Annotated in this window: 71 protein-coding genes, 1 rRNA gene and 1 riboswitch; of the genes, 25 read left to right on the top strand and 47 right to left on the bottom strand. The window is 73.9% G+C overall.

Annotation, left to right across the window (positions count from 1 at the left end):
• The first annotated feature begins 370 nt into the window (after nucleotides 1-370).
• Nucleotides 371-1324 carry an ABC transporter ATP-binding protein gene (locus ACFPZN_RS49000; RefSeq protein WP_378290794.1) on the top strand — a complete coding sequence of 318 codons (954 nt, stop codon included), beginning with the start codon at nucleotides 371-373 and terminating at the stop codon, nucleotides 1322-1324.
• On the top strand, nucleotides 1321-2118 hold the full coding sequence (locus ACFPZN_RS48995) for an ABC transporter permease (protein ID WP_378290792.1): 798 nt from the start codon (nucleotides 1321-1323) through the stop codon (nucleotides 2116-2118). Before ACFPZN_RS49000 ends, ACFPZN_RS48995 begins: the two co-directional genes overlap by 4 nt.
• On the opposite strand, the gene ACFPZN_RS48990 is transcribed toward ACFPZN_RS48995, so the two are convergent.
• The gene (locus tag ACFPZN_RS48990) at nucleotides 2015-3592 is read right to left on the bottom strand and encodes an MDR family MFS transporter (RefSeq protein WP_378290790.1); all 1578 of its coding nucleotides are present in this window, start codon (nucleotides 3590-3592) and stop codon (nucleotides 2015-2017) included. The two genes, ACFPZN_RS48995 and ACFPZN_RS48990, sit on opposite strands and share 104 nt — an antisense overlap.
• Before the next feature lie 85 nt (nucleotides 3593-3677).
• Here ACFPZN_RS48990 and ACFPZN_RS48985 point away from each other — a divergent pair, with 85 nt between their 5' ends.
• The 5 genes from ACFPZN_RS48985 (at nucleotide 3678) to ACFPZN_RS48965 (ending at nucleotide 9737) form a co-directional block, all read left to right on the top strand.
• The gene (locus ACFPZN_RS48985) at nucleotides 3678-4139 is read left to right on the top strand and encodes a MarR family winged helix-turn-helix transcriptional regulator (protein ID WP_378290788.1); all 462 of its coding nucleotides are present in this window, start codon (nucleotides 3678-3680) and stop codon (nucleotides 4137-4139) included.
• Nucleotides 4140-4416: 277 nt separating this feature from the next.
• Complete coding sequence (locus ACFPZN_RS48980) at nucleotides 4417-5040, top strand: HEAT repeat domain-containing protein (RefSeq protein ID WP_378290786.1); 624 nt, start codon at nucleotides 4417-4419, stop codon at nucleotides 5038-5040.
• Between the two features lie 2 nt (nucleotides 5041-5042).
• Complete coding sequence (locus ACFPZN_RS48975) at nucleotides 5043-5891, top strand: phosphotransferase family protein (protein WP_378290784.1); 849 nt, start codon at nucleotides 5043-5045, stop codon at nucleotides 5889-5891.
• A 3-nt stretch (nucleotides 5892-5894) separates the two neighbouring features.
• Nucleotides 5895-8930 (top strand): ATP-binding protein, encoded by a 3036-nt coding sequence (locus tag ACFPZN_RS48970; RefSeq protein ID WP_378290782.1) that lies wholly within the window; start codon nucleotides 5895-5897, stop codon nucleotides 8928-8930.
• Between the two features lie 21 nt (nucleotides 8931-8951).
• The gene (locus tag ACFPZN_RS48965; protein ID WP_378290780.1) at nucleotides 8952-9737 is read left to right on the top strand and encodes an SDR family NAD(P)-dependent oxidoreductase; all 786 of its coding nucleotides are present in this window, start codon (nucleotides 8952-8954) and stop codon (nucleotides 9735-9737) included.
• Between the two features lie 11 nt (nucleotides 9738-9748).
• Here ACFPZN_RS48965 and ACFPZN_RS48960 read toward each other — a convergent pair whose 3' ends face one another.
• A complete protein-coding gene (locus ACFPZN_RS48960) occupies nucleotides 9749-10636 on the bottom strand; it encodes an NAD(P)-dependent oxidoreductase (RefSeq protein WP_378290777.1) in 888 nt (295 codons plus the stop codon).
• A gap of 73 nt (nucleotides 10637-10709) precedes the next feature.
• Nucleotides 10710-11054, bottom strand: coding sequence for a hypothetical protein (locus tag ACFPZN_RS48955; RefSeq protein ID WP_378290775.1), 345 nt, complete (start codon nucleotides 11052-11054; stop codon nucleotides 10710-10712).
• Nucleotides 11055-11162: 108 nt separating this feature from the next.
• Here ACFPZN_RS48955 and ACFPZN_RS48950 point away from each other — a divergent pair, with 108 nt between their 5' ends.
• On the top strand, nucleotides 11163-12107 hold the full coding sequence (locus tag ACFPZN_RS48950; RefSeq protein ID WP_378290773.1) for a hypothetical protein: 945 nt from the start codon (nucleotides 11163-11165) through the stop codon (nucleotides 12105-12107).
• The gene (locus ACFPZN_RS48945) at nucleotides 12104-12235 is read left to right on the top strand and encodes a hypothetical protein (protein ID WP_378290771.1); all 132 of its coding nucleotides are present in this window, start codon (nucleotides 12104-12106) and stop codon (nucleotides 12233-12235) included. The genes ACFPZN_RS48950 and ACFPZN_RS48945 overlap by 4 nt, the downstream gene beginning before the upstream one ends.
• A 221-nt stretch (nucleotides 12236-12456) precedes the next feature.
• On the opposite strand, the gene ACFPZN_RS48940 is transcribed toward ACFPZN_RS48945, so the two are convergent.
• On the bottom strand, nucleotides 12457-13536 hold the full coding sequence (locus tag ACFPZN_RS48940) for an amidohydrolase family protein (RefSeq protein WP_378290769.1): 1080 nt from the start codon (nucleotides 13534-13536) through the stop codon (nucleotides 12457-12459).
• Between the two features lie 134 nt (nucleotides 13537-13670).
• Between ACFPZN_RS48940 and ACFPZN_RS48935 the strand changes: the two genes are divergently transcribed.
• Nucleotides 13671-14432: an isocitrate lyase/PEP mutase family protein gene (locus ACFPZN_RS48935; RefSeq protein ID WP_378290767.1), complete on the top strand. Its 762-nt coding sequence runs from the start codon at nucleotides 13671-13673 to the stop codon at nucleotides 14430-14432.
• 33 nt (nucleotides 14433-14465) lie between these two features.
• Here the strand turns inward: ACFPZN_RS48935 and ACFPZN_RS48930 are convergent, their stop codons facing one another.
• Entirely contained in the window at nucleotides 14466-15062 is a 597-nt protein-coding gene (locus ACFPZN_RS48930; protein WP_378290765.1) for a GNAT family N-acetyltransferase, read from the bottom strand.
• Entirely contained in the window at nucleotides 15055-15750 is a 696-nt protein-coding gene (locus tag ACFPZN_RS48925; RefSeq protein WP_378290763.1) for a carboxymuconolactone decarboxylase family protein, read from the bottom strand. Before ACFPZN_RS48925 ends, ACFPZN_RS48930 begins: the two co-directional genes overlap by 8 nt.
• Nucleotides 15751-15906: 156 nt before the next feature.
• Between ACFPZN_RS48925 and ACFPZN_RS48920 the strand changes: the two genes are divergently transcribed.
• Together ACFPZN_RS48920 and ACFPZN_RS48915 are read left to right on the top strand one after the other, a co-directional pair.
• Nucleotides 15907-16983: a GNAT family N-acetyltransferase gene (locus ACFPZN_RS48920; protein WP_378290761.1), complete on the top strand. Its 1077-nt coding sequence runs from the start codon at nucleotides 15907-15909 to the stop codon at nucleotides 16981-16983.
• A gap of 12 nt (nucleotides 16984-16995) precedes the next feature.
• Complete coding sequence (locus tag ACFPZN_RS48915) at nucleotides 16996-17790, top strand: class I SAM-dependent methyltransferase (RefSeq protein WP_378290759.1); 795 nt, start codon at nucleotides 16996-16998, stop codon at nucleotides 17788-17790.
• Between the two features lie 31 nt (nucleotides 17791-17821).
• Here the strand turns inward: ACFPZN_RS48915 and ACFPZN_RS48910 are convergent, their stop codons facing one another.
• Both ACFPZN_RS48910 and ACFPZN_RS48905 read right to left on the bottom strand, forming a co-directional pair.
• A complete protein-coding gene (locus ACFPZN_RS48910) occupies nucleotides 17822-19102 on the bottom strand; it encodes a serine hydroxymethyltransferase (RefSeq protein ID WP_378290757.1) in 1281 nt (426 codons plus the stop codon).
• Between the two features lie 90 nt (nucleotides 19103-19192).
• Nucleotides 19193-19279, bottom strand: a riboswitch (ZMP/ZTP riboswitch).
• A gap of 63 nt (nucleotides 19280-19342) precedes the next feature.
• Nucleotides 19343-20116: a TetR/AcrR family transcriptional regulator gene (locus ACFPZN_RS48905; protein ID WP_378290755.1), complete on the bottom strand. Its 774-nt coding sequence runs from the start codon at nucleotides 20114-20116 to the stop codon at nucleotides 19343-19345.
• A 147-nt stretch (nucleotides 20117-20263) separates the two neighbouring features.
• On the opposite strand from ACFPZN_RS48905, the gene ACFPZN_RS48900 reads away from it, so the two are divergent.
• Nucleotides 20264-21652 carry an acyltransferase family protein gene (locus tag ACFPZN_RS48900; RefSeq protein ID WP_378290753.1) on the top strand — a complete coding sequence of 463 codons (1389 nt, stop codon included), beginning with the start codon at nucleotides 20264-20266 and terminating at the stop codon, nucleotides 21650-21652.
• A 78-nt stretch (nucleotides 21653-21730) separates the two neighbouring features.
• Here the strand turns inward: ACFPZN_RS48900 and ACFPZN_RS48895 are convergent, their stop codons facing one another.
• From ACFPZN_RS48895 to gap, 5 genes are all read right to left on the bottom strand, one after another.
• Complete coding sequence (locus tag ACFPZN_RS48895) at nucleotides 21731-22102, bottom strand: RNA polymerase-binding protein RbpA (protein WP_378290751.1); 372 nt, start codon at nucleotides 22100-22102, stop codon at nucleotides 21731-21733.
• A 75-nt stretch (nucleotides 22103-22177) separates the two neighbouring features.
• A complete protein-coding gene (secG, locus tag ACFPZN_RS48890) occupies nucleotides 22178-22420 on the bottom strand; it encodes a preprotein translocase subunit SecG (RefSeq protein ID WP_378290749.1) in 243 nt (80 codons plus the stop codon).
• A gap of 232 nt (nucleotides 22421-22652) precedes the next feature.
• Nucleotides 22653-23468 carry a triose-phosphate isomerase gene (tpiA, locus tag ACFPZN_RS48885; RefSeq protein ID WP_378290747.1) on the bottom strand — a complete coding sequence of 272 codons (816 nt, stop codon included), beginning with the start codon at nucleotides 23466-23468 and terminating at the stop codon, nucleotides 22653-22655.
• Between the two features lie 3 nt (nucleotides 23469-23471).
• The gene (locus tag ACFPZN_RS48880; protein ID WP_378290744.1) at nucleotides 23472-24686 is read right to left on the bottom strand and encodes a phosphoglycerate kinase; all 1215 of its coding nucleotides are present in this window, start codon (nucleotides 24684-24686) and stop codon (nucleotides 23472-23474) included.
• Between the two features lie 59 nt (nucleotides 24687-24745).
• Nucleotides 24746-25750, bottom strand: coding sequence for a type I glyceraldehyde-3-phosphate dehydrogenase (gene gap / locus ACFPZN_RS48875; protein ID WP_378290742.1), 1005 nt, complete (start codon nucleotides 25748-25750; stop codon nucleotides 24746-24748).
• A gap of 313 nt (nucleotides 25751-26063) precedes the next feature.
• Here gap and ACFPZN_RS48870 point away from each other — a divergent pair, with 313 nt between their 5' ends.
• Nucleotides 26064-27932, top strand: coding sequence for a heparinase II/III domain-containing protein (locus ACFPZN_RS48870; RefSeq protein WP_378290740.1), 1869 nt, complete (start codon nucleotides 26064-26066; stop codon nucleotides 27930-27932).
• A gap of 45 nt (nucleotides 27933-27977) precedes the next feature.
• On the opposite strand, the gene whiA is transcribed toward ACFPZN_RS48870, so the two are convergent.
• The 4 genes from whiA to uvrC form a co-directional block, all read right to left on the bottom strand.
• Nucleotides 27978-28958 (bottom strand): DNA-binding protein WhiA, encoded by a 981-nt coding sequence (whiA, locus tag ACFPZN_RS48865; protein WP_378290738.1) that lies wholly within the window; start codon nucleotides 28956-28958, stop codon nucleotides 27978-27980.
• A gap of 60 nt (nucleotides 28959-29018) precedes the next feature.
• Nucleotides 29019-30068: a gluconeogenesis factor YvcK family protein gene (locus ACFPZN_RS48860; RefSeq protein WP_378290736.1), complete on the bottom strand. Its 1050-nt coding sequence runs from the start codon at nucleotides 30066-30068 to the stop codon at nucleotides 29019-29021.
• Between the two features lie 105 nt (nucleotides 30069-30173).
• A complete protein-coding gene (gene rapZ, locus ACFPZN_RS48855; protein WP_378290800.1) occupies nucleotides 30174-31007 on the bottom strand; it encodes an RNase adapter RapZ in 834 nt (277 codons plus the stop codon).
• Nucleotides 31008-31048: 41 nt separating this feature from the next.
• Nucleotides 31049-33151: an excinuclease ABC subunit UvrC gene (gene uvrC / locus ACFPZN_RS48850; protein WP_378290734.1), complete on the bottom strand. Its 2103-nt coding sequence runs from the start codon at nucleotides 33149-33151 to the stop codon at nucleotides 31049-31051.
• 149 nt (nucleotides 33152-33300) lie between these two features.
• Here uvrC and ACFPZN_RS48845 point away from each other — a divergent pair, with 149 nt between their 5' ends.
• Nucleotides 33301-34422, top strand: a complete 1122-nt coding sequence (locus ACFPZN_RS48845; RefSeq protein WP_378290732.1) for a mechanosensitive ion channel family protein — start codon at nucleotides 33301-33303, stop codon at nucleotides 34420-34422.
• A 177-nt stretch (nucleotides 34423-34599) separates the two neighbouring features.
• Here ACFPZN_RS48845 and ACFPZN_RS48840 read toward each other — a convergent pair whose 3' ends face one another.
• The 3 genes from ACFPZN_RS48840 to ACFPZN_RS48830 all read right to left on the bottom strand — a co-directional run bounded on the left by ACFPZN_RS48840 (nucleotide 34600) and on the right by ACFPZN_RS48830 (nucleotide 39296).
• Nucleotides 34600-35142 carry a Rieske (2Fe-2S) protein gene (locus ACFPZN_RS48840; RefSeq protein WP_378290729.1) on the bottom strand — a complete coding sequence of 181 codons (543 nt, stop codon included), beginning with the start codon at nucleotides 35140-35142 and terminating at the stop codon, nucleotides 34600-34602.
• A 264-nt stretch (nucleotides 35143-35406) separates the two neighbouring features.
• Nucleotides 35407-38244: an excinuclease ABC subunit UvrA gene (uvrA, locus tag ACFPZN_RS48835; RefSeq protein WP_378290727.1), complete on the bottom strand. Its 2838-nt coding sequence runs from the start codon at nucleotides 38242-38244 to the stop codon at nucleotides 35407-35409.
• A 212-nt stretch (nucleotides 38245-38456) separates the two neighbouring features.
• Entirely contained in the window at nucleotides 38457-39296 is an 840-nt protein-coding gene (locus ACFPZN_RS48830) for an MBL fold metallo-hydrolase (protein ID WP_378290725.1), read from the bottom strand.
• Between the two features lie 105 nt (nucleotides 39297-39401).
• Between ACFPZN_RS48830 and ACFPZN_RS48825 the strand changes: the two genes are divergently transcribed.
• Nucleotides 39402-40151 (top strand): maleylpyruvate isomerase family mycothiol-dependent enzyme, encoded by a 750-nt coding sequence (locus ACFPZN_RS48825; RefSeq protein ID WP_378290723.1) that lies wholly within the window; start codon nucleotides 39402-39404, stop codon nucleotides 40149-40151.
• Nucleotides 40152-40168: 17 nt separating this feature from the next.
• Here ACFPZN_RS48825 and ACFPZN_RS48820 read toward each other — a convergent pair whose 3' ends face one another.
• The 3 genes from ACFPZN_RS48820 to ACFPZN_RS48810 form a co-directional block, all read right to left on the bottom strand.
• Nucleotides 40169-40894, bottom strand: coding sequence for a Crp/Fnr family transcriptional regulator (locus tag ACFPZN_RS48820; protein WP_378290721.1), 726 nt, complete (start codon nucleotides 40892-40894; stop codon nucleotides 40169-40171).
• Nucleotides 40895-40977: 83 nt separating this feature from the next.
• On the bottom strand, nucleotides 40978-44880 hold the full coding sequence (locus ACFPZN_RS48815) for a tetratricopeptide repeat protein (RefSeq protein WP_378290719.1): 3903 nt from the start codon (nucleotides 44878-44880) through the stop codon (nucleotides 40978-40980).
• A gap of 3 nt (nucleotides 44881-44883) precedes the next feature.
• Entirely contained in the window at nucleotides 44884-45387 is a 504-nt protein-coding gene (locus ACFPZN_RS48810) for a hypothetical protein (RefSeq protein WP_378290717.1), read from the bottom strand.
• A 233-nt stretch (nucleotides 45388-45620) separates the two neighbouring features.
• Between ACFPZN_RS48810 and ACFPZN_RS48805 the strand changes: the two genes are divergently transcribed.
• From ACFPZN_RS48805 to ACFPZN_RS48795, 3 genes are all read left to right on the top strand, one after another.
• Nucleotides 45621-46298: an MBL fold metallo-hydrolase gene (locus tag ACFPZN_RS48805; RefSeq protein WP_378290715.1), complete on the top strand. Its 678-nt coding sequence runs from the start codon at nucleotides 45621-45623 to the stop codon at nucleotides 46296-46298.
• Nucleotides 46299-46506: 208 nt separating this feature from the next.
• A complete protein-coding gene (locus ACFPZN_RS48800; protein WP_378290713.1) occupies nucleotides 46507-47031 on the top strand; it encodes an ATP-binding protein in 525 nt (174 codons plus the stop codon).
• A gap of 101 nt (nucleotides 47032-47132) precedes the next feature.
• Nucleotides 47133-47912 carry a hypothetical protein gene (locus ACFPZN_RS48795; RefSeq protein WP_378290711.1) on the top strand — a complete coding sequence of 260 codons (780 nt, stop codon included), beginning with the start codon at nucleotides 47133-47135 and terminating at the stop codon, nucleotides 47910-47912.
• Here ACFPZN_RS48795 and ACFPZN_RS48790 read toward each other — a convergent pair.
• On the bottom strand, nucleotides 47909-49510 hold the full coding sequence (locus ACFPZN_RS48790) for an adenylate/guanylate cyclase domain-containing protein (RefSeq protein ID WP_378290709.1): 1602 nt from the start codon (nucleotides 49508-49510) through the stop codon (nucleotides 47909-47911). The genes ACFPZN_RS48795 and ACFPZN_RS48790 overlap by 4 nt on opposite strands.
• A gap of 67 nt (nucleotides 49511-49577) precedes the next feature.
• Nucleotides 49578-50078, bottom strand: a complete 501-nt coding sequence (locus tag ACFPZN_RS48785; RefSeq protein ID WP_378290707.1) for a winged helix-turn-helix transcriptional regulator — start codon at nucleotides 50076-50078, stop codon at nucleotides 49578-49580.
• Nucleotides 50079-50176: 98 nt separating this feature from the next.
• Here ACFPZN_RS48785 and ACFPZN_RS48780 point away from each other — a divergent pair, with 98 nt between their 5' ends.
• Nucleotides 50177-51574 carry an MFS transporter gene (locus ACFPZN_RS48780; protein ID WP_378290705.1) on the top strand — a complete coding sequence of 466 codons (1398 nt, stop codon included), beginning with the start codon at nucleotides 50177-50179 and terminating at the stop codon, nucleotides 51572-51574.
• A 33-nt stretch (nucleotides 51575-51607) separates the two neighbouring features.
• Here the strand turns inward: ACFPZN_RS48780 and ACFPZN_RS48775 are convergent, their stop codons facing one another.
• Genes ACFPZN_RS48775 through ACFPZN_RS48765 form a run of 3 tightly spaced genes read right to left on the bottom strand, consistent with a single transcriptional unit; the run spans nucleotide 51608 to nucleotide 54520 of the window.
• Nucleotides 51608-53041, bottom strand: a complete 1434-nt coding sequence (locus ACFPZN_RS48775) for a vWA domain-containing protein (protein ID WP_378290702.1) — start codon at nucleotides 53039-53041, stop codon at nucleotides 51608-51610.
• Between the two features lie 2 nt (nucleotides 53042-53043).
• Nucleotides 53044-53940 carry an AAA family ATPase gene (locus tag ACFPZN_RS48770; protein WP_378290700.1) on the bottom strand — a complete coding sequence of 299 codons (897 nt, stop codon included), beginning with the start codon at nucleotides 53938-53940 and terminating at the stop codon, nucleotides 53044-53046.
• Between the two features lie 46 nt (nucleotides 53941-53986).
• Nucleotides 53987-54520: a hypothetical protein gene (locus ACFPZN_RS48765; RefSeq protein ID WP_378290698.1), complete on the bottom strand. Its 534-nt coding sequence runs from the start codon at nucleotides 54518-54520 to the stop codon at nucleotides 53987-53989.
• A 141-nt stretch (nucleotides 54521-54661) separates the two neighbouring features.
• Here ACFPZN_RS48765 and ACFPZN_RS48760 point away from each other — a divergent pair, with 141 nt between their 5' ends.
• Nucleotides 54662-55015: a hypothetical protein gene (locus ACFPZN_RS48760; RefSeq protein ID WP_378290696.1), complete on the top strand. Its 354-nt coding sequence runs from the start codon at nucleotides 54662-54664 to the stop codon at nucleotides 55013-55015.
• Nucleotides 55016-55061: 46 nt separating this feature from the next.
• On the opposite strand, the gene ACFPZN_RS48755 is transcribed toward ACFPZN_RS48760, so the two are convergent.
• The 11 genes from ACFPZN_RS48755 to ACFPZN_RS48705 form a co-directional block, all read right to left on the bottom strand.
• Nucleotides 55062-57260, bottom strand: a complete 2199-nt coding sequence (locus tag ACFPZN_RS48755) for an acyl-CoA dehydrogenase (protein WP_378290694.1) — start codon at nucleotides 57258-57260, stop codon at nucleotides 55062-55064.
• A gap of 196 nt (nucleotides 57261-57456) precedes the next feature.
• The gene (locus tag ACFPZN_RS48750; RefSeq protein WP_378290692.1) at nucleotides 57457-58524 is read right to left on the bottom strand and encodes a TerC family protein; all 1068 of its coding nucleotides are present in this window, start codon (nucleotides 58522-58524) and stop codon (nucleotides 57457-57459) included.
• 247 nt (nucleotides 58525-58771) lie between these two features.
• A complete protein-coding gene (locus ACFPZN_RS48745) occupies nucleotides 58772-59962 on the bottom strand; it encodes a glycosyltransferase family 4 protein (protein WP_378290798.1) in 1191 nt (396 codons plus the stop codon).
• 79 nt (nucleotides 59963-60041) lie between these two features.
• Nucleotides 60042-61649, bottom strand: a complete 1608-nt coding sequence (gene murJ / locus ACFPZN_RS48740) for a murein biosynthesis integral membrane protein MurJ (protein ID WP_378290690.1) — start codon at nucleotides 61647-61649, stop codon at nucleotides 60042-60044.
• Nucleotides 61650-61950: 301 nt separating this feature from the next.
• Entirely contained in the window at nucleotides 61951-63012 is a 1062-nt protein-coding gene (locus tag ACFPZN_RS48735) for a hypothetical protein (RefSeq protein ID WP_417281734.1), read from the bottom strand.
• Between the two features lie 5 nt (nucleotides 63013-63017).
• Nucleotides 63018-63974 carry a copper transporter gene (locus ACFPZN_RS48730; protein ID WP_378290688.1) on the bottom strand — a complete coding sequence of 319 codons (957 nt, stop codon included), beginning with the start codon at nucleotides 63972-63974 and terminating at the stop codon, nucleotides 63018-63020.
• Nucleotides 63971-65143 (bottom strand): putative cytokinetic ring protein SteA, encoded by a 1173-nt coding sequence (gene steA, locus ACFPZN_RS48725; protein ID WP_378290796.1) that lies wholly within the window; start codon nucleotides 65141-65143, stop codon nucleotides 63971-63973. Before steA ends, ACFPZN_RS48730 begins: the two co-directional genes overlap by 4 nt.
• A gap of 1073 nt (nucleotides 65144-66216) precedes the next feature.
• Entirely contained in the window at nucleotides 66217-67920 is a 1704-nt protein-coding gene (gene recN / locus ACFPZN_RS48720) for a DNA repair protein RecN (protein WP_378290685.1), read from the bottom strand.
• A gap of 112 nt (nucleotides 67921-68032) precedes the next feature.
• Nucleotides 68033-68950: an NAD kinase gene (locus ACFPZN_RS48715; protein ID WP_378290683.1), complete on the bottom strand. Its 918-nt coding sequence runs from the start codon at nucleotides 68948-68950 to the stop codon at nucleotides 68033-68035.
• Between the two features lie 144 nt (nucleotides 68951-69094).
• Complete coding sequence (locus tag ACFPZN_RS48710) at nucleotides 69095-69904, bottom strand: TlyA family RNA methyltransferase (protein WP_378290681.1); 810 nt, start codon at nucleotides 69902-69904, stop codon at nucleotides 69095-69097.
• Entirely contained in the window at nucleotides 69901-70287 is a 387-nt protein-coding gene (locus ACFPZN_RS48705; RefSeq protein WP_378290679.1) for a hypothetical protein, read from the bottom strand. Before ACFPZN_RS48705 ends, ACFPZN_RS48710 begins: the two co-directional genes overlap by 4 nt.
• A 68-nt stretch (nucleotides 70288-70355) precedes the next feature.
• Between ACFPZN_RS48705 and ACFPZN_RS48700 the strand changes: the two genes are divergently transcribed.
• Nucleotides 70356-70697: an SCP2 sterol-binding domain-containing protein gene (locus ACFPZN_RS48700; protein WP_378290677.1), complete on the top strand. Its 342-nt coding sequence runs from the start codon at nucleotides 70356-70358 to the stop codon at nucleotides 70695-70697.
• A gap of 1197 nt (nucleotides 70698-71894) precedes the next feature.
• Here the strand turns inward: ACFPZN_RS48700 and ACFPZN_RS48695 are convergent.
• The 3 genes from ACFPZN_RS48695 to ACFPZN_RS48685 form a co-directional block, all read right to left on the bottom strand.
• Nucleotides 71895-72881: a glycerophosphodiester phosphodiesterase family protein gene (locus tag ACFPZN_RS48695; RefSeq protein WP_378290675.1), complete on the bottom strand. Its 987-nt coding sequence runs from the start codon at nucleotides 72879-72881 to the stop codon at nucleotides 71895-71897.
• Nucleotides 72882-73038: 157 nt separating this feature from the next.
• Entirely contained in the window at nucleotides 73039-74043 is a 1005-nt protein-coding gene (locus ACFPZN_RS48690; RefSeq protein ID WP_378290673.1) for an HAD-IIA family hydrolase, read from the bottom strand.
• Nucleotides 74044-74064: 21 nt separating this feature from the next.
• Nucleotides 74065-74517: a tetratricopeptide repeat protein gene (locus tag ACFPZN_RS48685; protein ID WP_378290671.1), complete on the bottom strand. Its 453-nt coding sequence runs from the start codon at nucleotides 74515-74517 to the stop codon at nucleotides 74065-74067.
• Nucleotides 74518-74589: 72 nt separating this feature from the next.
• On the opposite strand from ACFPZN_RS48685, the gene ACFPZN_RS48680 reads away from it, so the two are divergent.
• On the top strand, nucleotides 74590-75870 hold the full coding sequence (locus ACFPZN_RS48680) for a DUF1015 family protein (protein ID WP_378290669.1): 1281 nt from the start codon (nucleotides 74590-74592) through the stop codon (nucleotides 75868-75870).
• 1362 nt (nucleotides 75871-77232) lie between these two features.
• Nucleotides 77233-77604, top strand: coding sequence for an NUDIX hydrolase (locus ACFPZN_RS48675; protein WP_378290667.1), 372 nt, complete (start codon nucleotides 77233-77235; stop codon nucleotides 77602-77604).
• Here the strand turns inward: ACFPZN_RS48675 and ACFPZN_RS48670 are convergent.
• Nucleotides 77579-77926 (bottom strand): single-stranded DNA-binding protein, encoded by a 348-nt coding sequence (locus ACFPZN_RS48670; RefSeq protein WP_378290665.1) that lies wholly within the window; start codon nucleotides 77924-77926, stop codon nucleotides 77579-77581. The two genes, ACFPZN_RS48675 and ACFPZN_RS48670, sit on opposite strands and share 26 nt — an antisense overlap.
• Before the next feature lie 103 nt (nucleotides 77927-78029).
• Between ACFPZN_RS48670 and ACFPZN_RS48665 the strand changes: the two genes are divergently transcribed.
• Nucleotides 78030-78962: an MBL fold metallo-hydrolase gene (locus ACFPZN_RS48665; protein WP_378290663.1), complete on the top strand. Its 933-nt coding sequence runs from the start codon at nucleotides 78030-78032 to the stop codon at nucleotides 78960-78962.
• Nucleotides 78963-78996: 34 nt separating this feature from the next.
• Here ACFPZN_RS48665 and ACFPZN_RS48660 read toward each other — a convergent pair whose 3' ends face one another.
• From ACFPZN_RS48660 to rrf, 4 genes are all read right to left on the bottom strand, one after another.
• Nucleotides 78997-80166 (bottom strand): alkaline phosphatase PhoX, encoded by a 1170-nt coding sequence (locus tag ACFPZN_RS48660; RefSeq protein ID WP_378290661.1) that lies wholly within the window; start codon nucleotides 80164-80166, stop codon nucleotides 78997-78999.
• 241 nt (nucleotides 80167-80407) lie between these two features.
• Entirely contained in the window at nucleotides 80408-81457 is a 1050-nt protein-coding gene (locus ACFPZN_RS48655; RefSeq protein ID WP_378290659.1) for an ICP22 family protein, read from the bottom strand.
• Nucleotides 81454-81714 carry a hypothetical protein gene (locus ACFPZN_RS48650; RefSeq protein WP_378290657.1) on the bottom strand — a complete coding sequence of 87 codons (261 nt, stop codon included), beginning with the start codon at nucleotides 81712-81714 and terminating at the stop codon, nucleotides 81454-81456. Before ACFPZN_RS48650 ends, ACFPZN_RS48655 begins: the two co-directional genes overlap by 4 nt.
• Before the next feature lie 948 nt (nucleotides 81715-82662).
• Nucleotides 82663-82779: ribosomal RNA gene (gene rrf, locus ACFPZN_RS48645) — 5S ribosomal RNA — on the bottom strand.
• Nucleotides 82780-82784 lie beyond the last annotated feature (5 nt).

The following is an 82784-nucleotide window of genomic DNA, read 5'->3' as shown; positions in this document are numbered from 1 at the left end:
CCGGGGCGGCCTGAGTCTCTACAAGATTCTCAAACAGCTCCAAGTGCTGCTCGCCACCTGGAGCGGCCGATGCCCCACATGCCACCAGCACCCACCATGACGAACTAACAAAGCCCTACTAGGCTGTGTCTCAAAGTCCCGGCCTACGGCGCTCGCCTGGCGGCGCTGGTCTTATCGGCTCTCGCCTACCGGGCCTGGGCGAGCGCGGCATCGCCTCACCGCCCAGGTAACGCGCTCGCGCGGTGGGCCGGGGCTTTGGAACACAGCCGAGGCGTCCGGGCCATGCGGACCGGGCGGCATCGACTTCGGTCTGGGCGGGTTCGACCATCGGCCGACGCGGCGGGCCGGGCCCGGCGGGCAGCCTGATGGCATGATCGAAGCCGAACGTCTGAGCAAGCGCTACGGGGAGGTCGCGGCGGTCGACGCGGTGTCGTTCCGCTGCGAGCCCGGCACCGTCACCGGATTCCTGGGCCCGAACGGCGCGGGCAAGTCCACCACGATGCGGATGATCTGCGGGCTGACGCCGCCGAGCTCGGGCACCGCGACCGTCAAGGGCGTCCCCTACCGGCGGATCGCCAACCCGGGACGGCATGTCGGCGTGCTGCTGGACGCCGCCGCGATGCATCCGGGCCGTACGGGCAAGGAGACCCTGGGCCTGGCCGCGCAGGTCCTGGGGGTCGAGCAGGCGCGCGCCGTGGAGATGCTGGAACGGGTCGGGCTGCCCGCCAAGGCGGCGCGCCGCCGGGTCGGCGGGTACTCGCTGGGCATGCGGCAGCGGCTCGGCATCGCCCAGGCCCTGATCGGCGACCCGAGCGTGCTGATCCTGGACGAGCCCGCCAACGGCCTGGACCCCGAGGGCATCTTCTGGATGCGCACCCTGCTGCGCGACTTCGCCGACCGGGGCGGGACGGTGCTGCTGTCGTCCCACCTGCTGCGCGAGGTGGAGGCCGTCGCGGACCGCTTCGTGGTGATCGCGGGCGGCCGGATCGCCGCCCAGGGCGCCAAGGAGGAGCTGCTGACCGCGCCGGGCGGGGTGCTGGTGCGGGGGCTGGACGCCGCCGCGCTGCACGGCGCGCTGGCCGCCGCCGGGCTGCCGGCGCGTCCCGAGGGCGAGGGGGCCTTCGTGGTGGACGCGCCGGCGGAGGCGGTGGGCCGGGCCGCCGCCGCGGCCGGGGTCGTGCTGCTGGAGCTTCGCCAGGTCAGCGGGGGCGGGCTGGAGGAGCTGTTCCTGGCCCTGACCGCCGAGGCCGCCGCCGCCGTCCCGCCACCGCCCGCCGCGCCTATCGCACCGCCCGTGCCGCCCTCCAGGGAGGTGGTCAAGTGACCGCGACCATGACCGTGCCCCCGGCCGCGGGTCCGGGCGGCGTGCTCGCCGACCCGCCGCGCCCGTCCCTCGCCCGGCTGACGGCGGTGGAGCTGCGGAAGATGACCGACACCCGGTCGGGGCGCTGGATCCTCATCCTCATCGCGCTGTTCACCCCCGCGCTCATGCCTGTGATCATCTTCACGGTGCCGGCGGAGGACCAGACGCTGCGGGAGTTCTTCATCGCCTCGCAGGCGGCGGTGTCGATCCTGCTGCCGGTCCTGGGCATCCTGTCGGTGACCGGCGAGTGGTCGCAGCGGACCGCGCTGACCACCTTCGCGCTGGTCCCGGAACGCGGCCGCGTGGTGTCGGCCAAGCTGCTGGGGAGCGTGGTGCTGGCCGTCGCGTTCGTGGCGATCGGGCTGGCCAGCGCCCTGGCGGCGCGGGCGATCGGCGGGCTGGCGGGCCGGTCGGAGGGGGCCTGGACGCTGCCGCCCGCGCTGGTGGGCCAGGGGCTGCTGGTCTCGGTGGCCCTGGTCGTGATGGGCGTGGCGTTCGGCATGCTGCTGCTGAGCCCCGCGCTGGCCATCGTGCTGTACTTCCTGCTCCCGACGGTCTGGACGACGCTCGGCGAGATGATCAAGAAGCTGAGCGGGCCCGCGGGCTGGCTCGACACGAACCGGACCTTCGCCCCGCTCACCGAGACGGGCGTCACCTCCGGGGAGTGGGCCCGGGCCGCGGTCTCCGTGGCGGCCTGGGTGCTGCTCCCCATGGCCATCGGCCTGGTCCGGCTGCTCCGCCGGGAGGTGAAGTGAGCGGCGCGTGCCGCAGCAGGAGCGCCGCGGCGAGCCCGGCCGCCAGGAGCGGCAGCGCGGTGAGGAACAGCGTCGAGAACGCCTCGGCGAAGGCCGCGGCGACGCCGTCCCGGACGTCCGGCGGCAGGGTCCGCAGGTACCCGGGCCGCAGCGCGTCGTCGTAGGCGGGGACCGCGCCCGCGGGGACGCGCCGGGCGGCCTCCTCGGCGAACCGGCTCGCCAGGACGCCGCCGAAGACGGCCATCCCCGCGGCGGTCCCCGCCATCCGCGCCGCGAAGACGCCCGAGCTCGCGGCGCCCACGTCGCGGCGGGGCGCCGCGTTCTGCGCGACGAGCATGACGACCTGCTGCGAGAGACCGGCACCGAAGCCCAGCACCGCCATGAAGAGCCCGGCGGTGACGGGGCCGGTGCCGGTCGTCATCGTCGCCAGCAGCGCCACGCCCGCGGCGCTGACCGCCATGCTCGCGGCGGGCAGCCGGTGGTAGCGGCCGGTCGCCGCGACGTACCGCCCGGCGCCCATGGACGCGATCAGCAGCCCGATCATCATCGGCAGCAGGAGGAGCCCGGAGGAGGTGGCGCCCGCTCCCCCGACCGCCTGGAAGTAGAGCGGCAGGTAGGTGGCCAGCCCGAAGCCGGTGGCGCCGCCGACGACGGCCACCGCGCAGGCCACGCTGTAGGAGCGGTCGCGGAAGAGGCGCGGCGGGATGACGGGCTCGGCGGCGCGCCGTTCGGCCAGGACCCACAGCACCGGAAGCACGGCGCTGGCGGCCGCGAGCCAGAGGATCACCGGGTCGGTCCAGCCGTACCGCGTCCCGGCCCAGCTGGTGAGCAGCGTGAAGCAGGTGACGGCGGCGCCGAGCAGGACGATGCCGGGGTAGTCGACGCGGGGCCTGCGCTCCGGCTCGGGCGTCCGCAGGAACAGCAGCGTCGTGACCAGGGCCGCCGCGCCGAGCGGCAGGTTGACGTAGAACACCCAGCGCCAGGAGGCGTGGTCGGTGAGGAACCCGCCGACCAGCGGCCCGGCCAGGGTCGCGACGGCGAAGTTGACGGCGGAGTAGCCCTGGTACCGGGCGCGCTCGCGCGGCTCGAACAGGTCGGCGGTCAGCGCGAACATCGTGGCCATCAGGCAGCCCGCCCCGGCGCCCTGCACCGCCCGGAACGCGATCAGCCAGTCCATCGAGGGCGCCGCGCCGCAGGCCGCCGACCCGGCGAGGAAGCCCAGCAGGCCGGTGACGAAGATCCGGCGGCGGCCGAACAGGTCGCCGAGCCGCCCCGACAGCGGGACGGTCACGCTGGTGGCCAGGACGTAGGCGGTGGACACCCACGCGATCCGGTCGAGCCCGCCCAGCTCGCCGACGATGGTGGGCAGCGCCGTGCCGAGGACGGTGGCGTCCAGCGACGACATCAGCGCGGCCAGCATGAGCCCGGCGAACACCAGCAGCCGGTCCCGCCGCCCCATCCCGGTGGAAGTCATGTGCACCTCGCATTTGATTGACTTAAGCATATAGATGCTAGAAGCACATAGATGAGCCGCGCAACCGTCCCGCTAGGCTGATCCCATGACGCAGGGCGAGGAGGCGCTGGACGCCGTCGAACGGAGCATGGTCAGGCTGCGCCGCGGCATGGCCGGGCAGCGGCTGGGCAGGGCCGCGATCCGGGAGCACAACCTCCCCGTCGACCTGCAGATCCTGCATGTCACCGACGTGATCGACGAGGGCCCCGACGGGCCCGGCGAGGAGATGAGCGTCGGCCTGGTCGCCGCCCGCCTGGGCGTGGACGCCTCGCGCGGCAGCAGGATCGTGGCCGAGGCCGTCAAGTCCGGCTACGTCCGCCGGGTCGCCTCGCAGGAGGACGGCCGCCGCGTCCATCTGGAACTCACCGACGCCGGCCGCGAGATCGTCGAGGCGGCCCGCCGCACCCGCCGCGACAGCCTCGCCGCCGCCATGGACGACTGGACCGAGGAGGAACGCCGCGAGTTCGCCCGCCTCCTGTCCCGCTTCGTCAAGTCCAACGACACCTGAGCCGCCTCCGTCCACCGCGACTCGGCCGCCCGCCACCGCCACCGCGCCCGTCCGTCGCTCCCAGCGGGTCGGCCACGCCCGAGACACCAGGCCGCGTCGTCAGCAGCAGGGCAGCGCCGCCATGGGCATGAGGGTGGTGGCGCCGCCGGGGCGTGCGGCAAAGCCGGATATCCGATGCGTTCGGGGCGGCTGGTGCGTCGGAGGTGACAGAGGCGCAAGCACACCAATTGTGGCATTCCAGTGGCGAACGGTCAGCAGGCCCAGGACAATGCCCCGCATGTCTCGTACAGATGATCGTTTCGCGACGCGACCGCGCGTCCTCCGCCCCGAGACGACGGTCGAGCATGTCGACGAGTTCGCCAAGGGCCTCCGGTGGCCGATGGTCAGCGTGACCGAGCGGGACCGCGAGGCCGGCACCGATGGCGAGGTCGTCTGGCAGGCCGACGGTCACCCGGTCGGGAAACAGGTGCTGAAGACCGGGTCGCTCCACTACGTGGTGGACGCGATGTTCGGCATCGGCTACATCCGTTTCACCGGCACGCCGAAGGGGCTCGTCGAGACCCTGGCGTCCACCGCCGTTCAGACCCTCCGCCCCTGGACGGTGGAGGAGCTGTGCCAGTCGTTCGACCAGGCCCAGGACCCGCGTGCGCGCGGGCAGGCGGCGCTGCGCCTCGGGCTGGCCGCCCCCGCCAAACTCGACCAGCAGGTGTTCAGGCGGATCGGGGCGGCGCTGGCCGACGGCGACGCGCGCGTGCGGTACGCCTCGGTCTTCGCCGCGTCCTTCTCCCGCTACGAGGCGTTCCAGCCGAACCTGCGCGCCATCGCCGACCAGGACCCCGAGGAGTTCCTGCGCGACCGGGCCGCGGCGACGCTGCGCTCCATGGACGGCGTTAAGGTCTAGGGGTGATCACGGAGATCCGCGCCGCGCTGGCCCGGCACCTGCCTCATCGAGACTTCCGTTCCATCGCCCCCCTGGGCGAGGGCCTGGACAACCTGGCGTTCGAGGTGGACGGTGAGCTCATCGTCCGGATCTCCAGGGACGCCGACGAGGGCGAGCCGCGCCGCGAGGCGGAGACGCTGGCGGCGGTGAGCCGCATGTCACCCCTGCCGGTGCCGGTCCCGGTGTTCGCCGACGACGAGTCGGGCGTCCTCGCCTACGCCAAGGTCCCCGGGGTGCCGCTGCTAGGCCGTCCCGTCGGCGAGCCCGAGCCGCTTGCCACGGCCCTGGGCGGGTTCCTCAACGCATTGCACACGGCGGACACGGCCGGCATGGAACGCCTCGTGCCGCACGACACCGACCCCCCGGCGGCGTGGCTGGAGGACGCCGAGGCGGCCTACGGCGAAGCCGCCGACAACATCCCCGGGGACTTCCGCCCCGCGATCGAGGCGTTCCTGGCCGCGCCTCCCCCGGCGGAGCCCGAAACCCGGGTCTTCTGCCACAACGACCTGGGCGCGGAGCACATCCTCGTGGACGTCCAGACCGGCGCGGTCACGGGCGTCATCGACTGGACCGACGCGGCCATCGCCGACCCCATGCACGACCTGGCCCGTCTCTACAGGGACCTGGGGCCCGAGGTCTTCGACCTCGTCCTCGCCCACTACGACGGGCCCTGCGACCGCGATCGGGTCCTCTACTACGCGCGTTGCGCCGTCCTGGAGGACATCGCCTACGGGCTCACCGAACAGGACCGGCGTCTCTACGCGGACGAAGGCCTGGCCCATCTCCCCTGGATGTTCGCCGCGCAGGAGTGACCCGTGCGGTTCGGCGTGCTGGGCGCGGTGGAGGCGCGGTCGGCCGGGGGCGCTCCGGTACCGCTCGGCGGGGCCCGCGCCCGCTCGCTGCTGGCGATGCTGATCCTGGACGCGGGCAGGCCGGTGGGCCTGCGGCAGCTCGTCGACGGCCTGTACGGGCCGCATCCGCCGGGCGATCCGGGGCATGCCCTGGAGTCCCAGGTGTCCCGGTTGCGGCGGCGGCTGCGGGCCGGGGGCGCGGCGGGCCCGCTCATCGAGTTCGAGCCGGCCGGGTACCGGCTGGCCGTCGATCCCGGCGAGGTGGACCTCCACCGGTTCGGGCGGCTGGCGGCGGACGGGCGGCGCGCGCTGGCGTCGGGCGACCATGCCGGGGCCGTGCGGCTGCTGGGCGGGGCCCTGGACCTGTGGCGGGGACCGGCGCTCGCCGACGTGCGGGACGCGCCGTTCGCCGAGGCCGAGGCCGCGCGCCTGGAGGGCCTGCGGGCGGCGGCCGTCGAGGACCTCACCGAGGCGCGGCTCGCGCGGGGCGAGCACCGGGCGCTGGCCGCCGAGTTGCCCCGGGTGGTGGCGGCGCATCCGCTGCGGGAACGGCCGCGCGCGCAGCTGATGCGCGCGCTCGACGGGATCGGGCGCCGGGCCGAGGCCCTCCGGGTGTTCGAGGACGCGCGGCGCACCCTGGCCGAGGAACTCGGCGTCGACCCCTCCCCCGAGCTCGCGAGCGCGCACCTCGCGATCCTGGACGCCGGGCGCGTCCTGGCCGAGGCGTCCCCGGCGGGCCTTCCGGCGCAGCTCACCGGCTTCGTGGGACGCGCCGCCGATCTCGAACGGGTCGCGGCGCTGCTGGGTGGCGAGCGCCTGGTCACCCTCACCGGGCCCGGCGGGGTCGGCAAGACGCGGCTGGCGATCGAGGCCGCCGGGCGGGAACCGGGCGAGGTGTGCTTCGCCGAGCTGGCCGACGTGCCCGGCGCCGGTGCCGTGCCGCAGGCGGTGCTCGGCGCGCTGGGGCTGCGCGGTGCCGGGCCGGTGCCGGGACTGTCCGGCCCCCGCGACCCGGCCGACCGGCTGGCCGCCGGGCTGGCGGGGCGGCGGACGCTGCTCGTCCTGGACGGCTGCGAACGGGTCGCCGCCGCCGTGGCCCGGCTCGCCCGCCGGCTGCTGGGCGACTGCCCCGACCTGCGGATCCTGGTGACGAGCCGGGTGCGGCTGGAGGTCACCGGCGAGTGCCTGCACGCCGTGGCGCCGCTGGGCGTCCCGGCGGAGGCGGCGCCCGAGGCCGCGTCGGCTCCGGTGGTGCGGCTGTTCGCCGACCGGGCCGCCGCGGTGCGGCCGGACTTCGCCGCCGGCGGCGCCGGTCTCGGCACGGTGCTGCGGATCTGCCGGGCGCTGGACGGGCTGCCGCTGGCGATCGAGCTGGCCGCCGCCCGGCTGCGGGCGCTGACCGCGGAGGAGGTCGCCGAGCTCCTCGACGACCGGTTCGGCCTGCTGTCCCGGGGAGACCGCTCGGCGCCGCCGCGGCACCGGACGCTGCGGTCGGCGATCGAGTGGAGCTGGGACCTGCTGGACGGTCCCGAACGGGAGCTGGCCGCACGGCTGACGGTCTTCCGCGGCGGCGCGACGCTGGAGGCGGTCCGGCGGGTGTGCGGCGGGGACGTCGTGGGGACCCTCGCCGCCCTGGTCGACCACTCCATGGTCGAGGCGGGCGGCGGCCGGTACCGGATGCTGGAGACCGTCCGGGAGTTCTGCGCCGAACGGCTGACCGGCGAGGCCGGGCGGCTCGAGGCGGCGCACGCGGCGTACCATCTCGACCTCGCCGTGGACGCGGACGCGCGCCTGCGCGGCCACGGCCAGCTGGACGTGCTCGCCCGTCTGGACGCCGAGCGCGGCAACATGGACGCGGCGCTGCGGTGGGCCGTGCGCGCCGACCCCGTCCTGGGCCTGCGGCTGATCGCCGCGCTGTCCTGGCACGGGCAGCTGCGGGGACAGGCCGGCGAGCGCGCCGCGGCCGCCGCCGACCTGCTCGCGGCGGCCGGCGGCGAACCACCGCGAGGGCTCGAAGAGGAGTACGTCCTGTGCCTGGCCAACGCCGCGGCCGGGGACTCCGGCCACGACCGCGAGCTGCGAGCCCGCCTCCAAGACCTCCCGCCGGCGCCCCTGCGCCACCCCGCCCTGTCGGTGGTCCGCCTCATGGTGACCGGCCCCCGCGCCCGCCAAGGACCGTGCGACGCCGACGCGTGGTCTCGCGCCTTCACGCAACTCGACGAAGGCATGGCGCACCTCCTGGACGACGACCACCCGCGCGCGCGACGAGCCCTGGAGGCAGCCCTCGCCGGCTTCCGCACAACCGGCGACCGCTGGGGCGTCGCCACCGCCCTCGACCAACTAGCCACCCTCACCACCCCGACCTGGCCCTCTCTCACCGCACCCGGCGCCTCCCCCACCCCGAACAACGGCTCCGCTGGCACGGGCATGGCCTCCACCGGGTCGTTCGGAGCCTCTGACAGCCCGGACGGAAGCTCCGTCGGACTGGGCGGGCCCGTCGGGCTGGGCATGGCGGGCGGTCTGCTTGGGGAGGCGCTTGAGCTGGTGGGGCGGCTTGGGGCGGTGGAGGACGTTACGCGGTTGCTGGTGCGGGATGCCGACCGGCTCGTGGCGGCCGGGCGCCTTGTCGATGCCTGGGACGGGTATGAGCGGGCGGCTGCGCATGCGCGGCGGGCGGGGATGCCTGAGGCGCAGGCGGGGGCGCAGCGCGGGCTGGGCGACATCGCGCGGCTGCGCGGCGACCATGACACAGCCCGCGCTCTGTACGAGGAGGCCCTGCTCGGCTGCGGGCGTGACTCGTTGAGCGCCGCGATCACGCGTTGCCGGGTTCTGCTCGGGCTCGGCCTGCTCGCGGAGGAGGCGGGGGATGCGGCGCTGGCACGTGCCCACTACGGGCGGGCCCGCCGCGTTGCCCTGGAGCATCGTGTGCGGCCCGCCGCCGAAGCGGCGCGGGACGGTGAGCGATCGGTGAGCGGGGTGTCGGAGGGTCGACCCCGTTAGATCGATCCTCAGGAGGCCGCGATGGATATGAACGGAAGGACGGCGCTGGTGACCGGCGCCTCGCGCGGTATGGGACGGGCCATCGCCCGGCGGCTGGCCGCCGACGGGGCACTGGTCGCCGTGCACTACGGCCGCGACGGCGACGCCGCGCGCGACACGGTGTCCGCGATCGAGAAGGCGGGCGGGGAGGCGTTCGCCGTGCGGGCCGAGTTCGGCGTGGACGGTGACGTGGACACGCTGCTCGCCGGATTGACCGAGGGGCTGCGCGGGCGGGCGCTGGACGTCCTGGTCAACAATGCGGCGTGCGGCGATCTGGACACCCTGTTCGCCGGCTCGGTGGAGCGGCTCACGCCCCGGCAGTTCGACGAGGTCTTCGCCGTCAACGTGAAGGCGCCGCTGTTCCTCGTCCAGGCGGTGCTGCCGCTGCTGCGCGACGGCGGACGCGTGATCAACATCTCGTCCGCCGCCGCGCGGATCGCCGTGCCGTCCCAGATCGCCTACGCGATGAGCAAGGGCGCCCTGGAGGTCATGAGCCGCACCCTGGCCGGCGCGCTGGGGCCCCGCGGCATCACGGTCAACACGGTGCGGCCGGGCGCCACCGACACCGGGATCAACGGGTTCCTGGACGACCCCGCGGTCAGGGCCGGGATGTCCGCGGCCACCGCTCTCGGCAGGATCGGACGCCCTGCCGACATCGCCGACGCCGTGGCGTTCCTGGCGTCCGACGAGGCCCGCTGGATCACCGGCGGCGTGATCGAGGCGAACGGCGGCCTCTGGCTGGGCCCCCAGGAGCAGCCTCCTGGGTGAGGGCCCCGCCTTCAGCCCTTCCGGAAGTGCTCGACGAGGCGGGAGTAGCTGTCGTCGGCGTGCCCGTCGGCGACCGCGGCGGCCACCAGATCGAGGGTGCGGCGGGGGAACGCGGTGTCGATCCCCCGCTCCCCGCTCTCCCGGACCAGGTCCTCCAGGGACGGCAGGTGGTGCTTCAGCGCGCCGAACTCCACCGCGTGCTCGCTCCGGTCGACCTCCTCGGCGATCGACGGCAGGAACGACACCAGGGCGGACATCGACGGGCGGGCCTGCTCCAGGAACCGCCCGGTCTCGACGCCCGCGCTCTCCAGCAGCGCGGCGGCGTGCAGGAAGCCGTTCAGCATGCCCCACATGGTGCCGTGCACGGCCATCCCGTACAGCGCGGGGACGCCCGGGTCGTCGCCGATCAGGGTGCCCCGCCCGCCCAGGAGGTCCAGCTGCGGGTGGTGCCGGTCGTACACGGACCGGTCGCCGCCGTAGAAGACGACCGCCTCGGCATGCCCGATGCCGGGCGCGATCGTCATGATCTGGCCGTGCAGGTAGCCGATGCCGTGGCCGGCCGCCCAGTCGGCGACGGCCCTGGCCTCCGCCGACGTCCCGTCGGTGAGGTTGAGCACCGAGCGCCCGGCCAGCGCCTCGCCGCCCGCCGACTCCAGCAGGTCGCGGGCGGTGGGGTTGCCCTTCACGCTGACGACGACGAGCTCCCCCGCGCGGACGGCCTCGCGGACGGTCGCCGCCCGCTGGGCTCCCCTGGCGACCAGGGCGTCGCCCTTCTCCGGCGTGCGGTTCCACACGGTCACCGGATGCCCGGCGTCCAGGAACGCGCCCGCCAGGGCGAAGCCCATCTCGCCCAGACCGAGCACGGTCACGGCCGCGGCTTCTCCAGTGGAGATGGTCATGTCTCACCCCCCTCATCGGACCGGCACACCTTGCCGGTTCATGGGAACGCTAGAAACTCGACCGAACTTGAGGTCAAGCCACGATGGCCACCAGTCCTGCCAGCAGGGACGCGGCGTTGGCGGCGAGCGCGGCGTGCAGGCACGCCCGCCCCGGCCTCCGCAGCAGCGCCCCCAGCAGCGCGGCCTCGGCGAGCCAGGCGGCGATCTCGACAGGGAGCAGCGCGATCTCGTACCCTCCCCTGGACCGCGCCGCCGCGCCCAGCGCCCACCACACGAGGGGGTGGGTGACGAGGTTGACCGCGACCGCCGCCGCGAGCACCGGCAGGAGCCGTGCCCGCAGCAGGACCCGCAGCGCGACGGCGTAGACCGGCAGTTCGACGGCGAGGGTCAGGGCGAGCGCGGCCGGATAGCCGGTCACGGGACGAGGGGGACGGCCATCGCGACCGAGGCGCTGCCCGCAGGGCGGCCGCGGCCCGTCGGCGCAGGGGCGGCGGCGCCGCGCACGCTCGTCGTGATCTTCTGCGTCGTGGTCACCGCCGCGCTCGTGGCGGCGCTGCGGCTGCCCGCCACGGTGACGGTCGTCGGCCTGGCCATGTTCGGCATTCTCCACAACGTGCTGGAACTGCGGTACGTGTCGGGCCGTTTCGACGCGATCCTCACCGGGCGCTTCCTCGCTCTCCTGCTGGCGCTCGTCACGGGCATCGTGCTGTGCCGCCTCCTGCCCATGTTCTGGTGGTCGCGGGGCGCCGAGATCCTGCTGGGCTATCTCGTCCTGGCCGCGGCCTGCGGATGGGGCCTGCGCCGCCGCCCGCTGCTGCTGGGAGCGGCCCTCACGGCCCTGGGTCTCGCGACCGCGGGCTCACTGGCGTTCCCCGCCTACCATTTCGTCTTCCTCTCCCACCTGCACAACGTGGTGCCGCTGTTCTTCCTCTGGGAGTGGGCCCGCGATCTGCGGACCGGGCGCACGGCGTTCCGCGTGACGCAGGCCGCGTGGGTCCTGGTGATTCCGGCGCTGATCCTGGCGGGGGCGTTCGACCCGTGGCTGGGCGGCGACCAGGACGGCGCGGCGGCGGCGTTCGCGGGCGGCGGCGACCGCCTGCTGGCCGCCTACACCCCGCCCGCCTGGCTCGACACCGCCTTCGCCCTGCGCCTGCTCGTCGTCTTCGCGTTCCTGCAGACGATGCACTACGTCGTCTGGGTGTGGTTCATGCCGCGGCACGGCCGTCCCGCCACGGAGCGCTTCGAGCGGCGCGCCTCGGCCCTGCGGGGGCACCGGGCCTGGCTCCTGGGCATCGCGGGAACGGCCTTGCTGGCGGTTCTCTTCGTATCGGACTATGCGGGTGGTAAGACCCTGTACGGTGCCATCGCGAGTTATCACGCGTACCTGGAGTTCCCCGTCCTGCTCGCCCTGCTGGCGGGCGCGGGCTCCGTCACCGGGGCCGACGGGGCCGTGGAGAGAGAAGAGACATGATCGGACTCCTGGCGGACGTTCCACGCGAGGAAGAGGCTCCCGAGTGGCTCTTCTACGTCGCCGGCGTCGTGGCCGTCGTCGCCCTCGTCGTCGCCGTCGTCTTCATCATCCGCAACCGGCGCCGCTGAGGGTCGCCGCGCGTGGATGAACGGCCGGAACGGGGGTGCCCCCCAGCTCACCCGTTCCGGCCGTTCCGCTCCCACCCCATGCGGTTCCCAGCAGGATGGCCGCGCAGGAACCGCTACCCGCCCCGAGAGCCTCAAACGCGTCAGAACAATCTTTTTCCCCCATTCCGCAAAACATCCGGACTCAGGAGGGCTACGGCCCTCCGGCGGACGACCGCATCCTGTCAGCGGAGGCGGGCGGCGACCGTGGGGAGGAGGCGGAGGGCGTTACCGCGGTTGATGGCGGCGCGCGCCCGTGCGGACAGGTGGGGGTCGCGGTCGAACGCGCGGCGGGCGTGGGCGACCTCGCCCGCCTCCACCTGCGGCCAGTCGGTGCCGTACAGGATGCGTCCGGCGCCGACGGCGTCGAGCAGCGTCGGCGAGGCGTACGGCGACAGCGGCAGCGCGGTGTCGTAGTGGAACCGCTTGAGGGCGCGGCGGAAGGCGCCTGGGTCCGGGCCCTCGCCGAGGCGGCCCGCGCGTTCGACGCGTCCCCCGATGTAGGGCAGGAAGCCGCCGCCGTGGGACAGGATGACCGACATGCGCGGGTAGCGGTCCATCGTTCCCGAGGCGATGAGGTTGAGGGCGCAGCGGGTGGTGTCGTACATGAAGTCGGCGACCCAGTTCTCGACGCCGGGGATGGGCCGGGGGTCCTCGGGGAGGGCGTCGGGGTGGGTCATGATGACGGCGCGGCGCCGGTTCAGCTCGGCGAACAGCGGGTCGAAGGCCCTGTCGCCCAGGTAGCGCCCGCCGGCGGTGTTCATCATCAGGACGCCGTCGGCGCCGAGGTCGTCCAGCGCGTAGGCGGCCTCCTTGAGGGCGACGTCCACGTGCAGGAGCGGGAGGTAGGCGAAGAAGCCGAAGCGGGTGGGACGGCTCCTGACCAGGTCGGCGAGGGACTCGTTGAAGACGCGGGTTCCGGAGGCGGCGAGCTTCTTGTCGTGGAAGACCTCGGACGGGGCGGGCGAGGAGGCGACGCCAAGCGCGATCCGGTTGGCGTCCATGGTCTCCAGGGTCTCCCGCAGGTCCCACTGGCCCCAGCGTGGTCCGCCCTGCGGCGGGAGCAGGCCGTGCTGGACCGCCCATTCGCGCATGGCCGGGGGCAGCGCGTGGTGGTGGGTGTCGATACGGCCCGCGCCCCCGTCCGAGGCGGGCTCGGCCGCACCCGAGGGGTCGGCGGTCGCGGCGAGACCGGCGACCCCGGCGGCCCCTGCCAGGGCGCTCGCGCGCAGGGCGGTACGGCGGCTCATCAGTGGCTTGTCCATGAATAGGAGTATCAGAGATGATCTCAAGTGAGACAATCTGGCGTTCCCCCTGCCATGGGTGGTGCCAGCCCCACCGCGCGCCCGGCGCCGACCCTTCGACGGAGGCCGAACGGTCCCGGGCATAGCGTCGTGACATGGGAACCAACACCTTCCACGACCTGCACCGGCGGGAGCGCCCGCTGCTCCTGCCGAACGCCTGGGACTTCGCGAGCGGCGCGGCGCTGGCCGAGGCGGGCTTCCCCGCGATCGGCACCACGAGCCTCGGCGTGGCCGCGGCGGCGGGGAAGCCGGACGCCGAGGGCGGCACCCGCGCGGAGACGCTGGCCCTGACGCGCGCCCTGGTGCGGCTGCCGGTGCCCATCACGGTCGACATCGAGGGAGGGTTCTCCGAGCTCCCCGAGGAGGTGGCGGCGCTGGCGGCCGAACTGGATTCCTGCGGCGTCGCCGGGATCAACATCGAGGACGGGCGGCCCGGCGGCTCGCTGGCGCCGCCCGGCCCGCAGTGCGTGCTGATCGAGGCGATCAAGGAGGCGGCCCCCGGGCTGTTCGTGAACGCCCGGACGGACGCGTACTGGCTCTCCGGGCACGAGGAGGAGGCCCTGGAGCGGGTGCGCGCCTACACCGAGGCGGGCGCGGACGGCGTCTTCGTCCCCGGGATCGCCGAGGAGAGGGACGTGCGGGCCGTCGTGGACGCGACGCCCCTGCCCGTGAACGTGCTCTTCCTGCCCGGCAGGGTGACCGTCGACGGCCTGGCCGCAATGGGCGTGCGGCGGATCAGCTACGGTTCGCTGCTGTTCCGCGCGGCACTGCGCGCCGCCGTTACGACGGCGCTGGAGCACAGGCCGCCGGAGGGGACGCCGTCGTACGCCGACGTCCAGCGGCTGGTCTCGGGCTGAGCCCCGCGCGGGGGTCCGGACTCGTGCCGCCGGTCAGGCCTCGACGGTCTCCGGAGTGCCCGCCCGCTCGGCCACGTAACGCGTCAGGCCGTCCGAGGCGCCCTCGAAGGCCCCCGCGTACGGGCGCATGCCGAGGTGCTCGGCGACCTCGGCGGAGGCGGCGTTGCCCTCGTCGATCTCGGCGATCACGCGCGGCAGCGCCAGCACCTCGAAGGCGTGGTCGAGGACGGCCCGCGCCGCCTCCGCCGCCAGCCCCCGGCCCCAGTGCTCAGGCTCAAGGCTGTAGACGATCTCGACGTCGAGCCCGTGCCCGGGCCCCTCCATCCGGCGCAGGCCCACCACCCCGGCCAGCGGCGCGCCCGGCACAGGATCGAGCAGGGCGAACGGGTCGAGCGCGTCCGGGCCGGTGTCCGGCGGCGCGAACCGCAGCGCCCACAGGCCGTACCCCTCGGTGGCGAAGTCGTGCAGGCTGGCCTCGATGATCTCGGTGACCTGCTCGGCGCACAGGATCCGGTCGTCGAACAGGTGGCGGCGGACCCGCGGGCCCGTCCAGTGCCGCAGCAGCGCCCGGTGGTCGCCGGTGCCGACCGGATGCAGGACCAGGCGCCCGGTGCGCAGGACGTCAAGCATCGCCGTCCTCCGGGCCGGGGCCGTACGGTCCCTCGGCCGGCCCCCAGTCGGGCACTGGCTCGCCCGCCGGGGCCCCCACCCGGAACACCCGCATCTGCAGCGCCAGCGCCGAGTAGTAGCCGACCAGGGTCACCAGTTCCACCACGGCGGCGCGGCCCAGCGTCGCCACGGCCTCGGTGTAGACGGGGTCGCTCAGGTCGCCGTCGGCGATCATCTGGCGGGCCGCCTCGCACACCACCCGCTCGCGCACGTCGCCCAGCATGGGCGCGCCGCCCTGGCGGATCGCGGCCAGCTCCTTCTCGGTCAGCCCGGCGCGGCGCCCGATCCGCTCGTGCGCGTACCACTCGAAGTCCGAGCGGCGGTGCGCCGCCACCACCAGAATCGCGATCTCCCGCTCCCGCTTGGTGAAGGCGGTGCGGAAGCGCAGCGCGGCGCCCAGCTCCTGCAGCGGCAGGCCGACCGCCGGGCTGTAGAGCATCGCGTTGAACGGGCCCAGCAGCCGGCCCTCGTCGTCCATGTAGCGGATGACCGAGGGGCCGTCGCGGCGCGGGCCGCCGGTGACCGCCTCGTACACCTCCCGCTGCTCCTCGCCCAGCAGGCCGGGCCTCAGCAGGGGCAGGCGGGCGCCGGGGCGCTCCTCGGCGGGGTGCTCGTCGCCGGATTCGGCGTTGGCGGGGTGATCGATCACCCACCGCACGCTAGGCGTTCGGCGGGGCCCCCTCAAGTGGTGTCCAGAAGGTGAAACCGGGGGCTCATGGTGACGTAGCGGTTCCGTAACAGCGTTCGGCCAGCGTGGCCGGTGGATCACACCGAGGTTCCACCGACCAGCGAAGGAACGGTCCACATGCCGCTGCTGCGCATCCGTACCGAGATCGAGGACGGGCCGGGCCGCCTGGCCGTGCTCACCGCCGCGCTGGCCCGGCGAGGCGCCAACATCCTCGGCCTCTCCGTGCAGGTCGACACCGAGGGCGTGGTCGACGAGTTCATCGTCGACATGCCCGCCGCCGGCGCCGACCCCGGCGGGCTGAAGGAGGCGCTGGCCGCGGCCGGCGGCTCCCGCACCGCGGTCGTCCCCGCCCGCCCGCACGAGCTCGTGGACGAGCCCACCCGCGCCCTGGCGCTGGTGGCGCGGCTGCAGGGCGATCCCGGGGCTCTGCCCGCCGCGCTGGCCGAACTGCTGCGCGCCGAGGACGCCGCCTGGACCGCGTCCAGGCCCGCCCGCGCCGACGCCGGGCGGGCCGACGTGCTGCACGTCCCGGCCGGGGACGGGCGCGCGGTGCGGCTGGCCCGGCCCGGGCTGCCGTTCACCGCGACCGAGGCCGCCCGGGCGGACGCGCTGGTCCGCGCCGTCCAGCCGCCCCGGGCCCCGCGGCCCTCGCGGCGCCTGGTCCCGCTGCGCGACGGCACGCACGTGGTGGTGCGCCCCATCGAGCCCCGCGACGCCGACGCGGTCCAGGCCATGCACCTGCGCTGCTCGCAGGACTCCCGCCGGATGCGGTACTTCAGCCCCAAACCGTTCCCGTCGCGGCGGGCCATGGACCTGCTGTGCGTGCCCGACCGCGGCCTCACCCTCGTCGCCGAGGGCCCCGACGGGTCGCTGCTGGCACTGGCGCACCTGGTCCACCTGCTCGATCCGGGCGTCGCGGAACTGGCGTTCCTGGTGGAGGACGCCTGGCAGGGCCGGGGCCTGGGACGGGCGCTGGCCGAACTGCTGGTCGTGCTGGCCCGCGACCGGGGGCTGGTGGAGCTGCGCGCCACGGCGCTGAGCGAGAACGTGCGGATCCGGCGGCTGTTCACCGCGCTGGGCGGGCGGACGCGCCGTACCGAGGACCCCGGGATCGTCGAGATCCGGCTGCGCCTGGACGGCCGCCCCGCGCCCCGCCCTCCGGCCGGGACGCTCCGGGCGGGGCGGCGGGGGTGACAGGATGGCCGGGTGACCGGCATCTATGACGATCCCTGGGCCTACGAGCTGGCATGCTCGTTCCGCGACGTGCCCGCCGAGGTGGACGTGCTGCTGGGCTGGTGCGCCCGGCACCGCACCGGGGCCGCCGGGCCGGTCGGCCGCGTGCTGGAGCTGGCGGCGGGCCCGGCCGAGCACGCCCGCGAGTTCGCCCGGCGCGGCGTCGCGGCGACCGCGCTGGACCTGCACCCGGCGATGTGCGCCTACGCCGCCGAGCGGGCCAAGGCCGAGGGGGTCGAGCTGGAGGTCGTCCAGGACGACATGACCGCCTTCGACCTGGGGCGCACCTTCGACCTGGTGGTGACCATGCTCGACTCCACCTCCCACCTGATGGACCTGGACGCCTTCACCGCGCACCTCGACCGGGCCGCCGCCCACCTGGCCGGCGGCGGCCTCTACATCGTCGAGATGTCGCATCCCGCCGACCGGCTCGGCGACGAGCCGAGCACCAGCACCGGGTGGACGGTGGAGCGCGGCGAGGCGCGCGCCACCGTCCGCTGGGGCGAACCGACCGACCGGCTCGACCCCGTCACCCAGATCTCCGACGACCGCGTCACGATGACCATCGCCGAGGGCGGCGGGCCGGTCCGGGTCGTCCAGGACGTGGTCCCCTACCGGTTCTGGAGCGCGACCGAGCTGGACGCGGCGGTGCGGCTGTCGGGCGCGCTGGAGCCGGTCGCCCGGTACGGCGACTTCGGCGAGGTCGCCGTCACCGACCCCGACGCCTGGCGGATGATCAGCGTGTTCCGGGCGGCCCGGACGCGCTGACCGGGCGCTCCGCGGCGAGGGGAGCCGGGGCTCAGGGGGCCGGGGCCCAGCCCGGCATCGGGTGGGCCGCCAGCAGCTCGCGGATCTCCGCCGCCACGCGCCGCTCCTCCCCCGCCGTCTCGTCCTCCCCGCGCGCCGTGGCCCGGACGATGTCGTCGATCCACGCCGCCACGCGCGGCATCTGGCCGGGCTCCAGCCCGCGCGTGGTGATCGCGGCGGTGCCCACCCGCAGCCCGGAGGGGTCGAACGGCTTGCGCGGGTCGAACGGCACCGCGTTGTGGTTCAGCTCGATCCCGGCCCGGTCGAGGGCCTGCGCCGCGGGCTTGCCCGGTACGCCCTTGTTCGTCAGGTCGATGAGGATGAGGTGGTTGTCGGTGCCGCCGGAGATGAGGTCGAAGCCGCGCTCCAGCAGCGCCTCCGCCAGCGCCTTGGCGTTGGCGACGATCCGGTGGGCGTAGGCGGAGAAGTCGGGCCGGGCCGCCTCCTTCAGCGCGACCGCGATCGCGGCGGTCGTGTGGTTGTGCGGGCCGCCCTGCAGGCCGGGGAAGACCGCCTTGTCGACCGCGGAGGCGTGCTCGGCCGTCGACATCACCATCGCCCCGCGCGGCCCGCGCAGCGTCTTGTGCGTCGTCGTGGAGATCACGTCGGCGTGCCCCGCCGGGGACGGGTGCGCGCCGCCGGCGACCAGCCCCGCGATGTGCGCGATGTCGGCCGCCAGCACCGCGCCCGCCTCGCGCGCGATCTCGGCGAACCCGGCGAAGTCGATCATGCGCGGGATCGCGGTGCCGCCGCACCAGATGAGCTTGGGCCGCTCCTTGAGCGCCAGGTCGCGGACCTCGTCCAGGTCGACCCGGCCGGTGTCGGCGCGCACCTCGTACCGGACCGGGTTGAACCACTTGCCGGTCGCCGACACCGACCAGCCGTGCGTGAGGTGCCCGCCCATCGGCAGCGACAGCCCCATGACGGTGTCGCCGGGCCGCAGGAAGGCCATGTAGACGGCCAGGTTGGCCGGCGAGCCCGAGTACGGCTGGACGTTGGCGTGCTCCACCCCGAACAGCGTCCTGGCCCGCTCGACGGCCAGCAGCTCGATCGGGTCGATGTTCTGCTGGCCCTCGTAGTAGCGGCGGCCCGCGTAGCCCTCGGAGTACTTGTTGGTCAGCACCGAGCCGGTGGCCTCCAGCACGGCGGGCGAGACGTAGTTCTCCGAGGCGATGAGCCTGATCTTCTCGAACTGGCGGCGGGCCTCGGCCTCGACCAGTCCGGCGAGTTCGGGGTCCTGGTCGGCGAGATGCGGAAGGGACGGCTGGTGCATGGCGGCCTCCGTGCCGGTCGAGCCTGCTGGTCGAACCTGCTGGTCGGCCGGAGGACCGGTGCGCTCGGCGCGGACCCCCGGCTTGCGGGGCCCGTACACCCAGGCGCGCGGTGTGCGGACGTGCTTCGCTCCCCGGTGGTCGACTCCACCTTGACTGCGCCAGTCGCGTCCGCCAAGCATACCGGGCCGCCGCCGACCGGCACGGGCGCCGGCGGCCGCTCGCCCGGAAGCGCCGGTCGGCTAGGCCGGGGGCCGTCCGCCGCGGCGGGCCTCCAGACCGTCCAGCAGGCAGCCGAGCGCGTAGGCGAAGCGCCGCTCCGACTCGGCCCCCGGGTCCACCGGCCCGCCCGCACCGAGCCGCCGGCCGAGCAGCGGGTACTCCTCGGCGACCCGCTCCAGGAAGCCGCCCGCCCGCTCCCGCCAGTCGGCCGTGCCCCCGGCGCGCGCCCCGGTGCGCTCGGTCACGGTGCGCCAGGAGATCTCGGCGGCGACCGCGCCGACGACATGGTCGGTGATCGCCGCCAGCGCCGCGTCCAGTTCGCCGTCCCGGAACCCCGCGGTGGCCAGCAGCCGCAGCCCGGCGTCGGCGAGGGCCAGCGCGTTCGGGCCGAGATTGGGCTGGGACGCCAGGTCCGACAGCATCCAGGGGTGGCGCAGCAGCATCGCGCGCTGCCCGCGGGCCATGCGCTCCAGGGCCGTCCGCCACTCGCCCTCGGGCGCGGGGCCCCGCTCGCTCACCTCACCGAGGACCTCGCCGAGGACCTCGCCGAGGACCTCGTCCATGGCCAGTTCCATCAGCTCGTCCTTGGTGGTCACGTACCAGTAGAGGGAGCCGGCGGTCACCTCCAGGTCGGCGGCCACCCGGCGCATGGACAGCCCGCGGACGCCCTCGGCGTCCAGCAGCGCCACGGCGGCCCGGACGATCCGCTCGCGGCTCAGCCGCCGGTCCCGCCGCGCCCGCTCCGGGCGCAGCCACACCGAGAACGGCGGTTCCCCTGACGTGGATGAAGGCACGAGAGAACCGTATCGGCGCCGGGGAAAGCCGCGCGTTGACTGAGAGTTCGCTGAACATCCGGTGAGATCGCCCCGGTCGGCGCGAACGAGGTGAACAAGGTCCACTAAGGTCGGCGGGTAATGCAAACCGGACATCCCACCCGATTGGTGCCGGATACCTCTCCCCCGGGAGGCCCGGCGGACGGAGCCGCCCCGCAGAACGGGCCCGCCCCGGCGCCCACCGGGGCCGAGCGGCTGGGATGGCTGGACGCGCTGCGCGGCATCGCGGCCATCGCGGTGGCCCTCCACCACGGCTGCTACCACTACCTCCCGCAGTTCCGGCACGAGATCCTGCGGTGGCTGGACCCGGGCAACAGCGGCGTGCTGCTGTTCTTCCTCGTCAGCGGCTACATCATCCCCGCGTCCCTGGAACGCACCGGATCGGCGCGGCGGTTCTGGATCAGCCGGCTGTTCCGGATCTACCCGCTGCTGCTCGCGGTGCTGGCCGTCACGCTGCTGCTGGCGGTCACCGGCCTGATGCCGCTCCGGCAGCGCCTCGGGGAGGCCTACGATCCGCTCGGCGCGATCGCGGCGCACCTGACGATGATGCAGGACCTGCTCGCGGTGCCCAGCGCGCTCAACGTCCTCTGGACGCTGTCCTACGAGATGATCTTCTATCTGCTGGTGGTGGCGCTGTTCGCGCTGGGCCGCCTCGACCGGCACTCGGCCTCCATCGCCACCGCGCTGGCCGTGGCCGCGCTGGGACTGGGCGTCCTGCTGCCCACCGCGGCGCTGTCGCGGGACCACGGCATCACCACCGTCGCGGTGACCGCCGCGCTCGTCATGGCCGCGGCGATCGCGCTGGCCTGCTCGTCGCGGACCCGGCTCGCCCGGACGGGCGCGCTGCTCGGCGGGGCGCTGGCGGCCGTGCTGCTGCTGGGCAACGCGCGCGTCGAGGCGTGGGAGGGCCTGGCCCTGCTCGCGGTGATGTTCGCCGGCACCGCCATCCACCGGGCCGAGCGCGGCCAGATCAGCGTGCGCGCCGCCGCCGTCGCCGTGACCGCCGTGCTGGCCGCGGCGATCGGCGGCGGGCTGTGGCACATCACCGTGTACGCGCCGGGGCAGACCGAGTTCGTCCTCAAGCGCGCCTGGACGATCGGCATCCTGGTCACCGCGCTGGTGTTCGCGCTCGGCATGGCGCTGCGCCGCCGCCGCGTCCCGCGCTGGCTCACCCGGCTCGGCCTGATCAGCTATTCGGTGTACCTGGTGCATCCGGTGCTGCTGATCGTCTCCGACATCACGATCGGGCGGCCCCGCGCCGACGCGCCGCTGCTGCTCGTCCCGTACCTGGTCGCGGTGCTGCTGGTGAGCCACCTCACCTACCGGTGGATCGAGGCGCCGCTGCAGCGCCTCGGCCGGCGGCTCGCCCGCCGCACCGCCCCCGTGCTTCGGGAAGGAGCGCTCCCGGACGGCGCGGACGCGGCCCCGGCAGCCGCGGAGAGCACCGCGAAGACCGCCCCGACGACCGCTGCGAAGGCCGCCGCCGGGGACGCGTAAAGCCCGGCTCCCCTACGGGAAACCGGGCTGTCCAGATCGTGCGAGGGCGCCGACCTGGTGGCGGGAGAACGCGGGGGCTCAGACCCGGGCGGCCTCCATGGCGGCCTTGACCTTGGCGCGCTTCTCGCGGAGCTTGGCCAGCGCCTCCTCGAGGATGGCCTCGCCGTCCTCGTCGCTGCGCCGCTCCTTCACGTACGCCAGGTGCGTCTTGTACGGCTCGGTCTTGGGCGGAGCCGGGGGGTTGGCGGAGTCCTGGCCCGCCGGGAACCCGCAGCGCGGGCAGTCCCAGGTGTCGGGAACGGCGACGTCGGTCGCGAAACTGGGGCGGGTCTCGTGCCGGTTGGCGCAGTAGAAGGTCACCCAGACCCTGGGGGCCGCGTCTCCGCGCTCGGCCTCCCCCATCGGACCGGCGCCGACCCGGCTGCCCCGAATCGCGTTTCCACTACCCACGGATTCACTCCTCGTTCGTGTGCGTCCGCGCCGCACTGACCACGCGGCGGGACATTTCGCTGTGTCACGGCCTGCTCAGCCGACGCCCTTGCTCTTGAACAGCAGCCCGAGCACGATGATCGAGGCGAACCAGATGACGCCGGTGGCGACGGTCAGCCGGTCCAGGTTGCGCTCGACCACCGACGACCCGCCCAGGGACGAGGTGACGCCGCCGCCGAACATGTCCGACAGGCCCCCGCCCTTGCCCTTGTGCGCGAGCACGAGGACCACCATGAGCAGGCTGGTGAGGATGAGCACTGCGGACGCTGCGATGATCACTGTTGTACGCCTCTTCCGGCCGACCCCGCGGCGGCGGGGCGCTTCATGTTCGGCTTCGTGTTCAGGGAACGTTCTGTTCGCGGACGCGATCGCGGGCCGAACGGTCGGCCCGTCAGTACGGAAGGGTACGACGAACTTCCCGTTGGTTCGGCAAGAATCCCCGTACCGCGACCGAATTGATCAGAACTGACCAGCTCGGAGCGCCGTCCGGGACGGTACGCCCGGCCCGCGATCAGACCGAGACCGGCAGGTCCCGGAAACGGCAGATCTTGATGAATTCACCCGGGTCCAGGCTCGCCCCGCCGACCAGAGCGCCGTCCACATCGGACCGCGCCATGATCCCGGCGATGTTCGAGCCCTTGACCGAGCCCCCGTACAGGATACGCGTCTCACCGGCGACCTCGGTGTCGTACAGCTCGGCGAGCCGTCCCCGGATCGCGGCGCAGACCTCCTGGGCGTCGTCGGGGGTGGCGACCTCGCCGGTCCCGATCGCCCAGACCGGCTCGTAGGCGATCACCAGGGCGCGGGCCTGGTCGGCCGGGATCTTCTCCAGCGCGCCGTCCACCTGGCCCAGGGTGTGCTCGACGTGGCGGCCCTCGCGGCGGACTTCCAGGCCCTCGCCCACGCACACGATCGGGGTGATCTCGTTGGCGATGGCGGCCTTGGCCTTGGCGTTGACCAGGGCCTCGTCCTCGCCGTGGTACTGGCGGCGCTCGGAGTGGCCGACCGTCGCGTACGAGCAGCCCAGCTTGGCCAGCATCGCGCCGGAGACCTCGCCGGTGTAGGCGCCGGAGGCGTGCGCGGAGACGTCCTGCGAGCCGTAGGCGATGGCCAGCTTGTCGGCGTCCACCAGCGTCTGCACCGAGCGCAGGTCGGTGAACGGCGGCAGCACGGCCACGTCCACCGCCTCGAAGTCGGCCTCCTTGAGCCCGAAGGCCAGCTGCTGCACCAGCTTGATGGCCTCCAGGTGGTTGATGTTCATCTTCCAGTTGCCGGCCATCAGCGGCTTGCGGCCGGTGTTCTTGGAAGCGGGGTTCTTGGGGGCCATGCGTCAGTCCTCCAGAGCCTGCAGGCCGGGGAGCGTCTTGCCCTCGAGGTACTCGAGGCTGGCGCCGCCGCCGGTGGAGATGTGGGAGAAGCCGTTCTCGTCGAAGCCGAGCTGCCGGACCGCCGCGGCCGAGTCGCCGCCGCCGACGACGGTGAACGCGCCGGAGCCCAGCAGGCCCTGCGCGACCGCGCGGGTGCCGTGGGAGTACGGCTCCATCTCGAACACGCCCATCGGGCCGTTCCAGAAGATGGTCGCGGCGTCGCCGAGCCGGGAGGCGAAGTGCTTGCCCGACTCGGGGCCGATGTCGAGGCCGATCCGGTCGGCGGGGATCGCGTCGGCGGGAACCACGTCGTGGTCGGCGTCCGCGGCGAACGCGGTGGCGGCGACGATGTCGGCCGGCAGCACGAACTCCACGCCCGACTCCTCGGCCCGCCGCAGGTAGCCGCGGACGGTGTCGAGCTGGTCCTGCTCCAGCAGGCTCTCGCCGACCTCGTGGCCCTGGGCCTTGAGGAAGGTGAAGACCATCCCGCCGCCGATGAGGATCCGGTCGGCCTTGCCCAGCAGGTTGTCGATCACGCCGAGCTTGTCGGAGACCTTGGAGCCGCCGAGGACGACGGCGTAGGGGCGGGCGACGTCGTCGGTGAGCCGCCTGAGCACCCGCACCTCGGTCTCGACCAGCCCGCCGGCGGCGTGCGGCAGCCGCCCGGGCACGTCGTAGACGCTGGCGTGCCTGCGGTGCACCGCGCCGAAGCCGTCGCCCACGTACAGCTCGGCGAGGGCGGCGAGACGGTCGGCGAACGCGCCGCGCTCGGCGTCGTCCTTGCTGGTCTCCCCGGGCTCGAAGCGCAGGTTCTCCAGCAGCGCGACCTCGCCGTCGGCCAGGCCGGAGGCGGCCTCGCGGGCCGCCTCGCCCACCACGTCGGTGGCGAACCTCACCTCGGTGCCGAGCAGCTCGCCGAGCCGCGCGGCCACCGGGGCCAGCGAGAACTCCGGCTGCACCGCAGGCGTCGTGGCGGAGCCGCGCAAATGGGCTCGGGGCCGGCCCAGGTGGGCGCAGACGATCACCCTGGCGCCGCGCTCGCGCAGCGTCGCGATCGTCGGCACGCTGGCGCGGATCCGCCCGTCGTCGGTGATCGACCCGTCCTGGAGCGGCACGTTGAGATCGGCCCGGACCAGTACCCGCTTCCCGGACACGTCCAGATCGTCGATGGTGCGCATCGAGTGCGTCATCCTTCCGGAGCCGGCGAACGGCCCCGGGCGCACGGCGGGAAGTCGGATCAGAGCTGGGTGCCGACCAGGGTGACCAGGTCGGTCAGGCGGTTGGAGTAGCCCCACTCGTTGTCGTACCAGCCGACGACCTTGACCTGGTCGCCGATGACCTTGGTCAGCCCGGCGTCGAGGATGCAGGAGGCCGGGTCGGTGACGATGTCCGACGACACGATCGGGTCCTCGGTGTAGGTGAGGATGCCGCGCAGCGGGCCCTCGGCGGCGGCCTTGAGCGCCGCGTTGACCTCCTCGACGGTGGTGTCGCGGCGCACCGTGGCGGTCAGGTCGGTGGCCGAGCCGGTCGGCACCGGCACCCGCAGCGCGTACCCGTCGAGCTTGCCCTTCAGCTCCGGCAGCACCAGGCCGATGGCCTTGGCGGCGCCGGTGGAGGTCGGCACGATGTTGAGCGCGGCGGCCCGGGAGCGGCGCAGGTCCTTGTGCGGCGCGTCCTGGAGGTTCTGGTCCTGGGTGTAGGCGTGGATGGTGGTCATCAGGCCCTTCTCGATGCCGAACGTGTCGTTCAGCACCTTGGCCATCGGACCCAGGCAGTTGGTGGTGCAGGACGCGTTGGAGATCACCGTGTGGTTCGCCGGGTCGTACTGGTCGTCGTTGACGCCCATCACGATGGTGACGTCCTCGTTCTTGGCCGGCGCCGAGATGATGACCTTCTTGGCGCCGTTGTCGGCGTGCACCTTGGCCTTGGTGGCGTCGGTGAAGAAGCCGGTGGACTCCACCACGACGTCGGCGCCGACGTCGCCCCACTTGAGGTTGGCCGGGTCGCGCTCCTCGAAGGCCTTGATCGCCTTGCCGCCGACGACGATCTCGTCCGCGGTGGCCTTCACCTCCTGGCCCAGCCGGCCCAGGATGCTGTCGTACTTGAGCAGGTGGGCGAGGGTGGCGTTGTCGGTCAGGTCGTTGACCGCCACGATCTCGATGTCGGCCCCGCTCGCCTGAACGGCGCGGAAGAAGTTGCGGCCGATCCGGCCGAACCCGTTGATGCCTACTCGGATGGTCACGGAACGGCTCTCCTCGTACGTCGTCTCTGCATCTCACCTGGACCGGGGCGGCGCCCCACGTCCGACCCTACCGAATGACGGGCCCTCACCTCGCCACCGGCCGGAGGTGATTGCGGGGGTGGTGCCCCGGTCCCCCGGACGGGTGATGATCAGCCGGGACGGGGGCGGGCGTCACCGTCCGTTCAGCCGATCTTCATCCGCTCGGGCGCCCGGCCTGTCAACCCCTGGCAGGGGGTCGCGGGTCTTCTCTGTTGTGCACCTACGATCTTGGCGCGGGCGCTCTCGGTACGGGCGCTCTCGGCGCGGGCGGGCCGTGCCGTTCGGCGCGCTGGTCCTGGCCGTGCTCTCCGCCACGGGCTGCGCCGTCGCGGGCGGCGAGGCGGCGGCGGTCGGGGCGCGGCCGGTCGCGCCCGCCGCGCGGCCCTCCCCCGGCGCGACCGCGCCGGGCCCCTGCCTGGGCTACCACGGGCTGGACGGCGCCAACCCCGCCCGGGAGGTCAAGGCGGGGCGGTTCCGCATCCCGGACACCCCGCCCGAACGGGTCGCCGACGGCCCCGACGTGGACTGGGGCCTGGACCCGCACCGCGACCGGACCTGGCAGCTGTGGCTCCACTCGCTCGAATGGCTGGGCGGGCTGATCAAGGAGTACGGCCGCACCCGCGACCGGGCGTCGCTCGACCTTGCGGCGGGCATCGTCCGCGACTGGCTGGCCGACAACGCCCTGCCCGGCCGCTTCGGCCACGCCCGCCGCGAGGCGATCGAGGAGGGCGCCAAGTTCCGCCTCGCCACGATGACCTGCCTGCGCGCCCACCTGGACGCCCGCTGGCTGGACGAGGCGATCGCCCGGCACGCCGAGGAGCTCGCCGACCCCCGCAACTGGTCGGGCCCCTGGAACCACGGCACCGACGAGTCCATGACCCTGCTGGCCGCCGCCTGCCGCATCGGGCGCGAGGACCTCGCCGGCCTCGCCTACGAACGGCTGGTCAGCGCGGTGCTGCGGCCGCCCGCCGGGGTCCGGCCCGCCATCGACGCCGAGGGCGCCAACAACGAGCAGTCCACGCAGTACTCGGTCTACAACCGCACCCGGTGGCGCAGCGCCATGGACGTCATCCGCGCCTGCCGCAGGCCCGTCCCCGCCGAACTGGCCCGCAGGCACGCGCTCATGGACGAGTTCATCGCCTTCCAGTCCGCCCCGGCGGGCGACCTGATCCAGATCGGCGAGACGTACGCCTCGACGATCTCCCGCGTCTCCCGGCCGGGGCGGGGCCCGCTCCGGTACGCGGCGTCCCAGGGCAGGGCCGGGACGAGGCCGGGCGCACGGGCGCGGGTGTACGAGGCCGGCTACGTCATGGGCCGGTCGGGGTGGGGCGACGGCGACCGGCCGTACAAGGAGGAGATGGCGTACACGGCCCGCTTCGGGCCCGGCCGGTACGCCCACGGCCAGGACGACCACATGGCGCTCACCTTCTACGCCCAGGGCCGCTCCATCCTCGTGCCGAGCGGGCACGCGGGTTACAGCGAGCCGGTCTGGCGCGACTGGCTGCGGTCGCCGGAGGCGCACAACACCGTGGTCGTGCGGGACATCCCGTTCGACTCGCGCGCGGCCACGGCCCTGACCGGCCACCGGTTCGCCGAGGGCGGCGACTTCTTCCGCTTCTCCGACACCGCGTTCGCCGGGTCCACACGGACGCGCTCAGTGCTGGCCGCCTCGGACCCGGACGCGCTCGTGGTGCTCGACCAGGTGCGTTCGGCGGCGCCGCGGACCGTCGAGCAGCTCTGGCACCTGCCGGCCGCGTTCGAGGCCCGCCCGGACGGGGGGGACGCGGTGGCGACGGCGGGCGGGATCCGCGTGCACTTCCTGCGCGTGGCCGTCCCCGGAAGCGCGGCCCAGGCGGGCACCGGCCGGGCCGCCGCGGTCGTCAAAGGGAGCAGGGAGCAGCGGCAGGGCTGGGTCGCGCCGGCGCCCCGCACCGCCGTGCCCGCACCGGTGGTCAGGCTGCCCGCCCACGGGCAGGAGGTGCGGATGCTCACCCTCATCGCACCCGTTCGGGACGGGGCGCGGCCGTCGGTACGGGTCTCGCCGCCGCGCGCGAACGGCGTCTATGTGATCGAGGCCGAGATCGCCGGGCGGCGGCTGGCCGTGGAGGCGGCTCCCGACGGCACCCTCCGCCGCACCCGCTGACCGACCGGGACCGACCGGCCGGAGGGAGCGAGGACGTGCGGCGGGTCAGGGGGCGAGCATCTCGGCGGTGAGGTTGGCGTCGGTGCCCGGGACGCCCTGGTCCTGGGCGCGCTTGTCGGCCATCGCCAGCAGTCGGCGGATCCGGCCCGCGATCGCGTCCTTGGTCAGCGGCGGGTCGGCCAGCTGGCCCAGTTCCTCCAGCGACGCCTGCTTGTGCTCCAGCCGCAGCCGGCCCGCGCTGACCAGGTGCTCGGGGGCCTCCTCGCCGAGGATCTCCAGCGCCCGCGCCACCCGGGCGCCCGCGGCCACCGCGGCGCGCGCGGAGCGGCGCAGGTTGGCGTCGTCGAAGTTGGCCAGCCGGTTGGCCGTCGCCCGGACCTCGCGGCGCATCCGCCGCTCCTCCCAGGCCAGCACGCTGTCGTGCGCCCCCAGCCGGGTGAGCAGGGCGCTGATCGCGTCCCCGTCGCGCACCACGACCCGGTCGACCCCGCGCACCTCCCGCGCCTTGGCGTGGATCTTCAGCCGGCGGGCGGCGCCGACCAGCGCCAGCGCGGCCTCCGGCCCCGGGCAGGTGACCTCCAGCGACATCGACCGGCCCGGCTCGGTCAGCGACCCGTGCGCCAGGAACGCCCCCCGCCAGGCCGACTCGGCGTCGCAGGCCGCCCCCGCGACCACGTGCCGGGGCAGCCCGCGCACCGGGCGGCCGTTGTTGTCGATCAGGCCGGTCTGCCGGGCCAGCGACTCCCCCTCGCGGAACACCCGCACCACGTACCGGTTGCCCTTGCGCAGGCCGCTGGGGGCCAGCACCACCACGTCGGAGGTGTGGCCGAAGACCTCGGCGATGTCCTTGCGCAGCCGCCGCGCGGCCGAGCCGGTGTCGATCTCGGCCTCGATCACGATCCGCCCGCTGACCAGGTGCAGGCCGCCCGCGAAGCGCAGCAGCGTCGACACCTCCGCCTTGCGGCAGCACGGCTTCATCACCGACAGCCTGCTCAGCTCGTCCTTGACCACGCCGGTCATCGCCATAGATGAACCCTCCCCCTAGGAACTCCCCAGCAGTGTGGCCGATGTCGGCCCCGCCGGGAGTCAGTCACGGAAAATCTTCACGAAGGCTTGGGCCAGCCGGGCGGGATCGTGACGTGGTGAGCCGTCGTCGGCGGCGACGTCGGCCAGTTCCAGCCTGCCGCCCAGGTCACGGACGGCCTTGTCCAGGGCGACGGGGTCGTCGACCACCCCCCGGTCGGCGAGGACGACGTCGACGCGCAGATCCGGGGCGTGCGCCTGGAGCACCTCCAGATGCGTCTGCGGGGAGAAGTCGTCGGTCTCCCCCGGCTGCGGGGCCAGGTTGAGCGCGACGACGCGGCGGGCGTCCGTGGCCATCAGGGCGCGGGCCAGCTCGGGCACCTGCAGGTGCGGCAGCACGCTGGTGAACCACGACCCCGGCCCGAACACCACCCAGTCGGCGTCCTTCACCGCGGCCAGCGCCTCCGGGCACGCCGGCGGGTCGCCCGGCACCAGCGACACGCTCAGCACCGTCCCCGGCGTCTTCGCGCAGGCCACCTGCCCCCTGACCCGGGTGACCTCGTCGGGGCGGGACGGATCGGCGCCGCGCACCTCCGCGACGATGTCCAGCGGCACCGACGCCATCGGCAGGACCCTGCCCTGGGCGCCCAGCAGCCGCCCCACCCAGTCCAGACCGGCCACGGTCGAACCGGGCACGGGGCCCTCGCCGCCGGAGTCACCGGAGTCACCCGAATCGCCGGAGTCGCCGGAGTCGCCCGAATCGCCGCCCAGCAGCTCCCACAGCGCCACGATCAGCAGGTTCCCGACCGCGTGGTCGTGCAGCTCCCCCTGGCTGCGGAACCGGTGCTGGACGACGTCGCGCCAGGTCTGGCCCCACTCGTCGTCGCCGCACAGCGCGGCCAGCGCCATCCGCAGATCGCCGGGCGGCAGCACGCCCAGCTCGCGGCGCAGCCGCCCGCTGGAACCGCCGTCGTCGGCGACCGTGACGACCGCGCTCAGCCGGCTCGTCACCCGGCGCAGCGCCGACAGCGAGGCGTACAGGCCATGGCCGCCGCCGAGGGCGACCACGGCCGGGCCTCCGGACTGGCTCACCGTTCCGGATTGGCTCACCATGCCCGGCCGGTCACCGCCTCGCCCGCCGCACCGGCCACCGCGCGCGTCGTCGCCCCAGGGTCCACCGTGCCGCTCTCTCGCTCGTCCGGGCGCCGCCGGGGCGCCTCACTCACGGCCGAGGTCACGGTGCGAGGCCTGCACCTCGATGCCCTCGTCCCTCAGCCGGGCGGCGATCTGCTCCGCCATGGCCACACTACGGTGTTTGCCGCCGGTGCATCCGACGGCCAGCGTCACGTAGTGCTTGCCCTCGCGCTCGTACCCGTCGGCGAGCAGCCGCAGCACCTCGGTGTAGGCGTCCAGGAACTCCTTGGCGCCGCGCTGGCCCAGCACGTAGTCGCGGACGGCGGCGTCCCGGCCGGTCTTGGGCCGCAGCTCGGGCACCCAGTGCGGGTTGGGCAGGAAGCGGCAGTCGACGACCAGGTCGGCGTCCACCGGCAGGCCGTACTTGTAGCCGAAGGACACCACCGTGGCGCGCAGGCTGGACTCGCCGGTGTCGTTGCCGAAGAAGCCGACGATCTTGGCGCGCAGCTCGTGCACGTTCAGCCCGCTGGTGTCGATCACCAGGTCGGCCTCGGCCCGCACCTCGCGGACCAGGTCCCGCTCGCGGGCGATGCCGTCGACCAGCCGGCCGTCGCCCTGCAGCGGATGCGGGCGGCGGACGCTCTCGAACCGGCGCACCAGGTCGGCGTCGCCCGCCTCCAGGAACACCACCCGCGGGTGGACGCCGCGCGCCTCCAGCTCGGCGATGGCCGAGTGGAGGTCCTCGGTGAACGCGCGGCTGCGCACGTCCACCACGACCGCGATCCGCGGGACGGCGTCCTTCACCCGGCCGCCCAGATCGGCCATGGTGGCCAGCAGCGCCGGGGGCAGGTTGTCGACCACGAACCAGTCGAGGTCCTCCAGCGACTTGGCGGCCGTGCTGCGTCCCGCCCCGGACATGCCCGTCACGATCACTATGTCCGGAATCTGAGTGTCGGTGGTCAACTCGGCTCCCCCCTGTGGTCTCGGCCGCCGTCCCCGCCGCCGTCGCCGGCCCGCCCGGCCGCCGGGGACCCCCCGTGCAGGGCCGCGGCGATCTGCGTCGCACCGCGCGGGCCGATGCCCGGGACCTCGGCGATCTGCTCGGGCGTCGCCTGCTTCAACCGCTTCAGCGAACCGAAATGTTTCAGCAGGGCCGACCGTCGTGCCGGCCCCAGCCCGGGAACGCTATCGAGTTCGCTCACGGTCATGGACTTGGAACGCCGCTGCCGGTGGAAATTGATGGCGAACCGGTGGGCCTCGTCGCGCACCCGCTGCACCAGGAACATGCCCTCGCTGTTGCGCGGCAGGATCACCGGGTCGGGGTCGCCGGGCAGCCAGATCTCCTCCAGCCGCTTGGCGATGCCGCACACCGCGATGTCGTCGATGCCGAGCTCGTCCAGGGCCCGCCGCGCCGCCGCCACCTGCGGCGGGCCGCCGTCGACCAGCACCAGGTTGGGCGGGTAGGCGAACTTGCGGGGGCGGCCCGTCTCGGGGTCGATCGGCTGGTGGGCGGAGGCGTCGAGGCCGGTCTCCGCCTCCCCGTCCGCGCCCGCCGCGCCGTCCGCCGCGCCGTTCACCGAACCCGCCGCGCCGCCCGCGCCCGCCGCGGCCGCGGCGCCGGAGCCGTCCTCGGGGCCGTCGCCGAGCGCGTCCAGCTCGCCGAACTTCTCGCTCTCGGCCAGGTAGCGGCGGAACCGGCGGGTGATCACCTCGTGGATGGAGCGGACGTCGTCCTGGCCGTCCACCGCCTTGATCGTGAACCGGCGGTACTCGCTCTTGCGGGCCAGGCCGTCCTCAAACACCACCATCGAGGCCACCACGTTGGAGCCCTGCAGGTTGGACACGTCGTAGCACTCGATCCGCAGCGGCGCCTCCGGCAGTTCCAGGGCCTCCTGGATCTCCCGCAGCGCGCGGCTCCGCGTGGTCAGATCGCTGGCCCGGCGGGTCTTGTGCTGCTTCAGCGCCTCCGTCGCGTTGCGCGCCACGGTCTCCAGCAGCGTCTTCTTGTCGCCCCGCTGCGGCACCCGCAGCCGGACCGGGCCGCCGCGCTGCTCCGCCAGCAGCTCGGTCATCGCGTCCGCGTCCGGCGGCAGCGCCGGGACCAGCACCTCGCGCGGCACCGAGTCGCTCTCGCTGTAGATCTGGATGAGGAAGTGCTCGACCAGGTCGGAGGTGGTGACCGCCTCGACCTTGTCGACCACCCAGCCGCGCTGGCCGCGGATCCGGCCGCCGCGCACGTAGAAGACCTGGACGGCCGCCTCCAGCTCGTCCTCGGCGAAGGCGATCATGTCGCAGTCGGTGCGGTCGGGCAGCACCACCGTCTGCTTCTCCAGCGCCCGCTCCAGGGCGCGGATGTCGTCGCGCAGCCGGGCGGCCCGCTCGTACTCCATGGCGGCGGACGCCTCGCGCATCTGCCGCTCGAGCCGCCGGGTGAACCGGCCGGTCTCGCCGGCCATGAAGTCGCAGAAGTCCTCGGCGAGCAGCCGGTGCTCCTCGGCCGTCACCCGCCCCACGCAGGGCGCCGAGCACTTGTCGATGTAGCCGAGCAGGCACGGCCGGTCGAGCTGGCGCTGCCGCTTGAACACCCCGGGACGGCAGGTGCGGACCGGGAAGACGCGCAGCAGCTGGTCGACCGTCTCCCGGATCGCCCAGGCGTGGGAGTACGGCCCGAAGTAGCGGACTCCCTTGCGTTTGGCTCCGCGCATCACCATCACCCTCGGATACTCCTCGTCGAGGGTGACCGCCAGATAGGGATAGGACTTGTCGTCGCGGTAACGGACGTTGAACCGCGGATCGAACTCCTTGATCCAGGAGTACTCGAGCTGGAGGGCCTCGACCTCGGTGCCCACCACCGTCCAGTCGACCCCGGCCGCCGTCTGCAGCATCGTCTGGGTGCGCGGATGGAGCCCGGCGAAGTCGGCGAAGTAGGAGTTCAGCCGCGAGCGCAGGCTCTTGGCCTTGCCCACGTAGATGACCCTCCCGTGCTCGTCACGGAAGCGGTACACGCCCGGCGAGTCCGGTATGGACCCCGGGGCGGGTCGGTAGGTCGCCGGGTCTGCCACGCCCGAAAGCCTAGTCGGCCCCACCGACAACCGGCGTGCCCCGCGGCGCCCGCCCGGGAGTGACGCAGATCTCGTTCGCCTCGCGGAAGATCGGAAAAAGACGCCTGAAGGATTTTCGAACACACCGGTCATGGAGGTGGAAACGAGACGTGTCCGCGTTCTGGGGCTGGATCGTACTGGCGGCCACGGTGGCGATGGCGGTCATCGTGGTCGAGGGCGCCCGGCGGCTGCTGGCCGGGCGGCGGCTCTCGGCGCGCTGGCCGGGCGCCGGGGAGGCGGCCCGGCACTGCACCGCTCCCGCGTTCACGTTCGCCGTGGTGATCAGTGCGAGCGCGGCGATGCCGTACCACGCGCTGAACGGCGCGGCCGAGGACGCGGTCCGCCATCTGCTCAAGATCGCCGCCATCGGCGCCACCACCTGGCTGGTGCTGCGGATCACCTACGCGCTCACCGAGCCGGCGCTGGCGCGGCTGACCCGGATCGAGGGCGAGCGCAACCGCCGGGCCCGCAAGGCGCGCACCCAGATGCTGCTGCTGCGCCGGATCGCGGCGGCCGTCGTGGTGGTCGTGGCGGTGGGCGCGGCGCTGTTCACCTTCCCCGCGGTGCGGACGCTGGGCGCCGGGATGCTGGCCTCGGCGGGCGTGGCCGGGCTGGTCGTCGGGATCGCGGCCCGGCCGGCGCTGGGCAACCTGTTCGCCGGGCTGCAGATCGCCTTCAGCGACGCGCTGCGCCTGGACGACGTGGTGGTCGTCCAGGGCCAGTGGGGCCGGATCGAGGAGCTGACGCTCTCCTACGTGGTCGTGTGCCTGTGGGACGACCGGCGGCTGATCCTTCCGGTGTCCTACTTCACCGAGCAGCCGTTCGAGAACTGGACCCGGCACTCCAGCCGCGTGGTCGGCTCGGTCACCCTGCACGTGGACTGGACGGTGCCGGTCGAGGAACTGCGCACCGAGCTGTACAAGATGCTGCGCGACAACCCGCTGTGGGACCGCCGCGAATGGATCCTGCAGGTCACCGACGTGCTGCCGAACGGACTGGTCCAGCTGCGCGCCCTGATGAGCGCGGCCGACTCCGCCAGCGCCTGGGACCTGCGCTGCGACGCCCGCGAGCACCTGGTCGCCTACGTCCGCGAGCACCATCCCGACGCGCTGCCCCGCTTCCGCGCCGAGCTGGCCGGGACCGGCGCGGCGGCCGGCGCCGACGCCGATGCCGCCGGCGGCCTCACGGCCGCGCCCGGCCCGCAGGCCGCCCAGCCGCCGGCGTACACCTGAGCGCCCGGATTCACAGGGCGGCCTGCGGCGGCCGATCCGAGTGCGCTCGTGTCGAGGCGGCGAGTCACACCGTGGCCCGCCGCCCTCGCGGGGATCTGAGCGCGGCGCGCGCCGGGCCCCGGGCCCATGCGGCTCCCGGCGCGCGCCCTCCGCCCCCTGACCGGTCGTGTCCGCCGTTCAGCCGAGCGTGATCTGGTCGCCCTGGACGGTGATCTTCTTCTCCTCCAGCGGCTCGGTCGCGGGCAGGTTGGGGAGCGGCGCACCGTCCGCGATCTTGAACTTGCTGCCGTGGCACGGGCAGTTGATCGTGCCGCCCGCCACCGCGTCGACCGGGCAGCGCCGGTGCGTGCAGAGGGAGCTGTAGGCCTTGAACTGGCCCGCGGCGGGCTGCACGACGACGACCTTCTCGGCCTCGAAGACCTTGCCGCCGCCGACCGGGATCTCGCTGGTCGCGGCCAGCGCCTTCCCGCCGCCGCCCCCGCCGGCGTTGCCGTTGCCGTTGCCCGCGGGGCTCTCGGCGCCGCCGGCCGAACCGCCGCCGTCGTCCCCGCCGCACGCGGCGGCGAGCCCCGCGACGCCGGCGAGACCGGCCCCGATCAGGAGCCCCCGGCGGGTCCCGCCCTCCGGTGTGCCGGCGGCGGTCGTCTCCGCGGGGGCCGGCGGCGCCGCGCCGGCCTCCGTTTCCGAGCTGTCCGTCCGCGCTGCGGGCGCCTGTGCCATGCGTCTCCTCCGTGTGTCGCGCGCGTTGGGTGCTTGCCGCGCGTGCCTCCACTGTCACCCTGGAGTACGTACGGCGGCGTTTGAAGGTTCAATCCATCCCGGAGCTTTTGCCGGGCGGACCGGGCGAACACCTTTCTACCTGCACGTTCGCGATGGACCTGCAGGGGCGCGCAACGGAAGCCTGCCGCCGGCGGCACACCGGGCGCGGTACGGGTGCGCCCGGTGTGCGGATGGGCCCCCGGCGGGGCGGAGACGGCGGGTCGGTCAGCCGAGGATCTTGGCGAGGAACTGGCCGGTGTGGCTGGCCTCCACCTTGGCGACGTCCTCGGGCGTTCCGGTGGCGACCACGGTGCCGCCCCGGGAGCCGCCCTCCGGGCCCATGTCGATGATCCAGTCGGCGGTCTTGACGACGTCCAGGTTGTGCTCGATCACGATCACCGTGTTGCCCTTGTCGACCAGCCCGTTCAGCACGCCCAGCAGCTTGCGGATGTCCTCGAAGTGCAGGCCGGTGGTGGGCTCGTCCAGCACGTAGATCGTGCGGCCGGTGGACCGGCGCTGCAGCTCCGAGGCCAGCTTGACGCGCTGCGCCTCGCCGCCCGACAGGGTCGGCGCGGGCTGGCCCAGCCGGACGTAGCCCAGGCCCACGTCGTTGAGGGTCTTCAGATGCCGGTGGATCGCCTTGATCGGCTCGAAGAAGACCGCGGCCTCCTCGATCGGCATGTCCAGCACCTCGGAGATCGTCTTGCCCTTGTAGTGGACCTCCAGGGTCTCCCGGTTGTACCGGGCGCCGTGGCAGACCTCGCAGGGCACGTAGACGTCCGGCAGGAAGTTCATCTCGATCTTGATGGTGCCGTCGCCGGAGCAGTTCTCGCAGCGCCCGCCCTTGACGTTGAAGGAGAACCGGCCCGGCTGGTAGCCGCGGACCTTGGCCTCGGTCGTCTGCGCGAACAGCTTGCGGATGTGGTCGAACACCCCGGTGTAGGTGGCCGGGTTGGAGCGCGGCGTGCGGCCGATCGGCGACTGGTCGACGTGCACCACCTTGTCGAGCTGGTCGACGCCGTTGACCCGGCGGTGCTTGCCCGGCACCGTGCGGGCGCCGTGCAGCTGCTTGGCCAGCGAGTTGTAGAGGATGTCGTTGACCAGGGTGGACTTGCCCGATCCGGAGACGCCGGTGACCGCGGTGAACACCCCGAGCGGGAACGCCACGTCGACGCCCTGGAGGTTGTTCTGCCGGGCGCCCTTGACGGTGACCTCCCGGCCCCTCTGCCGGGGGCGGCGGATCTCGGGCACCGCGATCTCGCGGCGGCCCGACAGGTAGGCCCCGGTCAGCGAGCGCTCCGAGGTCATCAGGTCCTCGACGGTGCCCGACACCACGATCTGCCCGCCGTGCTCACCGGCCCGGGGGCCGATGTCGACCACCCAGTCGGCGGCCTGGATGGTGTCCTCGTCGTGCTCGACGACGATCAGGGTGTTGCCCATGTCGCGCAGCCGCAGCAGGGTGTCCAGCAGCCGGTGGTTGTCGCGCTGGTGCAGGCCGATGGACGGCTCGTCCAGCACGTACAGCACGCCGACCAGCCCGGAGCCGATCTGGGTGGCCAGCCGGATCCGCTGCGCCTCGCCGCCGGCCAGGGTGGCCGAGGCGCGGTCGAGGGTCAGGTAGTCGAGCCCGACGTCCAGCAGGAAGCCCAGCCGGGCGTTGATCTCCTTCAGCACCCGCTCGGCGATGTGCCGGTCCCGCTCGCTCAGCTCCATGGCCAGCAGGAACTTGGCGCACTCGCCGATCGGCATCGCCGCCACGTCGGCGATCGACCGCCCGCCCATGGTCACGGCCAGCACGACCGGCTTGAGCCGCGCCCCCTGGCACGAGGGGCACGGGATCTCCCGCATGTAGCCCTCGAACTTCTCCCGGGTGGAGTCGCTCTCGGACTCGGCGTGCCGCCGCTGGATGTAGGGGATCACGCCCTCGTAGGCGGTGTAGTAGGAGCGGGTGCGGCCGTAGCGGTTCTTGTAGCGGACGTGGACCTGGGTCTCGTGCCCGTTGAGGATCGCCTTGCGCGCCTTGGCGGGCAGCTTCTCCCAGGGCGTGTTGAGGTCGAAGCCCATCGCGTCGCCCAGCGCCGACAGCAGCCGCAGGAAGTAGTCGCTGACGTGGCCGTTGGACCAGGGCTGGATCGCGCCCTCGCCCAGCGTCATCGTCGGGTCGGGCACGACCAGCTCGGGGTCGACCTCCATGCGGGTGCCCAGGCCGGTGCAGTCGGGGCAGGCGCCGTAGGGGGAGTTGAACGAGAACGAGCGCGGCTCCAGCTCCTCGAACGACAGGTCGTCGTAGGGGCAGTAGAGGTGCTCGGAGAACATCCGGGTGCGGTGCTCGTCGTCCTCGGGCAGGTCGACGAAGTCGAGCACGATCGTGCCGCCGGCCAGCCCGAGCGCGGTCTCCACCGAGTCGGCCAGCCGCTGGCGGGCCGAGTCCTTGACGGCGAGCCGGTCGACGACCACGGCGATGTCGTGCTTCTCCTGCTTCTTGAGCTTGGGCGGGTCGTCCAGCCTGATCATCTGGCCGTCGACCAGCGCCCGCGAGTAGCCCTTGGACTGCAGCTCGCGGAACAGCTCGAGGTACTCGCCCTTGCGGCCGCGGATCACCGGGGCCAGCACCTGGAACCGGGTGCCCTGCTCCAGCTCCAGCACCCGGTCGACGATCTGCTGCGGCGCCTGCCGGCTGATCGGGCGGCCGCACTCGGGGCAGTGCGGGTGGCCGATCCGGGCGTACAGCAGCCGCAGGTAGTCGTAGACCTCGGTGATCGTGCCGACCGTGGAGCGCGGGTTCTTGCTGGTGGACTTCTGGTCGATCGACACCGCCGGGGAGAGGCCCTCGATGAAGTCGACGTCGGGCTTGTCCATCTGGCCCAGGAACTGCCGGGCGTAGGCCGACAGCGACTCCACGTACCGGCGCTGGCCCTCGGCGAAGATCGTGTCGAACGCCAGACTCGACTTGCCGGAGCCGGACAGCCCGGTGAACACGATCATGGAGTCTCGCGGCAGGTCGAGCGAGACGTCCTTCAGGTTGTGCTCGCGTGCTCCACGCACGATGAGTCGGTCATGCACGGCGTTGCTCGGTTCCTCTTCTGGGCTCGGTGCCCTCCGGGCGCGACGACGGGTCCGCTGACAGGTCTGGCGCGGTGACAGGCTGGCGAGGGGGTACGACGTTTCCCCGTGTGCATAACAGCGGCGACCGCCGCCGCATTTCGCTTCCGAACCGTACACGTGTTCGAAGATCTATCGCCACCGGAACGCGCCGGGCCGCCTCCGTGCCAGGCTCACAGAGTACGTCCCGGCGCGCCGTGCCCCGGTGGGCCGTCGTCGAGGGCGAAGTCCAGGTAGCGGGCGGCGGAGCGGCGCACGGCCTCCTTGCCGTCCGTCTGGACGATCCTCCTCCACCACGCCCCGTACACGCGGGCGAACGGGTACGGCTCCAGCAGCCGCAGCGCCCGGCGGACGGTCCGGGGCCGTTCGGGGATGAGGTTCGGATAGGAGTACATGAAACCGACCCAGTCGCGGTCGCTCACCACCTGGAGGATGTCGCCCGACAGCAGCGCGCCGCGGCCGTCCTCGCCGTCCCGCCAGTGCAGGACCTGCCCGCCGGCGAAGTGCACCCCGGCGTTGATCAGGGTGAGGCCGTCGGCGATCTCGCGGGTGTCGCCGTCCCAGAAGACCACCGCGTCGTCGGGCCGGGCCACCCACCGGCGGTCCGCCGCGTGGATATGGACCGGGGCGTCGAACGCGCGGGCCCACTCGATCATGGAGCCGTAGAAGTGCGGGTGGCTGATCGCGACGGCCGAGACCCCGCCCAGCGCCCGCACCTCCCGGACCAGGTCGTCGTCGATGTAGCTGATCATGTCCCAGAGCACGTTGCCGCCCGGCGCCCGCACCAGCAGGGCGCGCTGGCCGATGGCCGTCGCGGGCTCGGCGCCGACGCCCACGATCCCCGGGCCCTCCGGCTCGACCCGGCCGCGGTGGCCGGCCGCCCGCAGCTCGGCGAGCGTCGTCCAGCGCTGGCCGTCCCAGCCGACGTACTGCCGCTCGTCCTCGCAGACGGGGCAGTCGGGGCGGGGCTCGGCGTACTGCACTCCGCAGGTCACGCAGATGGGATGCGTCATGGAGATCATTCTCACCCGCTGCCGGGAGCCGGGGCCGGGCAGGATGGTCCCGGACGCGCGGCGCCTCGCGGAGGGCCCGCGCCACCGGCGTACGGAAGGGGCGAGATGGGCGACTGGCGGCGGGTCCTGGCGGAGGTCGAGGCGGGCACTGAGCGGATCGCGGTGACGCTGTCCGGCCTGGACGAGCAGGCCGTGCGCGCCCCCTCGGCCCTGCCCGGCTGGACCCGCGGCCATGTGGCCACGCACATCGCCCGCAACGCCGACTCGCTCTGGAACCTGCTCGAATGGGCGCGGACGGGCGTGGAGATCCCGCAGTACCCGAGCCTGGAGGCGCGCAACGCCGACCTGGAGGCGGGCGCCGGCCGCGGCCCGCGGGCCCTGGCCGAGGACGTCCGCGCGACGGGCGAGCGGTTCTCCGAGCGGGCCCGGTCGCTGCCGGAGGAGGCGTGGGAGGCGACCGTGCGGGCGATGCCCGGCTGGTCCCATCCCGCGTGGTTCGTGGTGTACCGGCGCTGGCAGGAGGTGGAGACCCACCACGTCGACCTCGCCGCCGGCTACGGGCCCGCCGACTGGCCCGAGCCGTATGTGCGGTGGGCGCTGACCGGCACGCTCGCCGACCTGGAGGCCCTGCCCGCGGATCTCCGGGCGGGCCTGCGGGGGCACCGGCTGACGGCCACCGACACGGCGGAGACCGCGGACCTGGGCGCCGGTGCCGGCGGGCCGGAGATCTCGGGGTCGGGGCGGGCGCTGCTCGGCTGGCTCACCGGGCGGTCCGCGGGCGAGGGCGGGGCGGCGCGCCCGGAGGGGCCGCTGCCCGTGCCGCCGCCCTGGCCGCACGCTCCCAGCGCGTTCTGACCGCCGCGGCGGGCGCCTCAGGCGGCCTCGCCGGGGAAGCCGCGGCCGCCCGCCCCGGGCTCGGGATCGCCCGCCCCGGGATCGCCGGCCAGCCGGTGCAGCGCCTCCGGCGACCGCACGTTGATCATGTTGCGGGCGACGGCGAGGCCGCTCTGCTCGGCGGCCAGAATCCGGGCCACGCTGCGCCGGCCCATGCCCGCCCAGCGGCCCAGGTCCTGGCGGCTGACCGGCACCCGCACCTCGACGCCGCCGCGCCGGTCGGCCGACGGCCTGCCGAACCGGGCGGCCAGGCGCAGCAGCCGTCCCGCCAGCCGCCGCTCGGGCTCGTCGGGGAAGTGCGCCACGCGCAGCTCGTTGGCGTCGCGGAGCCGTTCGGCCAGGACGGCGGCGACGGCCCAGGCCGCGCCCGGGTGGGCGTCCAGCACGGCGCGGAACCGGGCGGCGGGCAGCACCAGCGCCTGCACGGGCGTCAGCGCCTCCACGCTGGCGTGCCGGGCTCCGCCGTCCGCCGCCTCCATCTCGCCGACCACGTCGCCCGGGCCCAGCACGTCCAGGATCGCGATGTCGCCGCCCCGGTCGATCCACACCTTGGCCGCGCCCGAGCGCAGCACGAAGACCTGCGACGCGCGGGTGTGCTCGCGGGTGAGGAACCCGCCCGGCTTGATCATCACGCTGACGCCCTCCCGCCGGAGGGCCTCCCGCGCGCGCTCGGGCAGCACGTCCCAGAACCTGGTGACCTCCATCTCGCCTCCCGTTCCACAAGTGAACTCGGCGGTACGGCGCTGGACCGCGTACAACTCCACACTCGGTGGCACCAGGCGGGGTGTCAGGGACGGGCGCCCTCCTGTCCCGCGCCCTGGCCCTCCTCCCCCTCACGGCCCTCCGACTCCAGCCAGCTGTCGATGGCACGGATGCGGCGGACGCAGTCGGCCGCCCCGGCGTCGTCGCCAAGGGCCAGGCACGCGTCACGCAGGCCCTCCAGCGCGGCCCGCTGCCCGCGGTGGTCGGCCATCTCCCGGCGGATGGCGATCTCGGCCCGGAAGTGGCCGACGGCGCGGGAGTGGCGGCCCAGCTTCCGGGAGGCGCCGCCCATGGTGTGGTGCGCGATCGCCTGCTCGCGGGTGTCACCGAGCTCGGTCGCCAGGTCCAGGGCCTGCCGGCCGGTCTCCAGCGCCTCGCCCACCCGGTCGAGCTCAAGGTAGATCGCGGCGAGGTGCACCAGCGCGGTGCCCTCGCTGTGGCGGTCGCCGACCTCGCCCAGCACCCGCAGCGCCTCCAGCTCCATCTTGAGCGCCTCCTCCGGGCGCCCGCCGTGCCGCAGCACGGCGGCGAAGGTGTCCATGCCGACGCCCATGCCGTACCAGTCGCCGATGTCGCGGCGGATCGCCAGGGCCTGCCTGGCCGCCTGCTCGGCCTCCTCGTACAGGTTCAGGCGCAGGTAGGTGCGGGCGAGGCTGCCCAGGGTGCCGGCCAGGCCGCCCTTGGCACCGAGGCGGTGCCACAGGTCCAGCGCCTCCAGGCCGAGGACGAAGGCCTCCTGGTCGCGTTCGAGGCGGCGCATGACCATCGACAGGTGCTCCAGGTCGTGGGCCTCGCCGTGCTGGTCGCCGATCTCGCGGCGGATCTCCAGGGCGCGGACCAGGTGCTCGCGGGCCTCCGGGTAACGGCCCAGCCGCCAGTACGCCACGCCGGTCTGGGCCAGGGTCTCCGCCTCTCCGGAACGGTCGCCGATCTCGCGGTGCAGGCCCAGGGCCTGGCCGCAGTAGGTGAACGCCTCGGCGAACCGGGCCGCGTCGCTCATCAGCATGCCCAGCGTGGTCAGCGCCTTGGCCTCGCCGTGGCGGGCGCCCAGGGCCTGGTAGGTGCGCAGGGCCTGCTCGGCGTCGCGCAGGGCCAGGTCGCGCAGTCCCAGGGAGGCGTTCATGCGGGCCAATTCGTTGAGCGCCTGCGCCGCGCCGTGCCGGTCGGCCAGGTCCTGGCGGATGTAGAGGGCCTCCAGGGCGTGCGAGACGGCTTCGTGGACGGCACCGCGCCGCCGGTGGACCTGTGCCAGGGTCAGCAGCGTCTCGGCCACGCCCGGCATGTCCTCGATGGAGCGTCGTATGCCGAGGGCCTCGCCCGCGTGGCGCAGGGCGGTGTCGTAGTCGGCCAGTCCGATGTAGGCGGTGGCGAGGGTCTCGTGGCCTTTGGCGACGCCGCCCCCGTCCCCCAGGGACTCGTGGATGGCGAGCGAGCGCCGTGCGTGCCCGATGGCCGTCAGGTAACGGCCCAGGGAGGCGTGGACGTCGGCGAGGGTCGCCTGGGCGGCGGCCTCCCCGAAGCGATCGGGCGGGTCCGCCGAACGGAAGCCGCGGCGGGCCTCCTCTCCGTAGCCGATCGCCTGGACCGACCCGCCCAGCTCGAAGTGGGCCACCGCGAGGTTGTGGAGCATGACGGCGGCGGCGCGCCAGTCCTCCTCGGCGCGGGCCGCCCTGAGACCGGCCTGGTGCACGTCGATGTTGCCCTGGCTGTAGCGGCGGAACCACTGGAAGTCGAAGAGGGCGTCCGCCAGCTCCCAGCACGTCCGGTGCAGCCCCAGCCGCGCGGCCTGGTGCACCGCCGCGACCAGGTTGCGCCGTTCCGCCTCGAACCAGGAGAGCGCGGCCGCCCCGGCGGCGGCGCCGGACGGTTCCCCGCAGGACCCGGCGCCCGTCCCCTCGTCCAGGGTGGGACGGCGCCTGCGGCTCAGCCGGCGTCCCGCGTCCCGGGCCTCGGCCAGGTATCCGGCGAGCAGGCGGCGCTGGGCGGCGAGGCGGTCACTGTCGGCGTCCTCGCTGAGGCCGCGTTCACGGGCGAAGTCGCGGAGCAGGTCGTGCATGCGGTACCGGCCGGGGCCGACGTCCTGGACGAGATAGGCCTGGCGCAGCGCCTCCAGGCATTCGCCCGCCTCCTCTACCGGACGCTCCAGCAGGGCCGCGAGCGCGCTGGGGGTGAAGTCGGGGCCGGCCACCAGGCCCAGGAGCCGGAACGCCTCGCGCTGCTCGCGCCGCAGCGCCCGGTAGGCGATGTCGAAGGTGGGGCTGAGCACGGCGTGCAGGCCCTGCGTCCCGGCGGCGTGCGCGCCGGTCTCGTGCAGCATGGCCGCGGGAAGTCCCGGGCTGTAGGACGGCGCCGCGGGCGCGTCCCGGTCGGCCAGCTCGCGGACCGTGTCGGCGATCGAGCGGCCGGGGTTGTCGGCCAGCCGGGCAGCCATGATCGCCAGTGCCAGCGGAAGGAAGCCGCACTCGCGGGCGAGCCGGGCCAGCGCCCGGTCCTCCTCCCGGATCCGCTCGTCCTCGCGGCCCAGCACGGCCGCGATCAGGTCGACCGCCTCCTGCACGGCCATCTCGCTCAGCTCCAGGGTGCGCACGTCGGCCCCAGGCAGCGGCGCGGGCAGCCGCCGCTGCGTGGTCGCGACGACCAGCCCGGCGTTGACGGCGGCGACCAGCGGGCGGATCTGCGCGGCGTCGGCGGCGTTGTCGAGGATGACCAGCATCCGCCGCCCGGCCAGCAGCGAGCGGCACTGGGCCTCCAGCTCCGCCTCGGTGCGGGGCAGCTGGTCGCCCGGGACGCCCGCGCCCCGCAGCACCTGCCCCATCGTCTCGGCCGGGGTGGCGGGGGCGCGCGTCGTCCCGCGCAGGTCGGTGAAGATCACGCCGTCGGGGAAGCGGCCGGCGACCCGGTGCGCCCAGTGCACGGCGAGCGTGGTCTTCCCCACCCCCGCCATCCCCTGGACGACGACCGCGCGCGGCATCGGCGACTGGGACACCAGCAGGTCGAGCTTGCCGAGGCCGACCGTCCGGCCGGTGAAGAACGGCTTGTCCGCCGGCAGCCGCAGCGCCGTCGGCACCCCGGACTCGGGCTCCAGCCGCACCGGCGAGCGGGCCGCGATCGACGCCCCGCCCGCCGCCCTGCCGGCGCCGGCCGCGTCCCGCCCCGGTCCGGTGTCGGGGACGGCCCCCGGCTCGACACGCGGGGAGTCGGCCCCGGGATGGTCGGGCCACTCGTCCCCCCACGGGCCGGCGGCGCGGCGCAGCCCCTCGGGGTCGAGGATGGTCAGCGGTCGCGCCCGGCGGGCCAGGATCCCCCGCGACCGCCACAGCCGGAACCAGCGCACCAGCGTCTCGCGGGAGATGCCCGACCAGTTGGCCAGCTCCGCCTGGCTCATCCGCAGCGGGATCTCCACCCCGCGCGAGGTCCGGCGCCCGAAGCGGTGCGCCAGCTCCAGCAGGTGGTAGGCCAGGCGCTGCTGGTGCTCGGCGGCCCGCACCGCGTGCCGCCGGCCCCCGAACGCCGCGCCCCGCGCCAGGGTGTGCATCATCGCCTCGGCCACCTGCGGGTTGGCGGCCAGCAGGCTGCCGAACTTCTGCCGGTCCAGCCGCAGCGCCGCAACGTGGTCGAACGCGGCCACGTTGCCGCGCTGCGGATGCCCCCAGGGCGCCAGCGCCCCGACCAGGTCGCCCGGCCCCACCAGATCGATGATCGACTCGTCGCCCTCGCTGGAGTCGACGAACTCCTTGGCGACCACGTCGGTCGCGGTGCCGGCCCCCGCCTTGAACACCACGTACACGCCGGGCGCGGTCACCCCCTGGTGGCACAGCAGGCCGCCGGGCGGGACGTCGGTGCGCCGGCCCATCGCGCGCAGCGCCTGCCGGTCGGTGGCGCCGAGCCGTTCCCAGAAGCTGCCCGGCCGCACGTCGTGGTCGATCACGGCTCACCCGCCCGCCCCGGCCGCGGCCGACAGCGCCGACCAGAGGACGAACAGCACGCCGGCCGCCGCCGCCCACAGGACCGCCTGCCAGGCCAGGCCGCAGCAGCGGTGCGCGGCGCCCAGCAGCCGGCGCAGCTCGGCGTCGCGCACCCGCGGGTCCAGCGCCGGGCGCAGCCCGGCCGGGGTCCAGGGGACGGCCGGGTCGAGCGGCGCCCCCGTGGCCGCCCGCACCGAGCCCAGCGCCGCGACCAGCGTGCGCCGCGAGCCGACGGCCAGGACCGCCGAGATCCCGAAGGACGCCGCGACGGCCAGGAGCGGCAGCAGCGCGACCGGCCCCGGCCAGCCCGCGTACGCCAGCCGGGTGACGGTCCCGGCCGCCACCAGGACGAGCAGCACCGCTGCGAGCGCGGCGTCCTGCCCGCACAGCCGCAGCAGCGCGCAGGCGTGCGCCAGCAGCTCCTCCGGCGACTCGGGGGCCGGGCCGGTGCGCAGGTCGTGACGCGACACACCGGAACGGGAAACCGTGGCCAACGCGCCCTCCTGGGTCGAATCCTTCTTATCCAAGTCGATAGTGGGACACCTCGCCGGGAACTTCCGTCCGGAACGGCACTCTTCGGGTGAGTCAGGTGACTCATTCCGGCCCCGGGCGCTTTTCCCGGGGTCCTCGGCGGTCGGAGGGCGGCCGAGGGGGAACAATGGTCCACCGGAGGATCACCGACCGGCCCCAGCGGGAGGCGCACATGAGCTACACGGGAGACGTCGAGGTCGGGGGCGACCCCGACGTACGCGAGCTGCCCGGCCTGACGATCACCAAGATCGCGGTCGGCCCCTACGACAACAACGCCTACCTGCTGCGCTGCGCGGCGACCGGGGAGCGGCTGCTGATCGACGCGGCCAACGAGGCGCCCCGGCTGCTGGACCTGGTCGGCGACGGCCCGCTGGCCCGGATCGTCACCACGCACCGCCACCAGGACCACTGGATGGCGCTGAGCGAGCTGGTGAAGGCCACGGGCGCGCCGGTGGTCGCGCACCCCTTCGACGTGGAGGCGCTGCCCGAGCCGGTCGCCGAGCAGGTCGAGCACGGCGACACCGTCCAGGTCGGCGAGGTGTCGCTGGAGGTGATCCACCTGCGCGGCCACACGCCCGGGTCGATCGCGCTGCTGTACGAGGCGGGCGGCGACGCGGGCGGCGAGGCGGCCGGCGGGCCGCACCTGTTCACCGGCGACAGCCTCTTCCCCGGCGGCGTCGGCAACACCTGGGGCGACGCGGCCCGTTTCAAGCAGCTGCTGTCGGACGTCGAGGAGCGGGTGTTCGACCGCCTCCCCGACACCACCTGGTTCTATCCCGGCCACGGCAAGGACTCCACGCTCGGACGGGAGCGCCCCGCCCTGCCCGAGTGGCGCTCGCGCGGCTGGTGACCCGCCGCTGAGCGGCCCCTGAACCGCGGCCCCGGCATCACCGGCCGCCGGACCATCGGAACCACTGGTCACGGGTGTTCGTTCTTCCGACCACCAGTGTTTTCCGGGGGCCGAGACCAGGAGATGCACAATCCGCGAACTCAAGAAGGCGGAGTCCGGGGCGGGGGCGGGCGCCGAGCTGCGCTATCCCGCCGGTTCGCTCGTGCTGGTGGCCGGGCTGCCCGGCGCGGGCAAGAGCACCCTGCTGGAGCGCCTGTACCGGCTGCGCGGTGACGAGACGGGGCCGGTGCCGATCGACGGCGGCCGGGTGATCGACTCGCGGCAGGCCCGCAACCGCTGGGCGGGGCTGCTGGCCCCGGTGCCGGCCCGCGCCCGGGTGCCGCTGGTGAACGCGACGCACGTGTGGTGGATCGCGCGGGCGGTGATGCGCGGCGAGGGCGTGGTCGCCCAGACCCGGGGAACCTGGCCGCACATCCTGCACCTGTTCTCGTGGCTGGTGCGGCGGCGCGGCGGCCGGGTGCACCTGGTGCTGATCGACGTCGACCCGGGGACGGCGCTGGCCGGGCAGGTCGCCCGCGGCCGGGTGGTGACCGCGGTGACCTTCGCCCGGCACTGCCGCCGGTGGCGGCCGCTGGTGCGGCGGGCCCGGGACGGCGCCGTCCCGCCGGCCGCGACCGTCACCCTGCTGACCCGTGCCGAGGCCGACGCCCTGGGCGCGATCCGCATCGGCTGAACCCGGAGCCCCGGCCCGCCGCGCCGCTCCTTCCCGGAAGCGGGCGGCGCGGCGTCACGGCATGGCACCATGGTTTCCGTTTGTGCCATGAGAGGGGTGCGATGCGGCTGAGGGCTCCGCGGCCTTCGACGGCCGTCGTGGTGGTGCTGTGCGTCTTCGCGGCGGGATGCGGCGCCCCGTCCACGGCTTCCACCGGCGCGCCGGAGGTCCAGCCGCCGACGGCCGCCGCGCCCGGGCCGGGGTCCGCGCCGGCGGCGCCGGACGCCGCGGCGCCGACGGCACCGCGGAGCCGCCTGTCCGCTCCGTCCCGCCCGCTCAAGCCGCTCGGCAAGGCGAGATCGTGGCGGATCACCACCTACTACACCGTGGTGCAGTCCTTCCACGGCGGCAGATCCAAGGCGGTGCGCGGCTGCGCGAAGCTGCACTGCAAGTGGGGGAAGACGCCGCTGGGGTCCTATCCGGAGGGCTTCCTCAAGGAGATCCAGACCGAGGGCAGCGGCCGCATCACCGCCGGGCCGCACCGCGGCCGCTACCTCAACTGGTCGCACAGCATCGGGTGGTGGCTGGACGACAGCACCCGCGACTCCACGGCCAGACCGCTGCGGGCCTGGTCGTCGGCGGCGGCCGACCGGGACGTGATCGCCCGGGGGCAGCGGTTCCAGATCGTCGAGTGCGGCGCCGACTGGAAGGGCCGTCCGGTGGCCCGTCAGATCTGCGACCGGTTCCGCGCCGCCACCTGGAAGGTCACCGACCTGTTCCGTCCCGGGTACGGGGGCGAGCACCACGCCGACGTCTACATCGGCGAGGAGACCGGGCCCGGCTTCAAGAAGTCGCCGTACTACACCACCCTGCGCAAGGCCACGATCGGCGCGGTCCCCTAGGGAACGCGGTGGTCCGGGGAAGGTGAGGCCAGGCGGGTCGGTTCGGTGCGGCCGCGCAGCATGACCTCCTCGCCGAACTCCCAGTGCCGCGCCTCCTCGTGCCCGTCCCCGCGGACCCGCTCGACCAGCGAGCCGGCCGCCAGGACCCGCCCCTCGGTGCCCTTGGCCAGGTCGGTCAGGCGGGCGGCCTCGTTCACCGGGTCGCCGATGACGGTGTACTCGAAGCGCTCCTCGGCACCGATGTGCCCGGCGACGGCCTCGCCCGCCGACACCCCGACGGCGGCGCGCAGCGCGGGGACCTCCCGGGCCAGCCGCACGGCCAGGTCCCGGGACGCCGCCAGGGCGCGGGGGCCGGAGCCGTCCAGGGCCAGCGGGGCGCCGAAGACGGCCAGCGCGGCATCCCCCTCGAACTTGTTGATCCAGCCGCCGTGGTCGCCGATCGTCTCCACCACCACGGCGAAGAAGTCGTTGAGCAGCTTGACCACCTCGGTGGGCGGGCGGTCGGCGGCCAGCCGGGTGGAGCCGATGATGTCGACGAACACCACCGCGACCTCGCGCAGCTCGCCGCCCAGGTCGATGCCGCGCTCCAGCGCGTCCCGGGCCACGTCCTCGCCGACCTGGCGGCCGAACAGGTCCTGCAGGCGGGCGTGCTCGCGCAGCCCGGAGGCCATGTGGTTGAACCCGGCCTGCAGCAGCCCGACCTCGCTGGCGTCGTAGACGGGGACCTCGACGTCCAGGTGGCCGCCCTCGATCCGGGCCAGGCCGAGCCGCACCGACTCCACCGGGTCGGCGATCGCGCGGGCCGCGAAGTAGGTGACACCGAGACCGACGGCGAGGGCGATGCCGCCGAGCGCCAGCACGGCCACCGCGAAGTCGCGCAGCGTGACCTCGGCGATCAGGAACGACCCGAGCGCCAGCACGATCAGGCCGAGGATCGGGACCGCGGTGCCCAGCGCCCAGGCGAGCACCGACCGCGCGACCACTCCGGGCAGCCCGGTGCGGCGGGGCACCCCGGACGCCAGCGCGGTGGTGACCGCGCGCCGCAGCAGCCGCTCGGTCAGCAGGTAGACGACCGTGCAGGTGGTCAGGCCGCCGAGGAGGCTGGTGAGGCCGAGCTTGACCGCCAGCAGGGTGGAGAAGGGCAGGTTGATCAGGACCCACCCGACGGTGCCGATGCCCCAGAGCGTGAGGTGCACCGACATCAGCCGCAGCGGGCCGTACAGCAGCAGGGAGCGTTCGTGCGCGCCGGGGGCGCCGTGCCGTTCGGCCAGCCGGCGCACCCGCCGGAAGAAGCGTTCGCCCAGCACCAGCCCGGCCGGCACGGCCGCGATCACGTAGGCGGTGAAGACCAGGTAGTTGACGGTGCGCAGCCGGTCGGAGACCTCGGTGCCGGGGTCGGGGACCACGAGGGTGAACAGCACGACGACCAGTGCGCCGCCCAGGTTGGCCAGGCCGGTGGCGACGGTGACGAGGATCCGGGCGCGGCGGGCGATCCGGGCGCGGGAGTCGCCGGGACGGCCGTCGGCCAGGCGCCGGAGGGGCCCGGCGAGGCGTCCGCGGAGGCGTCCGGCCCCGTCGCCCGTCGCGTCGGTCTTCATGGGCGTGCAGAGTAGCCGCTCGTCACCGCGCCGCGCCCATGACCTCGTCGGACACTCCGGGGACGGGTCAGACCGGGAGCGGCTCCAGCAGGCGGTGCGGCTCGCGCAGCGCCGTGCTGACCGGGTCGTCGCGGTCGGGGTCCAGGCCGGGGCCTGGGTGCATCTCCAGTTCCTCCGGCGGGGCGACGCGGCCGCAGGACGGGCAGGTGCCGTCGGCGTCGATGCGCTTGCCGCAGGGAATGTGGAGGAACAGCCGGCACGGCCCCCGGTCGGAGTAGTTGCGGTCGCCCCAGCGGGCCAGCGCGTGCACGACCGGCCACAGGTCGCGGCCCGTATCGGTGATCACGTAGTCGTGCCCCCGCTTCTCCAGCACCCCGGCCTCCACCAGCGACTGGAGGCGTGCGGACAGGACGGCGCGCGGGATCTCCAGGTGGGCCAGGAAGTGGCCGAAGCGGCGCACGCCGTACAGGGCGTCCCGGACGATCAGCAGCGTCCAGCGCTCGCCCACGACCTCCAGCGCGCGGGCCAGCGAGCAGTCCTGCCGCACGTAGTCCTTGCCGAGTGCCATGGTGGCCAGATTACCCGGCCCATGGTTCATTGAACGAACCGGCGCGTGCTACGGTCGGCGCAGTGCAGTTCGTTCATTGAACTCGAGACGGAGACCGGATGACCACGCTGGCCGCCCCCCGCGCGCCGGAACGGGCCGCGGGCGCCACCGCCGCGCTGGCCCTGCCAGGGGCCGCCACCCTGCTGGCCCTGATGAACTACACCGCCCCGATGGCGGTGCTCACCGACACCGCCGCCGGACTGCGCGCGGGCCCCACCGCCCAGATCTGGCTGATGAGCTCGATCAGCCTCGGCCTGGCCGCGGCCCTGCTGGCGGTCGGCAGCCTGGCCGACGACCACGGCCGCAGGCGGGTCTTCGTCCTGGGCGCCGTCCTGCTGGCCGTCTCCAGCGCCGGCTGCGCCCTCGCCCCCAACGCGGCCGTGTTCGTCGCCGGCCGGATCGCGCAGGGCGCGGCCAGCGCCGCGCTCATCGCCGCCGGTCTGGGCATCATCGGCGCCACCTTCGCCCCCGGCCCGCGGCGCTCCCACGCCACCGGCCTCTGGGGCGCCATGCTCGGGCTCGGCATCGCGCTCGGCCCGATCGCCGCCGCCGGTCTCGGCGCGCTGGGCGGCTGGCGGCTGTGGTACTGGGCCACGGTCGCGGCCTCCGCGCTGCTGGCCGCGGTCGCCGCCCGCACGCTGCACGAGTCGCGCGCCGGACGGCGCCGCGGCCTCGACCTGCCCGGCGTGGTCACGATGAGCCTGGGCGTCGCCGCGCTGCTGGCCGCCATCACCTGGGGACGGATCGGCTGGGGCCGCCCGGAGGTGATCGGGCTGCTGGTCCTGGCCGCCGTGCTGCTGGCCGCGTTCGTGGCGGTGGAGTCGCGCCGCCGCGCGCCGATGCTCGACCTGGCGCTGTTCCGGCGGCCCCGCTTCCTGCTGTCGGTGGTCGGCGCGCTGCTCACCGGCCTCGGCATCATCGGCGTGATGAGCTACGTGCCCACCGTGCTGGCGGTCGTGCTGGGCATGAGCCCGCTGTCCGCCGCCCTGCTGCTGTCCATCTGGTCGGGCCTGTCGTTCGTCGCCGCCGCCCAGGCGCGCCGCCTGCCCGCCCGGCTCCCGGCCGGACGGCTGCTGGCCGCCGCGCTGGCGCTCAACGCCGCCGGCCAGCTCGGCCTGCTGGGCTTCGCCCCCGGCGAGCACTGGTGGCGGATGGTCCCGGGCCTGGTCGTCGCCGGGATCGGCAGCGGGCTCGGCAACGCCATGCTGGCGCGGCTGGCCGTGGAGAGCGTCCCGGCCGACCGGGCGGGCATGGGCTCGGGCGCCGGCAACACCGCCCGCTACATCGGCGCCTCGCTCGGCGTGGCGCTGGTCGGCACGATCGTCACCGGGACCGGCGACGGCCACGCCCGCCCCGCCGAGGCGTTCGCCCACGGCGCCGACATCGCGCTGGTGGTCTGCAGCCTCGTCGCAGTGCTCGGCGCGGTCTTCGCCGCGCTCGTCCGGGAACGGGACTGAGCCCCCCGCCGGGGCCCGGTCCCGCGCGGGCGCCTAGGCCAGTTCCTCGATGAACTCGGTGAGCTGGGCCAGGTTGCGGCACTCGTACATCGGGACGATCTCCCCGTAGCGGGAGGCCGCCGAGTCCCCGGTGTCCCACTGCGAGCGCGGCTCGGGGTTGAGCCAGTACGCGTGCCGCGCCCGATCGGCCATCCCGCGCAGGATCGGCAGCGACAGCTCCCCGTAGTTCGACCGGGCGTCGCCCAGGACCAGCAGGGATGTCCGCGAGGTGACCGCGTCGCCGTACCGCTCCTCGAACACCTTGATCGCGTGCCCGTAGTTGCTGCGCCCGGTGATCCAGACCAGATCGGCCTCCCGCGCCAGCCGGGTCATCGCGTCCACCACGTCCACGCCGGGCGCGAAGAACCGGGTGATCTCGTCGGTGGCGTCGATGAACGCGAACGCCCGCACCTTGCTGAACTGCTCCCGCAGCGCGAACGTCAGCAGCAGCGTGAAGTGCGCGAACGCCGACACCGAGTCGCTGGCGTCGCACAGGATGACCAGCTCGGGCTTGTGCGGCCGGCGCGGCCGGTGGTGGGTGGCCAGCGGCACGCCGCCGCTGCCCAGCGACGCCCGCACGGTGCGGCGGAAGTCCAGCCGCCCGCGGTTGCCCGCCCGCTGCTTCTGCTGCAGCCGGGTCGCCAGCCGCCGCGCCAGCGGGTACACCTCGCGGCGCATCGCCACCAGGTCGGCCCGCGCGGCGCGGCCGAAGTCGAGCCGCTCCAGCGGGGGCCGCACGGCCATCCGCGCGGTCCGCTCCACCCCGGTGTCCTCGGCGATCCGCCGCCGCACCTCCGTCGCCACCAGGTTCTGGAAATGCGAGATCCGGGTCCGGAAGGTCCGCCGCGCCACCCGCTCGGCCATGCCGCCGCGCTCCTGCCCGGCGAGCACCGCGTCGAGCAGCCCGGCCATCAGCGTCTCCGGGGACAGGGCGCGCAGCACGCCCGAGGAGAACCACGACTCCTGGCCCGGCGTCCGCCCGTACTCGGCCACCGCCGTACGGGCGAACTGCCGCATCCCCGGATCGTCGCCCGACAGCAGCAGCTCGAACAGCTCCCGGCGGAGCGCCTGCACCTCCGGGTCCAGCGGCGGGGGCGGGCGGCGCTCGTCCGGGTCCCGCTCGCGGGTCCGGGCGGCCCGCGGGTCGGCCGCGTGCGCGGCGCCGTCCCCCAGCGCCGGCGGGAACCACAGGTCGAAGAGGGTGTCGAAGGTGGGCCGGTGCGCGGGCCGCTTGATCAGCGTCGCCGCGTACGCGGCGCGCAGCGCCTCCCGGTCGACCAGGTCGATCACCTGCATGGCGCGCACCGCGTCCAGCCCCTCGGCGACCGACACCGGCATCCCCGCCTCGCGCAGCGCCGCCACGAAACCGGTGTGCCGGTCGACCAGGGACCGCCGCGTCCCGCCGGTGCCGCCGTCCGCCTCGTCCACGATCAACCCTGGAGGCCGAGTTCCTTGACGGCGCGCTCCTGGTCGGAGACGTGCTTGAGCACCACGCCCAGGGTGCGCGCCACCGCCGCCTCGTCGAGCTCGTCCAGGCCGAGCGCCAGCAGCGTGCGGGCCCAGTCGACGGTCTCGGCGATCGACGGCGCCTTCTTGACCTCCAGCTCGCGCAGCGTCCCGACCGTGCGGACCAGCTGCTCGGCCAGCGCCGCCTCGATCCCCGGGACCTGCGCCAGCACGATCTCGCGCTCCCGCTCGGGCTCGGGGTAGTCCAGGTGCAGGTAGAGGCAGCGGCGCTTGAGCGCCTCCGACAGCTCCCGCGCCGCGTTCGAGGTGATGAGCACGAACGGGCGGCGGACGGCGGCGACCGTGCCCAGCTCGGGGATCGTCACCTGGAAGTCCGACAGCACCTCCAGCAGCATGCCCTCGACCTCGACGTCGGCCTTGTCGGCCTCGTCGATGAGCAGGACGGTGGGCCCGGTCCGCCGGATCGCCGCCAGCAGCGGCCGCTCCAGCAGGAACTCCTCGGAGAAGATGTCGTCGTGGGTCTGCTGCCAGCCGCGGTCGTCCTGCGTGGCCTGGATGGCCAGCAGCTGCTTCTTGTAGTTGAACTCGTACAGCGCCCGCGCCTCGTCCAGGCCCTCGTAGCACTGCAACCTGATCAGTTCCGAACCGGTGGCGGCGGCGACCGCCTTGGCCAGCTCGGTCTTGCCGACCCCGGCGGGCCCCTCCACCAGGAGCGGCTTGCCGAGCGCCTGGGCGAGGAAGACGGTGGTCGCGATCTCCTCGTCCGCCAGGTAGTCGACCTCGGCGAGCCGCCGGCCGACATCGGCGGGCGAGGCGAACACCGCCGACTCCTCCCCCCGGCCGTCCACCTCGACGGTCATCCGCGCACCCTGCCGTGCGCGCCGTTCTGCACCCTGCTGTCCGAGATCATCCCTTGGCCTTCGTGTAGGTCTGGTTGTTGCCGGCGAACAGGAGTTTGCCGCCGGTGAGCGTGGCGCCCCAGTACGAGGCGGACTTCGGGTCGCCGCCCTGCCAGGAGAAGCGGTACTTGCCCTTGCCCTCGGGGATGACCTGGCCGTTCCAGAGGGAATGGCCGCCCTGCGTCCACGAGCCGCTGCCGTCCGCCTTGAACTGGAAGAAGTCCCCGGCCGGGCTCACCCACCGCCCGACCAGCGGCCTGACGTCGGCCGCCTTCACCTTCGGCACGGCCGGCAGCGCCGACTGCCCCGCGCCGGGCGGGACGCCGGCGGGCGCGGAGGGCACCGAGACCGGCGGGGGCGAGGACGTGGCCGCCCCGGTGGCGGGCTCCTTGTCGTCGCCGCCGCACCCCGACAGCGCCGACACCACGAGGGCGGACGCCAGCGCGCCGCCGCCGAGCGCGCCCCGGCGGCGCCGCGCGCTCGCTGGACGGGGGTGGGCGGCAAGGGCGGGAACGGCGGTCGGGCGGACCCGTGCTCTCACGTGGACCTCCGGGAGGTTCGTGGACGAAGTCGGCATTTTAACCGGCCGGTAGCCTCCGGCCGGCGTGGCCCCACGGGGGGACGGCGGGATTCGTCCCCAGGGGTGACGCGCCCGCCGCGCCCCTCCGCCTATAACCGGAGGATGACGACTCCACGCCTGCCGCGCGACGACCTGGCCGCGGCGCTGGCGGCCCGGCGGGAGCTGGGCCCCGACTATGACGACGCCTTCGTCGAGACGCTCGTCGACCGCATCGAGGAGACGCTCGCGGCGCGGACGGCCGCCCCCGCCCACCGGGGCCGCCGCGCCCCCGCCCCCGCCCCCGGGCCGGGGACCGGGCACGGGCACGGCTCCGATCTCGCCCTGGCCATCGTGTCCCTGGCCGCGGCCATCCCGCTGAGCGCGATCGGTGTCGTCAACGCCGGCATGCCGGGCCTGGTGATCGTCTGGGTCGCCATCGTCCTGGTCAACCTCATCTACGGCCGCCGTCCGCGCTGAGCCGCGGCGGGCGGGGCGCGCCCGCCCGCCGCGGCCGGCGCTCAGGTCACTTGCCGGGCTCGGGGTCGCGGGGCAGACCGAGCAGCCGCTCACCGATGATGTTGAGCTGCACCTCGGTGGTGCCGCCGTAGATCGTCATCGCCCGGGAGAACAGCATGTGCCGCGCCACGCTCGCGCTGCGCTCGTCCGGCACCTCGACGACCGCGCCGGCGCCCTGCGAGGCCCAGCAGTAGTCGGCCACGTCCTGGTTGAACTGCACGCCCAGCAGCTTGCGGACGCTGGCCTCGGCGCCGGGCTCCACCCCGTTCAGCTGCTTGAGCGTGGTGCGCAGGCTCAGCAGGTCGATCGCGTGGCCCTGGGCGACCAGCCGGCCCACCTCGGCCTCGGCGATCGGGTCCAGCTCGGCGCCCTCGAAGAACGCCAGCAGCTCGGGCACGCCCATGCCCAGCCCGCCGCCGGTCGACAGCGACACCCGCTCGTTGCTCAGGGTGTTGCGGGCGACCTGCCAGCCCTTGTCGACCTCGCCGACCACGCAGTCGTCGGAGACGAAGACGCCGTCCAGGAACACCTCGTTGAACAGGGACTCGCCGGTCATCTCGCGCAGCGGGCGCACGTCCACGCCCGCGGCCTTCATGTCGACCAGGAAGTAGGTGATGCCGTCGTGCTTGGGCGCGTCCGGGTTCGTGCGCGCCAGGCAGAAGCCCCACTGCGCGAACTGCGCCACCGACGTCCAGATCTTCTGGCCGGTGAGCTTCCAGCCGCCCTCGACCCGCTCGGCCCGCATCGACAGCGAGGCCAGGTCGGAGCCGGCGCCGGGCTCGCTGAACAGCTGGCACCACACCATCTCGCCGCGCAGCGTCGGGCGCAGGAAGCGCTCCTTCTGCTCCTCGCTGGCGTAGGCGACCAGCGAGGGCACCAGCCACGCGCCGATCACCAGGTTCGGCGGCTTGACCTTGGCGGCCTTGAGCTCCTGCTGGATCAGCACCTGCTCGACCGGCGAGGCGCCGCGCCCCCAGGGCTCGGGCAGGTGCGGCACGGTCCAGCCCCGGTCGCCCATGGTGCGCTTGAGCTCGCCCTTGTCGCCGATCTTCGCCAGCTCGGCGATCTCGGCCCGGAGGCGCTCGCGCAGCGGCTGGGTGTCGTCGTCCAGCTCCAGCTCGACCGCGCGGCGCCCGCCCGCCAGCGCGCGGCGGGCGACCTCGGCCGCGTGGGCCTTGGACGGTCCGGTCAGCGCCCGCAGCGTCAGCACGCGGCGCAGGTAGACGTGCGCGTCGTGCTCCCACGTGAAGCCGATGCCGCCGAGGATCTGGACGGCGTCGCGGGCGGTCTGCGCCGCGCCGTCCAGCGCGACCACGCCGGCGACGGCGGCGGCGAACGCGGCGTCCTCCGCGCGGTCGTCCAGGGCGCGGGCGGCGTCCCAGACGGCGGCGCGGGCCTGCTCCAGCGCGATCAGCATCCGGGCGGCCTTGTGCTTGACGCCCTGGAACTGCCCGATCGGGCGGCCGAACTGCTCGCGGACCTTGGCGTACTCGGCGGCGGTGGTGACGCACCAGCCCGCCACGCCGGCCGCCTCGGCGCCCAGCAGCGTGACCGCCAGGTCGCGCACGGCGCCGTCGGTGAGGCCGTCCAGGACGCGGTCCGCGGCCACCGAGGCGTCCGCCAGCTCCACGGCGGCGACCCGGCGGACCCGGTCCAGGCTCCGGACGGGGGTCACGGTCGCCTCGGCGGCGTCGACCGCCACCCACTCGCGGCCGCCGCCGTCGACGGCGACCGGCAGCACCAGCACGTCGGCCAGCGCGCCGCCCAGCACCAGGGCTGCGCTGCCCGACACCACCAGGGCGTCGCCGTCCCGCCGCCCGGTCAGCTCACCGGCCAGCGCCAGCGCGCCGGTGCGGGAGCCGTCGGCCAGGCCGGGCAGCAGCGCGGCGCGGGCCTTGGCATTGCTGGAGGCGTTCACCGCGGCGCTGGCCAGCACGGTCGGCAGGAACGGGCCGGGCGCCGCGGCCCGCCCCAGCTCCTCGATCACGACCGCCAGCTCCAGCAGGCCGAAGCCCTGCCCGCCGTGCTCCTCCTCGAGGTGCAGGCCGAGCAGCCCCTGCTCGGCCAGGGCCGACCAGAACCCCGGACGGGTCTCCTCGTCCGCGTCCAGCGCGGATCGTACGACCGTCGCCGTGATGTTGCGCTCGGCGAAGCCGCGCACCGACTCGGCGAGTGCCTCGTGCTCTTCGGTCAGCCCGATGGCCATGCGTCACCTTCTCTCAGCCCCATTGACGCACCGATTCTAGAACAGGATTCGAGTCCCGTGCGGCCGTGAGTTACGTCTCAGGCAACGCGTGTCGCACTTCTGTGTCATCCCACATCGGCGCCGACGCGCGCCCGGGGTGCGGTCCACATGGCGACGGCGGGGAGCCCGCGCGAGCCGTCGCCATCGGTCGTTCTCGTCAGATCTCGCGCGACTCCAGCGGGCGCGGGTCGTCCTCGTCGCCGCCGCCCGCGCGGGCGGCGCCGGTCTCCGCCGGCGCCTGCTCGGCGGCCTTCCCGGTCTCGGCCTTCCCGGCGGCGGCGCGGCCGGTGCCGCGGCGGTTCGCGGCCAGGCTCGCGACGGTGGTGGCCACCAGCGTGCCGGCGATGACCGCCAGCGACAGCCAGATCGGGATGTCGGGCGCCCAGGACACGCCGTACTCGTGCAGCGCGTGCAGGACCAGCTTCACGCCGATGAAGCCCAAGATGAACGCCAGCCCGTGCCCGAGGTAGACCAGCTTGTCGGTCAGCCCGCCCAGCAGGAAGTACAGCTGCACCAGGCCCATCAGGGCGAACGCGTTGGCGGTGAACACCAGGTAGGGCTCGGTGGTCAGACCGAAGATCGCCGGGATGGAGTCCAGCGCGAACATCACGTCGGTGGAGCCGATCGCGATGATGACCACGAACAGCGGGGTGACCATCCGGCGGCCGTCCCGCCGGGTGATGACCTTGTTGCCCTCGTACTCGTCGCTGGTGGGCAGCGTCCGCTTCACCCAGCGCAGCAGGAAGTTCTCCTTGACCTCGTCCTCGTCGCCGCCGCGCACCAGCCCGATCGCGGTCCACAGCAGGATGACGCCGAAGATGATGAACACCCAGGTGAAGGCGTGCAGGGCGGCGGCGCCCGCGGCGATGAACACGCCGCGCAGCAGCAGCGCGATCACGATCCCGGCCATCAGCACGGTGTGCTGGGAGTGCTTGGGCACCGCGAACCGCGCCAGGATCACCATGAAGACGAAGAGGTTGTCGACGCTCAGGCTCTTCTCGGTGACGAAGCCCCCGAAGTACTCGGCGGCGTACTGCCCCCCGGAGAAGGCCCACACCCCCAGGCCGAACACCACCGCGAGACCGATGTAGACACAGGACCAGAACGCGGCCCGGCGGGTGGTGAACTCCCGGGTGTCACCCCGGTGGATGACCAGCAGGTCAATGGTGATGATGGCGAGGATCCCGAACAGGGTCAGGCCCCACACCCACGGCGAAACGTTCAAAACAAACACCTCCGGCGGCATGCTCAAACGCCGGAGGTCTCTCCCGCCCTGAGGAACGGTGCGGGCCGATGATCCCGGGCCGGTACGGACCGGCCGTGCTGACGAGACCACCGCGCAGGGATACTCCCCTCCACTACCTCCTGAAACGCGGGGCGCAGCGGCCGCGTTCCAAGATTCTCAGGTTTTTTTGAGGAGAATCCGAACCGGAACGCGACCCCCGCCGTCTAAGGCCCGACGACTCCCAACCTCAACGCCCGCCGGACGGGGCGAGCCTGAGGTAGATGCCCGCGAGCTGGTCCACCGCGTCCGACTCGCTCGGCAGCGAGGTCGCCTGCCGCGCCGCGGCCGCGCCGAGCCGCACCGCCAGTGCGGGATCGTCCAGCACGCGGCTCACCGCCCGCTCCAGCGCCTCCGGGTCGCGCGGCGGAACCAGCAGCGCGGCCTCGCTCTCGGGGCCCCGCACCGGCCCCTCGCCGCCGGCCGGGCCGGCGCCGGTGCGCACCGCGCCCACCATCTGCGGGATCCCGCCGACCCGGGTGGCCACCAGCGGGCGGCCCGTGCGCAGGATCTCCTGGACGATCAGCGGCTGCCCCTCCCACACGCTCGGGACCACGGTGACGTCGGCCGCCGTCAGCAGCCCCGGCACGTCCCCGCGCCCGCCCAGCAGCCGCACCGGCAGGTCCTCGCGCTCGATCCGCGCCCGCAGCTCCCCCTCCAGCGGGCCGTTGCCGACGATCGCGACCAGTGGCGGAGGGGTCCGCCGGGCCCAGCCCTTCGCCGCGTCCAGCAGCGTCGGCAGGCCCTTCTGGTCGGCCAGCCGGCCCACGGTCAGGATCAGCGGCCGCTCGCCCACGCCCAGCTCGGCCCGCAGATCGGCGCGCTCCGCCGCGCTCGGCTGGGAGCGCGGCACCGGCGCGGGCACCAGCGCGTGCGCGACCGAACGGGCCCCCAACGCGCGCATCCGGTCCTCCAGGTCGGGCGAGACGCCCAGGACCTCGTCGGCGGCCAGCGCCACCACGCGCTCCAGCGCCCCGTAGGCCACGGCCGTCCGCCCGCCAGCGATCACCGCGTTGTGCAGCGTGACGACCAGCGGCGGGCCGCCGCCGCGGGCGACCCGCAGCGGGCCGGGCGAGACCCGGGCGCACGCCGCGGCGGCCAGCCCGCCCGCCCGCAGCCCGTGCCCGTCCACCACGTCGGCGCCGCGCAGGAGGGTCCGCAGCCGCGCGACCGCCTTGGCGTCGCTGACCGGCCGCGGCCGGTCGGCGAGCTCGACCGGGGCGAACCGCACCCCGTCCCGCTCGAACCTGAACGTCCGCTCGGTGTCGGCGGGCCCGCAGACCACCACGCGGGCGCCCCGCGCGGCCAGCCCGGACGCCACCGACCGCACGTGCCGTCCGACGCCGCCCGCGCTGGTGCCCAGCACGAGCGCCACCCGCAGCCCGTCCAGCGCGGCCACCTCCGCCACGGCCCCGGCCTCCCCTCGCCGCTCCGCCGCTTCCGGCCCGGCAACCGATCCATCAGTCATGACGCGCGACCTTCCGGCTCAGGACGGCCCGCAGATCCCGGCCGTCGATCACGAACGCGAACGCCGCGAACACCGCCGCGGCGACCAGGGCTGCCAGTGCCGCGACACCGATGTCGAGCATCCGGCCTCCCGTGCCGAGCGCGCCCGCCACCGCGGCACCCGCGGCCCCTCCGGCGGCGCCCCCGGCGATCCCGGCGGCGAGCGCGCGCGGTACGCCGCGTACCGCCGCCCTCCCCCGGGCACGTACCAGTGTGGCGATCAGCAACGCCCCCGCCACCGTCATCCCGGCGGCGTTGCCCAGGCCCAGCGCCGCCACCACCCAGTCCCGGCCGGCGGTCAGCACCAGCAGCACATCGGCGATCATGACCACCAGCCAGCCCGTGACGATGGCGACCGCCCCCATCCTGCCGCGATGGCAGGCGAAGAGCACCCTGCCCAGGTGGGCGACCAGGCCGTACCCGAGCAGGCCCGGGGCGAAGGCGAGCACGGCGCGGGCCAGCACGTCCTGCTGCGCGGGCTGGCCGGGGTTGAAGACCACCGCCGCCGGGACGGCCACCGCGGCCAGCACGGCCGCGCCCGCGCACGAGACCAGGATCACGGCGCGGGTGGTGGAGGCGGTGACCCGGTCGAACTCGGCCGCGTCGTCCGCCCGCGCCGACAGCATCGGGAACGCGCTGGTCGCGATGGGAACCGCCAGGATCGCCCACGGCAGGAGGTAGAGCGCCCACGCGTACTGGTAGTTGGCCAGGGCTCCGCCGGTGCCCTCGTAGCTCAGCCGGACCACCAGCAGCGCCGACAGCTGCTGCGCCACCACGGTCGCCAGGCCCGCGACCGCCAGCCGCCGCACCTTCCCGGCGACCCCGTCGGGGAAGCGCAGCGTGGGGCGCAGGCCCAGGCGCAGCCGCCACGCGGCGACGCCCGCGGTCGCCGCCATCGCCACGCCGCCGAGGGCCGTGCCGATCGCCAGCGTCAGCTCCGCGGGCAGCGGCAGCCGCGCCAGGTCGTTCTCGAACCCGCGGCCCAGCGGCGCGTACGCCAGGTAGGCGCCGATCACCACCAGGCTCGACATCAGCGGAGCCAGCGCCGGCGCGACGAACCGGCGGTGCGACTGCAGCAGCCCGTACAGCACCACCGCGACCCCGTACATCACCATCTGCGGCGCCATGATCGCCATCATGTCGGTGCCGACCGACACGATCCCCGACCGCGAGCAGCCCTGCAGGTCGCGGCCCACCAGCAGTTCTATGATCGGCCGCGAGAGCAGCGCCAGCAGCGCCGACAGCGGCACCATCAGCAGCACGATCCAGGTCAGCAGCGCCGAGGCGATCCGGCGCACCTGCTCGCGGTCGCCGCGCTCGGCGGGACCGGCCAGCACCGGGACGACCATGCCGGCCAGCGCCCCGCCCGCCACGATCTCGTACACGATGTTGGGCAGCTGGGTGGAGGTGAAGTAGGCCTGGCTGAGGCAGGAGGTGGTGACGGTCTGGGAGAAGGCGTAGGTGCGCCCGAACCCCGCCAGCCGGGACAGCACCGTGATCACTCCGATGACCACGGCGGCCCCGGCGAGCCCGCCGGTCAGCCGGAGCATCCGCGGCGTCACGCACGCCCCCGGGGGGACGGCGGCGGGTAGGTCAGGGTCACGGGTCTGGGGTTCACCACTGGCGTTCGTTCGGCGGTCGGGAGGCGGGGGCCGGACGGTGGTCCGGCCGGATGCTGCAGGGGCGGGTCGGGTCGGTGGGGGCGGAGTCTTCGGAGCGGTCGGGGGCGGGTCGGTCGGGGGCGGGTCGGTCGGGGGCGGGGCGGTCCGGGTCGCCGTCCGCCCGATCGGAGACCGGGGCGGCGGGCGGGCCCGGGCGAGGACGTCCCGCGCCCGGTGCCGCGGAGGTCGGGAGGGCCGGGACTCAGGGGGCGGGGTCGGTGACGGCTCCGCTCCCGGCTCCCGTCTCCCCGGCCGTCGCTCCCCCGGCGGACGCGTCCCCGGCCGCGTCACCGGAGCCGGCGTCGCCACCGGAACCAGTCTCACCGCCGGCAGCCGCCGTCGTGCCACCAGCGCCGGTCTCGGCGGCGGCCGGGCCCGGCTGCGGCGGCACCGGCGAAGGCACGGGCACCGCCGGGGGACGGCGTCCCAGCATGTCGATCCGGTTCAGCGCGGGCGTCTCCCGGATCACCTTGGTGAAGCTGACGAACTCGCTCGCGGCGTTCAGGCCCGCCACCCCGGCCAGCACCGCCAGCCGGGGGCCGCGCCCCAGGCGGGTGGCGGCCAGGCCCAGCAGCGCGCCGAGCGCGTTGGAACCGGTGTCGCCGAGCATGGCCCGCTCCGCCAGGTCCTCGGGCAGCAGCGCGGCCGCCGCGCCCAGCGGCGCCGCCACCACGGCCGACCCGGACGGGGTCAGCGCCAGCGGCACCCCGGTGATCAGCCCGACCTTGATCGCACGCCCGGGGCGCAGGTCGAACAGGTTCATCAGGTTGGCGCTCCCGGCCACGATCGCGCCGTTCAGCAGCGTGTCGAACGCCCGCCCGGCACGGGACGGGGCGGGCGACCCCGCGATCGCCGCGGCGGCCAGCCCGGTGGCGCCGATCCCGAGGATCTTCACCGCGCCGCTGGTCACCTCGCCGCGCGCCAGCGCGCCCAGATGGCCCTTGAAGCCGCGCGACCCGGCCGAGCCGGCCAGGTCGTCGTACCCGCCGAGCACGCCCGAGCCGGCACCGGCCAGCAGCGCCGCCGCGCGCACCCGTCCGCCCGGTCCGGGGGCCAGCAGCCCGGCCGCTGCGGCGCCCGCCACGAACGCGGGCCCCTCCAGCAGCGTCACGGGCTCCCCGCGGTGGTTGGACCGCCCCCAGACCTCCTCGCCCGGCAGCCCGTTCAGGCCCGGCGGGCGGCCGGTCAGCGCGCGGTAGGCGGCCTGCGCGGCCACGGCGCCCAGCGCCGCGCCGGCCAGCACCCGGACCGTCGGTCGGATCATGCGGGTCACCCGTTCCCTCCGGCGGCGGGCACCGGCGAGGGCAGGTACCCGTTCACACCCGAGCCCGTCCCGTACCGTCCGGCCTTGCCGCCCAGCTCGTTCTGCAACGCCAGGATGGTCACCACCTGGCCGGACGCGGTGTCCACGGTGTCCTGCGAGGACACCGTCTTGTCGAGGTCGGAGTCGCGCAGCGCCGCGATCAGCCCGCCCTCCTGGACGGCCGTCGACGGGCCGCCCAGCACCGCGCCGCGGCCGGCGCCGTCCAGGGCCGCGGCCAGCGCCAGCAGCGCCTTGTTGTCGGTGTCGCCGCCCTCGTAGGCGTACAGCGACGACGGCGCGATCATCACCGCGAGGGTGGCGTGCTGGCCCGGCTTGCCGCTGGTGGTCACATACCCGGCCTGCCGGAACCCGGCCAGGACGGCCGCGGCGGAGGCGTCCTCCCGGCCGGTGCTGGCGGCGTCCTTGGTGACCAACGCGCTCGCCAGTACGGCCGCCGCCTTCTCGTAGGCGCCCGCGCCCTGCGGGAAGGCCATCTCGCCGGGCTTGAGCTGGCCGGCCAGCTCGTCGACGGTGCCGACCTGGGGGTCGTCCAGGAACTTCTTCTGGATCGTCACCCGGCCGGTGACCGCGGCCCCCGCGCTCTTGGCCAGGTTGCTCAGCTGCTCGATGCTGTCGTTGCTCGCGCCGGGCGTCTCCACGAAGACCAGCGACTGGCCCTTGAGCCGCTCGGCGACCAGCTGCGGGCCCATCGTGCGGGCGAAGCTCTCGTCGCCCTCCAGCTGGGCCTCCAGCCGGCCCTGTGTGCGGCGCAGCTCGTCGTTGCTCTTGGCCAGCGACGAGGTCTGCCGCTGCAGGCCCTTGGTCACCGACTGCGACAGCGTCGTGGAGCCCAGGATGATCCCCAGCGCCAGCGCGAGGAAGATCGCGACGATGGAGACGAGGTGGTATCGGAAATCGATCACGTGAAAAGTCCGGTCAGCCAGAAGAGGAACGCGTGCCAGCGGTCGGCCAGCAGCGGACGGATGACGTCCCCGGCGGGCGACATGAACACCGCGGTGGTCATCGCGATGAACGCGCCCAGTACCAGGAACAGCAGCGAGCCGGTCGAGATCCGGCTGCGGTAGAGCCGGCTCACGCCCTTGGCGTCCACCAGCTTGCTGCCCACCCGCAGCCGGGTGAGGAACGTGCTGGCCATCCCGGCCCGGCCCTTGTCGAGGAACTCCACCATGTTGGCGTGCGTGCCGACGGCCACGATCAGCGTGGCGCCCTTGTCGTCGGCCAGCAGCATCGCGATGTCCTCGCTGGTGGCGGTGGCCGGGAACACCACCGCCTCCTGGTCGAGCTCGTGCACGCGCTTGAGGCCGGGCGCCCGGCCGTCCCGGTAGGCGTGCACCACGATCTCCGCGCCGCAGGTCAGCGCGTCGTCGGAGACCGAGTCCATGTCCCCGACGATCATGTCGGGCCGGTAGCCGGCCTCCAGCAGCGCGTCCGCGCCGCCGTCCACCCCGATCAGCACCGGGCGGTACTCGCGGATGTAGGGGCGCAGCGCGGCGATGTCCTCCCGGTAGTGGTAGCCGCGCACGACGATGAGCGCGTGCCGGCCCTCGATCCGGGTCTTCACCTCGGGCACGCCGACGCCGTCGATGAGCAGGTCGCGCTCGCGCTTGATGTACTCCATCGTGTTGGCGGCGAACGCCTCGATCTGGTGCGACAGCCCGGCCTTGGCCTCGGTCAGCGCGGCGTCGACCGTCTCGGCGGTCTGCGCGGTGCCCTTGGCCACCACCTCCTCGCCGCGGTGGACGACCTCGTCCTCGATCCGGACCTGGTCGCCCTCGGCGAGCCGGGTGAAGATCTCCGGGCCGACGTCGTCGACCAGCGGAATGCCCGCCTCGACGAGGATCTGCGGGCCCATGTTGGGGTACCGGCCGGAGATGCTGGGCGCCACGTTCACCACGCCGCCCACCTCGCACGACACCAGCGCCTCGGCGCTGACGCGGTCGAGGTCGACATGGTCGATCACGGCGATCTCGCCCGGCTGCAGCCGCTTGGTCAGGTTCTTGGTGCGGCGGTCGAGCCGCACCGTGGCGCTCACGCCGTTGCGGCCCTCCTCCCGGCCGCGGCGCCGGCGCAGCAGCCGCCGCGAGAGCCGCGCCCTCCGCTCGGCCGTGGCCGCGTCCCCGCCACCGGACGGGACGGACGCACCGGAGCCTCCCGGATCGGTTAGCGGCGACCCCGGAACCGCCGGGGCGGCGGCGTCCCCGTGCCGCCCCGCGGGCCCGGACGCCGTCTCGGACGCCGTGCGCACCTCGATCACCTCCGCGGAGGGACGTGATCCCGACGCCGGCCCGGGCACGGACCCCGAAGCCTTCCCCCGGCCCGGGCGCGTCTCGGTCTCCTCCTCGGAAGTCAGACGCGTTCCCGCCACCGCACTGTTCCCGGGCTCGGGGCTCTTTTCGGTCACGTCGCCGGGACCCGGGCGCACTCCGCCCGCTCCCTCGGGGGCCGCGGCCGCCTTCGGTGCCTTCCCGTGGCCGGGCCGCGTCCCGCTCTTCCGCTGGGATCGCGGGGGCTCAGTGCCCGGTTCGCCCGTGCCCGCGTCCGCGGACGGGACGCGCCGTCCGGCCTCCGCCCCGGTGGGCGGGGGCGCCTCGGATCCCTCGGAGGCCTCGCCGGTCTCGGCGGTCTCGGCCGGTGTGGAACGTGCCCGGGACCCGTCCGCGGCGGGCGCCTCGGACGGTCCGGCGGGCTGTCCGGCCGGCCGCTCGGTGGTGGGGGACGGGTCGTTCATCGCTTCCCGGCGGCGAGGTCCGAGACGCCCAATACGAAGAACAAGCCCTTCCCTCCCCTGAGCAACTGCTAGATTACCGTCCGTCAGCGACGGACGCTCCCGGCGGCAGGCGCTCCCGGCCTCATGGACGGGCCCCGCCGCCGCCCGGCGGAGATGCCGCACGCCCTCGCGGGCGGCCCTGCCCTGCTCGCACGTCGGCCTCCCGGCCGACGGCGGCCCGTGCACCGGAGAGAACCCGTGCGGCGGGACGCGTGCACCGGAGCGCCCGGCGCGCGATCACCGCACCCTCCCGAGCGCGGGCCGACGACAGCCATCCTGCCAGAGCAGGCGAGCGGACACGCCTCAAGGAGCGCACTCGGGCGTGTCCGCCCGAGTGCTCCGCGTCACTCCCGCAGCCCCCGGGGCCCATGGAACGATCATTTCTCCTCGGCGGCGAGCTCGAGGAGCTCCTCGGCGTGCGCGCGGCCCAGCTCGGAGTCCTCCAGCCCGGCCAGCATCCGGGACAGCTCGCGCACCCGGCCCTCGCGGTCGAGCGCGGTGACGCCGCTGCGGGTCACCGTCCCGTCGTCGGACTTCTCCACCAGCAGGTGCTGGTCGGCGAACGCCGCCACCTGCGGCAGATGCGTGACGACGATCACCTGCGCGTTGCGCGCCAGCCGGGCCAGCCGGCGCCCGATCTCCACCGCCGCCTTGCCGCCGACGCCCGCGTCCACCTCGTCGAACACGAAGGTCGGCACCGGGTCGGCACCGGCGAACACCACCTCGATCGCCAGCATCACCCGCGACAGCTCGCCGCCCGACGCGCCCTTGTGCAGCGGCAGCGGCGGCGACCCGGGATGGGGGGCGAGCCGCACCTCGACCTCGTCGGCGCCGTGCGGGCCGTACTCGCCCGTAGGGGCGACCGCGACCTCCACCCGGGCGTGCGGCATCGCCAGCGCGGTCAGCTCCTCGGTGACGGCCGCCGAGAACCGCTCGGCGGCCGCGGTGCGCACGGCGGTCAACTCGGCCGCCTCCGCCTCCAGCCGCCCGGAGAGCTCGGCGTGCTCGGCGCGCAACTGCTCGATCCGGTCGTCGTCGCCCTCCAGGTCGGTCAGCCGTTCCGCCGACCCCCGCGCCCACTCCAGCACCTCTTCCAGCGACTCGCCGCCGCCGTACTTGCGGGTCAGCGCGGTCAGCTCGGCGCGCCGCTCCTGGACGACCGCCAGCCGCGCCGGGTCGGCGTCCACCGACTCGGCGTAGGCGGCCAGGTCGGTGGCGACGTCGGAGACCAGGTACCCGGCCTCGGCGAGCCGGTCGGCCAGCGCGGCCAGGTCGGGATCGTGGTCGCGCACCGCGTCCAGGGCGTTGCGGGCGGTGCCGAGCAGGCTCACCACGTTGGCCGCCTCGAACGCCGCGGACGGATCGCCCAGCAGCGCCTCGTGCGCGGTGTCGGCCGCGCCGCGCAGCGCGTCGGCGTGCCCGAGCCGCTCCTCCTCGGTGGCCAGCTCCACGTCCTCGCCCGGCTTCGGATCGACCTTCTCGATCTCCTCCAGGCCGAAGCGCAGCCTCTCGGCCTCCTGCTCCCGTTCCCGGGAGCGGGTGGTCAGCTCCTCCAGCAGCGCCGTCACCTGGCGGTGCCGCTCGTAGGCCGAGGTGTAGGCGCGCAGCGGCTTGGTCAGCGCGTCGCCGGCATAGCGGTCCAGCGCGCCGCGCTGCCGCCCCGCCTGCAGCAGCCGCTGCTGGTCGGACTGGCCGTGCACGGCGACCAGGTCGTCCGCGAGGTTGATCAGCAGGCTCACCGGGACGGACCGGCCGCCCAGGTACGCCCGCGACCGGCCCTCCGCCGACACCGAGCGGGTGACGATCAGCGCGCCGTCGTCCAACTCACCGCCCGCCTCCTCGACCCGGCCGACCACCCGGCCGCCCGGGTCGACCGCGATACGGCCCTCGACGGTGGCCCGCTCGGCGCCGGGCCGGACCCGCTGCGGGTCGGCACGGCCTCCGAACAGCAGCCCCAGACTGGTGACCACCATGGTCTTGCCCGCCCCGGTCTCGCCGGTGACGACGTTGAACCCAGGCGACAGATCGAGCACGGCCTCGTCGATCACACCGAGGCCCTGGATCCGCACCTCATCGACCATCGGACGCACCAGCGTCACAACCCCTCGCAAAACAGATCCCGGTTTCAGCGCCTCGGGGGTGAGGTTATCGCCCCTGCCCGCTTCCGGCCTCCCCCGCTCGCATCGTCCCTGGTCATCGTCCCGCGCCCGGATCCGAACGCTGGCGGGCGCGGCCGCGCCAGCCCGTCACCGGCAGCCCGAACTTGGTCACGAGCCGGTCGGTGAACGGGGTCAGGTGCAGCCGCGCGAGCCGTACCGGATCGGCGCCCCGGCGCACCTCGACCCGCGCGCCCGGCGGCAGGTCGAGGGTGCGGCGGCCGTCGCACCACAGCACGGCCCGCGGCGTGCCGGGCAGCACCTCGATCGCCACCGCGGACCTGGGCGAGACCACCAGCGGCCGGGCGAACAGCGCGTGCGCGCTGATCGGGACGACCAGCATCGCCTCCACCTCGGGCCACACGACCGGGCCGCCGGCGGAGAACGCGTACGCGGTGGAACCGGTCGGTGTGGCGCACACCACGCCGTCGCAGCCCCAGTTCGACAGCGGGCGGCCGTCGATCTCGGCGACGACCTCCAGCATCCGCTCCCGCTCGGCCTTCTCCACGGTGGCCTCGTTGAGCGCCCAGGTGGTGCCGGCGACGCCGCCGTTCAGCCGGACCAGGACGTCGATCGTCATGCGCTCCTCGACGTCGTAGCGCCGGGTGACGACGCGTTCGACGGTGGCGGTGAGGTCCTCGCGCTCGGCCTCGGCGAGGAAGCCGACGTGGCCGAGGTTGACGCCGAGCAGCGGGGTGCCCGCCGGGCGCGCCAGGTCGGCCGCGCGCAGCAGCGTCCCGTCGCCGCCGAGCACCATCACCACCTCGGCCTCCTCGGCGGCCGCGGCGGTGCCCGGCCGCACGTCGACGCCGGTGCAGCCGATGTCGGCGGCCTCGCCCTCCAGCACGCGCACCGAGATCCCCGCCTCGCTCAGCCGCTCGATCACCAGCTGCGCGCTGCGCACCGCCTCCGGCCGCCCGGTGTGCGTGACGACCAGTACCGACCGCTCACCCATGGGCCCGCCGTCCCGTCCTCGACACGCCAGACATCGTCGCACCCGCCGCGCGGGCCGCGACCCGTGGGCTCGTCACATCCGTTCCGAATCTCACATCCGCTCTAACGTCCACGCCTCGTTCTACGTCAGCCCCGGGGCACCGGATCACCGCGGCCCCTCCTCCACGGCCCGTTCCAGGTCCGCCTCGGACAGGGGCGGCGCGCCCGCCCGCAGCCACAGGAAGTACTCGACGTTCCCGGCCGGGCCGGGCAGCGGGCTGGCGGTCACGCCGAGCACTCCCAGCCCCAGGGTCGCCGCGTGCGCCGCGACACCGCGCACCGCGTCGGCCCGCAGGCCCGGATCGCGGACGACGCCGCCCGCCCCGACGAGTTCCTTGCCCACCTCGAACTGCGGCTTCACCATGACGGCATAGTCGGCGTCGGCGGCGACGCACCGCTGGACCGGCTCGAGCACGAGGCGCAGCGAGATGAACGACAGGTCACCCACCACCAGATCGGGCGGCGCGGCCTCGGGCTGCCCCAGCATCTCGGACGTGAGGTCGCGGATGTTGACCCGTTCGAGGACGGTCACCCGGTCGTCGGTGCGCAGCGACCACGCGATCTGGCCGCGGCCCACGTCGACCGCGTAGACGTGCGCGGCGCCCGCGCGCAGCAGCACGTCGGTGAACCCCCCGGTGGACGCGCCCGCGTCCAGGCAGATCCGGCCCGCCGTCCTCAGGTCGCCGAACGCCTCCAGCGCCCCGGCCAGCTTGTGGCCGCCGCGCGAGACGTACTCGGGCCCTGCGTCCGCGGTGTCCACCACGATCGCCGCGCCCGTCTCGACCTGGGTGGCCGGCTTGCCCGCGGTCTGCCCGCCGACCCGGACACGCCCGGACGCGATCAGTTCGGCGGCGTGCTCACGCGACCGGGCCATCCCGCGGCGCACCAGCTCGGCGTCGAGCCGCCGGCGGCTCATCCCCCGCCCCCCGGCCACGACGGACGCGGCCCGGACACGCCCGGACGCGGTCCGGCAGCGGGCGAAGCAGCCCCGGGCACGGGCGGACGCACCGCGGGCCGCCCCCCTTCCGGGGGATCGTCCTGACCGGCGGAGGCGAGCAGTTCCTGAAGCCGCTGGTGGATCCCCTCGAAGATCTCCACGTGGCCGGACACCGGCGCCGCGTCCAGCTCCGCCAGCCGCGCCAGCGCCTCGTCGACCCGCACGTCGCCGGTCGGCTCGGGGCGCGCGGGCTCCCGGAGCCGCGGCACGGGGCCGCCGGGCGGCGCCGGTACCTGCGCGGACTCGTCCGACATCGCGTCCACCTCCCAGAAACGGGCCCCGTCCGCCGCCATGAGTCGCATCGGGCCCAGTCAGAACGCTACCGTCCCATCACGACATCGTTGTCGACCGAACGGGGAACGGCCTGACCATGGCGAACGAGGAGGAGTGCCGCGGCGCGCTCGACCGCATCTCCGAGCGCCTCGCGGAAGTGGACGCCGACCGGCTCGCCGAGCACGTGGTGGAACGGACGATCAGCTGCCGGATCCCCGACCTGCGGGTGGCGTACCTGACCCGGATCCACGCGGGCGGTCTCGACCCCTTCCGCCGTACCGACGACCCGGGGGGCGCGCAGGTCCGGCTCACCGTGAAGAGCGACGACCTGGTGGCCCTCGCCCACGACGAGCTCAACCCGGCGAAGGCATGGGCGTCCGGGCGGCTCAAGGTCGAGGCGAGCATCTTCGATCTGCTACGCCTCCGAAAGCTCCTCTGAGAGCCCCGGACACACGCGGGCCCCGAGACAGCCTTTCCCCGGCGAGGACGTCCTCGCCGGGGATCACGCATTAGAGGAATACACGCCACACTCGGGACCACGCCAAGGCACAGCAGCCCGCAATCATCCACCCGCGACTCCAAGTGGAACCTCCCTCCAATTCCACACACTCATACGCGAGAGAGTATCCTCCGCGTGCCGGGCGACTTCCAACTCAAGACTCCAATAAATCTACACCCCACCCCCTTGAAGAAGAAGACGACCCCAGATTCATTGCAACCACCCAGTGACCAAATCCCTGGTCACAGGCAGTGAACAAGGGTCAAATGAGACACCACGAGCAACGCCACGACCCCACCAACCAACCACCGCAGCCGACCCACCCCACTCCACCAAACTGCACGTTAGACGGTGCCAGAAGTCGCGACGCCCCTCACTTAGCCGGATCATCCCAAACGCCCAGCAAACCAAACCCACCACCTTATCGACCAATCGCCCTGAGCAGATCAGCACGGCTTCCGGCGATCTACACAGAGCCACACAAACACACAAATAATTAAACCGCCGCACTGCAATCGGCGGACACTGTCAAATGGCGTCTCGCCAGGGTCACACCAATGGGCGTACCCACAACGCACCAGCACGTGCACAGGGCAGCAAAGCCGCAGGAGCGCGCAGGGACGCAGGGGTCGAGACAAAGGAAGCGGAACAAAGGCGCAGGGGCGAGGGGGCTCAAGGGGTAAAAGGGGCGCCGGAGGACGTTCACGCCGCACGGCCATGTGAGGCCGTGCGGCGTGCGATGGCAATGCGGCCGCGGCTGTTCCAGTCCCTGTCGCGAAGCGGCCTCAGGCACCGCGCGAGCGCGTCACCTGGCCGGTGAGGCGATGCCGGAGGCGAGCATCACCGGCCAGATCCCGAACCGATGCCGTACCCACCAAGGCCCGGTAAGGCAAGCACCGGAACGACCAACGCCACCAGGCAAGCACCCGAACGGCCGACCCCGCCAAGCAAGCACCCGAACGACCAACCCCACCAAGCAAGCATCGGAACGACCGACGCCGCCAAGCAAGAATCGGAACGACCAACGCCGCCAAGCAAGAGCCGGAACGACCAACCCCGCCAAGCAAGCACCGGAACGGCCGACGGCGTCGGCCGAGCGCCGGCCAAGCGCCGTGAGTCGGGACTGTGAAACGCGGCTCAGCGTGCGGTGTAGGGGCGGGGCAGGCGCAGGCCTCGCTCCTTCATGACGGCGCGGAGACGGTCGGGGTAGTCGGTGATGATGCCGTCCACGCCGTCGTCCATGAGCTTCTCCATGGTGGGCGCGTCGTCGACGGTCCACGGGACGACCTTGAGGCCGAGGCGGTGGGCCTGGTCGACCATGGCCTTGGTCACGTACGGCCGGTACCCGGGGTCGGTGATCTTGCCGTTCTGCGGGAAGCCGTGGACCGGGGAGAACGCGGAGGCGCCGAACGACTTGACGGCCTTCAGCGGGTCGCCGCCGAAGTCGTCGATGTCGATGCCGCCCAGCCAGGGCGACCTGCCCGGCTGCCCCGTCTGCAGGAAATCGTAGTTGGTCAGGGCCACCAGGGGCAGGCGCCGTTCGACCTGGCGCATCCGCATGAGGGCGCCCCAGTCGAAGCTCTGGATCGTGACCTGGCGCAGGAGGCGGGCGCGGCGCACCTCTTTCGCCGTGACCTGGACGAACTGCTCGCGCGGGGCGGTCTCGTGCGGCGCGCCGGCCTCCACCTTGGTCTCGACGTTGAGCTTGACCCCGTACGCCCGGTGCCGGTGAACGAGCCCGAACACCTCGCTCAGCAGCGGCATCTTCGCCCCGGGGACGGCCCGCTGCCCGGGGTACTCCGCGAGCGTCTGCGAACCGCAGTCCATGGTGCGGACCTGTTTGAGCGTCAGCGTGTTGATGTACTTGCCGACGTACGGGTATTCGGGGTCGTTCGGTACCGCGGGCGCGGTGTCCTTGCACTTGCGGTCGCTGATGCGGCGGTCGTGGGTGACGACGGCCTGGCCGTCCTCGGTGATCTGGACGTCCAGTTCCAGGGTGCTGACACCCAGTTGCAGAGCGTTGCTGAACGCCGGCAGTGTGCTTTCCACGACCAGCCCCAGGCCGCCCCTGTGGGCCTGCAGGTCGAACGCCTTGCGCTTGCCCGGGGCGGACTCGCCCGCCATAGCGGGGGACCCCGCTCCGATGAGCCCTGCGGCCACCAGGCCCATTACGACAAAACGCCTCATGTATACCCCTCCCAAGACAACTCAGGAGAGATCACCATTTAGTCGTGACGGCCGGGCGAACGCCCGGCGGCGGGCTCCGTAACAGCGCAGCTATTCAGGCAAGGCCGAGATGGTCCAGGGCACCGCGCACCGCCTCGGGTGAAGGACTGGACTCGTCCCGCCAGGCCGCGGCCGCCAAGGCCCTCAACCCGTCATAGGGGTCGCCCTCGCCAGAGATTTCGATCACGTCGCCTTCCCAGCGGGCCGTCCACGCCTCGCACTGGAAGCCGTCGCCGTGCCGGCGCACCTCTGGATGCGGTACGAGCAGCCCTGCCAGATCACGAGCGATGTAGGCGGGACGCTGGTGAGGCGGGGCCGTGAGGGCGGTGAGGGGGTCGGTCACCCCGGTGAAGACCAGAAGGCTGTCGGCCCCACCGTTGAAGGCGCCCTCGATATCGGTGTCGAGCCGGTCGCCCACGACCAGGGGCCGTCGCGCCCCCGTACGCAGGATCGACTCATGGTGCAGTGGCCGCTCGGGCTTTCCCGTGACGACGGGGTCCACCCCCGTGGCGGCGCTGATGACCTTCAGGAGCGCCCCGTTGCCGGGCTGGGGCGGCCCCTCTCCACCGGGAATGGTCAGGTCTCCGTTGGAGCCGACGAACAAGGCCCCGTTCCGCACGGCCGTCGCCCCTTCGGCCAGCAGACCGTAGGACAGCCTCGGGTCGTACCCCTGGACGACCGCCGCGGGCCCTTCCGAGGCGGTGGACACGGGACGGAGGCCCTGCCCGTACAGAGCGTGGCGCAACCCCATGCCACCCACGACCAGCACCTTGGCACCGGCGGGCAACCGCTCGGCGAGCAGCCGGGCGGCGGCCTGGGCCGAGGTGACGACGTCCTCGGCGGACGCAGGAACGCCCACCGCGGTGAGCAGGGCGGCCACCGCCGACGGCGTCCGCGAGGCGTTGTTGGTGACGAAGGCCAGCCGCTGACCTCCCGCACGGGCCTTGGCCAGGGACTCCGCGGCCGCGGGGACCGGCCGGTGGCCGATGTAGACGACACCGTCGAGATCGAGCAGGGCGACGTCGTAGGCCTCACTCAGCGGCCGCTCGGAACTCTTCATCGCGGCCATCGTACGAGAAGATCATCTTCGTGCCGCGAGGGTGGCACGTGCATGGCGGAGCGCCTTGGCGTAGTCCTTGTTCTCCGGCCGCATCGCCACGGCCAGGGCCAGCGGCTCGACCGCGCCCTCGAAGTCCCCGAGGCGGCTCAGCGCGAGCCCGAGGCCGAACAGCGCGTAGTCCTCGGCCGGGTCGTCCTCGACGATGCAGCGGAAGTTGTCGGCCGCCTCCCGGAACCGCTTGGCGCCGTACTGGGCACGGGCCAGCGCCTCGCGAACGGAGCGCGACGAGGGCTCGGCGTCGGCCGCCCGCGTCAGCAACTGCACCGCGGCCGCGGCGCTTCCCGACCGGAGAAGCCGCAGGCCACGCGTGTACCACTCGTACACCCCGCCGTCCGGGCCGGCGGGGTCGAGATGGGCGCCGCGCGGATCCTCGCCCGGGGAATCGTCCGCCCGTCCCGATCCTTGACCATCCATGTGGACCTCCCCTTGGACGCCGACCACTCCGACCGTACCCACCCTCCAGGCGCGCACCCTTCGCTGGTTACCATGCCCACGGTGGACGACGATCTCCCCTCCGGCCTCACGCCGGAGGAGTTCAGCGCCCGGATCTTCGGGACGGCCGGGCCGCGGTCGGGCGCCGGCCTGGTGCTGGCGCCGTTCCGCGGCGTCCGTTTCGCGCCGGGGATCGATCCGGCCGCGGTGACCAGCCCGCCCTACGACCTGCTGGACCGCGACCAGGTGGAACGGCTGAAGGCGGGCGGGGGCCACAACATCGTCCGGATCACCCTCCCCGACGACTACGGCACGGCCGCGGCCACGCTCCGCCGCTGGCTCGCCGACGGCGCCCTGGTGACCGACCCCGACCCGGCGCTCTACCTGTACGAGACCGCCGGCCAGCGCGGACTGATCGGCGCCCTCGGACTGCGCGCCGAGGCGGACAAGGTGGTGCTCCCGCACGAGAACGTCTACCCCGGGCCGGTGCGCGACCGGCTCGCCCTGATGACCGAGACCCGCGCCAACCTGGAACCGATCTTCCTCGTGTACGGGGGCGGCGGCGACACGGCCGAGATCATCGACGCCACGGCCGAACGCCCCCCGCTCATGGAGTTCCGCGCCGACGGCGAGCCGCACCGCCTGTGGAGCATCACCGACCCCGCCCTGCACGCCCGTATCGCCGCGGACCTCCGCCCCCGCCGAACGCTGATCGCCGACGGCCACCACCGCTACGCCACGTACCGGGCCCTCCAGGCCCGCCACCACCAGCCGCCTTGGGACTACGGACTGGCCCTGCTGGTGGACTCCACGCGCTACCCGCCCCACCTGGGGGCGATCCACCGCGTCCTCCCCCACCTCCCTCCCGACGTGGCGCTCCAACGCGCCGACGGCATCTTCCGCACGACCGAACTCACCTGGCCGGACGCCCTTTCCGCATTGGCCGCCGCCGAAGGCCCTGCCTTCCTCCTGGCCGGCGGTGACACCTCCCATCTGCTCACCGACCCCGAGCCCGCCCTTCTCGAAGCCACCGTGCCCGCGAACTACTCCCCCCGCTGGCGCAACCTCGATACGGCGATCCTGGACCACCTCCTCATCAAGCACGTCTGGGACATCCCCGAGGACGAGCACAGCGTCGAGGTGGTCCACGACGACCCCGACGCCGCCCTGGACCGCGCCCACCGCTCAGGCGGAACCGCGGTCATCCTCAACCCCCTCAAGGTCGACGACGTCCTGGCCGTGGCCGCCGAGGGCGAACGCGTCCCCCGCAAATCAACCTCCTTCGGCCCCAAACCCCGCACCGGCCTGGTCCTCCGCCTGGTCGACACCCCCTAACAGCGCCGCCCGCCAGGATCCCCGCCGGTTCGGCCCTCGCGAGGATCCTGGCGCTGCCGACTCGCAGCGCCCCACCACGACGCCGCACGTCGACACGTCCGGTGGTCAGGCGCCCGGGCTCTACAACCGCCGCCGAGCGCCGCCGGATACGTACGGGCGCCGGGACAGCCACTACGCCTGGACGGCGCCGAGCTGCCGTCCGGGGGACGCGGCGGCCGTCCAGCCGGGCCCGCCGGGCCCTGGAACAGCAGATCGACGCCCGCTGGCAGGGCGCGCAGCAGGGCGGCGAGGCAGCATTGGCAAGCGCGCGGCCGCGCGCCGTCCCTTGGTACGGGCCGCCGACGCGCCCCGTCGCGGCCTCGCAAAGAAGCATCACCTGCCTCGCTGGCTTTGCATGCCTCGCTGGCCTCGCGGTCGTGCGGTGCCTCCCGGCCAGCCTCTCCACGCAGCTTCGGGTTCGCGTACCGGCGTCGGCTGCCCGCTGGCGGTGCGCGCCGCCGGGCGCTGCGCTGCGCACCGGAACCGAGGCGCCGCAGCACCCCCCTGGGTCACCAGCGGGAGGGCAACGGCCTGGCGCTTCACCGCGGCCTCGGCGGCCTGCCGTTTACCCACCGCCTGGACAGCAACGCCGTGGTCGTGCACCCCGGCTCCCTGCGCCACGCCTCGTGCCTCCCCGATCTCGCATGGTCCCCTCATCACGCAAGTGGGGCCTCACGCATGTCGCGTGACTCGCAAGCCTCGGCGTGCTCATGCCTTGCGGAGTCGCGCCTCGCGCGCCTGGCAGACTGGCAGTTCCTGCTTCGCATGCCCCGCTGGCCTCGCGAGCCTCGCCGTCCTCTCCGGACTCGCTGGTCTCGCATGCTTCCCTGGTGGTCTCTGATACCTCGCGGCGCGCGGGCCTTGCGGACGTCGTGGGACTCGTGTGCGTCCTTGGCCCGGCTGTTCAGGGCCTTGCGCATGCTGATCATTTCCGGCTCTCGAGATACCTCCCCTGGGGGTTGGCGGATTCGGGGTGTATTGGGTGGCCCATGGGCGAGGGCGTAAGCGGGTGAGGCTTTATCGGTTCGGGGTGGTGGGTGGTCGCGCGGTGGAGGCTGCGCTCACCGCGGAGGGGGATGACAAGCGCGTCGTTGACGGGCGCGGGTCGGGGAACTCCCCGCAACGGGGCCTGAGTGTGCAGCTCTGGGTTGGCCCGGTCGCCTGGCCGTGCATCGGGCCGGGTCTGCTGGTGCCCGAACGTGCTGGACGGGTGTCAGGTGGACTGTCATCTCGCGGTGTTGGGTGTGTGGGTGGTGGCGTAGGGTGCGTCGTCGTTGGGTGTCGGTGTTAGGGGCGGAAGTGTTGATCGACAAGGTGGCTTGGGTGCGGTTGGAAGGCGGGAAGGTGCTCAGCACGCGGTCTCGCGGGAAAGAGGTGTTCTACCTGCCTGGTGGTAAGCGGGAGGGCGGGGAGAGCGACCTTGAGACGCTGGTGCGTGAGATCAGGGAGGAGCTGGCGGTCGAGATCCTTCCTGGGAGCGTTGAGCGGCTTGGTGTGTGGGAGGCCCAGGCGCACGGGCAGTCGGCCGGGGTGACCGTGCGGATGAGCTGTTACACCGCGGATCATCGGGGGACGCCGACGGCCTCCAGCGAGATCGCCGAGGTCGATTGGCTCTCCTATGCCGACCGGGAACGGGTCGCGCCCGTCGACCAACTGATCTTCGACGATCTCAGGGCGATGGGCCGGCTGGACTGACCGGGGCGGCGTACTCCACCGGCTCGGCCTCGTGTACTTCGACCTCGTAACGGCCCAGGCGGGTGGCGTCGTTCCTCCAGAAACGGCGGCGAAGCGAGCCCTGGACGCCGATCAGGTCGCCGGGCCGCCAGGTGGCGGTGCGGTCGCCCAGGTGAGGGTCGAAGGTGGCGCAGCGGATGGTGTCGACCGTGCGCCGGCCGCCCCCCTCGCGCGGCCGGTCCACGATCAGCCGCCAGGACACGACGCCGCCGCCGGCGGGTAAGGAGCGGCGGGACGGGTACTCGGCGAGCCGGCCGACCAGGATGACGGTGTTGACGTGCATGGTGCTCCTTTCGACGGAGTCCACGCTGCCTGGTCGCGGGGCCGGGCGGAAGGCTCGGCGTGAATTGTGGATAACTCGGCCGGGTGCGAGAGATGATCGCGGGATGGCTACCACGATCACCCCCCTCGGCGGCGGCGTCTACGAGATCGACACCCGGATGGCGGGCTACGCGGGCATCACGGCGGGGTATCTGATCCTCTCCGACCGGCCCTGCCTGGTGGAGCCCGGGACGGCCGGTTCCGCACCCGTGGTGCGGGATGCGTTGAGCGAGCTGGGCGTGGGGCCGTCCGATCTGGCGACGGTGGTCGTCACGCACATCCATCTGGACCACGCCGGTGGGGTGGGTGACATCGCGTCGATGTATCCCGAGGCGGAGGTCGTCGTGCACGAGAAGGGGGCGCGGCACCTGGCCTCCCCCGAACGACTGATGCGCAGTGCGCGCATGGTGTACGGGGACGCGCTCGACACGTTGTTCGGGGAGTTGAAGCCGACCGAAGCGGCGCGTATCCGTGCGGTCGAGGACACCGGCGTGATCGACCTGGGCGGGGGACGCCGGTTGGAGTCCTACTACTCCCCCGGGCACGCCAAGCATCATGTGGGGTTGATGGACTCGCAGACGGGCGACCTGTACGTGGGGGACGCCGCAGGCGTGTACATCCCCGAGACGCAGGACGTGCGTCCCGCCACGCCCCCACCGGACTTCGACCTGGACACGGCGATCGCCTCGCTCGCCAAGTTCCAGGAGCTGGGGCCGCAGCGTCTGCTGTTCGCCCACTACGGGCCGGTGACGGAGGTGAACGACACGCTGGAGCGGTCCGCCGAGGAGCTCCGGGTCTGGGTGGACGCGGTGCGCGACGCGCGGGATCTGGGCCTGGACCTGGACCACGCGGTCGCGATGGTCAAGGACCGCACGTACGAGCGCTACGCGGTGACGCGCGAGGGGGCCGACCCGGAACTGGCCGCGAAGTACGAGGTGCTCAGCGGTGCCGAGGCCAACGTCGCCGGGATCATGCGGTCGTTGGATCGGAAGGACTGACCGCTGCGCCAGGGCAGACCCCCTCGCGGCGGGGCTAGTGGCGGAAGGGGCCTGTGACCTCGTAGGTGTAGCCGTCCGTACCGGCGACGAATCCGCTCTTGCCGCGCTGGGAGGAGAAGTAGAGGCGGCTGCCGTCGGGGGAGAAGGCGGGGCCGGTTATCTCTGACTCGTCGTGCCCGAGGAGGCGCAGGAAGGGGGTGACCGTGCCGTCCGGGGTGATGAGGTTGATCTCCATGTTGCCCCCGTCCTCGGCCACGAAGAGGTCGCCCGAGGACGCGCCGGTGATGTTGTCCACGCCCGTCAGCGGTGGTTCGCCTTCTGTGACGAGGTCGTCGTCGTAGGCCAGGTCCAGCCGTTCGGCTGCCGCGTCATAGGACCAGACGCGGTTGTCGCCCTTGGTGGTGAAGTAGCAGATGCCGCTTGCGTAGAAGCAGCCCTCGCCGCCGTCGAAGCGCATGGCCCCGGAGACCTGGTTTCGGGTGGGTGTGGTCCACAGGCGGGGGTTGGGCACCTGCGCCCAGCGGACGGGGCCCGTGCCCGTTCCGAGCAGCACCTCGAGCGTGCCTTCGGACAGTTCACCCCAGGTCTTGGGGCGGAAACGGTAGAAGCACCCGTCCGACTGGTCCTCGGTGAGATAGACGACCTTGCGTTCCGGGTCGCAGGCGGCCGCCTCATGCTTGAAACGCCCCATCGCGGGGTGGGAGCGAGCCGACTTGGCACCGAGGGGGTCGGTCTCGTACACCAGTCCGAGGTCATGCTCCTCGCATGACAGCCAGGTGCCCCACGGCGTCGCTCCTCCGGCGCAGTTCAGCGTCGTGCCGTTCAGGATGCGGTACGCGGAGGTCACGGTCCCGTCGGCGCCGAAGCGCACGGCCGAGGCCCCTCCGACAAGGGGGACCTCGGAATTGCTCACGTAGACCCAGCCGTCTCCGTCCCCGAAGCAGGCGCCGCCGTCGGGAGCGGGGTGCCAGGTGTGGCGGGTGCCGGGCACGCGTTGCAGCGAGCGGGCCACGACACGGCCGGTGAAACCCTTGGGGAGTTGGAGCCCGTTCGCATCGGCGGCCAGCGGCGGACCGTACGGGCCGGCGCCGGGTTGGGCCGGATCGGCAAAGGCCTGATGCCACAACGCACCTGTGAAGGCGGTCGTGCCGCCGGCGATGGCGGTCGTCCTAAGGAACACGCGTCGGTTCAGGGGGGTGGACATGACGCTCCTCACGCGATGGGCGAAGACCGTGAGGGAGTCGATCATGCCGGGGTGACTCCCTCACCCCCCGATCGGCACGATCATGTGAATATCGGGCGAATCACGACATGCGTCAACCCGTCCGCCGGGCGTCGTCCGCGGCCCGGCGTCCCCGCCGCGGTGCCGCGTAGCGGTGATCAGCGGCGTGGAAAAAGCCCGCCTGCCCGAAGGCAGGCGGGCTCGTCGGCTCGCGTTCTCGATTTCAGTGTTCGGCGGGGCCCCGCTCGTCGGGCTCGTCGGCGGTCTGCGGCTCCAGGAAGACCGCTGGCGCCTCTGGAGCCTCCGGCCCGTGCGCATCCTCGGTGGGCTCGCCCGGAGAGTCCGAGGCGTGCTCTGAGGCCGTTTCGGGCTGGGCCTCCTTGAATTCGATCGCGGTCGGCCCGGGTGGCTCCGGCGCGTCCTCGTCTGCGGCGGTTCTTCCTTCGGCGGTCCCGGCTTCGGCCGTGGCGGGAGCTTCGGTCGCCTCCTCGGCGTCCTGGGGCGGGGCCTCCTCGGCGTCCTGGGGCGGGGCCTCCTCGGCGTCCTGGAGCGGGGCCGCCTCACCGGTTTCCGCGTCGGCCTGGACGCCGTCGTGCTCCTCGGGCTCGGTCTCCTCGGTATCGAGGATGTGCAGGCCCTCGAGTTCCGCGTACCGCTCGGCCGCGTCGGTCTCGCCGTCCCGGTCGGCCGCCGCCGCCCGTGCGAACCACTCGGCCGCCTCTTCCTCACGCTGCGCGTCCGCGAGAGCGTCCGCGTACGCGTAGAACAGCCGTGCCGACCAGGGACGCAGCCTGCGGTCCCTCAGCTCGGGCACCTGCAGGGTGACCACGGCCGCGTCGTACTGGCCCAGGTCCCGGCGCGCGCCCGACTCGACGATGCGCAGCTCGATGCGGCCGGCCTGATCGAGCTTGTCGGCCTCCGGGGACTTGACGAGGTCGAGCGCGCGCTCGGGGCGTTCCAGGCCGCGCTCGCAGTCCGCCATGACGGGCAGGTAGGCGTCGTCGCTCGTGCTCAGGCGACGCGCCGCCCGCAGCTCGGCGAGGGCCTCCGCCCACTCGCCCGCGTGATAGGCGGCGAGCCCGGCGGCCTCACGCACCAGGCCCACCCGTGAAGCGACCCGCCGAGCCGCCTTCGCGTGCCGGTAGGCGGCCTCCGGGTCGTCCTCCGCGAGCCGTCCCGCCATCACCAGGTGACGCGCCACGCGTCCGGCCAGATCCTTGGGCAGGGTGCGCAGTTCCGCACGCGCCTCAACGTCCAGCTCTTCACCGGTCACATCATCGGGGAGCAGCGGGTCGTCGTGCTTGGGAGCGGGCCTTTCCTGTGCCTGGCCCTGTTCCCGGCGTCCAGCACGATCCCTGGGCGGCCCATACGAACGCCCGCCCGTGCCCTCCTGCGGCCTCCTCGGCCCACGCCCCTCGAACCGGCGGCCACCGCCGCCCTGTCCCTGACGCTCTCCACGCCCCGCACGATCGTCGCGGCGCGGCCGGTCATCGCGGCGAGGGCGGTCATCGCGGCGCGGCCGGTCGTCACGGCGTGGACGATCGTCGCGGCGTGGACCGTCCTTGCGGGGGTAGCGGTCCCTCGGCGACCGGTCATCACGACGGATCCGCTCGTCCTGGCCCGGCCGGTCGTCATGGCGCGAACCTTCGCCGGGCTTGGACTGGTCGCCACGACGCACACGGTCATCACGACGGAATCGGTCATCGCGGCCCGGGCGTCCGTCCCGTCCGCGACGGTCTCCCTGGGACGCGTTGTCGTCGCGCCGGAAACGGTCGTCGCGTGGCGTGCGGGGCCGGTCGTCCCTACGGGGGCCTCCATCGCGCCCCTTCGGGCCGCTTCCGGGCCTTTCCCCTCCTGGACGCCCCTGCCTCTCGCCTTGGGGACGCCCCGAGAAACGACGTTCTCCCTGGGGGCCGCCCGCTGCGCGCGGCCCTCGTTGAGCACCAGAACGGCCTCCGGGATGGAAGCCGCGCTCCTGCGAGCCACGCTCCTGCGAGCCGGACTCCGTTCCTCCCGGGCCTCGCCGCTCGCCTTCGCGCTTGAACGGCCGGTCCGGACGGCGGTCATCCCTCTTGCCGCCCTGCGGCTTCTTCCAACCGCCGCCGCCCGAGCCTGGACGGCCGGCGCCGAACGAGCGGCCGCGTTCGCCGCCGGCCTGGGGCCGGCGGCCTTCGCCCGAGCCGCCCTCGTAACGACCACCGTTGCCCTGAGAACCGCGGTCCCGCGGGCCACCGCCCTTGCGGTACCCCGAACCACCGGGGCCGCTGCGGGTGTTCCCCCCGCGACGGGGCGGCGTACCACGCCCCCCGTTCTTCCCGCGCCGCTCGCGGTTGTCGTCGCTGCGGCCGTCCTCTTCCGCGCTCATCACGTCCGTCACTGTTCTCGGTGGCTCCATGGACCTGTTCCACCCATATTGACAGGTCCACGACACGCGTCGAGGGCCGCCCCATAAATCGGGGCGACCCTCGACCAATAAATGTCCGGCGGTGTCCTACTCTCCCACACAGTCTCCCATGCAGTACCATCGGCGCTGAAGGGCTTAACTTCCGGGTTCGGGATGGGACCGGGTGTTTCCCCTTCGCCATAACCACCGAACGACC

Origin of the sequence: Actinomadura rugatobispora (assembly GCF_042656285.1) — a bacterium.
GTDB classification, from domain to species: Bacteria; Actinomycetota; Actinomycetes; order Streptosporangiales; family Streptosporangiaceae; genus Spirillospora; species Spirillospora rugatobispora.
This window is presented reverse-complemented; position numbering and strand designations above follow the sequence as displayed.

Coding starts and splice junctions, on each gene's coding strand:
- ACFPZN_RS49000 (WP_378290794.1), top strand. CDS start 371: ATGATCGAAGCCGAACGTCTGAGCAAGCGCTACGGGGAGGTCGCGGCG.
- ACFPZN_RS48990 (WP_378290790.1), bottom strand. CDS start 3,592: ATGACTTCCACCGGGATGGGGCGGCGGGACCGGCTGCTGGTGTTCGCC.
- ACFPZN_RS48985 (WP_378290788.1), top strand. CDS start 3,678: ATGACGCAGGGCGAGGAGGCGCTGGACGCCGTCGAACGGAGCATGGTC.
- ACFPZN_RS48980 (WP_378290786.1), top strand. CDS start 4,417: ATGTCTCGTACAGATGATCGTTTCGCGACGCGACCGCGCGTCCTCCGC.
- ACFPZN_RS48965 (WP_378290780.1), top strand. CDS start 8,952: ATGGATATGAACGGAAGGACGGCGCTGGTGACCGGCGCCTCGCGCGGT.
- ACFPZN_RS48960 (WP_378290777.1), bottom strand. CDS start 10,636: ATGACCATCTCCACTGGAGAAGCCGCGGCCGTGACCGTGCTCGGTCTG.
- ACFPZN_RS48945 (WP_378290771.1), top strand. CDS start 12,104: ATGATCGGACTCCTGGCGGACGTTCCACGCGAGGAAGAGGCTCCCGAG.
- ACFPZN_RS48940 (WP_378290769.1), bottom strand. CDS start 13,536: ATGGACAAGCCACTGATGAGCCGCCGTACCGCCCTGCGCGCGAGCGCC.
- ACFPZN_RS48935 (WP_378290767.1), top strand. CDS start 13,671: ATGGGAACCAACACCTTCCACGACCTGCACCGGCGGGAGCGCCCGCTG.
- ACFPZN_RS48930 (WP_378290765.1), bottom strand. CDS start 15,062: ATGCTTGACGTCCTGCGCACCGGGCGCCTGGTCCTGCATCCGGTCGGC.
- ACFPZN_RS48920 (WP_378290761.1), top strand. CDS start 15,907: ATGCCGCTGCTGCGCATCCGTACCGAGATCGAGGACGGGCCGGGCCGC.
- ACFPZN_RS48910 (WP_378290757.1), bottom strand. CDS start 19,102: ATGCACCAGCCGTCCCTTCCGCATCTCGCCGACCAGGACCCCGAACTC.
- tpiA (WP_378290747.1), bottom strand. CDS start 23,468: ATGGCCCCCAAGAACCCCGCTTCCAAGAACACCGGCCGCAAGCCGCTG.
- ACFPZN_RS48880 (WP_378290744.1), bottom strand. CDS start 24,686: ATGCGCACCATCGACGATCTGGACGTGTCCGGGAAGCGGGTACTGGTC.
- whiA (WP_378290738.1), bottom strand. CDS start 28,958: ATGGCGATGACCGGCGTGGTCAAGGACGAGCTGAGCAGGCTGTCGGTG.
- ACFPZN_RS48860 (WP_378290736.1), bottom strand. CDS start 30,068: ATGGTGAGCCAATCCGGAACGGTGAGCCAGTCCGGAGGCCCGGCCGTG.
- rapZ (WP_378290800.1), bottom strand. CDS start 31,007: ATGTCCGGGGCGGGACGCAGCACGGCCGCCAAGTCGCTGGAGGACCTC.
- ACFPZN_RS48840 (WP_378290729.1), bottom strand. CDS start 35,142: ATGGCACAGGCGCCCGCAGCGCGGACGGACAGCTCGGAAACGGAGGCC.
- ACFPZN_RS48830 (WP_378290725.1), bottom strand. CDS start 39,296: ATGACGCATCCCATCTGCGTGACCTGCGGAGTGCAGTACGCCGAGCCC.
- ACFPZN_RS48825 (WP_378290723.1), top strand. CDS start 39,402: ATGGGCGACTGGCGGCGGGTCCTGGCGGAGGTCGAGGCGGGCACTGAG.
- ACFPZN_RS48820 (WP_378290721.1), bottom strand. CDS start 40,894: ATGGAGGTCACCAGGTTCTGGGACGTGCTGCCCGAGCGCGCGCGGGAG.
- ACFPZN_RS48805 (WP_378290715.1), top strand. CDS start 45,621: ATGAGCTACACGGGAGACGTCGAGGTCGGGGGCGACCCCGACGTACGC.
- ACFPZN_RS48795 (WP_378290711.1), top strand. CDS start 47,133: ATGCGGCTGAGGGCTCCGCGGCCTTCGACGGCCGTCGTGGTGGTGCTG.
- ACFPZN_RS48790 (WP_378290709.1), bottom strand. CDS start 49,510: ATGAAGACCGACGCGACGGGCGACGGGGCCGGACGCCTCCGCGGACGC.
- ACFPZN_RS48785 (WP_378290707.1), bottom strand. CDS start 50,078: ATGGCACTCGGCAAGGACTACGTGCGGCAGGACTGCTCGCTGGCCCGC.
- ACFPZN_RS48780 (WP_378290705.1), top strand. CDS start 50,177: ATGACCACGCTGGCCGCCCCCCGCGCGCCGGAACGGGCCGCGGGCGCC.
- ACFPZN_RS48770 (WP_378290700.1), bottom strand. CDS start 53,940: ATGACCGTCGAGGTGGACGGCCGGGGGGAGGAGTCGGCGGTGTTCGCC.
- ACFPZN_RS48760 (WP_378290696.1), top strand. CDS start 54,662: ATGACGACTCCACGCCTGCCGCGCGACGACCTGGCCGCGGCGCTGGCG.
- ACFPZN_RS48755 (WP_378290694.1), bottom strand. CDS start 57,260: ATGGCCATCGGGCTGACCGAAGAGCACGAGGCACTCGCCGAGTCGGTG.
- ACFPZN_RS48735 (WP_417281734.1), bottom strand. CDS start 63,012: ATGATCCGACCGACGGTCCGGGTGCTGGCCGGCGCGGCGCTGGGCGCC.
- recN (WP_378290685.1), bottom strand. CDS start 67,920: ATGGTCGATGAGGTGCGGATCCAGGGCCTCGGTGTGATCGACGAGGCC.
- ACFPZN_RS48715 (WP_378290683.1), bottom strand. CDS start 68,950: ATGGGTGAGCGGTCGGTACTGGTCGTCACGCACACCGGGCGGCCGGAG.
- ACFPZN_RS48710 (WP_378290681.1), bottom strand. CDS start 69,904: ATGAGCCGCCGGCGGCTCGACGCCGAGCTGGTGCGCCGCGGGATGGCC.
- ACFPZN_RS48705 (WP_378290679.1), bottom strand. CDS start 70,287: ATGCGACTCATGGCGGCGGACGGGGCCCGTTTCTGGGAGGTGGACGCG.
- ACFPZN_RS48700 (WP_378290677.1), top strand. CDS start 70,356: ATGGCGAACGAGGAGGAGTGCCGCGGCGCGCTCGACCGCATCTCCGAG.
- ACFPZN_RS48695 (WP_378290675.1), bottom strand. CDS start 72,881: ATGGCGGGCGAGTCCGCCCCGGGCAAGCGCAAGGCGTTCGACCTGCAG.
- ACFPZN_RS48690 (WP_378290673.1), bottom strand. CDS start 74,043: ATGAAGAGTTCCGAGCGGCCGCTGAGTGAGGCCTACGACGTCGCCCTG.
- ACFPZN_RS48685 (WP_378290671.1), bottom strand. CDS start 74,517: ATGGATGGTCAAGGATCGGGACGGGCGGACGATTCCCCGGGCGAGGAT.
- ACFPZN_RS48680 (WP_378290669.1), top strand. CDS start 74,590: ATGCCCACGGTGGACGACGATCTCCCCTCCGGCCTCACGCCGGAGGAG.
- ACFPZN_RS48670 (WP_378290665.1), bottom strand. CDS start 77,926: ATGCACGTCAACACCGTCATCCTGGTCGGCCGGCTCGCCGAGTACCCG.
- ACFPZN_RS48665 (WP_378290663.1), top strand. CDS start 78,030: ATGGCTACCACGATCACCCCCCTCGGCGGCGGCGTCTACGAGATCGAC.
- ACFPZN_RS48660 (WP_378290661.1), bottom strand. CDS start 80,166: ATGTCCACCCCCCTGAACCGACGCGTGTTCCTTAGGACGACCGCCATC.